At 72.9% G+C, this 112613-nt stretch carries 103 protein-coding genes and 1 pseudogene (1 of these 104 cut by a window edge); 54 read left to right on the top strand and 50 right to left on the bottom strand.

Annotation, left to right across the window (positions count from 1 at the left end):
• Positions 1-156 precede the first annotated feature (156 nt).
• The 3 genes from ACFYMM_RS21080 to ACFYMM_RS21090 form a co-directional block, all read right to left on the bottom strand.
• Complete coding sequence (locus ACFYMM_RS21080; protein WP_388388688.1) at positions 157-612, bottom strand: type II toxin-antitoxin system PemK/MazF family toxin; 456 nt, start codon at positions 610-612, stop codon at positions 157-159.
• Positions 613-656: 44 nt separating this feature from the next.
• Complete coding sequence (locus ACFYMM_RS21085; RefSeq protein ID WP_388388690.1) at positions 657-2126, bottom strand: SPFH domain-containing protein; 1470 nt, start codon at positions 2124-2126, stop codon at positions 657-659.
• Positions 2127-2259: 133 nt separating this feature from the next.
• On the bottom strand, positions 2260-2478 hold the full coding sequence (locus tag ACFYMM_RS21090) for a hypothetical protein (protein ID WP_388388692.1): 219 nt from the start codon (positions 2476-2478) through the stop codon (positions 2260-2262).
• A gap of 74 nt (positions 2479-2552) precedes the next feature.
• On the opposite strand from ACFYMM_RS21090, the gene ACFYMM_RS21095 reads away from it, so the two are divergent.
• Positions 2553-2879: a DUF6629 family protein gene (locus tag ACFYMM_RS21095; protein WP_388388695.1), complete on the top strand. Its 327-nt coding sequence runs from the start codon at positions 2553-2555 to the stop codon at positions 2877-2879.
• Between the two features lie 15 nt (positions 2880-2894).
• On the opposite strand, the gene ACFYMM_RS21100 is transcribed toward ACFYMM_RS21095, so the two are convergent.
• Positions 2895-3317, bottom strand: a complete 423-nt coding sequence (locus tag ACFYMM_RS21100) for a cupin domain-containing protein (protein ID WP_388388697.1) — start codon at positions 3315-3317, stop codon at positions 2895-2897.
• An 84-nt stretch (positions 3318-3401) separates the two neighbouring features.
• Here ACFYMM_RS21100 and ACFYMM_RS21105 point away from each other — a divergent pair, with 84 nt between their 5' ends.
• Both ACFYMM_RS21105 and ACFYMM_RS21110 read left to right on the top strand, forming a co-directional pair.
• Positions 3402-3830, top strand: a complete 429-nt coding sequence (locus tag ACFYMM_RS21105) for a hypothetical protein (protein WP_388388699.1) — start codon at positions 3402-3404, stop codon at positions 3828-3830.
• A gap of 150 nt (positions 3831-3980) precedes the next feature.
• The gene (locus ACFYMM_RS21110; RefSeq protein WP_388388701.1) at positions 3981-8171 is read left to right on the top strand and encodes a molybdopterin-dependent oxidoreductase; all 4191 of its coding nucleotides are present in this window, start codon (positions 3981-3983) and stop codon (positions 8169-8171) included.
• Between the two features lie 13 nt (positions 8172-8184).
• Here the strand turns inward: ACFYMM_RS21110 and ACFYMM_RS21115 are convergent, their stop codons facing one another.
• Positions 8185-10203, bottom strand: coding sequence for an MFS transporter (locus ACFYMM_RS21115; RefSeq protein ID WP_388388703.1), 2019 nt, complete (start codon positions 10201-10203; stop codon positions 8185-8187).
• A gap of 56 nt (positions 10204-10259) precedes the next feature.
• Between ACFYMM_RS21115 and ACFYMM_RS21120 the strand changes: the two genes are divergently transcribed.
• The gene (locus tag ACFYMM_RS21120) at positions 10260-11243 is read left to right on the top strand and encodes a metalloregulator ArsR/SmtB family transcription factor (protein WP_388388706.1); all 984 of its coding nucleotides are present in this window, start codon (positions 10260-10262) and stop codon (positions 11241-11243) included.
• A 66-nt stretch (positions 11244-11309) separates the two neighbouring features.
• Here ACFYMM_RS21120 and ACFYMM_RS21125 read toward each other — a convergent pair whose 3' ends face one another.
• Positions 11310-11873 (bottom strand): NADPH-dependent FMN reductase, encoded by a 564-nt coding sequence (locus tag ACFYMM_RS21125; RefSeq protein WP_388388708.1) that lies wholly within the window; start codon positions 11871-11873, stop codon positions 11310-11312.
• Positions 11874-11990: 117 nt separating this feature from the next.
• Between ACFYMM_RS21125 and ACFYMM_RS21130 the strand changes: the two genes are divergently transcribed.
• The 3 genes from ACFYMM_RS21130 to ACFYMM_RS21140 all read left to right on the top strand — a co-directional run bounded on the left by ACFYMM_RS21130 (position 11991) and on the right by ACFYMM_RS21140 (position 15269).
• Positions 11991-12665 carry a TetR/AcrR family transcriptional regulator gene (locus ACFYMM_RS21130; protein WP_388388710.1) on the top strand — a complete coding sequence of 225 codons (675 nt, stop codon included), beginning with the start codon at positions 11991-11993 and terminating at the stop codon, positions 12663-12665.
• Between the two features lie 38 nt (positions 12666-12703).
• Positions 12704-13747, top strand: a complete 1044-nt coding sequence (locus tag ACFYMM_RS21135; RefSeq protein WP_388388712.1) for a LacI family DNA-binding transcriptional regulator — start codon at positions 12704-12706, stop codon at positions 13745-13747.
• Between the two features lie 85 nt (positions 13748-13832).
• Positions 13833-15269 carry an aldehyde dehydrogenase family protein gene (locus tag ACFYMM_RS21140; protein ID WP_388388714.1) on the top strand — a complete coding sequence of 479 codons (1437 nt, stop codon included), beginning with the start codon at positions 13833-13835 and terminating at the stop codon, positions 15267-15269.
• Positions 15270-15287: 18 nt separating this feature from the next.
• Here the strand turns inward: ACFYMM_RS21140 and trxA are convergent, their stop codons facing one another.
• Positions 15288-15668, bottom strand: coding sequence for a thioredoxin (trxA, locus tag ACFYMM_RS21145; RefSeq protein ID WP_388388716.1), 381 nt, complete (start codon positions 15666-15668; stop codon positions 15288-15290).
• Between the two features lie 138 nt (positions 15669-15806).
• Between trxA and ACFYMM_RS21150 the strand changes: the two genes are divergently transcribed.
• Positions 15807-17237, top strand: a complete 1431-nt coding sequence (locus ACFYMM_RS21150) for a dihydrolipoyl dehydrogenase family protein (RefSeq protein ID WP_388388718.1) — start codon at positions 15807-15809, stop codon at positions 17235-17237.
• Positions 17238-17254: 17 nt separating this feature from the next.
• On the opposite strand, the gene ACFYMM_RS21155 is transcribed toward ACFYMM_RS21150, so the two are convergent.
• The gene (locus ACFYMM_RS21155) at positions 17255-17905 is read right to left on the bottom strand and encodes a peptide deformylase (RefSeq protein ID WP_388388719.1); all 651 of its coding nucleotides are present in this window, start codon (positions 17903-17905) and stop codon (positions 17255-17257) included.
• 43 nt (positions 17906-17948) lie between these two features.
• On the opposite strand from ACFYMM_RS21155, the pseudogene ACFYMM_RS21160 reads away from it, so the two are divergent.
• Positions 17949-18272 (top strand): annotated as a pseudogene (locus ACFYMM_RS21160) (PepSY domain-containing protein); the annotation flags it as partial.
• Position 18273: 1 nt separating this feature from the next.
• Here ACFYMM_RS21160 and ACFYMM_RS21165 read toward each other — a convergent pair.
• On the bottom strand, positions 18274-18564 hold the full coding sequence (locus ACFYMM_RS21165) for a tetratricopeptide repeat protein (RefSeq protein WP_388389051.1): 291 nt from the start codon (positions 18562-18564) through the stop codon (positions 18274-18276).
• 172 nt (positions 18565-18736) lie between these two features.
• On the opposite strand from ACFYMM_RS21165, the gene ACFYMM_RS21170 reads away from it, so the two are divergent.
• The 3 genes from ACFYMM_RS21170 (at position 18737) to ACFYMM_RS21180 (ending at position 22257) form a co-directional block, all read left to right on the top strand.
• Positions 18737-19606, top strand: a complete 870-nt coding sequence (locus ACFYMM_RS21170) for a helix-turn-helix domain-containing protein (RefSeq protein ID WP_388388721.1) — start codon at positions 18737-18739, stop codon at positions 19604-19606.
• Between the two features lie 244 nt (positions 19607-19850).
• Positions 19851-20471, top strand: a complete 621-nt coding sequence (locus ACFYMM_RS21175; protein ID WP_388388723.1) for a lasso peptide biosynthesis B2 protein — start codon at positions 19851-19853, stop codon at positions 20469-20471.
• Between the two features lies 1 nt (position 20472).
• On the top strand, positions 20473-22257 hold the full coding sequence (locus tag ACFYMM_RS21180; RefSeq protein WP_388388725.1) for an asparagine synthase-related protein: 1785 nt from the start codon (positions 20473-20475) through the stop codon (positions 22255-22257).
• On the opposite strand, the gene ACFYMM_RS21185 is transcribed toward ACFYMM_RS21180, so the two are convergent.
• On the bottom strand, positions 22241-23527 hold the full coding sequence (locus tag ACFYMM_RS21185) for a hypothetical protein (protein WP_388388727.1): 1287 nt from the start codon (positions 23525-23527) through the stop codon (positions 22241-22243). The two genes, ACFYMM_RS21180 and ACFYMM_RS21185, sit on opposite strands and share 17 nt — an antisense overlap.
• Positions 23528-23738: 211 nt before the next feature.
• On the opposite strand from ACFYMM_RS21185, the gene ACFYMM_RS21190 reads away from it, so the two are divergent.
• From ACFYMM_RS21190 to ACFYMM_RS21200, 3 genes are read left to right on the top strand one after another with little or no spacing between them, the layout of a single operon-like run.
• Positions 23739-24926, top strand: a complete 1188-nt coding sequence (locus ACFYMM_RS21190; protein WP_388389053.1) for a glutamate--cysteine ligase — start codon at positions 23739-23741, stop codon at positions 24924-24926.
• A gap of 60 nt (positions 24927-24986) precedes the next feature.
• Entirely contained in the window at positions 24987-26771 is a 1785-nt protein-coding gene (locus ACFYMM_RS21195) for an N-acetylglutaminylglutamine amidotransferase (protein ID WP_388388729.1), read from the top strand.
• The gene (locus ACFYMM_RS21200; RefSeq protein WP_388388731.1) at positions 26744-28921 is read left to right on the top strand and encodes a S9 family peptidase; all 2178 of its coding nucleotides are present in this window, start codon (positions 26744-26746) and stop codon (positions 28919-28921) included. The genes ACFYMM_RS21195 and ACFYMM_RS21200 overlap by 28 nt, the downstream gene beginning before the upstream one ends.
• 70 nt (positions 28922-28991) lie before the next feature.
• Here ACFYMM_RS21200 and ACFYMM_RS21205 read toward each other — a convergent pair whose 3' ends face one another.
• On the bottom strand, positions 28992-29612 hold the full coding sequence (locus tag ACFYMM_RS21205; RefSeq protein ID WP_388389055.1) for a hypothetical protein: 621 nt from the start codon (positions 29610-29612) through the stop codon (positions 28992-28994).
• 70 nt (positions 29613-29682) lie between these two features.
• Entirely contained in the window at positions 29683-30411 is a 729-nt protein-coding gene (locus ACFYMM_RS21210) for a YqjF family protein (protein ID WP_388388734.1), read from the bottom strand.
• Positions 30412-30644: 233 nt separating this feature from the next.
• On the opposite strand from ACFYMM_RS21210, the gene ctaD reads away from it, so the two are divergent.
• Positions 30645-32339: a cytochrome c oxidase subunit I gene (gene ctaD / locus ACFYMM_RS21215; protein ID WP_388388736.1), complete on the top strand. Its 1695-nt coding sequence runs from the start codon at positions 30645-30647 to the stop codon at positions 32337-32339.
• A gap of 16 nt (positions 32340-32355) precedes the next feature.
• Entirely contained in the window at positions 32356-32709 is a 354-nt protein-coding gene (locus tag ACFYMM_RS21220; protein WP_388388738.1) for a cytochrome C oxidase subunit I, read from the top strand.
• Positions 32710-32806: 97 nt separating this feature from the next.
• On the opposite strand, the gene ACFYMM_RS21225 is transcribed toward ACFYMM_RS21220, so the two are convergent.
• Positions 32807-33796: a helix-turn-helix transcriptional regulator gene (locus tag ACFYMM_RS21225; protein ID WP_388388740.1), complete on the bottom strand. Its 990-nt coding sequence runs from the start codon at positions 33794-33796 to the stop codon at positions 32807-32809.
• A 93-nt stretch (positions 33797-33889) separates the two neighbouring features.
• On the opposite strand from ACFYMM_RS21225, the gene ACFYMM_RS21230 reads away from it, so the two are divergent.
• On the top strand, positions 33890-34321 hold the full coding sequence (locus tag ACFYMM_RS21230; protein ID WP_388388742.1) for a VOC family protein: 432 nt from the start codon (positions 33890-33892) through the stop codon (positions 34319-34321).
• A gap of 17 nt (positions 34322-34338) precedes the next feature.
• Here the strand turns inward: ACFYMM_RS21230 and ACFYMM_RS21235 are convergent, their stop codons facing one another.
• Positions 34339-34905: a TetR/AcrR family transcriptional regulator gene (locus ACFYMM_RS21235; RefSeq protein WP_388388744.1), complete on the bottom strand. Its 567-nt coding sequence runs from the start codon at positions 34903-34905 to the stop codon at positions 34339-34341.
• A 50-nt stretch (positions 34906-34955) separates the two neighbouring features.
• On the opposite strand from ACFYMM_RS21235, the gene ACFYMM_RS21240 reads away from it, so the two are divergent.
• Positions 34956-35453, top strand: coding sequence for a nuclear transport factor 2 family protein (locus tag ACFYMM_RS21240; RefSeq protein ID WP_388388747.1), 498 nt, complete (start codon positions 34956-34958; stop codon positions 35451-35453).
• A gap of 97 nt (positions 35454-35550) precedes the next feature.
• Here ACFYMM_RS21240 and ACFYMM_RS21245 read toward each other — a convergent pair whose 3' ends face one another.
• The 8 genes from ACFYMM_RS21245 to ACFYMM_RS21280 form a co-directional block, all read right to left on the bottom strand.
• On the bottom strand, positions 35551-35802 hold the full coding sequence (locus ACFYMM_RS21245) for a hypothetical protein (RefSeq protein ID WP_388388749.1): 252 nt from the start codon (positions 35800-35802) through the stop codon (positions 35551-35553).
• A 74-nt stretch (positions 35803-35876) separates the two neighbouring features.
• Positions 35877-36842, bottom strand: coding sequence for a pirin family protein (locus ACFYMM_RS21250; protein WP_388388751.1), 966 nt, complete (start codon positions 36840-36842; stop codon positions 35877-35879).
• Positions 36843-36883: 41 nt separating this feature from the next.
• Complete coding sequence (locus ACFYMM_RS21255; protein ID WP_388388752.1) at positions 36884-38410, bottom strand: serine/threonine-protein kinase; 1527 nt, start codon at positions 38408-38410, stop codon at positions 36884-36886.
• 105 nt (positions 38411-38515) lie between these two features.
• Positions 38516-40255, bottom strand: a complete 1740-nt coding sequence (locus ACFYMM_RS21260) for an RICIN domain-containing protein (RefSeq protein WP_388388754.1) — start codon at positions 40253-40255, stop codon at positions 38516-38518.
• Between the two features lie 38 nt (positions 40256-40293).
• Positions 40294-41055 carry a carbohydrate ABC transporter permease gene (locus ACFYMM_RS21265; protein ID WP_388389058.1) on the bottom strand — a complete coding sequence of 254 codons (762 nt, stop codon included), beginning with the start codon at positions 41053-41055 and terminating at the stop codon, positions 40294-40296.
• A gap of 56 nt (positions 41056-41111) precedes the next feature.
• On the bottom strand, positions 41112-42086 hold the full coding sequence (locus ACFYMM_RS21270) for a carbohydrate ABC transporter permease (RefSeq protein WP_388388756.1): 975 nt from the start codon (positions 42084-42086) through the stop codon (positions 41112-41114).
• Positions 42087-42093: 7 nt separating this feature from the next.
• Complete coding sequence (locus ACFYMM_RS21275; RefSeq protein WP_388388758.1) at positions 42094-43338, bottom strand: extracellular solute-binding protein; 1245 nt, start codon at positions 43336-43338, stop codon at positions 42094-42096.
• A 144-nt stretch (positions 43339-43482) separates the two neighbouring features.
• Entirely contained in the window at positions 43483-45408 is a 1926-nt protein-coding gene (locus ACFYMM_RS21280) for a glycoside hydrolase family 127 protein (RefSeq protein WP_388388760.1), read from the bottom strand.
• A gap of 208 nt (positions 45409-45616) precedes the next feature.
• Between ACFYMM_RS21280 and ACFYMM_RS21285 the strand changes: the two genes are divergently transcribed.
• Both ACFYMM_RS21285 and ACFYMM_RS21290 read left to right on the top strand, forming a co-directional pair.
• Entirely contained in the window at positions 45617-46639 is a 1023-nt protein-coding gene (locus ACFYMM_RS21285) for a LacI family DNA-binding transcriptional regulator (protein WP_388388762.1), read from the top strand.
• A gap of 122 nt (positions 46640-46761) precedes the next feature.
• Positions 46762-49080 carry an MFS transporter gene (locus tag ACFYMM_RS21290; protein ID WP_388388764.1) on the top strand — a complete coding sequence of 773 codons (2319 nt, stop codon included), beginning with the start codon at positions 46762-46764 and terminating at the stop codon, positions 49078-49080.
• Positions 49081-49158: 78 nt separating this feature from the next.
• Here the strand turns inward: ACFYMM_RS21290 and ACFYMM_RS21295 are convergent, their stop codons facing one another.
• Positions 49159-50175, bottom strand: coding sequence for a DUF5954 family protein (locus ACFYMM_RS21295; RefSeq protein ID WP_388388766.1), 1017 nt, complete (start codon positions 50173-50175; stop codon positions 49159-49161).
• A gap of 163 nt (positions 50176-50338) precedes the next feature.
• Between ACFYMM_RS21295 and ACFYMM_RS21300 the strand changes: the two genes are divergently transcribed.
• On the top strand, positions 50339-51013 hold the full coding sequence (locus ACFYMM_RS21300) for a hypothetical protein (RefSeq protein WP_388388768.1): 675 nt from the start codon (positions 50339-50341) through the stop codon (positions 51011-51013).
• 225 nt (positions 51014-51238) lie between these two features.
• The gene (locus tag ACFYMM_RS21305; RefSeq protein ID WP_388388770.1) at positions 51239-51598 is read left to right on the top strand and encodes a cupin domain-containing protein; all 360 of its coding nucleotides are present in this window, start codon (positions 51239-51241) and stop codon (positions 51596-51598) included.
• 58 nt (positions 51599-51656) lie between these two features.
• On the opposite strand, the gene ACFYMM_RS21310 is transcribed toward ACFYMM_RS21305, so the two are convergent.
• From ACFYMM_RS21310 to rhaI, 8 genes are all read right to left on the bottom strand, one after another.
• On the bottom strand, positions 51657-53018 hold the full coding sequence (locus ACFYMM_RS21310) for a VWA domain-containing protein (RefSeq protein WP_388388773.1): 1362 nt from the start codon (positions 53016-53018) through the stop codon (positions 51657-51659).
• The gene (locus ACFYMM_RS21315; RefSeq protein ID WP_388388776.1) at positions 53015-53872 is read right to left on the bottom strand and encodes an AAA family ATPase; all 858 of its coding nucleotides are present in this window, start codon (positions 53870-53872) and stop codon (positions 53015-53017) included. The genes ACFYMM_RS21310 and ACFYMM_RS21315 overlap by 4 nt, the downstream gene beginning before the upstream one ends.
• 94 nt (positions 53873-53966) lie before the next feature.
• Positions 53967-54614, bottom strand: coding sequence for a lactate utilization protein C (locus ACFYMM_RS21320; RefSeq protein WP_388388779.1), 648 nt, complete (start codon positions 54612-54614; stop codon positions 53967-53969).
• Positions 54611-56098 (bottom strand): LutB/LldF family L-lactate oxidation iron-sulfur protein, encoded by a 1488-nt coding sequence (locus ACFYMM_RS21325; RefSeq protein ID WP_388388781.1) that lies wholly within the window; start codon positions 56096-56098, stop codon positions 54611-54613. The genes ACFYMM_RS21320 and ACFYMM_RS21325 overlap by 4 nt, the downstream gene beginning before the upstream one ends.
• A complete protein-coding gene (locus ACFYMM_RS21330) occupies positions 56095-56850 on the bottom strand; it encodes a (Fe-S)-binding protein (protein ID WP_388388783.1) in 756 nt (251 codons plus the stop codon). Before ACFYMM_RS21330 ends, ACFYMM_RS21325 begins: the two co-directional genes overlap by 4 nt.
• Before the next feature lie 73 nt (positions 56851-56923).
• Entirely contained in the window at positions 56924-58417 is a 1494-nt protein-coding gene (locus tag ACFYMM_RS21335) for a rhamnulokinase family protein (RefSeq protein WP_388388786.1), read from the bottom strand.
• The gene (locus ACFYMM_RS21340; protein WP_388388788.1) at positions 58414-60453 is read right to left on the bottom strand and encodes a bifunctional aldolase/short-chain dehydrogenase; all 2040 of its coding nucleotides are present in this window, start codon (positions 60451-60453) and stop codon (positions 58414-58416) included. Before ACFYMM_RS21340 ends, ACFYMM_RS21335 begins: the two co-directional genes overlap by 4 nt.
• Before the next feature lie 155 nt (positions 60454-60608).
• Positions 60609-61769, bottom strand: a complete 1161-nt coding sequence (rhaI, locus tag ACFYMM_RS21345) for an L-rhamnose isomerase (protein ID WP_388388790.1) — start codon at positions 61767-61769, stop codon at positions 60609-60611.
• Between the two features lie 272 nt (positions 61770-62041).
• Here rhaI and ACFYMM_RS21350 point away from each other — a divergent pair, with 272 nt between their 5' ends.
• The 10 genes from ACFYMM_RS21350 to ACFYMM_RS21395 all read left to right on the top strand — a co-directional run bounded on the left by ACFYMM_RS21350 (position 62042) and on the right by ACFYMM_RS21395 (position 72791).
• On the top strand, positions 62042-63559 hold the full coding sequence (locus ACFYMM_RS21350; RefSeq protein ID WP_388388792.1) for a sugar ABC transporter ATP-binding protein: 1518 nt from the start codon (positions 62042-62044) through the stop codon (positions 63557-63559).
• Positions 63556-64596, top strand: a complete 1041-nt coding sequence (locus ACFYMM_RS21355) for an ABC transporter permease (RefSeq protein ID WP_388388794.1) — start codon at positions 63556-63558, stop codon at positions 64594-64596. Before ACFYMM_RS21350 ends, ACFYMM_RS21355 begins: the two co-directional genes overlap by 4 nt.
• Positions 64589-65596: an ABC transporter permease gene (locus ACFYMM_RS21360; RefSeq protein ID WP_388388796.1), complete on the top strand. Its 1008-nt coding sequence runs from the start codon at positions 64589-64591 to the stop codon at positions 65594-65596. Before ACFYMM_RS21355 ends, ACFYMM_RS21360 begins: the two co-directional genes overlap by 8 nt.
• Positions 65597-65626: 30 nt before the next feature.
• Positions 65627-66706 (top strand): rhamnose ABC transporter substrate-binding protein, encoded by a 1080-nt coding sequence (rhaS, locus tag ACFYMM_RS21365; protein WP_388388798.1) that lies wholly within the window; start codon positions 65627-65629, stop codon positions 66704-66706.
• 17 nt (positions 66707-66723) lie between these two features.
• Entirely contained in the window at positions 66724-67044 is a 321-nt protein-coding gene (locus tag ACFYMM_RS21370) for an L-rhamnose mutarotase (RefSeq protein WP_388388801.1), read from the top strand.
• Positions 67045-67081: 37 nt separating this feature from the next.
• Positions 67082-68494: a BNR repeat-containing protein gene (locus tag ACFYMM_RS21375; protein WP_388388803.1), complete on the top strand. Its 1413-nt coding sequence runs from the start codon at positions 67082-67084 to the stop codon at positions 68492-68494.
• Positions 68495-68547: 53 nt separating this feature from the next.
• Positions 68548-69582, top strand: a complete 1035-nt coding sequence (locus ACFYMM_RS21380) for a LacI family DNA-binding transcriptional regulator (RefSeq protein WP_388388805.1) — start codon at positions 68548-68550, stop codon at positions 69580-69582.
• A gap of 99 nt (positions 69583-69681) precedes the next feature.
• Positions 69682-70983: an alpha/beta fold hydrolase gene (locus tag ACFYMM_RS21385; protein ID WP_388388807.1), complete on the top strand. Its 1302-nt coding sequence runs from the start codon at positions 69682-69684 to the stop codon at positions 70981-70983.
• Between the two features lie 4 nt (positions 70984-70987).
• A complete protein-coding gene (gene sigJ, locus ACFYMM_RS21390; protein ID WP_388388810.1) occupies positions 70988-71881 on the top strand; it encodes an RNA polymerase sigma factor SigJ in 894 nt (297 codons plus the stop codon).
• 70 nt (positions 71882-71951) lie between these two features.
• Positions 71952-72791 carry a pentapeptide repeat-containing protein gene (locus ACFYMM_RS21395; protein WP_388388812.1) on the top strand — a complete coding sequence of 280 codons (840 nt, stop codon included), beginning with the start codon at positions 71952-71954 and terminating at the stop codon, positions 72789-72791.
• Here the strand turns inward: ACFYMM_RS21395 and ACFYMM_RS21400 are convergent.
• Positions 72753-74348 (bottom strand): cytochrome P450, encoded by a 1596-nt coding sequence (locus tag ACFYMM_RS21400; RefSeq protein WP_388388815.1) that lies wholly within the window; start codon positions 74346-74348, stop codon positions 72753-72755. The genes ACFYMM_RS21395 and ACFYMM_RS21400 overlap by 39 nt on opposite strands.
• Before the next feature lie 118 nt (positions 74349-74466).
• On the opposite strand from ACFYMM_RS21400, the gene ACFYMM_RS21405 reads away from it, so the two are divergent.
• Positions 74467-75081, top strand: a complete 615-nt coding sequence (locus ACFYMM_RS21405; protein WP_388388817.1) for a TetR/AcrR family transcriptional regulator — start codon at positions 74467-74469, stop codon at positions 75079-75081.
• An 85-nt stretch (positions 75082-75166) separates the two neighbouring features.
• Positions 75167-75898 carry a DUF2470 domain-containing protein gene (locus ACFYMM_RS21410; RefSeq protein WP_388388819.1) on the top strand — a complete coding sequence of 244 codons (732 nt, stop codon included), beginning with the start codon at positions 75167-75169 and terminating at the stop codon, positions 75896-75898.
• A 7-nt stretch (positions 75899-75905) separates the two neighbouring features.
• Here the strand turns inward: ACFYMM_RS21410 and ACFYMM_RS21415 are convergent, their stop codons facing one another.
• The 4 genes from ACFYMM_RS21415 to ACFYMM_RS21430 form a co-directional block, all read right to left on the bottom strand.
• Positions 75906-77117, bottom strand: a complete 1212-nt coding sequence (locus tag ACFYMM_RS21415) for a lactonase family protein (RefSeq protein WP_388388821.1) — start codon at positions 77115-77117, stop codon at positions 75906-75908.
• A gap of 133 nt (positions 77118-77250) precedes the next feature.
• Positions 77251-78489: an aromatic acid exporter family protein gene (locus tag ACFYMM_RS21420; protein ID WP_388388823.1), complete on the bottom strand. Its 1239-nt coding sequence runs from the start codon at positions 78487-78489 to the stop codon at positions 77251-77253.
• An 87-nt stretch (positions 78490-78576) separates the two neighbouring features.
• On the bottom strand, positions 78577-79071 hold the full coding sequence (locus ACFYMM_RS21425) for an FBP domain-containing protein (RefSeq protein WP_388388825.1): 495 nt from the start codon (positions 79069-79071) through the stop codon (positions 78577-78579).
• A 120-nt stretch (positions 79072-79191) separates the two neighbouring features.
• The gene (locus ACFYMM_RS21430) at positions 79192-79860 is read right to left on the bottom strand and encodes a PAS domain-containing protein (RefSeq protein WP_388388827.1); all 669 of its coding nucleotides are present in this window, start codon (positions 79858-79860) and stop codon (positions 79192-79194) included.
• A gap of 118 nt (positions 79861-79978) precedes the next feature.
• On the opposite strand from ACFYMM_RS21430, the gene ACFYMM_RS21435 reads away from it, so the two are divergent.
• From ACFYMM_RS21435 to ACFYMM_RS21445, 3 genes are all read left to right on the top strand, one after another.
• Positions 79979-81121 (top strand): winged helix DNA-binding domain-containing protein, encoded by a 1143-nt coding sequence (locus tag ACFYMM_RS21435; RefSeq protein ID WP_388388829.1) that lies wholly within the window; start codon positions 79979-79981, stop codon positions 81119-81121.
• Between the two features lie 139 nt (positions 81122-81260).
• Positions 81261-84437 carry a cytochrome P450 gene (locus ACFYMM_RS21440; RefSeq protein WP_388388831.1) on the top strand — a complete coding sequence of 1059 codons (3177 nt, stop codon included), beginning with the start codon at positions 81261-81263 and terminating at the stop codon, positions 84435-84437.
• 32 nt (positions 84438-84469) lie between these two features.
• Entirely contained in the window at positions 84470-85450 is a 981-nt protein-coding gene (locus ACFYMM_RS21445; protein ID WP_388388833.1) for a phosphotransferase family protein, read from the top strand.
• Between the two features lie 23 nt (positions 85451-85473).
• On the opposite strand, the gene ACFYMM_RS21450 is transcribed toward ACFYMM_RS21445, so the two are convergent.
• The 4 genes from ACFYMM_RS21450 to ACFYMM_RS21465 form a co-directional block, all read right to left on the bottom strand.
• The gene (locus tag ACFYMM_RS21450; RefSeq protein ID WP_388388835.1) at positions 85474-85722 is read right to left on the bottom strand and encodes a hypothetical protein; all 249 of its coding nucleotides are present in this window, start codon (positions 85720-85722) and stop codon (positions 85474-85476) included.
• Between the two features lie 68 nt (positions 85723-85790).
• Positions 85791-86819: an SDR family oxidoreductase gene (locus ACFYMM_RS21455; RefSeq protein ID WP_388388838.1), complete on the bottom strand. Its 1029-nt coding sequence runs from the start codon at positions 86817-86819 to the stop codon at positions 85791-85793.
• Between the two features lie 336 nt (positions 86820-87155).
• A complete protein-coding gene (locus ACFYMM_RS21460) occupies positions 87156-87812 on the bottom strand; it encodes an HAD family hydrolase (protein ID WP_388388840.1) in 657 nt (218 codons plus the stop codon).
• Between the two features lie 39 nt (positions 87813-87851).
• On the bottom strand, positions 87852-88889 hold the full coding sequence (locus tag ACFYMM_RS21465; RefSeq protein ID WP_388388842.1) for a PHP domain-containing protein: 1038 nt from the start codon (positions 88887-88889) through the stop codon (positions 87852-87854).
• A gap of 77 nt (positions 88890-88966) precedes the next feature.
• Here ACFYMM_RS21465 and ACFYMM_RS21470 point away from each other — a divergent pair, with 77 nt between their 5' ends.
• Positions 88967-89221, top strand: a complete 255-nt coding sequence (locus ACFYMM_RS21470; protein ID WP_388388844.1) for a hypothetical protein — start codon at positions 88967-88969, stop codon at positions 89219-89221.
• Positions 89222-89234: 13 nt separating this feature from the next.
• On the opposite strand, the gene ACFYMM_RS21475 is transcribed toward ACFYMM_RS21470, so the two are convergent.
• On the bottom strand, positions 89235-89912 hold the full coding sequence (locus tag ACFYMM_RS21475; RefSeq protein WP_388388847.1) for a VanZ family protein: 678 nt from the start codon (positions 89910-89912) through the stop codon (positions 89235-89237).
• Between the two features lie 220 nt (positions 89913-90132).
• Between ACFYMM_RS21475 and ACFYMM_RS21480 the strand changes: the two genes are divergently transcribed.
• From ACFYMM_RS21480 to ACFYMM_RS21505, 6 genes are read left to right on the top strand one after another with little or no spacing between them, the layout of a single operon-like run.
• The gene (locus ACFYMM_RS21480) at positions 90133-90339 is read left to right on the top strand and encodes a hypothetical protein (protein ID WP_388388849.1); all 207 of its coding nucleotides are present in this window, start codon (positions 90133-90135) and stop codon (positions 90337-90339) included.
• Positions 90336-90788 carry an MrpF/PhaF family protein gene (locus tag ACFYMM_RS21485; protein ID WP_388388852.1) on the top strand — a complete coding sequence of 151 codons (453 nt, stop codon included), beginning with the start codon at positions 90336-90338 and terminating at the stop codon, positions 90786-90788. The genes ACFYMM_RS21480 and ACFYMM_RS21485 overlap by 4 nt, the downstream gene beginning before the upstream one ends.
• Positions 90781-91041, top strand: coding sequence for a Na(+)/H(+) antiporter subunit B (locus tag ACFYMM_RS21490; RefSeq protein WP_388388854.1), 261 nt, complete (start codon positions 90781-90783; stop codon positions 91039-91041). Before ACFYMM_RS21485 ends, ACFYMM_RS21490 begins: the two co-directional genes overlap by 8 nt.
• Positions 91038-91778: an MnhB domain-containing protein gene (locus ACFYMM_RS21495; RefSeq protein WP_388388856.1), complete on the top strand. Its 741-nt coding sequence runs from the start codon at positions 91038-91040 to the stop codon at positions 91776-91778. The genes ACFYMM_RS21490 and ACFYMM_RS21495 overlap by 4 nt, the downstream gene beginning before the upstream one ends.
• 10 nt (positions 91779-91788) lie before the next feature.
• The gene (locus tag ACFYMM_RS21500; protein ID WP_388388858.1) at positions 91789-92136 is read left to right on the top strand and encodes a sodium:proton antiporter; all 348 of its coding nucleotides are present in this window, start codon (positions 91789-91791) and stop codon (positions 92134-92136) included.
• Entirely contained in the window at positions 92136-93905 is a 1770-nt protein-coding gene (locus tag ACFYMM_RS21505; protein ID WP_388388860.1) for a complex I subunit 5 family protein, read from the top strand. Before ACFYMM_RS21500 ends, ACFYMM_RS21505 begins: the two co-directional genes overlap by 1 nt.
• Here the strand turns inward: ACFYMM_RS21505 and ACFYMM_RS21510 are convergent, their stop codons facing one another.
• The gene (locus ACFYMM_RS21510) at positions 93906-94568 is read right to left on the bottom strand and encodes a DUF4230 domain-containing protein (protein ID WP_388388862.1); all 663 of its coding nucleotides are present in this window, start codon (positions 94566-94568) and stop codon (positions 93906-93908) included.
• Positions 94569-94723: 155 nt separating this feature from the next.
• On the opposite strand from ACFYMM_RS21510, the gene ACFYMM_RS21515 reads away from it, so the two are divergent.
• Positions 94724-95686, top strand: a complete 963-nt coding sequence (locus tag ACFYMM_RS21515) for a ribose-phosphate diphosphokinase (RefSeq protein WP_388388864.1) — start codon at positions 94724-94726, stop codon at positions 95684-95686.
• Positions 95687-95695: 9 nt separating this feature from the next.
• On the opposite strand, the gene ACFYMM_RS21520 is transcribed toward ACFYMM_RS21515, so the two are convergent.
• Entirely contained in the window at positions 95696-96088 is a 393-nt protein-coding gene (locus tag ACFYMM_RS21520; protein ID WP_388388867.1) for an anti-sigma factor antagonist, read from the bottom strand.
• A gap of 164 nt (positions 96089-96252) precedes the next feature.
• Positions 96253-96681, bottom strand: coding sequence for a MarR family winged helix-turn-helix transcriptional regulator (locus tag ACFYMM_RS21525; RefSeq protein WP_388388869.1), 429 nt, complete (start codon positions 96679-96681; stop codon positions 96253-96255).
• A gap of 121 nt (positions 96682-96802) precedes the next feature.
• Between ACFYMM_RS21525 and ACFYMM_RS21530 the strand changes: the two genes are divergently transcribed.
• Positions 96803-98260 (top strand): aldehyde dehydrogenase family protein, encoded by a 1458-nt coding sequence (locus ACFYMM_RS21530; RefSeq protein WP_388388871.1) that lies wholly within the window; start codon positions 96803-96805, stop codon positions 98258-98260.
• 24 nt (positions 98261-98284) lie between these two features.
• Entirely contained in the window at positions 98285-99391 is a 1107-nt protein-coding gene (locus ACFYMM_RS21535) for an NAD(P)-dependent alcohol dehydrogenase (protein ID WP_388388873.1), read from the top strand.
• Between the two features lie 24 nt (positions 99392-99415).
• Here ACFYMM_RS21535 and ACFYMM_RS21540 read toward each other — a convergent pair whose 3' ends face one another.
• A complete protein-coding gene (locus ACFYMM_RS21540; protein ID WP_388388875.1) occupies positions 99416-100366 on the bottom strand; it encodes an NADP-dependent oxidoreductase in 951 nt (316 codons plus the stop codon).
• 71 nt (positions 100367-100437) lie between these two features.
• Between ACFYMM_RS21540 and ACFYMM_RS21545 the strand changes: the two genes are divergently transcribed.
• Positions 100438-101394, top strand: coding sequence for a GlxA family transcriptional regulator (locus ACFYMM_RS21545; RefSeq protein ID WP_388388877.1), 957 nt, complete (start codon positions 100438-100440; stop codon positions 101392-101394).
• A gap of 29 nt (positions 101395-101423) precedes the next feature.
• On the opposite strand, the gene ACFYMM_RS21550 is transcribed toward ACFYMM_RS21545, so the two are convergent.
• Both ACFYMM_RS21550 and ACFYMM_RS21555 read right to left on the bottom strand, forming a co-directional pair.
• Positions 101424-101987: a TetR/AcrR family transcriptional regulator gene (locus ACFYMM_RS21550; protein ID WP_388388879.1), complete on the bottom strand. Its 564-nt coding sequence runs from the start codon at positions 101985-101987 to the stop codon at positions 101424-101426.
• Complete coding sequence (locus ACFYMM_RS21555) at positions 101984-102346, bottom strand: DUF1304 domain-containing protein (protein ID WP_388388881.1); 363 nt, start codon at positions 102344-102346, stop codon at positions 101984-101986. The genes ACFYMM_RS21550 and ACFYMM_RS21555 overlap by 4 nt, the downstream gene beginning before the upstream one ends.
• 278 nt (positions 102347-102624) lie before the next feature.
• Here ACFYMM_RS21555 and ACFYMM_RS21560 point away from each other — a divergent pair, with 278 nt between their 5' ends.
• From ACFYMM_RS21560 to ACFYMM_RS21580, 5 genes are read left to right on the top strand one after another with little or no spacing between them, the layout of a single operon-like run.
• Positions 102625-104556, top strand: a complete 1932-nt coding sequence (locus ACFYMM_RS21560; RefSeq protein ID WP_388388883.1) for an ATP-binding protein — start codon at positions 102625-102627, stop codon at positions 104554-104556.
• 5 nt (positions 104557-104561) lie between these two features.
• On the top strand, positions 104562-104972 hold the full coding sequence (locus ACFYMM_RS21565) for a roadblock/LC7 domain-containing protein (RefSeq protein WP_046733906.1): 411 nt from the start codon (positions 104562-104564) through the stop codon (positions 104970-104972).
• Positions 104969-105340, top strand: a complete 372-nt coding sequence (locus ACFYMM_RS21570) for a DUF742 domain-containing protein (RefSeq protein ID WP_388388885.1) — start codon at positions 104969-104971, stop codon at positions 105338-105340. Before ACFYMM_RS21565 ends, ACFYMM_RS21570 begins: the two co-directional genes overlap by 4 nt.
• Positions 105321-105926: an ATP/GTP-binding protein gene (locus ACFYMM_RS21575; RefSeq protein ID WP_388388887.1), complete on the top strand. Its 606-nt coding sequence runs from the start codon at positions 105321-105323 to the stop codon at positions 105924-105926. The genes ACFYMM_RS21570 and ACFYMM_RS21575 overlap by 20 nt, the downstream gene beginning before the upstream one ends.
• On the top strand, positions 105923-107170 hold the full coding sequence (locus ACFYMM_RS21580) for a cytochrome P450 (RefSeq protein ID WP_388388889.1): 1248 nt from the start codon (positions 105923-105925) through the stop codon (positions 107168-107170). The genes ACFYMM_RS21575 and ACFYMM_RS21580 overlap by 4 nt, the downstream gene beginning before the upstream one ends.
• Positions 107171-107234: 64 nt before the next feature.
• Here the strand turns inward: ACFYMM_RS21580 and ACFYMM_RS21585 are convergent, their stop codons facing one another.
• From ACFYMM_RS21585 to ACFYMM_RS21595, 3 genes are all read right to left on the bottom strand, one after another.
• Complete coding sequence (locus ACFYMM_RS21585; protein ID WP_388388891.1) at positions 107235-108965, bottom strand: hypothetical protein; 1731 nt, start codon at positions 108963-108965, stop codon at positions 107235-107237.
• A gap of 582 nt (positions 108966-109547) precedes the next feature.
• On the bottom strand, positions 109548-111179 hold the full coding sequence (locus ACFYMM_RS21590; RefSeq protein WP_388388893.1) for an amidohydrolase: 1632 nt from the start codon (positions 111177-111179) through the stop codon (positions 109548-109550).
• An 18-nt stretch (positions 111180-111197) separates the two neighbouring features.
• Positions 111198-112613 carry the 3' portion of an APC family permease gene (locus ACFYMM_RS21595; RefSeq protein WP_388388895.1) on the bottom strand. It continues 87 nt past the right edge of the window, so 1416 of the gene's 1503 nt are visible here — the last part of the coding sequence; its start codon lies beyond the right edge, outside the window — the gene reads right to left on this strand; it ends in the stop codon at positions 111198-111200.

A 112613-nucleotide genomic window follows, 5' to 3' on the forward strand; every position in this document is an offset into this window, starting at 1 on the left:
CGCGCGCCGGGGGGGCCCGGGGGGGGGGGCCCCCCCCCCCCCGCGGGGGGGGGGGGGGGGGCCGGGGGGGGGGGGGGGGGGGGGGGGGGGGCCCGCCCCGCGGGGGGGGGGGGGCGCCCCCCCCCCCGCCCCGCGCGGCCTGCGACCAGCACCGCGTCAGGTCCAGCCGTACCGCTCGTGCAGCCGCTGCCTGACCAGGTTGAACCGCATCCGGTCCAGCGCGCAGGCCTCCCGGCGCATGCCCTCCTCGTGCAGCCTGAGGACCCGGTCCACGTCGACCCACGAGTCCCGCCCCGACCGGTCCCACGGCCCGCTCCCGATGGCCACCCACTCCCGGTCGCCGTCGTGCCGTTTGCTGGAGAGCTGCACGGCGAGGAAGGTGCCCGCCGCCTCCCGGGCGACGACCAGCACCGGACGGTCCTTGCCGCGGCCGTCGTCCTCCTCGAACGGCACCCAGGTCCACACGATCTCACCGGGATCCGGGTCGCCGTCGTGGGCGGGGGAGTACTCGGTGCGCACCCTGCCGACCCCGCGCGGGTCGGCCTCGGTGGTGGCGCAGGGGCCGTGACGGCCCGGGACGTTCTCGTCCGTCTCATCGGTAAACGTGCTCACGGGGGCACCTTAGGGCCTGCCCCCGTGAGCACGTCACCGCAGGGTCAGTCGTCGTCCACCGGCACCTTCCGGGCCGTCCCGTTGAGCGCCGAAGTGCCCTCCGGAGCGTGCCCGTTCTGGTTCATCGACGACAGCAGCTGACGGGCCAGGCCGAGCCCCGTGCCGCCCATGGTGAGTGCCTTGGCGAACAACTCGCCCATGCCGTCCGCGCCGTTGAGGAGCACCATGTTGTCCACGTTGCCGAACGCCGACGCGCCGGCCTGGACGATCTCCGGCCACTTCTCGGCGAGTTGCTGGGCGACGACCGCCTCCTGGTTCTCGGCGAGGGCGGCGGCCCGGGCCTTGATGGCCTCCGCCTCCGCGAGGCCCTGTGCCTTGGTGGCCTCCGCCTCGGCCAGACCCCTCGCCTGTGCCGCGGCCGCCTCGGCCTCACCGGTGGCCCGGGTGGCCGCCGCGGTGGCCGCGCCCCGGGTCTTGGTCGCCTCGGCCTCGGCGCCCGCGGCCGCCTTGACCCGGGTGGCCTCGGCCGCCGCCGCCAGTTCCGTCTCCTTGGCCTTGGCCTGCGCCGCCGAGATACGGGCGTCGCGCTCGGCCTCGGCCAGCGTGCGCTTCTCGTAGGCCTTGGCGTCGGCCGGCTTGCGGACGTCGGCCTGGAGTTGCTGCTCGCGCCGGTGCGCCTCCAGCTCGGCGACCCGGGTCTCCTGGACGACGACCTCCTGCCGGGCCGCGGCGTCGGCGAGCGGACCGGCCTGCTGTGCCTTGGCCGCCGCCTTGTCCCGCTCGGCCTGGTAGCCGGCCTGGAGGATCTCGCTGTCCCGGGTGGCCTCCGCCATCCGGGCGAAGGACTGCTGTTCCGCCTCGGTGGCGAGACGGTTCGCCTCCGCCTGCGCGATGCGCGCGTCCCGCTGGACGGCCGCCGCGTGCGGCATCGCGAGGTTCTGGATGTACCCGGTCGGGTCCTCGATCTCGTGGATCTGCAGCGAGTCGACGATCAGACCGAGCTTCTCCATCTCGGAACCGCAGGCCGCCCGGGTCTGCCCGGTCAGCTTCTCCCGGTCGCGGATCATGTCCTCGACCGTCAGGCCGCCCACGATGGATCGCAGATGACCGGCGAACACGTTGTGCACCCGCTCCGACATCATCTTCTGCTGGTCGAGGAACCGGCGGGCCGCGTTGGCGATCGACACGAAGTCGTCGCCCACCTTGAAGATGACCACGCCCCGCACCTTCAGCGGAATGCCCTGGTGGGTCACGCAGTCCACGTGCAGTTCGGTCTCGTTCAGGTCGAGGGAGAGCTTGCGCACCGCCTGCACGCCGGGCAGCACCAGCGTGCCGCGCCCCGTGACGATGCGGAATCCCATGCCCTCCTCGAGGCCCTCGGTGCGGTGCTTGGAACCGGAGATGACGAGCGCCTCGTTCGGTTCGGCGACCCGCCACATCATCTTGAACAGACCGATCAGCGCGAGGACGGCGGCGACCGCCACCCCCGCAACGACGCCGACAACCATCGGCATACGCCCCCTTTGAATGGTGCCCTGTCGGCACCGAACGAAGGGAGTGTGCGCCCGCCCGGGCGCGGGGAGAAGACACCGGCCGATCCTTGTTGCAATCTTGATGCCTGCCGCCCTCACCTGCGGCGGAGCACGCTCAACTGTCGTACGCCGCCGTGACGTAGACCGTCCGCGGCGGCAGGTGCTCCACCACCATCACCACCGTGCCCCGCTCGATCCGGGCGCCGCCGTCGGCCGCGTAGGCGAGGAAGTGTTCCGCACCCCCGCGCACCCGGACGATCACCTCGCCGACCAGCCCCGGCCCGATCGTGCCGGTGACCCGCCCCATGAGTCCGACCATCGACGCATCGTCCATGGCCACAGGGTACGGGCGGATCGCCGTCGGCAACCTCCCCGGGAACAGCCCGAACGGCGCCGTCCCGCCCCCTGTTGGCGTACGGCCTCGCCACCCGCCCCGTGCGGGCCGAGATCCGCGGCCACACCGTCGGCTACGTCCTCGGGCTGCCGCACGCCGACGTACTCGTCGCGGGCTATCTGCTGGCCACCGTCGGCGCGTTGCCGCTGTCCGGTGACCCCTGGCTGCGCGGGCTCGGCCTCCTGGCCGGGGCGGGCGCGCTGCTGTGCCGGGCGCTGTGGCGGCTGGAGCCCGTATCGACCTGGTGCGCCGTCGTCGCGGCCTGCTCCGTGACGGTGTTCGGGTGGGTGACGCGCCGGCCGCCCGCGGCTGCCCGCCTTCGTGGCGGCGAGCGGCCGTGACGGCCACCGCCCGGCTCAGACCCCTTCGTCCGCGCCGGTGAGCGCCGGGGCCTGGCCCGCCCCCTCCAGCCGCTGGATGCGCATGCCGGGCCGGCGCCGGTGGACCGTCAGATACGACAGCCCGGCCGCCCCGGCGACCAGGGCGCGGGTGCTGCCGTGCGGCAGCCAGGCCGTGGTGCCCGGCCCGAGCGGCTCCGAGCCGTCGAGGCAGACCAGGGTGCCCTCCCCGGCGACGACCAGCAGCAGGACGTCGAGGTCCGGCTCGGTGTGGGTGTCGACGCGCCGTCCGGGCGCGATCCTGACGACGTTGGCGTCGAGCTGCCGGCCGGGCTCCGCCAGCCGCCACACGGCGCCCGTCGCGTCGTCCCCGGCGCCGCTCAGCGATCCCGTGTCGCACAGGATCCGTGGGCGTGGCGTGCTGCGGGGTTCCCCTGTCATCGCGCTGCGACCTCCGTCGTATGCTGGGCCCGGAAAATAGGCATCCTGAATGCAAATTTTAGCGTGAGAACGAGGAGCGGACGCATGACGAGCGGATCGGCCGCCACGGCCGCTGCGGTGACGTTCGTCTGGCTCGGGATGGTGCTCGCCATCTCCTTCCTGGAGACGCCGCTGAAGTTCCGGGCCCCCGAGGTGACCCTGCGCGTCGGGCTCGGCATCGGCCGTCTCGTCTTCCGGGCCCTCAACCGCGTCGAGGCGGCCCTGGCCGCCGCCCTGGTCGTGGCCGTCGCCGCCGGAGACCCGCCGGTGCCGGTCGCGGTCCTGACGGGTCTCGCCGCGGTGCTGCTCGCGGTGCAGATCGCGGTCGTCCGCCCCGTGCTCAACCGCCGGTCCGACCGGGTGCTGGCGGGCGAGGAGGGCGGACGTTCGCGGGCGCACCTGCTGTACGTGGCCTTCGAGGTGGCCAAGGCGGGCGTGCTGCTGGCCCTGGGAGTGGTCACCCTCTCAGTGTGACCCGCGGCACCCCTCCGCTCACATCACCCGTTCGGCTCCTGTGCGGCGGGCTTAACTCCTGATGATCCGCCGAGGTGACGTTCGTGTAACCAGCTCTGCGTACGGTCAACGGCGTACGAAGCGGGCAGATCAGCAGGAGAGGGGGCGCCCGTGGCCGCGCCGGACCCGCGGACCGACGGCAGCTCGACGGTGCGGACGGTCTGCTCGTACTGCGGGGTGGGCTGCGGCATCGTCCTCGACGTCGGCACCGGCCCGGACGGACGCCGTACGGTCCTGAAGGCGTCCGGCGACAAGGAGCACCCGGCGAACTTCGGCCGGCTGTGCACCAAGGGCGCCACCACCGCCGACCTGCTCTCCGCGCCCGGCCGGCTGACCACCGCCCTGCTGCGCCCCGAGCGCGGCGAGGAGGCGGTGCCCACCGCGCTGGAGGCGGCGGTCGCCGAGACGGCACGGCGGCTGCGGGCGGTCGTCGACGAGCACGGACCGGACGCCGTGGCCCTGTACGTCTCCGGGCAGATGAGCCTGGAGGCGCAGTACCTGGCGAACAAGCTGGCCAAGGGGTTCCTGCGCACCCGGTACATCGAGTCGAACTCACGGCTGTGCATGGCGAGCGCCGGCACCGGATACAAGCTGTCGCTCGGCGCCGACGGGCCGCCCGGCTCGTACCAGGACCTCGACCGGGCCGACGTCTTCCTGGTCATCGGATCCAACATGGCCGACTGCCACCCGATCCTCTTCCTGCGCATGATGGACCGGATCAAGTCGGCGGGCGCGAGGCTCATCGTCGTCGACCCGCGCCGCACCGCCACGGCGGACAAGGCCGACCTCTTCCTGCAGCTCCGGCCGGGCACCGACCTGGCGCTCCTCAACGGCCTGCTGCGGCTCCTGCACGACGGGGGCCACACCGACCCGGACTTCATCGCCGCGCACACCGAGGGCTGGGAGGAGATGCCCGCCTTCCTCGCCGACTACCCGCCGGACGTGGTCGCCGAGCTGACCGGCGTCCCGGAGACCGACCTGCGCGAGGCCGCCCGGCTGATCGGCGAGGCGGGGGAGTGGACCAGCTGCTGGACGATGGGCCTCAACCAGTCCACGCACGGCACCTGGAACACCAACGCCCTGGTCAACCTGCACCTGGCCACCGGTGCGATCTGCCGCCCGGGCAGCGGGCCCTTCTCGCTCACCGGCCAGCCCAACGCGATGGGCGGCCGGGAGATGGGCTACATGGGCCCGGGACTGCCCGGCCAGCGCTCCCTCGCCGTCGACGCCGACCGCGCCTTCACCGAGGAGCTGTGGGAGCTGCCCCCGGGCACCCTGCGCGCCGACGGCGCGGGCCTGGGCACCGTCGAGATGTTCCGGAAGATGGCCGACGGCGAGATCAAGGCGTGCTGGATCATCTGCACCAACCCGGTCGCCTCCGTCGCCAACCGCAAGACGGTCATCGAGGGCCTGGAGGCCGCCGAGTTCGTCGTCACCCAGGACGTCTTCGCGGACACCGAGACCAACGCGTACGCCGACGTCGTGCTGCCCGGCGCCCTGTGGACCGAGACCGAGGGCGTCCTGGTCAACAGCGAGCGCAACCTCACCCTCGCCCGCCCGGCCGTCGACCCGCCCGGCGAGGCCACGGCCGACTGGCGGATCATCGCGGCCGTCGCCCGCGCGATGGGCTACCGGCAGGGCTTCTCCCACGACAGCGCCGAGGAGGTCTTCGAGGAGATCAAACGCGCCCGCAACCCGCAGACCGGCTACGACCTCACCGGAGTGACGTACGAGCGACTGCGCTCCACGCCCGTCCAGTGGCCCGCCGCCGACCCCGCCGGCCCCGACCGCAACCCCGTCCGCTACGTCGGCACCGACGGCACCCCCACGTTCCCCACCGCCACCGGCCGCGCGCGCTTCCACGCCCGCCCGCACCTCGCGCCCGCCGAGATGCCGGACGACGACTATCCGTACGTCCTCAACACCGGCCGTCTCCAGCACCAGTGGCACACCCTCACCAAGACGGCCAGGGTGACCAAGCTGAACAAGCTGAACCCCGGCCCCTTCGTCGAGATCCACCCCGAGGACGCGGCCCGCCAGGGCATCGCCGACGGCGACTCGGTGGAGGTGGCCTCCCGGCGCGGGCGGGCCGTGCTGCCCGCCGTCGTCACCGACCGGGTGCGGCCGGGCTGCTGTTTCGCGCCGTTCCACTGGAACGACCTGTTCGGCGAGTACCTGAGCGTCAACGCCGTCACCAGCGACGCCGTCGACCCGCTGTCCTTCCAGCCGGAGTTCAAGGTGTGCGCGGTGTCGCTGACCAAGGTGGCCTCACCGGTGACGGTCCGCACCCCCGAGGCGCCGCCCGCGCTCGTCCCCACGGCCGTCGCGCCCGCCTCCGTCCCGGCCTCCGTCCCCACGTCCGTGCCGCCCTCCGTCCCGGCTCTCGGTACGGTCGCCGACGCGGCGGCCTCCGTCTTCGGGCTGGCGCCCGCCCCGCCGCCCGTGCTGACCGAGCGTGAACGGCAGTACCTCGTCGGTTTCCTGGCCGGCATACCCGCGGGCGCGCCCGGCGTCCCCGTCCTGCCCCCGGACGCGCCCTTCAGCCCCGAACACGCCCTGTGGGTGAACGGCACCCTGGCCGGCATGTACTCCCGCACCGCCGCGGCCCCGGCGCCGCGGCCGGCCCCCGGCCGCCGGGTCGTCGTCCTCTGGGCCTCGCAGACCGGCAACGCCGAGGACGTGGCCGCCGCCACCGCCGAGCGCCTCACCGCCGGCGGCCACGCCGCCACCCTCGTCGCCATGGACGAGGCCGACCCCGCCGCCCTGCCCTCCGACGCCGACCTGCTGCTGATCACCAGCACCTTCGGCGACGGCGACGCCCCCGACAACGGCACCGGCTTCTGGGACACCCTGGCCGCGCCCGGCATCGGCCGTCTGGAGGGACGCCGGTACGCGGTCCTCGCCCTCGGCGACTCCTCGTACGACGACTTCTGCGGTCACGGGCGCCGCCTCGACCGGCGTCTGGACGAGTTGGGCGCGGTACGGCTGGCTCCGCGCACCGACTGCGAACCGGACTACGAGAGCACGGCCGAGGCCTGGCTGGACCAGGTGCTCACCGCCCTGAACGGCACGTCGACGCCCGCGCCCGGCCCCGCCCCCGCCCCCGCCATCACGGCACCAGTACCGGCTGCGGCTTCCGCGACGGCTGCGGCTTCCGCTCCGGCTCCGGCGCGGTCCAGGCGCCCCGCGCCGGTCGCCGCCCGCCTCACCGGCAACCGGCTGCTGAGCCTGCCCGGCGCGGGCAAGGAGGTGCGGCGCTTCACCTTCGACACCCGTGACAGCGAGATCCCGCTCGTCTACGACGCCGGTGACGCACTCGGTGTCCGCCCGCTCAACTCCCCCTCCCTGGTGGCGGAATGGCTGGCCGTCACCGGGCTGGACGCCAAGACGCCCGTAAACCTGAACGGCGTCGGCGAGGCCGCCCTCGACGAGGCCCTGCTGCGCCACCTCGACATCACCCGGATCACCCCGGACCTGCTCCGTTTCGTCGCCGAACGGGTCCGTGACCCACGGGAGTTGCGCAAGCTGCTGCGCCCGGACAACAAGGACGAGCTGGCCAAGTGGTCCTGGGGCCGGCAGGCGGTCGACGTGGTCGCGGAGTTCGGGGTGCGCGCGGACGCCGGGGAGTGGGCCGGGGTGCTGGGCCGGCTCCAGCCCCGCCTGTACTCCATCTCCTCCAGCCCGCTCACCGACCCCGACCTGGTCTCCCTGACGGTCTCCGTCGTCCGCTACGAGAACCTCGACGGCCGCCCCCGGCAGGGCGTCTGCTCACCGTTCCTCGCCGACGCCGAACCGGGCACTCCGGTACCGGTGCACGTCCGGCGTTCGCCGCACTTCCGTCCGCCCGCCGATCCGAACACCCCCATGGTGATGGTCGGCCCGGGCACCGGCGTCGCCCCCTTCGTCGGCTTCCTCCAGGAGCGCCGGGCCCGTGGCCACCGGGCCCCCAACTGGCTCTTCTTCGGCGAGCAGCACCGGGCCACCGACTTCTACTACGAGGAGGAACTGACCGGGTTCCTCGCCGACGGCACGCTGGCCCGCCTCGACACGGCCTTCTCCCGGGACCAGCGGGCCAAGGTCTACGTCCAGGACCGCATGCGCGAGCACGGCCACCAGCTGTGGTCCTGGCTGCAGGACGGCGCCCACTTCTCCGTGTGCGGCGACGCCTCCCGCATGGCCAAGGACGTCGACCGTGCCCTGAAGGACATCGCCACGCTCCACGGTGGGCTCACCGAGGAGGAGGCGACGGTGTACGTCAAGCAGCTCGCCGCCGACAAGCGATACGTCCGGGACGTCTACTGAGACCGGGCGCCCCTCACTGATGGCGCGCCAACTGCCGCATGGCCAGGGCCAGTTGATGCCTCAACCGCCCCTTCGGGGTGCGCACCGGCCGGCCCAGCAGATGCTCGGCGTGGGTCAGCCGGTCCTGCAGCGTGGAGTGGTGCACGGTGATCTCGGCCGCCGCCGCCCGCAGGCTCGCCGTCCAGGCGACCGCGTGCAGCGTGCGCAGCATCCAGGGGGCGTCGGCCGCGGCCGCCTCCACGGCCCGGACGTCGGCGGGCGGCTCCGCACCGGGAACCGCGAGGTCGGCGAGGAACGCGAGCCCACCCAGCTCATCGGCGTACACCACCCGCCGCCCCGGGTCCCGCTCGGTGCCCTCGGCGGTGAACCGCAGGGCGGTACGGGCGACGGCCCAGGAGCGGGGGAGTGCGAGCACGGGAACGGCGGGCCCGACACCGAGCCGCGCGACCTGGGCGCCGCGAGGGTCGGCCGATGCGCCGAGCGGGGCCGCCACGCCCCCGGCGGGGTCGGCCGATGCGTCGAGCGGGGCCGCCGTGTCCCCGGCGGCGTGGGCCGGCCCGCCGTGCACGCCTGCGACGACGTCCCCGTCGGGGGCGGTCCGTCCGACGCCCGGGAGCGCCCGGGTGGCGGGCCTTCCGGCCAGGGGGCCGGTCGCGCCGCGCCGGGCCGCGTCGGCGGGCACGATCCGGGGCGGCCCCTCGGCCGCGGCCACGGCCCTCGTACGGCCGTCATCCGCGTGCCTGCCCCGGGCGGGGGGCCGCCGGGCGGCGGAACCTGCCCGCCATCCGGCGGGAGGCTCGAGCCCACCGGCCGGTGACCCTTTGTGCCCTGATCCGGGCCGGACCCGCAGGTGCCGGGCGAGAGCCGCGGCGGTGAGCAGCGCCACCAGGGCGCACACCCCCGGCCAGCCGAACCGGCCGTAGGCCCGCGCACCCAGCCAGGAACCCACGCTGCCGCCCAGGTAGGCGCAGGTCATGTACGCGGTGTTGAGCCGGCTGCGGACGCCGGCGCCGAGCGCGTAGATCCGCACCTGGTTGGCGACCATGCCGCACTGCATCCCGATGTCCAGCAGCAGCGTCCCGGCGGCCAGCGCGGCCAGGCCGGGCGCCCCGCCCCGTGAGCCGGGGGCCAGCACCGCGGCCGAGAGGAGGACACCGAGGAAGCACACCAGGTTCACCGCGTCCGGGCCCCGCCGGTCCACTTGCCGTCCGGCGAGCGGCGTGACCACCATCGTGGCCGCGTTGACCAGGGCGAGCAGTCCCACGGCGTCCGCGCCCAGGCCGTACACCGGACCCGTGAGCAGCAGCGCCACGCCGGTCCAGGCGGCGGAGAACCCCGCGAACACCGCGGCCTGGTAGAGGCAGGAGCGGCGCAGTTCGGGCTCCGTGCACAGCAGCCGCAGGGGCTGGGCGAGCAGCGCCGGGTAGCGGTGCGTCGCGGGCGGGGAGGCCGAGGGGAGGACGCGGGCGAGCAGGGCCGCGACCGCCAGGCTGAGCAGGGCGGCGAGGAGGTACGGCGCCCGCCAGCCCAGCCGGTCGCCGAGGGCGCCGCCGGCCGTGCGGGACAGCAGCATGCCCGCGAGGGAGCCGCTGAGCAGGGTGCCGCCGACGACGCCCCGGCGCTCCGCCGGGACCAGACCGGCGGCCAGCGGGCCGGCCAGCGGGGCGATCACCGTCGTGGCCCCGACCAGGACGCTCGCCGCCAGCAGCGGTGGCAGCGCGGGCGCCGCGGCCGCCGCACACAGGCCGAGACCGGTCAGCGTGAGCAGGGTGACCAGCAGCGGCCGGTGCGGGAGCCGGTCGCCCAGCGGCACCAGCAGGAAGATGCCCGTCGCGTAGCCGAGCTGCGTCGCGGTGACCACGGTGGCGGCCGCGGCGGGGGAGACGTGCAGACCCGCCGCCGCGAGCGGGCCGATCGCCTGCGGGAAGTAGACATTGCCGACCGCGACCCCGCAGGCCACGGCCAGCAGCGGGATCAGCCGGGAGGACACGGGCCCGGGCGCTGTACGCTGCGGGGGGATGAGATCCGTCATGTGCCGAAGTGCACGGCAGGTACGGGCGGTTGCCAAAGGATGTAGGCGGGGGCTACATGATCAGCTTCCTGCTCGGGGTCGACGACCTGGCCGACACCCGCTTCGCCATCTCCCCGCTCAGCCAGCTCATGGGCAGCCTGCAGGCCCTGCGCGCCCCCGGTCTGCACCCCCTGCACCGCCAGTGGCGGTCGACGGTGCTCGGCGGCACCGTCGCGCCCGACGACCTGCGCCTGCTGTCGGCCCTGGTCGGCGCCACCCTGGCCATGCCCGACTTCCTCACGCCCCGGCCCACCGCCTTCGCGCCCACGCTCGACGAGGAGCTGACCGCCGTACGGGCCACGCCCCCGGAGGTCGTACGGCGTGATCTGCGCGCCGCCCACGCGCCCCGTCCGCTCCCCGACGCCCTGCGGCAGGCCGAGGCCCCCGGTGACGAGCCGGTCCTCGACCTCCTCGACGGGATCTGCTCGCTGTTGCGCCGCTATTGGGAGGCGGCCCTGTCGCCGTACTGGCCGAGGATGCGGCTCGTGCTGGAGGCGGACATCACACACCGGGCACGGCAGCTCGCCACCGGCGGCGCGCACTCGCTCTTCTCCGGCCTGCATCCGAACCTGCGGTGGCGGGACGACGGTCTGCTGACCGTCGACAGGATGATCGGCCGGTACGAGGTGGAGGGGGCGGGGCGTGGCCTGCGGCTGGTCCCGTCCCTGTTCGCCCACAAGCCGGCGCCCCCGATCAGTGCCGAGGAACCGCCGATGCTCGCCTATCCGGGCCGGGGCACCGCGACCCTGTGGGAGCCGGAACCCGATCCCGGCGCCTCCGCGCTCGCCGCCCTCCTCGGGGCGCCCCGCACCGCGGTGCTGCGTCTGCTCGCCGAACCGCTGCCCACGGTCGAACTCGCCCGGCGCCTCGGCGTGACACCCAGCGCGGTCTCCCAGCACCTGCGGGTCCTGCACGCCACCGGCCTGGTGACGCGCGCCCGCGACGGACGGCGGGTGCTGTACCGGCGCAGCCCGCTCGGCGACCGGCTCGCCGGGGCCTGATGCGCCGAGACCGCATGACGAAGGGGCCGGAGCCGTGGCCGCTCCGGCCCCCTCGACCCGTGTGGCTCAGGCGGCCGCGGGCTCGCCCACGTGGCCGTGCAGGCGGGCGACGACCTCGGTGAGCTGGGCGGCGACCTCGGCGTCGTCGGCCGGGTGGGTCTCGGCGAAGCGGGTCAGCGAGCCCGGGATGGACAGCTTGAGGTCCTCGATCACCCTGCCGCCGGCGATGCCGACGGCCTTGCGGGCCTCGTCCTGCGCCCACACGCCGCCGTACTGGCCGAAGGCGGTGCCGACCACGGCGACGGGCTTGCCGCCGAAGGCGCCGGCGCCGTACGGGCGGGACAGCCAGTCGATGGCGTTCTTCAGGACGGCCGGGATGGTGCCGTTGTACTCGGGGGAGAACAGCAGGAACGCGTCGGCGGTGTGCGCGGCCTCGCGCAGCTTCGCGGCGACGGCGGGAACGCTGCCCTCGACGTCGAGGTCCTCGTTGTAGAAGGGGATCTCGGCCAGGCCCTCGAACAGCTCGACCTCGGCGCCCTCGGGCGCGAGCTTGACGGCCGCCTCGGCGAGCTGACGGTTGTGCGAACCGGCACGAAGGCTGCCGACGAGCGCAAGGATGCGAACAGACATGGGTACTCCAAGGGGCTGAAACATCGTCGTTACGATCCGGACCGAGGTCCGTTTAGCTTTCTACCAGCCTAACCGGACCGCGGTCCAGTTTTGTTCCCGATGCTTTACGCTGGCTTCATGTCCAGCGTCCTGCCGCCCCTTCCGCAGTCCCAGGAGCCCTCGGAGGGGCCGCGACTGCTCGAACTCGGTACCGAACTCCCGGCCGAGGACGACGAGCCGTGCCTGCGCGCCGACGCCGCGCGCAACCGCGCCCGGCTCCTGGAGGCCGCGGCCCGGCTCGTACGGGAACAGGGCGCGGCGAACCTGACCATGGAGGCGGTGGCCGCCGCGGCCCAGGTCGGCAAGGGCACCGTCTTCCGCCGCTTCGGCGACCGCACCGGGCTGCTCAGGGCACTGCTGGACCACTCCGAACGGCGGTTCCAGGCCGGGTTCCTGAGCGGCCCGCCGCCCCTGGGTCCCGGAGCCCCGCCCGTCGACCGGCTCGGCGCGTTCGGCGTCGCCATGCTGCGCCGTACGGCCTGCGAGCTGGAACTGCAGCTCGCGGCCGAACCCGAGGCCGACCGCCGCTACACCGTGCCGCCGCGCCGCGTCATGCACCACCACGTGGCGATACTGCTGCGGCAGGCCGCGCCCGGCGCCGACGCCGACCTCCTCGCCCACACGCTCATGAGCCACCTCGACCCGGGCCTGGTGCACCACCTGACCAGGCAGTGCGCGATGCCCCTGGAGCGGCTGGAGAGGAACTGGCTGGACCTGGTCGCCCGCGTCACCCGGAGCGAGCCGCCCCGCTGAGCCGCCCGTCCCGGTCCTCTGCCAAGATGCGGTACGTCATGGTGGAGATACCGAACACGCCCTCGGTGCCCTCGTCGGCGGCACCCGTACCGCGCTCCGTCCCGACGAGCGCCGATGTGGCCCGGCTGGCCGGCGTCTCACGCGCGACCGTCTCCTACGTCCTCAACAACACCAGCGCCGTGCGGATCAGCGAGCCCACCCGCCGCCGGGTCCACGAGGCCGCGAAGGAGCTGGGGTACGTCCCGCACGCGGCCGCCCGCAGCCTGCGCGCCGGACACAGCCGTCTGGTCCTGATGCCCGCCCCGGCCATCCCGGTCGGCCTGCTCTACGCCCGGTTCATCAACGAACTCCAGTGGGCGCTCAGCCGCCTGGACTACACCGTCGTCCAGTACGGCACGGTCGGCCTGCGCGGCGACGACGCCGCCCGCGCCTGGGCCGAACTGCGGCCGGTGGCCGTGCTGGTACCCGGTACGGGCCTCGGCCCGCAGGGCGTCGCGGTCCTCAAGCGGTCCGGCGCCCGGGCCGTGGTCACCCTCGGCCCCGAGCGGGTCGAGGGCGCGCACGCCCTGCTGATGGACCACGAGAGCGTCGGCCACTGCGCCGGCAGCCATCTGCGGGCCCGCGGCCGGCGCCGCGTCGGAGTCGTCGTACCCGAGGAGGACGGCCTGGAGGCCTACTCCCGGCCCCGCCTCGAAGGCGTGCGCCAGGCGCTGCACGGCACCGGCGCCACCGTGACCGCGCTGCCGCTCGCCCACACCGAACAGGCGGCCGCCCGACTCGCCGCCGACTGGCCCCGGTTGGGCCTGGACGCGGTGTTCGCCTACAACGACGAGTACGCGATGCTGCTGATGCGCGCCCTCAAGGACGAGGGCGTACGCATCCCCGAGGACACCGCCGTGGTCGGCGCCGACGATCTGATGCTCGGCCGGCTGCTGCGCCCCCGGCTCAGCACCGTCCACGTCGAGCTGCCCTCCGGGCAGTACCTCGCCGAACTGGTCGACCGCGCGGTGCGCGACCCGCACGCCGAACCCGAGACGCACAAGGTGCTGGGCGCGTCGCTGGTCCGACGGGACTCCAGCTGACGCGGACTCACCCCCCTCGGCACGGCGTGACTAGGATGTTGCGGGCTCAACGAAACGCACTTCCCCCGGTGAACGGAGAGCCGTCATGCCGTTGCTCGACCCGAAGACCTGGCAGCCCGGCGGCCTGTCGGGTGCCGAGTACACCGTCACCGAGCCCGCCACCGGCGACCCGCTCGGCACCGTCACCCTCGCCGCGCCCCAGGACGTCGAGCCGGCCGCCCGGGCGGCCGGTGCCGCCCAGCGCGACTGGGCCCGCGCACCCCACTTCGTCCGCGCCCAGGTCCTGCGCAGGGCCGGTGACCTGTTCACCGCGCACGCCGGCGAACTGCGCGAGTGGATCGTCCGCGAGTCCGGCTCCGTCCCCGGCAAGGCCGACTTCGAACTGCACGTCGCCGCCCAGGAGTGCTACGAGGCCGCCGCCCTCGCCTCCCGCCCGGCCGGCCAGGTGCTGCCCAGCGAGGCGCCCCGGCTGTCGTACACCCGCCGGGTCCCGGTCGGCGTCGTCGGCGTGATCTCCCCGTTCAACGCCCCGCTGATCCTCTCCATCCGCTCCGTCGCCCCGGCCCTCGCCCTCGGCAACGCGGTCGTCCTCAAGCCGGACCCGCGCACCGCCGTCTGCGGCGGACTGTCCCTGGCCGCCGTCCTCGCCGCGGCCGGTCTGCCCGACGGCCTTCTGCACGTGCTGCCGGGCGGCGCGGACACCGGCTCCGCCCTGGTCGAGGACCCGCGGGTGCCGGTCATCTCCTTCACCGGCTCCACGGCGGCGGGCCGCGCCGTCGGCGAGGCGGCCGGCCGCCACCTCAAGCGCGCCCACCTCGAACTGGGCGGCAACTCCGCGCTGGTCGTACTGGAGGACGCCGACCTGGACGCGGTGATCTCCACCGCCGCCTGGGGCTCGTTCTTCCACCAGGGCCAGATCTGCATGACGACCGGCCGCCACCTGGTGCACGCCTCCCTGTACGAGGAGTACGTCGAACGGCTCGCCGCCAAGGCCGACTCGCTCGCCGTCGGCGACCCGCACCGCGACCAGGTCCACCTGGGCCCCGTCATCGACGCCGGCCAACTCGCCAAGATCCACGGCCTGGTGGAGACGAGCGCCGCCCACGGCGCGAAACTCGCCGCGGGCGGCACCTACGAGAACCTCTTCTACCGGCCGACCGTGCTCGCCGGCGTGGACGACCACACCCCCGCCTACGCCGACGAGGTCTTCGGCCCGGTCGCGCCCGTCCGCTCCTTCACCACCGCCGACGAGGCGGCCGCGCTCGCGGCGGACAGCGCCTACGGGCTCTCCCTGGGCATCGTCACCCGGGACGCGGCGCGCGGCCTGGACCTCGCCGAGCGGATCCCCACCGGCATCGTCCACATCAACGACCAGACCGTGAACGACGAGGCCGTGGCGCCCTTCGGCGGGGTCGCCGCGTCCGGCACCGGCGCCCGCTTCGGCGGCGACGCCAACCTGGAGGCCTTCACCGACGTGCGCTGGACGACGGTACGCGCGGACGTGGCGCCGTACCCCTTCTGAGCCCTCCGCCGGCGGGCGTCACTCCGCCTGGGCGCCGTCCTGCTGTGCGGCGATGTTCCGGCGGACCTCGTCCATGTCCAGCTTCCGGGCCTGCCCGATGACGTCCGTGAGGGCGGACTCGGGCAGCGCGCCCGGCTGGGCGAACACGGCGACCTGGTCGCGGACGATCATCAGCGTCGGGATGGACTGGATCCCGAAGGCCTGCGCCAGCTCCGGCTGGGCCTCGGTGTCCACCTTGCCGAAGACCAGATCGGGGTTGGCCTCGGCGGCCTTCTCGTACACCGGCGCGAACTGGGTGCACGGCCCGCACCAGGACGCCCAGAAATCGATCAGGACGAAGGGATTCTCCGTGACCGTCCGGTCGAAGTTCTCCTTGGTCAGCTCCACGGTGCTGCTCATCGCGTGATTCCCTCTTCCTGATGTGGGGGGCTTCCCGGTGTGGTGGGCGAAGCCGTCGGCACAACAAGGCCCCTCGGATGCGTATTCCGGCCGCCTACCCATGTGGCCGCGGCGCACACGACCCACCAGACTGGCCCCATGACGGAAACGGAAACCAACACGTACGACGTCGTGGTGCTCGGGGCCGGGCCCGTGGGGGAGAACGTCGCCGACCGCACCCGCGCGGCCGGCCTGTCCACCGCGGTCGTGGAGAGCGAACTGGTCGGCGGCGAGTGCTCGTACTGGGCCTGCATGCCCAGCAAGGCCCTGCTGCGACCGGTCATCGCCCGCGCCGACGCCCGCCGCCTGCCCGGTCTGCGCCAGGCGGTCCAGGGCCCCCTGGACACCCCCGCGGTCCTGGCCCGCCGGGACGAGTACACCTCGCACTGGAAGGACGACGGCCAGGTCGGCTGGCTGGACGGCATCGGCGCCGACCTCTACCGCGGCCACGGCCGCCTCGCCGGGGAGCGCACGGTCACCGTGACCGGCCCCGACGGCGAGGTCACGACCCTCACCGCCCGGCATGCCGTCGCCGTCGCCACCGGGACCCGCGCCCAGCTGCCCGACCTGCCCGGCCTCGCCGAGGTCCGGCCCTGGACCAGCCGCGAGGCCACCAGCGCCAAGGCGGCGCCCGGCCGGCTCCTCGTCGTCGGCGGCGGTGTCGTCGCCACCGAGATGGCCACCGCCTGGCAGGCCCTCGGCTCCCAGGTCACCCTGCTGGTCCGGGGCAAGGGCCTGCTGCCCCGCATGGAGCCGTTCGCCGGTGAACTGGTCGCCGAGGCGCTCGCCGAAGCGGGCACCGACGTCCGCACCGGCACCTCCGTCGAGTCGGTGACCCGCGAGAACGGCGCTGTGGTGGCCGTCACCGGCACCGGCGACCGCTTCGAGGCCGACGAGATCCTCTTCGCCACCGGCCGTGCCCCGCAGACCGACGACCTCGGCCTCGACACCGTCGGCCTGGAACCGGGCTCCTGGCTGTCCGTGGACGACAGCCTCCGCGTCACCGGCACCGACTGGCTTTACGCGGTCGGCGACGTCAACCACCGCGCCCTCCTCACCCACCAGGGCAAGTACCAGGCCCGGATCGCGGGCGCCGCCATCGCCGCCCGCGCCGCCGGCGGCCCCCTCCAGGACGACTCCTGGGGCGCCCACGCCGCCACCGCCGACCACGACGCCGTACCCCAGGTCGTGTTCACCGATCCGGAGGCCGCCGCCGTCGGCCTCTCCCTCGCCGAGGCCGAACAGGCCGGCCACCGCGTCCGTGCCGTCGACGTCGAGTTCTCCTCGGTCGCCGGGGCGGGCCTGTACGCCGAGGGCTACCGGGGCCGCGCCCGCATGGTCGTCGACCTGGAGGAGGAGATCCTGCGGGGTGTCACCTTCGTCGGCCCCGGCGTCGGCGAACTGATCCACTCGGCGACGGTCGCGGTCACCGGCCGCGTCCCGGTCGCCCGCCTGTGGCACGCGGTCCCCTCCTACCCGACCCTGAGCGAGGTGTGGCTGCGGCTGCTGGAGGCGTACCGGGACAACTGATCCCGTCCGGCGGGCCGTTACGGCAGCTCGAACCCCAGCTGCTCGGCGGCCCGCTCCGGTGTCGGCTGGGCCCAGCGCCCGGCCGCCGTCTCGTTGGAGGACAGGGAGCGCAGTTCGGCGCGGTCCAGATAGAGCAGACCGTCGAGGTGGTCCGTCTCGTGCTGGACGATGCGGGCGGGCCAGCCGGCGAACACCTCGTCCAGCGGCCGGCCGTGCTCGTCCTCGGCACGCAGGCGGACCTCGGCGGGCCGGGCGACGACCGCCTGCCAGCCCGGGACGCTCAGACAGCCCTCGAAGAACGCCGCGCGGGCGGTGCCGACCGGCTCGTAGGAGGGGTTGACCAGCACCCGGAACGGCTGGGGCGTCCGCCCCCGGGCCAGCGCCACCTCCGGGGGCACCGGCGCCGGGTCCTCGATCACCGCGATCCGCAGCGGAACGCCGACCTGCGGAGCGGCGAGGCCGACGCCGGGGGCCGCGTGCATGGTGACCCGCAGGGCCTCCACGAAGCGGGCCAGCAGGGCGGGCGCCAGCTGACCGTCGTACCGCTCGGTGCCGCGCCTGAGGACCGGGTCGCCGGCCGCGACGATGGGCAACGGGCCGCCTGCGGCGAGGAGTTCCTCGACCCGCTCGGCGAGGGCGAGGGGCGCGCGATCGCTGGGAGGTGCCATCGCGCCAGCATGCCACGGCGGCCCGGCCACCCCGGCACCTGTGACACGGGTCACTTTCGGGCTCGTCAACCAGATCGCCCTCGCCCTGCTCGCGCTCGCCCTGATCCTGCTGATCGTGTGGGGCTACCGCATGTGGTGGCAGCGCGGCCGGGGCACCGCCTTCGGCCGGCCGGTCCCGCGCGGCGCCTGGGCGCAGGTGCCGCCGTACCTCCTGGTCCCGGCGCTGGCGGCGATCGCGGTACTCGGCTGGTTCGTGCCGCTGCCCGGCATCCCGCTCGCCGCCTTCCTCGCCGTCGACGTCGTCCTCGGTGAGATCGCCCACCGACGCGGCCGGCGCCGCTACGGAAGCGGCACCGGCCGGGCGTGACTCATTCCTCGGTGAAGTCGCCCGCGAGGGCCGAGGCGATGCGCAGGTGCGGCCGGGCCTCCTCGTGCCGCGCCTGCCGCTGGAGGGTGCGGCCCAGCATCAGCCGGGCGTAGTGTTCCACCGGGTCACGCTCGACGATGAGCCGCAACTCCGCTTCCGCGCGCCGCAGTTGGGCCGAGTGGTAGTAGGCCCGCGCCAGCAGCAGCCGTGGCCCGGTCTGCTCCGGCACCTCCGCGACCAGCCCGGTCAGCACCCGTGCCGCGCCCGCGTAGTCCTCGGCGTCGAAGAACATCCGCGCGCGCTCCCAGCGCTCGGCCGCGCTTCCCTGGTCGTAGTACGTCGTGTCCCCTCGGGTCTCCACTGGTGACCTCCTTCGAGGCCGACAACCCGACCAGGTGGTTCAATATTCCACTACTTCTCGGAGTGCTCGCTGTGCGGAGCCGGGGCTGTGCGAGGCTGGTGCTGTGCGACGCGACCCGAGCCTGGACGAACTGGGAGCCTTCCTCAGGGCGCGCCGCGCACAGCTGAGCCCCGGCGAGGCCGGGCTGCCCGACACCGGTGCCCCCCGGCGTGTCCCCGGGCTGCGCCGTGCGGAAGTCGCCCGGCTGGTCGCCATCAGCACCGATTACTACACCCGGCTCGAACAGGGCCGTGTCCAGGCGTCGGCGGCCGTCCTCGACGCCCTCGCCGAGGCGCTCCGCCTCGACGGTGATCAGCGCGAGTACGTCCTGACCCTGGCGGGGAAGGCCGCCTCGCCCGCTGCCGGCGCAACCACTCGGCAGGACGTGCAGCCGACCATGCGGCACCTCCTCGACGACCTCACCCTGACGGCGGGGTTCGTCATCGGACGCAACACCGACCTGCTGGCGTGGAACGCCATGGCCGCCGCTCTGGTCATGGACTTCGAGCGCGTCCCCGAGAAGGAGCGCAACTACCTACGCCTGCTGTTCACCGAGCCCGCCATCCGCGAGCTGTACCGGGACTGGGCGGACATGGCCCGACTGGCCGTGTCCCACCTGCGCATGGACAGCAGGCGGCACCCGCACGACCCTCGGCTGACGGCGCTGGTCGAAGAGCTGTCCGCGCTGGATCCGCAGTTCCGGCTGTGGTGGACCTCGCACGACGTCGCCGTGCGGGCCGGCGGTGCCCGGCTGCTCCGGCATCCGGTGGTGGGCGACCTGACGTTCGAGCGATCGACGTTCGTCTGCGCCGAGGATCCCGGGCAGCAACTCGTCGTGTGGACCGCCGAACCCGGCAGCCCGACCTACGAGGCCCTGCGTTCGCTGGCCGCCGCGGCCGGCCCGGCGGGCGAAGGCCTGGACGGGGCCGCCTGACCGGCCGTGTGCCCTGCGGCGGCGAGGTGCCGAGGGCGGTCGGCGCGCTTACGCTGGAACGGTCTGACCATGCCCGAATGGGAGGTATGCGATGTTTCTCCGATTGCTGCGGCGGCCGCGGAAACCGCATGGGCTTGTCCTTCTCGGCAACAGCCGCCTGATCCGGGGCTTCAGCGGCGGCCTCTACGACGGTCACGGGCAACAGTCCTGACACTCTTCCCCCGGATTCTTGGAGGAATGCGCGGTGGCAGCGGACGAAGCCCTGGAAGCCGTGGCGGAGATCCTGTCACCGCATTGCCGTGTCACCCGGATGTCCGACGGAGCGCTGATCGCCGATTGGCGGCGGACGCGTTTTCTCGGAATGACGACGGCGGATGTCCGCAAGTTCACCGACGGAAGCCCCGAGGAACGCGCCGAAGTCGTCACCGGTCTCATGCGTGCGGGGTGTGCGAGGACCCGCCGAAGGCACCGTACGGACACCGAGGTGGGACTCTGGCTGCGTGGGGTGCACCTGCTGATCCGGACCATGGGGTTCGGACGGGCCCTTCGGCTCCTGACCCTGGCCGTCCCCGACTACGCCCGGGCTGATCCGCCCGGCCCCGAGGACGTCGCACGGCTGAAACGGGCCGTGCAGTCCCACAGCCGCGGAAGCTGGCTGCTCGACGACGACTGCAAGTCCGCGGCCGTGACCGCGTTCCTCCTGCTTCGGCGGAGCGGTCTGGACGCCGTGCTGCACGTCGGTGTCCGCGAGCATCCGTTCGCCCTGCACGCCTGGACGTCCAGCGGCGGCCTGTGCATCCCCGACGCCGATCCGCGCGGGCACGCCTTCACGCCTGTTCTCTCGATAAGCCGCGCGGGGCGGTGACATGGAGGCGCTCCGGGTCGAGTGGGCGCGGGGCGCGCCGACGCTCCGGACGAACGGGGCCATGGCCCGCCGGGGACTCGTCACCACGGTCTCCTCACGGGCCGGCACCGCCGCGGTCGTCGGCTGGGCCGGCTCCTTCCGCGACCGGGTGGAGGGCGCCCGCGCCCTCCTCGACGACTTCGCCGGGCCGGGACCGGTACCGCCCCCGCCGGCCGGCGACTACGCGGCGGTGCTGGTGTGCCGAGACCGCGTCCTCGTGATGCGGGACGAGCAGGCCCGCATCCCCCTGTTCCTCAGGGAGTCCGGCGGCCGGGCGATCGCGGTGAGTACGTCCGCCCGCGCCCTGGCCGACGGCGCGGAACCGGAACCCCGCTACTTCTGCCGGTATCTCACCGGCAACCTGGCGCAACCGCACTCGGAACTCACCCCGTTCACCGGGGTGCACCGGATCCTCGGCGGCGAGGTGGTGGAACTGTCGCCCACCGGGCGGATACGCCGACGGGTGCCGCCGCGCGACCCTCGGGCCGACGCCCCGCAGGCCCCGCCCCCGGACGGAATCCGCCTCGACCGGGCGGCCGGGGACCTGCGCCTCGCCCTGGAGAACGCCGTCGGGCGCCGCGTGGGCAGAAGGACGGCATGCCATGTCTCCGGCGGCACCGACTCCACCAGCGTCGCGTTGCTCGCGGCCCACCTGCTCGCCATGGGACGGTGCCCGCCCGGGGAACTCGTCCTGCTCGCCGGGCGCTTCTGCGACGGAGAACTGGCCGCGGAACGGCCGTACCTCGACGAGGCGATGGACGAGATCCGCCGACAGGCGCCCGCGGCCCGCACGGTGATCGTCGATGCCGACGACGTGGCCGACTTCGACGACTTCCAGCACCATGCGGGGGACTCGGACGAGCCCCATGCGCACGCCTTCCGCGCCCCGTTCTGGAGCAGGCTGCACACCGCCGCGGCGGATCTGGACTGCGACACCCTGCTGACGGGCTGCGGAGCCGATCCGATCGTCGACGGCAACCCGCTCCACCTGCACAGACTGGCCCGCACGGGACAACTCAGGGAGATGACGAGGCAGGCACGTGCCTGGGCCGCGGGCGGCGAACGGGGAGTGCGGGACGTCGTCCACGCCTACGTCGTGCGGCCGGCGCTTCCGCTCGCGGCCGAACGGGTCACGGCACGCCTGCGCCCCGGGACGGTCCTCGGGGGCCTCGGGAACTTCACCCGTCCCCCGTGGCTGCGGCCCGGATTCGCGCGGGCCCACGGCTACCGCGAGAGCAGCGTCGCGGAGAGCCGCTTCGCGTTCGGCCGCAGACCGGAACAGGCGCTCTACGACGCCGCCAACTACGTAGCCGCTCCCGACCCGCTGTCCTGGCACCGCGCGCCACAGGACGGCTTCTTCCTGTCACACCCCTTCCTCGACCCGCAGGTCGTCGCCACCATGCGCTCCCTGCCCGCGGAAGCCGTCGGCCGGCCGGGCCGTCCGAAGGCGGTTCTGCGCGAGGCCATGGCGGATCTGCTCCCGCCCCGGATCCGCGGCCGGACGGTCAAGGTCCCCTTCGACCAGCTCTACGTCCGCGGCCTGCGGGCCCACGGCGACGAACTCGTCGACCTGTGCCGCTCCGCTCGCCATCCGCTCGTAGCGCAGATGTTCGACATCGACGTCCTGTGCCGGGCGATCGGCGAGGCTCGCCTCGGTACCGGGGACGCGTACGCCTGTGACCGTCTGAACAGCTCGCTCGCGCTGGTGGCGTGGCTGGAACGACTGGACGTCACCGCTGGCTCTTGATGTCCCAGAGCGTCCGTTCGACCGGGCCCATCTTGACATCGCGAACACCGTACCGGTCTTCCGCCTCCTCCAGGGAGGCGTCCTTGCCGTGGGGCGTGCTGATGGCTTCCTCTATGCCCGCGCCATGCGTGCCGAAGCGCCAATACACGAACATGTAACGACGGTTCCTGGTGTGCTGATCGATCGCGTTGTTCTCGTCGATCTCGCCCTGGAAAACGAGGGAGTCCCAGTCCTTCTGCTGCTCGACCCATCGGGGCAGCTGCCTGTCATTCCAGGAGTACGTCTTGAAATGCAGGTTCCTCAGGGTGATCCGGTCCTTGCGCGCCAGACTCGCGCTCGCGTAGAAGGCCACCTGGTCGTACGGCGCGTCCATGGGCAGTTGCACGACCACCCGGGAGGAGAAGGTGTCGCTGGCGTCGATCCACCGTCCGTACGGCATCCAGGGCTGCGCGTCCACCAACTCGCCGGGCTGGTGGATCTCCCTGCGCGAGACCGGATTGTACTCCTCGAATTTCGACCACTGCTCGGAATCGACTCGCCACTGCTGACGAAGCCGGTCCTTGGCGCTCAGCGGCACCCGTTCCCCCATGGCGTGGAATTCCGTGCCGAGCACGTAGAAGCCCACATCGCTGTGGTTCTCGACCGTGATGTCGACCGGTAGGGAGAACGCCTTGCCGTCCTTGCTCGTCACAGGACTTCCCATCGCGAGCCTGATGACCGGCCTGACCTCGCGCTGGGACGGTTGGTAGAGGTTCTGGTACCCGAAGTTGGCTATCGCGAGGACGGAGGAGACCAGCAGGGCCATCGTCACCCGCTTCGGGGCGGGGATCACGACCGAGGTCCGCCACACCGCGACGACAGCCCACAGCGAGCCCGCCGCGAGGGCACAGAACAGCGCGCGATAGGCCGCGGAATCGCCGCCCTTCACGATCTCGGCCAGGAGCAGGAAGTTCGTCAGCACGGCCGCGAACGCGCCGACCAGCGCCACCAGCCCGGAGTAGGGGAAGCTGTTCCAGAACCAGTGGTCCAGGGCCCCGGCGGCGCCCAGCAGCGTGGCCACCGAGACGCAGATGAGGACGGCACCGGTGATACGGCCGGGGAAGGTCAGCGCATGGCCGAAGTCCTCGATCCCGAAACAGCCCAGCGTCACGGTCGTCAGGAGGAGGACCAGCAGGAGCGAGACCAGGGATGTCCGCGTCCGTTTTCTTTTCACCAGGGCGCGTTGCGCCCTGACGCGCGAGGTTGCCGGTGACGTGGGCCGGATCCCCATGTGCTCACCTCCTGGAGTCGCGGACTCGAGCACCATCGTCCGTGGTGATCCACTGCGTCGCCATCCGGATGCCTCCGCAAGTGCACCCCCCTGCTCATCTGTGGGGCACGCGCCTCACGTGCGCGGGGTGGGGTTCCGGATCCGTGTCCGGGGAACTCGGCAGCCAGCATCAGCGCCGCATCCGCCGAGTGCCCGAGGAGTCGCCGTGAGCATGTGCATCGGAGTGGAGGAGGAGTTCCACGTCATCGAGGTGGAGAGCGGGCTGCTCGTGCCGCGCGGCGAGGCGATCCTGCGACGGCTGCCGAGGCGGACGTTCACCACCGAGCTGCACCGGTGCACCGTGGAGTCGAACAGCGCGGTGCACACGTCGCTGCACGACCTGTACACCGACCTCACCCGGACCAGACGGCAGCTGGACACGGTCGCCTCCTCGCTGGGGCTGGCCGTGCTCGCCGCGGGTACGGCGCCCCTGGCCCCCGCCGCCGCCTCGAACCCGACCGCCGCCGCCCGCTACCTCCACATGGCCGAGGAGTACGGCAAGGTCGCCGACGAGCAGCTCATCTGCGGCGCCCAGGTCCATGTGGACGTGCCCGACCGCGACACGGCCGTACGGGCCATGTGCCTGGTCTCGCCCTGGCTGCCGGTACTTCTGGCGATCTCCGCCAGCTCACCGTTCTGGCAGGGGTCCGACACCGGGTACGCGAGCTGGCGCACCATGCTGTGGCAGCGCTGGCCCACCGCGGGGCCGGCCGGCTGCTTCCCGGGCGCGGCCGAGTACGACGCGGCGGTGCGCGACTTCGTGGCGGCCGGGATCATCGACGACGCCGGGATGATCTACTACGACGTCCGTCCCTCCGCCCATCTGCCGACGCTGGAACTGCGCATCTGCGACGCCTGCCCGCGCGCGGAGACCGTCGTACTCATCGCCGGACTCTTCCGCGCCCTGGTGACCCAGGCCCGCGAGCGGCTTCGCGCGCGGGGCACGACCGGGTGCGCGGGCCGGCACGAGTGGCTGCGGGGCGCCTCCTGGCGCGCCGCCCGGTCGGGCCTCGAAGGCTCGCTGGTGGACCCCGAGACGCACCGGGAGGCGTCCGCGCGCCAGGTAGTGCGGAAGCTGCTCGTACGGCTGCGCCCCGCGCTGGAGGCCCACGGAGACTGGCCCACCGTCCGGGCGCTGACGGAGTCGGCGCTCGCCGACGGAAGCGCCGCCCGGCGCATGCGCCGGGCCGCGCGGGAGGAGGACCTGCTGTCCTGCGTCGACATGCTGATCGCCGAGACCCGCGGCGAGCGCGGACAGCGCAGGCCGGCCCCACTCGTCCGCGGGTTCGCCCGGCCCCTCGTCACGGGCGGCCCGGACTCCTCCGCCGGCCCGGGGGCGCCGGAGGCCGTCGGCCGCTGACCGGCCGGTGAACGCCATGAGGCGGCCCACCTGAGCGGACGTGGAAGGGAGAGGTATGTCATGTGCGGTCTGAGCGGGGAGATCCGCTTCGACGGCCGGCGCCCCCAGCTGGGGGCGGTCAGGCGAATGAGCGACCGGCTGGCCGACCGGGGACCGGACGGGCAGGGCACCTGGACACGCGGCGCGGTCGCGCTGGGCCACCGGCGGCTGAAGATCATCGATCTGTCCGACCTGGGAGCACAGCCGATGACCGACGCCCGGGGCGAGGTGACGGGCGTCTTCAACGGCTGCGTGTACAACTACCAGGAGCTGCGCGAGGAACTGCGCGCCCTGGGCCACCGGTTCGCGTCCACGTCCGACACGGAGGTGGTGCTCAACGCCTACCAGGAGTGGGGGACCGCCTGCGTCGAGCACTTCCGCGGCATGTTCGCCCTGGCGCTCGTCGAGCACCGGACCGGACGGCTCGTCCTGGCCCGCGACCGGCTCGGGATCAAGCCCCTGTACCTCGCCCGGACCCCCGGCCGGCTGCGGTTCGCCTCGTCGCTGCCCGCCCTCCTCGCCGCCGGCGACGTGGACACCTCACTCGATCCGGTGGCCCTTCACCAGTACCTGAGCTGGCACGCCACGGTCGCGGCGCCGCGCACCGTCCTCAACGGGGTGCGCAAGCTCCCGCCGGCCACCGTACGGGTCGTCGAACCGGACGGCACAGAGCGCGACCACTGCTACTGGCGGCCTTCGTACACCCGTCGGGCCGAGCACGCCGACATGGGCGCGGACGAATGGCGCGACCTGGTGCTGGACGGGCTGCGCACGGCCGTACGCCGTCGGATGGTCGCCGACGTCCCGGTGGGCGTCCTGCTCTCCGGCGGCCTGGACTCCAGTCTGATCGTCGCCCTGCTCGCGGACGAGGGGCAGCGCGATCTGATGACGTTCAGCGTGGGCTTCGAGTCGGAGGGCGGCGAGGAGGGCGACGAGTTCCGGTACTCGGACCTGGTGGCCAGGGAGTTCGACACCCGCCACCGCCGGCTGATGGTCCCCTCCGACCGGGTGTCCGCGGCCCTGGACGGGGCCGTCGAGGCCATGAGCGAGCCGATGATCAGCCATGACGTGGTCGCCTTCCACCTGCTGTCCGAGCAGGTGTCCAAGGAGGTGAAGGTCGTACAGAGCGGGCAGGGCGCCGACGAGGTCTTCGCCGGCTACCACTGGTACCCGCGACTGGCGGAGGTGGCCCGCGAGGACGAACCGGAGCGGTACGTCCAGACGTACTCCGACCGGTCGCATGCCGACCTGGCCCGGATCCTGCGGCCCGACCTGCTGCCGCACGACGACGTCTCGGGCCGCTTCGTGCGTGAGCACATGGCCACGCCGGGGGCACAGACCGCGCTGGACGCGGCCCTGCGGCTGGACACGCACGTCATGCTCGTCGACGACCCGGTCAAGCGGGTCGACAACATGACCATGGCCTGGGGCCTGGAGGCCCGGGTGCCGTTCCTCGACCACGAACTGGTGGAACTGGCCGCGGCCTGCCCACCGGAACTCAAACTGGCCGACGGCGGCAAGGGCGTACTCAAGGAGGCCGGCCGCAAGCTCCTGCCGCGCGAGATCGTCGACCGCCCCAAGGGCTACTTCCCGGTCCCGGCCATCCGGCACATGGCGGGCCCCGTCCTGCGCCGCGTGCGCGAGGCGCTCCAGGCACCCGAGGCGAAGCGACGCGGACTGTTCCAGGAGTCGTACGTCGCCGAACTCCTCGCGGCGCCCGACGAGCACCGGACCAGGCGCGGCGCGAACGCCCTGTGGCAGGTGGCACTGCTGGAGATATGGCTGCAGACCCACGGAATCCCGTGACCGTCGCCACGACCCCCGCGCACCCCCCGGAGCCTCCGGACGACCGGACGGCGGACGTGCCCGCGACCGCCCGCACAGCCGCCCCGGCACCCGTGGCCCTGCCCGAGGCAGGCGGCCCGCGAGACGCCGTGACCCGGCTGCGCGCGCACGGCTGCTGGTATCCCTCCGCCAATCCCGACGGCACCGAGGTGGCCTTCATCTGCGACCGGGGCGGCCTTCCCCAACTGTGGGCCGGGCCGGTCGGCAGCGACCAGGTGCGGCTGCTCGACTCTTCACCCGATCCCGTCAAAGAGGTGTCCTGGGCGCCGGACGGCCGCTGGATCGCGTACACCACCGCGCCGGGCGGCGGCGAGCACACCCGGGTGCTGTGCGTGCGGCCCGACGGCACCGGCCGCCGCCTCCTCGCCGGGGCCGACCCGGCCAGTTCCGCCTACCTGGGCTGCTGGGCGCACGACGGCACGGCCGTCGCCGTCACCGTCGCGGCACCGGCCGCCCCCGCCCACCCGGACCTCACCGCGCACGCCCTGACCGACCCCGACCTCGCCGACGGTCACCCCGCCCTCCGCCCGGCGGCCGACTGGGCGGACCGGGACGGCCACGCCACACTGCTCGGCCCGGCACCCTACGACGCGGCACCCGGGACGAGCGCGACGCAGGCCGACGCCGCGGCGGCACCGGCCGTCCGGCCCGACGGCGGGCTGTCGGCCTACCTGATCGATCCCGACGCCCTGGCGTCGCCGGTGCTGCTCACCACCGAGACGCACGCCGCCACCCTGCGCGTGTGCGACCTCAGCCACGACGGCCGGCTCGCGCTGCTGCGGCGGGGGCCGCGCGGACGGCGGGAGGCGGTCGTCCGGCGCACCGCCGACTCGGCGACGACCTTCGACATGCCGGTCGCCGACGGCGACCCGTGGATCGGGCGGTTCTCGCCCGACGGGCGGACCCTGTGGCTGCGCAGCAACGCCGACCGGGAGTACGCGGCACTCTTCGCGGTCGCGCTGTTCGACGACGGAGGACCACGCGGGGTGTCCGTCGCGGCGGACCGCGAGGGCAGCGACCTGGAACTCCTGGCGCTCGCACACGACGGCCGCACCGCCGCGCTGGCGTGGAACGTGCAGGGCGCCTGCGAACTGGAAGTGGTCGAGACCTTCCCCACCGGACAGGCCCCGGACCGCACCGGTCCGGCCAGGCCCCTGCCGCTGCCCCACGAGGTCGTCACCCGCATCACGCCGGCCGGCGAGGGGCGACTGCTGCTCGCGCTGTCCGGATCGCAGCGCCGTCCGGGCATCTGGTGGGCCCACGAAGGCGTGTCCGTGCTCCGCACCCCGTGGTCCTCGAAGGACGAGGACGCCGTCCCGCCCGGCCGCCCGCCCGTCCGTCCCGTTCCCGTGCGTCTCACGGCACGCGACGGGCTGCCGCTGAGCGGCTGGTACTACAGGGCGCCGGGGCGTCCCCCGGGCGAACCGGCCCCCTGTGTGATTCACCTGCACGGCGGCCCCGAGGAACAGGAACGCCCGGTCCTCAACCCGCTCTACCACGAACTGGTCGGGCGTGGCCTGGACGTCTTCGCCCCCGATGTCCGCGGCTCCCTCGGGCACGGCCGGTCGTTCGTCGACGCCGACCTGGGCGCGGGCCGCTTCGCCGCGCTGGACGACGTCGCGGACTGCGCGGCCCACGCGGTGACGGCAGGTCCCGCCGACCCGACGCGGCTGGCGGTCATGGGGCGCTCGTACGGCGGCTATCTGACGTTCGCCTCGCTCGTGTGGCACCCGGATCTGTTCCGCACCGGAGTCGCCGTCTGCGGCATGTCCGACTTCCTGACCTTCTTCGCCGGTACGGAACCCTGGATCGCGGAATCGGCGGCACACAAGTACGGCCACCCCGAGCGGGACCGCGACCTGCTGCGGGCCCTGTCGCCGATGAGCCGCGTCGACGCCCTGCGGGTCCCGGTGCTCGCGGTGCACGGCGAGCACGACACCAACGTGCCGCCGGGGGAGTCCCAGCAGTTCCTGCGGGCCGCCCGCGAACGAGGCGTCCCGGCCGAACTCCTCACCCTGCGCGACGAAGGCCACGACTTCCTGCGGGCGGACAACCGGCGACTGTTCCGCAGGGCCGCGGCGGACTGGATGGAACGCCACCTCCGGGCGTGAAGGAACGCCACCGCCACGCCTGAAGCCGAAACGGCGGTCGCCGGCCGGACCGGACCGGCGGCCGGCGCCGTCAGTCACTTCCCGGGCCGAGTGCCACCGTCGTCGTGACCCGGACGAGCGCGGGTCTCCCCGGCACTGAACCGAAGCCGAAGCGCACCGGCGGTCGCACGGCGGCCGGACCACCGAGGTCGGTGCCGTCGAAGGAGCCGGACACCGCGCGGATGGGCCACAGGTCCCGTGCGCCGTACCACTCGCGGCGGCCCGCACGGGCACTGCCGCGGGTCCGCACGCCGGGCAGCAGTATCCGCGCGGGCCGGTCGGTCAGCGCGATCCACGCCGGACGGCGGGCCAGCGCGCCGGGCACGGCACGCAGCAGGTACCCCAGGGGCCCCCGCCGCCCGGTGCCGAAGCACAGGCGCAGCGACCCGGCGGTGACGGTCCAGGTGACGTCCCGGCCGCCCGGCCGCGCGACGCCGACCCGCACCGGGACGACGCGCACGGTGTCGAAGACGTAGGTGCCGGCGACGAAGTCCGCCGTCTCCTCGGTGGGAGCCAGCAACAGCCGTTCCCCGTCGGCGCGTTCGAGCATCACGTCGCTGAACGCGCCGAACGGCGACCGGGGCCAGTGCCCCAGCACCACACGCGTCCCCGAGGAGGTGCCCAGGCCCGCGATCCAGCCGTCGAAGCACAGCACCGGGCGCCGCGCGGGCCACCGGTGAGCCGGACCGGGCAGCCTTGCGGCGCCGCGCCCGGACCCCGTCTCAGACGGGAGCGGCCCTCGGCGCGAAGGGCCGTGAGGCACCCAGCCGTACATGCCTGACTCCTCGCGAGAAGTGCACCACCGGCTCGCCCGGCGGAGCGGGGAGACCCGCCGCGGCGGTGAGTGTCTCCTCCAGCACCTCGACGGTGGCGGCGGCCAGCGGCCACGGTTCGTGCTCCACGGGCGTCTCCCAGAGCATGCCGAGCCGACGTGTGGACGCCCGCCAGCGCGAGGTCGGCCACACGTCCCGGCGCGTCGGCCGTCCGATCGGGGCGCCGGGGCGGACGACGAGACGGTAGGAGGCCCCGCCCGTCCGTCTCCGGCCGGCGTAGGAGACGGTGTCCCCGCCCCCGGAGACACCGAGGGTGCCGGAGTGGTACGGCGCGCCGATCGCACGCGCCGCCGGCATCAGCGGGAAGGCGACCTCCAGGGACAGGAACCACAGCCCCTCCCGCCCGTCCGGCCGGCGGACACAGGTACGCAGGTTGGTCTCGGCGAACGTGGGGACACCCGGCAGCGAGGCGGGCAGGGGAGCGGGACGTACGTCCGCCATGACGAAGGGCGTGAACCCCACCCAGGCGGTGCCCCGGAACTCGTCCACCACCAGCGGCTCGGGCAGCAGCGCCTGCACCGTCCGTGCCGGGTAGGACCAGTGGACGAACGTCTGGGTCAGCCGGCCCGCTCGCAACGCCGGCAGCCGTACACGCTGCTCCGCCTCGTGCGCCACCACGCGCGGCGAGTCCCCGCCGCCGGGCCGGCGGAAACGTACCCGGGTGAGCGATCGGTCGTCCCCGGCGCCTTCCGCAGGGCCGCGGCCGACCGTTTGCTCCACTCGTGTGGGACAACCACCCGATCGGCCGTGTGGCGGCACGCTCGGCGCTTCACCCCTCGGCCGGAGCCGTGAGGATGGCGGTCACTGACGCCATGGCGCGGGTAAGACGCGCCTCGGGAGAAACGCGACCTGTGACTATTACCAATCGTCCCGAGCCGGCGGCCGAGGACTCGTACGAGAACGAGTTGCCGGTCCGGCGCAAGCGGCCCGGCAATGTCGTGGTGAAGTGGCTGACGACCACGGACCACAAGACGATCGGCACGCTGTATCTGTGCACGTCGTTCGGGTTCTTCCTGCTGGGTGGCGTGATGGCGCTGCTGATGCGTGCCGAGCTGGCCCGGCCGGGCCTGCAGATCATGTCGAAGGAGCAGTACAACCAGGCGTTCACGATGCACGGCACGATCATGCTGCTGATGTTCGCGACGCCGTTGTTCGCGGGCTTCACGAACTGGATCATGCCGCTGCAGATCGGCGCGCCGGACGTCGCCTTCCCGCGGCTGAACATGTTCGCCTACTGGCTGTACCTGTTCGGCTCGTCGATCGCCGTCGGCGGCTTCCTCACCCCGCAGGGCGCGGCGGACTTCGGCTGGTTCGCCTACACACCGCTCTCGGACGCGGTCCGCTCGCCGGGCATCGGCGCCGACATGTGGATCATGGGTCTGGCCTTCTCCGGCTTCGGCACCATCCTCGGTGCCGTCAACTTCATCACCACGATCATCTGCATGCGCGCCCCGGGCATGACCATGTTCCGCATGCCGATCTTCACCTGGAACGTGCTGCTGACCGGCGTCCTCGTCCTGCTCGCCTTCCCGGTCCTGGCCGCCGCGCTGTTCGCCCTGGAGGCGGACCGAAAATTCGGCGCCCACGTGTACGACGCGGCAAACGGCGGAGCACTGCTGTGGCAGCACCTCTTCTGGTTCTTCGGCCATCCGGAGGTGTACATCATCGCCCTGCCGTTCTTCGGCATCATCACCGAGGTCATCCCGGTGTTCTCCCGCAAACCGATCTTCGGCTACATGGGCCTGGTCGCCGCGACCATCTCGATCGCCGGCCTGTCCGCCACGGTGTGGGCGCACCACATGTTCGTCACCGGCGGCGTCCTGCTGCCGTTCTTCTCCTTCATGACGTTCCTGATCGCCGTGCCGACCGGTGTGAAGTTCTTCAACTGGATCGGCACGATGTGGAAGGGCTCGCTGTCCTTCGAGACACCGATGCTGTGGGCGGCGGGCTTTCTCGTCACGTTCCTCTTCGGCGGGCTGACCGGCATCATCCTCGCCTCACCGCCCATGGACTTCCACGTCTCGGACTCGTACTTCGTGGTGGCGCACTTCCACTACGTGGTGTTCGGTACGGTCGTCTTCGCGATGTTCGCCGGATTCCACTTCTGGTGGCCGAAGATGACCGGCAAGATGCTCGACGAGCGCCTCGGCAAGATCACCTTCTGGACGCTGTTCGTCGGCTTCCACGGCACCTTCCTGGTCCAGCACTGGCTCGGTGCCGAGGGCATGCCGCGCCGATACGCCGACTACCTCGCGGCCGACGGCTTCACCGCCCTGAACACGATCTCGACGATCAGCTCGTTCCTGCTCGGCCTGTCGATGCTGCCGTTCCTCTACAACGTGTGGAAGACCGCCAGGTACGGCAAGCCGGTCGGCGTCGACGACCCGTGGGGCTACGGCCGTTCCCTGGAGTGGGCGACCTCCTGCCCGCCGCCGCGGCACAACTTCCTCACCCTGCCGCGGATCCGCAGCGAATCCCCGGCGTTCGACCTGCACCACCCCGAGGTCGCGATGGCCGAGCACGAGGCCCACGCGGTCCGGCGGTGACCGACGGGAGACACCGATGAGCGATCTGCCGAGGGAGGAAGTCGAGGCAGCCGCGCTCGTCAACGAGGTGGAGGGGTACCTCCTGTGGCAGGCCACGATCACGGTGGCGGAACAGCGTGCCCGCGAGTTCGTGCAGCCCATGGAGTGGCTGACCACGGCACAACGCGACGAGATCGAGCAGCGCTACGTCACCGACAGCCTCCACCGCGCGCGGCAGGACCTGGAACGCATCGCGGCCCGCTGCCGGTCGCTGCGCGCCGAGTACGAGCAGCGGTACCGCACACTGCGCCTGCGCTGGGTGACGTACACGCTGGCCGTCGGCGCCTGCCTCACCTCGGTGACCACCGCCGCACTGTCCCTGACGCGCTGACGAGCAGGCTCCAGAAGGCGACGCGCGCCTGACGGGGCCCGACGGCCGAACTCGGCTCCGGGCCGAGGCCCTGGTGGACGGCATCGGTTCCGCGCCGTCAGGCTCGGCGGGCGCAGGTGGTCAGGCGATCGGCGAGCGCGGTGACGAGGTCGCGCAGTTCGTCGGGGCGCTCGATGACGAACGGCCGGTCCAGGGAGGCGAGTACGGGGGGCAGCCAGTCGAGCCGCTCCGCTCGCAGTTCGACGCGCAGCCAGCGCTCGGCCGCCCGGTCCTCGCCTGCCACGGGCGCGTCCTCCTCCAGACTCGCGACACTCGCGGGAAGGCGGGCGCGGATCTGCTCGACGGTCCCGTGGATCCGCAAGGTCACCTCATACCGGTACCCGGCCGTGGCGAACGCCGACAGCAGGCGCTGTGCCGGATCGGGACCCACGGGCGTTTCGAAGGAGCCGGGCAGGGGCCGGGCGTCCGCGATGCGATCGAGCCGGAAGGTTCGGTCCTCGCTGATCCGGGCGTCCTCGCCCGTGACGTACCACCGGCCCGCATGGGCGACGATCGCGTACGCGTGCAGCGTGCGTTCGCTGCGCCGTCCGTCGCGGTCGGTGTAGCGGATCGAGAGCGGTCGGCGGTGGCGCACCGCATCGGCGATGGTGAGCAGGACCTCGCCGTCCGGGGTGTCGAACTCGCCGGGCTGGTCCGTGAAGGCGAGAGCTTCCAGGAGTGTGTCGAGCCGGCGGGCGACGTGCTTGGGCAGCACCCGCCGAATCTTCGCCGACGCCGTCTCGCTTGCCGTGCGGTCCGTCGTCGTCAACCCCGCTCGGCGGCCGGCGACCAGGCCGAGCAGCACGGCCAGTGCCTCGTCGTCGCTGAGCATGAGCGGAGGCAAGCGGTAACCGGGGGCGAGCCGGTACCCGCCGTAGCGGCCGCGCACCGATTCCACGGGCACGTCCAGGTCGATCAGCTGGTTCACGTACCGCCGTACGGTGCGGCCTTCGACGCCGAGCCGGTCGGCGAGTTCGGCCACCGTCCGGGTTCCGCCCGACTGCAGCAGTTCGAGGAGGGTCAGGACGCGGCCGGTGGGTCGAGGCATGTCCGCAGCCTAAGGCCAATACAGGACCGATTCTGTCCTCTATTTCTCCTAACCTGCGACGTGCACGCCGACAGCACAGCCAAGGAGATTCCCATGGACTTCGTCTCGATCCGCATCATCACCGGAGACGTGGCGCGCCTCGTCGCGTTCTACGAGCGAGCCACGGGGGCGCGGGCGGCGTGGGCCACCGAAGACTTCGCCGAAATCACCACCGCGGGTGCCACTCTCGCGATCGCCGGCACCCGCACCGTCCCGCTGTTCGCCCCGGGTTCCGCCCGCCCGGCGGACAACCACAGTGTGATCACCGAGTTCCTCGTCGACGACGTGGACCACGTGCACCAGAACCTGACCGGTTTCGTCACCGACTTCGTCAGCGGGCCGGTCACGATGCCCTGGGGCAACCGATCGCTGCTGCTGCGCGACCCCGACGGCAACCTCGTCAACTTCTTCACCCCCGTCACCCCGGCGGCCGTCGAGAAGTTCGCGCACCGACGCCCCGCGCAGCCGCTCACGCGGGAGCCCTGAGGCGAAGCGGGGAGACCTCAAGGTGCCCCGAGCAGCGTCGCGACGGCCGCGCGAGCATGGCGGGCCGGGGCCGGATCGCCACTGATGCCGGCCGTCACGATGGCTCCTTCGGCGAGGAGGAAGACCGGTTCGGCCACCGGCACCCCGGTGGCGTGGACCCACATCGCGATCTGGTCGTGGAACGCCCGCTTGTGGGACCGGACTTCGGCCAGCACCGCTTCGGACGACGGGCCGAGTTCGCCGTGGGCGTTGACCCAGGCGCAGCCGCGGAAGCCGGGCTGTGCGAACCACTCGGCAAGCCAGTCGAACACCGCGAGTACGCGCTCGCGGGGATCCGGCACCTGTTCCACGCGGGCGGCCAGGTCCCCCCTCCACCGTCGGTCGCGGCGCCGGAGCACCGCCACGACGAGATCCTCCTTCGCCGGGAAGAACCGGTAGATCCGCTTCAGCGGGAGAGCCGATGCCGCGCGCACCTCATCCATTCCGACCGCTTGGATGCCTCGCTCGTAGAAGCGTCGCTCCGCCGCGTCGAGCAGCGCTTCACGGTCCAGGCGGTTCTGTTCCTCGGTGATCGCGGCCGGCATCGGGGCTCCTTGACGTTGAGAACGACCGTTCCCTATCTTAGGGCTCCCCGATGGGGAACGCACGTTCTCAACGTCAGGAGACCGCAGTGCCGGAAGATCGCCCGCCTTGCCCGCCGTTCACCCAGGAGACCGCCCTGCGGAAGGTCCAGGCCGCCGAGGACGCGTGGAACTCCCGCGATCCCCGGCGGGTCGCACTGGCCTACACGGTGGACTCGATGTGGCGGAACCGGGACACGTTCGTCAGCGGCCGCGAGGAGATCGTCGCCTTCCTGACGCGGAAGTGGGAGCGGGAACTGGACTACGCGCTGCGCAAAAGCCTCTGGGCGTTCCACGAGGACCGGATCGCCGTCCGCTTCCAGTACGAGTGGCACGACAGGGACGGCCAGTGGTGGCGCAGCTACGGCAACGAACTGTGGGAGTTCGACGAGCGCGGCCTCATGCGGCGCCGCGAGGCGAGCATCGACGACATCGCCATCACCGAAGCCGACAGACGCATTCACGGTCCCCGGCCCAGGGACGAGTACGGAACCGGCATCCCGCTCCGGTAGCGCCCCCACGGACGCAGGTCTGAGGGCCGTTTTCGACCATACCGATGAAGACGTCCGCGCCGCCGACGCCCAGGGGGCCGTGAGCGCCGTGCCCGGATCAGTCGGACGCGTTGTCGAGGTGCTCCTGGTTGTTGCAGGCTTCGGTCATCGCGTCGCCGGTCCACGGCAGGGCGAAGGGCACGACAGCGAGTGCCTCCTTGCAGACATTGTCGGAGAGCGAGTTCCGGTGGCTGGTGGTGCCGGTGCGTGTGCCGGTGCCGCCGAGGCCGCCGTTGTCCTCGGCGTGAGCCGGGGTGCCGAGCGCGAGAGCGGCCAGGGTGAGCGCGGCGAGTGCGGTGATCTTCTTCATAGCCGGGTCAACGACGAGGCATCCACCCAGGTCACGCCGCCGCCACAGGGCAGCCCCCGATGCCCCGCACCCGGTCAGCGCACTCGACCTCGAGGTTTCAGCGGCACCGCCGGCAGTTCCGGCGCGGGCAACGGATCCCCGTCGTATCCCTTCACTTCCCCGAACCGCGACCCGCTCATCCAGTCCTGCCGCGCCTGGACGATGTCCTCCTGGGACCGCCCGACGAAGTTCCACCACATGACCAGCTCCTCCTCGAACGGTTCTCCGCCGAGCAGCATCAGCGCCGCGTCCGACTCCGCGCGCAGGGGCAGTTCGGTGCGGCCGCAGCCGAGGTAGAGCATCGAGCCGGGCAGTACGGGCACCCCGTCCACCTGGACCTCGCCGGACATGGCCAGCACGCCGTACTCGAAGTCCGGTTCGAGCGGCAGGCGGAGGTCGGCGCCCCGGGTGAGCGCGAGGTCGGCGCCGATGATGGGGGTGAAGGTGGTGCCGGGCGAGGCGGCGCCGTCCAGGGCGCCGAGGACGACGGTCGCCGTGAGGCCCGGCGCGGTGACCACGGGCAGGTCGGGGTGGTGCTCGAACCTCGGGTCGGTGTGCCGGTGCGCGTCCGGCAGCGCGACCCACAGCTGGGCGCCGTGCAGGAAGCGGGCGTGCGCCTTCGGACTCTCCTCGGAGTGGCTGATCGCCCGGCCCGAGGTCATCAGACCCAGCTCCCTCGGCCTGATCGTCTGCAGGCTGCCGGTGGAGTCGCGGTGCAGCACCTCGCCCTCGTGCAGCCAGCTGACCGTCTGCAGCCCGATGTGCGGATGCGGCGGGACCTGCATGCCCGGCTCGTCGGCGATGTCGTCGGGGCCGTAGTGGTCGACGAAGGCCCAGGCGCCGATCATGCGCCGGCCGAGGTTCGGCAGCAGGCGGCGCACCTCGGTCGACTCGCCGAGTTTCACGGTGCGGGGGCTCAGCAGCTCGCGGACGGGCTCGGCGACGACGAATCCGCGGCCGCCGCACACACTGGGCACGGGCGCGCGGTCAAGGTTGCTCATGCCGCCCAACCTAGCCCTCGGCCCTCCCGCTTGCCGAGTGCTCAGCCGGCTGTGGCGAAACCGTCCCTGATGTCGTCGAAGACCGCGCGGTACTGGTCCCAGCGGGCGCTCGGGGCGGAGAGGTAGATGTCGTACTCCCGGCCGCCCTCCCGGCCGTGGCCGAGGTCGATGGCGCGGAACTCGCGGGCGCGCCCCTTGAAGGTGAACTCCCAGACGGCGGCCGGCTGCCCGCGGAAGGTGGTCCGCTGCATGCGCAGCCTGCGGTACGTCGGGTAGTTGGCCTTGGTGTTCGCCTCGATGTCCGCGAAGTGACCGGTCGGGTCGGGCCCGGCGGGCTCGACCATGCCGATGGTGATCTCGGCCAGGCCGGTCGGGTCGGTGTAGGTCACCTGGTCACCCGTCCCCTTGCCGGCCTTCCAGCCGTCGGGGACGGGGAAGGAGACGCCGAGGGCGCGGTCGCCGACCCGGTGGTAGCCGTCGGGCACGGGAGCGAGGGACGGGGTGGTGGAGGAGGCGGGGGAGGTTCGGGCGGCCGGGGTGTGCCTGCCCGGGCGGTCCGTCACGTACAGCGCGGTGGCCGTGGCGCCGGCGGCCAGCGCGAGTACGGCGCAGACGAGGGCGAGGCGTTTACGGCGGCCCGGGCGCCGGCGCCTGCCGGGGGCCGGCGGGGACACGGCCTCCGTCGCCGGGCCGGAGCCGCTGGGCCGGGTCCCCGTGACGTTCCCGTTCCCGTTCCCGTTCGCGTCCGCTCCGTCCGTGTGCGCGGCCCGCAGTTCCTGTTCGGTCCGCTCGGCCGAGGGGCGCTGTTCCGGGTCCTTCGACAGCAGGGCCTCGACGAGCGCGGCCAGGGGGCCCGCCTGCCGCATCGGCGCCGGCGCGTCGGTGACGACGGAGTACGCGGTCTCCATGGCGGTGTCCCGACGGAACGGCGGCCGGCCCTCCAGCGCCTCGTACAGCGTCGCGCCCAGGGACCACAGGTCGGAGGCCGGGCCGGGGGCCTGCCCGCGCATGCGCTCGGGTGCCATGTAGTCGATGGAGCCGACCATCTCGCCGGTCCGGGTCAGCGTCGAGGTGCCGGCCGTCAGGGCGATGCCGAAGTCGGTGAGGACCACCCGGCCGTCCGCGCCGAGCAGTACGTTGCCCGGCTTCACATCCCGGTGCAGGACACCGGCGGCGTGCGCCGCGCGCAGCGCGGCCACCATGCCGAGACCGATCCGGGCGGCCTCCCGCGGCGGCACCGAACCGCCGCCCTTGACCAGGTCGGCGAGGGTGCCGGCCGGGACGTACTCCATGACGATGCAGGGCCGGCCCGCGTCCTCCACCACGTCGTGCACGACGATCACGTTCGGGTGGACGACACGGGCCGCGCTGCGGGCCTCACGGCGGGTGCGCTCGTAGCGGGTGGCGAGTTCCTCGTCGGACAGGTGGGGTTGGGCGTGCAGCTGCTTGAGGGCGACCACTCGGGCGAGCACCTCGTCCTCGGCCCGCCACACCGTGCCCATGCCGCCCCGGCCGATCCGCTCGGTGAGCCGGTAGCGCCCGGCGACGAGCCGCCCCTCGTCCGACACCGCCCTGCCCTCCGCTGATCGTTTGCCACCTCCTGTCACCTTAGAGGACGGTAGGTGGAGGGCGAGCGGGGTGTGTGCCGGTTCACGCCGCCCGCCCCGCGCGGGTCAGCCCGCCGACAGCTTCCACAGATGGTCGGCGGTGCCGTTGTCGTCCCACTGGAGCACCTGCGCCCCGGACGCCGTGCTCATGGAGTCCACGCCGAGCAGCAGCCCGCTGTTGTAGTTGGCGATCTTGTAGTAGCCGTCGCCGGACGGGATCAGCTGCCAGAGGTGGTCGGCGGTGCCGTTGTCGCCCCAGACCAGGGCCTTGCCGCCGTCCGAGGTGCTCATGGTGTCGATGCCCAGCAGCAGCCCGCTCGCCTTGTTGGTGATCTTGTAGAGGCCGGAACCGGCGGAGGTCAGCGTCCAGCTCTGGGTGGCGCCGGTGCCGGAGGCGGCCTGGACGGCCGGGGTGCCCTGGGCCGTACCCGCCCCCTGGGTGTCCAGGGCGAGGCCGCTGTTGCGGTTGGTGATCCGGTAGGTGCCGGCCAGCGAGGGGGAGGTACCGCTGGGGGTGACGGTCAGGTGGTAGCCGTCGGTCGCGTTCGTCGTCACGGGCACGGTGATCTGGCCGTTGCTCACCGTGTAGTCGGCGTCCGAGACGGTGACCGGGCCGGACACCGCGGTCGTACGGCCCTTGGAGGGGGTGTACTCCAGCTTCACGTGCACCTTGCCGCTGAGTGCCGACACCGAGCCCAGGCCCTTGACGGTGACCGCGCTGGAGCCCGCGCCACCGCCGAAGATGACGCTGATCTGCCTGCCGTCGCCCGACAGTGAGGCGGCGCCGTCGATGCCCGTCTGCGCCGGGGGAGTGGTGACCAGCATGGTGCCGGACATGTCCCCGTACCACTTGTAGAGCCAGTACGAGCCGTTCGGTGAGCCGCCGGTGTCGGTGAGGGTGTCGCCGAGGGTGCCGTAGTGGTTCCAGAAGGCCAACTCGGCGTCGTGCACGCCCGCCCGCTCGAACTTGGCGACGTAGCCGACCAGCGGCCCGGGGACGCCTATCTGGCTCGGGGTGCCGTACTCCTCGATGGCGATCGGGCGGTGGGCGAGGCCGAGGCTCGTCTCCAGCGCCCGGTAGTCGGCCACGTGTGCGGCGATGTCGGCGCTGCTCTGGAGCTCGTGCCAGGCGACGATGTCGGGCACGGCGTTGTTGGCGATGGCGTCCTGGAGGAACGACTTCATCTTGGCGTCGGTGTACGTCGCGAAGCTGGGCCCCTGGATGGGGGTTGTGCCGTCCTTGGACCGGACCTCGTGGTACGTCCTCGACCAGCCGGCGTCGAAGGCGCCTGCCGCCGAGGTGTTCCAGGTGCCCTCGGGCTCGTTCCACAGCTCGTAGGCGGCGATGTTCGTGGCGCCGGAGGACCGCACGGAGGCGACCTGCTTGTCGACGGCCGACAGCCAGTCGCTCCAGCTCACCCACTTGTAGGGGAAGTTCGGATACCAGTCCGGCATCCGTACGACCACCTTGGCGCCGGCCCGGGCCGCCTTCGCGGCGACGACCAGCGCGTCACCGGCAGGCTTGGGCTCACCGTTGGGCAGCTGGGAGCCGCCCGGTGCCATCTGGACGAAGGTGTTCGGCTTGAGCGGGGCGACCAGGCTGTCGGCGGGCGTGTTCGCGTCGGCCAGGCCGTAGAGGCTGCCGGTCGCGACATGGGTGACCGGGCGCAGGCTCTGGTCGGCGTTGACGACGAGGGTGGTGGAGACGGTGGGGGCCGCCTGGGCGGGGGACACCGCCAGGGCGGTGACCAGCGCCGTCGTCGCGAGGGCGGCGACCAGGCCGGCGCTTGTATGTCTGCGGCTCATGGGAGAATGACTCCTCGAAAAGGGGCGGGGGCGGGGGATCAGTCCTTCACGGCGCCCGCGGTGACACCCGCGGCCACGTAGCGCTGGGCGAGAACCAGCAGGACCGCTGCGGGGATCGACGCGACGACGGCGGTGGCCATGATCGCGTTCCATTCCTGGTTGTTGTTGCCGATGTACTTGTAGATGCCGAGGGTGATCGGCCTCAGGTCGCCGCCGCCGTCGAGGGTGTTGGCGAAGACGAAGTCGGACCAGGCCCACAGGAAACTGAAGAGCGAGACGGTGACGACGGCGTTGCGGCTCAGCGGCAGGACGACCGACCAGAAGGTGCGGAAGGTCCCCGCGCCGTCGATACGGGCGGCGGCGGTCAGCTCGCCGGGGATGCCCGACATGAACGCGGTGAAGATCATGACCCCGAACGGCACGGCGATGGTGGAGTCGGCGACGATCAGTCCCCACCAGGAGTTGAGCAGGCCGAGGTCGAGGAAGATGCCGTAGAAGCCCATCGCCATGACGATCCCGGGGACCATCTGGGCGATCAGCAGCGCCAGGCCCAGCGCGCCGCCGCCGCGCGGGCGGAGCCTGGCCAGGGAATAGCCGGCCGGGGCGGCGATCAGGAGGGTGAGGGCGACCGTGCCCAGGCCGATGAGCAGGCTGGTGCCGAGGTAGGGCAACTGGTCGTCGAGGACGGCCCGGTAGCCCTCGAAGGTGGGGTGCAGCGGGAACAGGTCGGGCGGGTCCTTGCGCATGTCCTGCTGCGGAGTGAGGGACACGTTCAGCATCCAGTACACCGGGAACAGCATCAGGGCCGTGAGCAGGAGACCGATGACGGTGTGACGGCGGCCGGTGGCGGGGGACTTCACGCTTCCTGCCTCCTCTGGACGCGGACGTACAGCAGGCCGAAGACGAGGGCGATGAGGATCAGCAGGTTGCCGACCGCGGCGCCCGGGCCGAACTTCGGCAGCAGCGTCCCGAAGCCGAGCTGGTACGACCAGGTCGCCAGGGTGGAGGAGGCGTCGCCCGGACCGCCCTTGGTCATGATCCAGATCAGGTCGAACACCTTCAGCGTGTAGACGAGCCCCAGCAGCAGGGTGATCGCGGACACCGGGCGCAGCAGGGGGAACGTGATCCGGCGGAACTGCTGCCAGGAACTCGCCCCGTCCAGCGCCGCCGCCTCGTACAGCTCGCCCGGGATGTTCTGCAGCCCGCTGTAGAGGATCACCAGGTTGAACGGGATGCCGATCCAGATGTTCGCGACGATCACCGAGGTGAGCGCCCAGTCGGGCGAGGTCAGCCAGCCGACCGGGTCGACGCCGAGGAAGTGCAGGAAGTAGTTGACCACCCCCGACTCGCTGTTGAACATCCACGACCACGTCGACGCCGACACGATCAGCGGCAGCAGCCAGGGGATCAGGAACAGCGCGCGCAGCACGGTCGACAGCCGGAAGTGCCGGTTGAAGAAGACCGCGAGGGCGAGCCCGAAGACGTACTGGAAGGCGATCGACACGAGGGTGAAGACCATCGTGTGCCGCATCGCCGGGCCGAACGTCGGGTCGTCCAGCACCTTCCGGAAGTTGTCCCAGCCGGAGAACGGCGCGTTGCCGGACACGAAGGACCGGACGGTGTAGTCGCGCAGGCTCAGATCGAGGTTGCGGTAGAGCGGATAGACGTAGAAGGCGGCGAGGTAGGCGAGCAGGGGCGTCACGAAGGCGAGTGCGGTCAGCCGGCCGCGGCGCCGGTACCGGTGCCCGCGGTGCGGGGCCGGGGCGTCGGTGCCGTTCGCCGCCGGCACCGCCGGCGTTCGCCGGGGACGGTCGACCCGGGCGGTGGTCATGCCGGTCCTAGCCCTTCCGCGCGCTCGACTGGGCCGCGTCCAGGGCGGCCTGCGGGCTCTTGCCGCCGGACAGGGCCGCCTGCACGGCCGTCCACATGGGCTGCGAGATCGTCGGGTACTTGGTGCCCAGGCCACCGCTGGTACGGCCGCGCGCCGCGGCCACGGCGTCCACCCACGGCTTGAGCTTCGGGTTCTGCCGCACCTGCTGGGCCTGGACGGCGGCCGTCGGCGCGACGTACATCAGGGTCGTGTCGGTGGGCAGGAGGTTCGCGTCGCTGGTCAGACAGGTGACGATCTTCTTGCTGACGTCGTAGCGACCGGTGTCCTTCTGGACCGGCACGGTCACGAACTCGCCGCCCGTCGGCACCGGCGCCGCACCGCCGTTCTGCCCAGGGATGCCGATGATCCCGTAGCCGAAGCCGGCCTTGTCCGCGTTGCCCAGCTGCCAGGTGCCGTTCTCGCTGAACGCGTAGTCCCCGGTGGCGAACTCCTGCCAGCTGGTCGTCTGCGTGTTCTGCAGCACGTCCTTGGGGGCGTACCCGGCGTCGACCCACTGCTTCCACAGCGAGAGGGCCGCGACTGCCTGCGCCGAGTCGAGCTTGGTCAGATCGCCGCCCGCGCCCCAGAACCAGGGCAGGAACTGGAAGCTGCCCTCCTCCGTGTTGATCGCCGAGAAGGTGATGCCCTTCTTCCCGGCCGCCTTGACCTTCGTGAGCGCGGCCGTGAGGGAGTTCCAGTCCTTGACGGAGGCCGGGTCGACGCCGGCGGCGGACAGGATCTTCTTGTTGTAGTAGAGGGCGAGGGTGTTGGCGCCGATCGGCACCCCGTAGGACGCGTTGTCGATCGTGCCCGCGCCGATGATGTTCTTCTGCACCGCCTTGGTGTCGATGCCGAGGTCGCCGGTCTTGTTGAGGATCCCCGCCTCCACCAGCGTGGAGACGACCGGGTTGTCCACCAGCATCACATCGGGCGCGTTGCCCTGCTGGGCGGCCAGCAGGGCCTTGTTGCCGAGGTCGGTGGTGTCGTAGGAGGTCCGCTTGAGCTTCACCCCGGCCTTCGTGCCGCACGAGGTCACGAGCTTGCCCCAGGCGGAGGAGGCGTCGAACTGGGGGTAGGGGTCCCAGAAGGTGTACGTCCCGCCGGCCGAGGACGACGACCCCGAGGAGCCGGAGCCACCACCGCAGGCGGTGAGCGAGGCGAGTGTGCCGACCGCGGCGAGCGCGGCGATGAGAGTACGGCGGGTGGGTATCACGGGGTGACCTCGTTGTCGTAGCGGAGGGGCGGAGCGAGGAGTGGGCGGGGGGGCGGGGTGGGGCCGGGCATCGGGGGGCGGACCGTGCCGAGGGGTCGGGACGCGGGGAGGCCGGGTGGGTCGGGACGCGGGAGGCCGGACGGGTCAGGACGTGGGGAGCCAGACGCGCATCGAGCCGTCCTCGCGGTTGGCCCAGGCGTAGTAGGGGACGGCGGTCAGTTCGACGGGTTCGCCGTCGTCCGGCGCGGTGTCGCCGGCGGGTCCGTACGGCCACCAGCCCGCGTCGGGGATCCGGCGCCGCCGGCCGCCGGCGACCACCGTGGTCACCCCGCCGAGCAGGTCCGGGCGGTGCTTGACGGCGAGCGGGCGGGTGGCGTCGAGGACGATGTCGTCCAGGCCGCCGCCGAGGTGGTCGACCTGCTCCAGGCAGTACACGAGCGGTCCGCGTTCGATGGCCGCACAGCCGCGTACGGCGTCCACGCGCGGGTCGGCCGCCGTCAGCCGCGGCTCCAGGCCCAGCTCCAGGACGACCCGGTCACCGGGCGCCCAGTCCCGCTCCAGGCGCAGCCAGCCGCCCTCGACCGGGGCGTCCGTCTGGTCGTAGGTCCCGCTCCCGCACCGCACCCGGAACTCGCGGCACCAGTGCGGGATGCGCACGGACAGCGTCCACGGCCGGTCCCGCGGGCTCTCCTCGACGGTGAAGGCGACGGTGCCCTCCCACGGGTAGTCGGTCTCGGCGCGCACGGCGTAGGGGCCGGCCGAGTAGCGGCCGGTGACGAACTGGTGGATCTGCAGGCCCTGTTCGTCACCGGAGGCCAGGTAGTGCTCCAGGGAGGCCAGCAGCCGCATCGCGTTCGGCGGGCAGCAGGCGCAGCGGAACCAGCGGGTGCGGCGCGCCGACTGGTCGCCTCCGGGGTCGGTGTGGCCGTCGCGGACCTGGAGCGGGTTGACGTACAGCCAGCGCTCGCCGTCCAGCGACACACCGGCCAGGAAGCCGTTGTACAGGGTGCGCTCGATCAGGTCGGAGTAGCGGGCCTCGCCCGTCAGCAGGGCCAGCCGCCAGCTCCACTGGACGGAGGCGATGGCGGCGCAGGTCTCGCAGTACGCGCGCTCGTTGGGCAGTTCGTAGGGGTCGCCGAAGTCCTCCCGGTCGTGGTGGGCGCCCAGGCCGCCGGTCAGGTGCGTCTTGGTGGCGGTCATGGCCTGCCACAACCGCTCGTTCACGGTGCGCAGCTCGGCGTCGCCGGTCTCGGCGGCCAGATCGGCGGCGGCGGCCAGCAGGTACAACTGGCGTACGGCGTGGCCCTCGACGTTCGCCGCCTCGCGCAGCGGGACCCGGTCCTGGCAGTAGGCCTCACCGCCGACCAGGCCGTGTCCGTGCCGGTCGACGAAGTAGCCGGCCAGGTCCAGGTAGCGGCGCTCGCCGGTCTCCCGGTACAGCTCGACCAGCGCCGTCTCCACCTCGGGGTGGCCGTCGACGCCGTCGACGGGCCTGCCGCTGCCGGGCGGCCCGAACACCGAGTCGACGTGGTCGGCGAACCTGACCGCCACGTCGAGGAGTTCGCTGCGTCCGGTGGCCCGGTGGTGGGCCACGGCGGCCTGGATCAGGTGGCCCGCGCAGTACAGCTCATGGCCCCAGCGCAGGTCCTGGTAGCGCTCGCCGCCCTTGACCAGCTGGAACCAGGTGTTGAGATAGCCGTCGGGCTGCTGCGCGGCGGCGACCAGGGAGACGATCCGGTCGACGTGGGCCGTCAGCTCCTCGGAGCCGTCCTGGGCGAGCTGCCAGGCGGCCGCCTCCAGCCACTTGTAGACGTCCGTGTCCACGAACGGGTAGGCGCCCCGGAACTCACCCTCGGCGGTGCCCGCCGCCAGCCGCAGGTTGTGCAGGTTCCCGGCGGACTCCAGCAGGCCGGGTCCCTGGGGCAGGGAGACCCGGGCGTTGGTCTCGCGGCGGTCGTGCCAGAAACCGGCGTCCACGGCGACGGCCGCCGGGCGCAGTGCCGTTCGGGAGTCCGGGCCGAGGCGGACCGGGCCGGCGGGGGAGGGCGGGGCGGAGCGGGTGCGGGGCATGGCTCTCCGGGGTGGGTGACGGGAGGGTACTTGCGGCGGCCGTGGGACCAAGGTCTGAGCAACCGTTTTCTCGACGAGAAGTAGAGGGCAGTGGAGAAGTCCGGTCAAGAGGTGCGGCAAGGATTTCTCGACCGCCGGTGGCTTGGCAGTTCACCGGAGAGGCTGCCACCATGTGCGGTGTCGTCGTCACTCAGGAAAAGGTTTGCCCGTGACCTCTGCTCCAGGCTTTCCGTCCACCGGCCGGGCTCGCCTCGCCGACGTCGCCGCTCTCGCCGGCGTCAGCGTGGGCACGGCGTCGAAGGCGCTCAGCGGCGCCGGCCGGATGCGTCCCGAGACCCGGCAGCGGGTGCTGGACGCGGTGGAGGCGCTCGGGTTCCGGCCCAACCAGCACGCCCAGAGCCTGCACAGCGGCCGCAGCTGGACGGTGGGCCTGGTGACCACCGACGGCATCGGCCGCTTCAGCACCCCCGTGCTGCTCGGCGCCGAGGACGCGCTCGGCGCCGGGAAGATCTCCGTCCTGCTCTGCGACACCCGGGGCGACGCCATCCGGGAGCAGCACCATCTGCGCAACCTCACCGACCGCCGGGTCGACGGCATCATCGTCACCGGCCGTCGCACCGACCCCCGCCCGCCGCTGACCGGCCTGGACGGATCGATCCCGGTGGTCTACGCGCTCTCCCCGTCCACCGACCCGGCCGACACCTCCGTGATCGCCGACGACCGCGGCGGCGCCCACCTGGCGGTCGAGCACCTGCTGGCCACCGGCCGTACCCGGGTCGCCCATGTCACCGGTCCGGAGCACCACCAGGCCGCCCGCGACCGGGCCCGGCACGCCGTCGAGCACCTCGCGGGCGCCTCGCTGCGACTGTCCACCGGCCGCGTCCACTTCGGGGAGTGGAGCGAGGCCTGGGGGCGGCGCGCGGCCGACGCGGTGCTGCGCACGGCACCCGACACGGACGCCTTCTTCTGCGGCAACGACCAGATCGCCCGGGGGGTGGCCGACACGCTGCGCGAGCGGGGCAGGGACGTACCCGGGGACATCGCGGTCGTGGGCTACGACAACTGGGACACCATGGCGCTGGCCTGCCGCCCGCCGCTCACCACGATCGACATGAACCTCGCCGAGATCGGCCGGATCGCGGCGCTGCGGCTGCTCCAGGCCATCGACGCCGAAGCGGAGCCCGGGGTGCACACGGTGCCGTGCCGACTGGTGGTGCGCGAGTCCAGCTGAGACGCCGGGGCGCGGGAATCTTCACCTGAGGGGCACACCGTCGTCCATTGCTTAAGTCAATCAATTGACTTACATTCGGGTGAGCCGTGCAGTCCCGCGTGCCCTCAACGGAGGCCCGACCCATGTCCCATGCGCAACCCCGGACCGTCACGACAGGGGCGGAGCCCGCCGCGCCGCGGGCGAACGTCGTCGTCGCGGTGCTGGCCTTCGGCGGGATCGTCGTCTCGCTGATGCAGACCCTGGTCATCCCGATCGTGCCCGAGCTGCCGAAACTGCTGCACGCGCCCGCGTCGGACGCGGCCTGGGCGGTCACCGCGACCCTTCTCGCCGCCGCCGTCGCCACGCCCGTGATGGGGCGGCTCGGGGACATGTACGGCAAGCGCCTGATGCTGCTGACGAGTCTCGTCATGCTGGTGGCCGGCTCGGTCACCGCGGCGCTCAGCGACGGCCTCGGTCCGATGATCGTCGGACGCGCGCTGCAGGGCCTGGCCTCCGGCGTCATCCCGCTCGGCATCAGCATCATGCGCGACGAACTGCCCGCCGAACGGCTCGGCTCCGCCACCGCGCTGATGAGCGCCTCCCTCGGTGTCGGCGGCGCCCTCGGCCTGCCCGCCGCCGCGCTCATCGCCGACCACTTCGACTGGCACGTGCTGTTCTGGACCTCGGCCGCGCTCGGCGCCGTGGCCGCGCTGTTCGTCCTCCTGCTGGTCCCCGAGTCCAGGGTGCGCACCGGCGGCCGCTTCGACCTGCCCGGCGCCGTCGGCATGGCGGCCGGACTGGTCAGCCTGCTGCTGGCCGTCTCCAAGGGCGCCGACTGGGGCTGGGGCAGCGGCACCACCCTCGGCCTGTTCGGCGCCGCCGTCGTGGTGCTGCTCGCCTGGGGTTTCTACGAACTGCGCACCGCGCAGCCGCTGGTGGACCTGCGCACCACCGCCCGCCGCCAGGTGCTGGTCACCAACCTCGCCTCGGTCGCCTTCGGGTTCTCCATGTTCGCGATGTCCCTGGTGCTTCCGCAGCTCCTGCAGCTGCCCGAGGCGACCGGCTATGGGCTCGGCAAGTCGCTGCTGGACGCGGGCCTGGTCATGGCGCCGACCGGCCTGGTGATGATGGCCATGGCGCCGGTGTCCGCCCTCATCTCCAGGAAGTGGGGGCCGAAGGTGACGCTGATGTGCGGCGCCGTGATCGTGGCCGCCGGATACGGGCTCAACATCGTGCTGATGGACGCCGTCTGGCAGCTCGTCCTGGTCTCCTGTGTCGTCGGCGCCGGCATCGGTTTCGCCTACGGGGCCATGCCCGCACTGATCATGGGTGCGGTGGACCCCGCCGAGACGGCCGCCGCGAACAGCCTCAACACGCTGATGCGGTCCATCGGCACCTCCACCGCCAGCGCGGTCGCCGGCGTGATCCTGGCCCAGATGACGACCAGCTTCGGCGGGACCGCGCTGCCGTCCGAGAACGGCTTCAAGGTGGTCATGGCCGTGGGCTCCGGGGCTGCGGTCCTCGCGCTGCTCGTCGCGGCGTTCATCCCGCGCCGGACGGTTCCGGCCGGGCCCTCCGCGCCGGCCGCTGCTCCGGCCGCTCCCGCCGCTCCCGCGGTCCCCCCGGCGACGGCCGTGGAAGCGGTGCCCGCCGAGCCGGCCGTGGCCGCGTCGCTGCCCGGCCCGTCGGCCGTCAGCGGTGACGGCATACCGGTGCGCGGCCAGGTGCGCGGCGCGGAGGGGATCGCCGTCGGCCGGGCCGCGGTGACCCTCATCTCGCTCGGCGGACGGCAGCTGGGCCGGTCGGTCGCCCAGGCCGACGGCTCCTACGCCGTCGAGGCGCCGGGGGAGGGGACGTACGTGCTCATCGCCTCCGCCGACGGCTACCAGCCGCAGGCCGCCACCCTCCTCGTCGGCGCCGACCCGCTGTCGTACGACGTCCTGCTCAGCGGCACCAGCGGGCTGGCCGGGCTGGTGCGCGCGGCGGACAGCGGGACACCGGTCGCCGGGGCCGTGGTGATCGTGACCGATGTGCGCGGGGACGTGCTGGCCACCGGACAGACGGACGGACTGGGCGAGTTCGCGGTCGGTGACCTGGTACCCGGCACCGTGACCCTCGCCGTCAGCTCGCCCAAACACCGGCCGCTCGCCCTGCCCGTGGAGATGGCCCCGACCGGTATCACCCGCATCGAGGTCGAGCTGCGGCCCGGCGCCCAGGTGCGCGGCACGGTGCGGGGGGCGGGCGGCCCGCTGGGCGACGCCCGGGTGACGCTGGTGGACGCGGCGGGCAACGTCGTCGCCACGGCCACCACCGGCGGCGACGGGGCGTACGCCTTCTCCGACCTGGACAGCGGCCAGTACACGGTGATCGCGACCGGCTACCCGCCGCTCGCCTCCGGGGTCACAGTCTCGGGCGGAGACGTCGAGGAACACGACATCGAACTGGCCCACCCGGGCGCGTAGCCCGGGCACGGCCGCGCCGCGCCGCGTACTCCGGCACTCCCGCACTCCGGCACTCCCGCACTCCTGCACTTCGGTCGTTCAGTCGTCGTAGTGGAGCGTGCCGTCCTCGTCCATCGACGGGTGCATCTTCATCGGGCCGTACTCGTCGAGGTCCGAGGGGCGCGGCGGCTCGGGGCCGTCCGGTCCGGTGCGGACCATGCGCAGGATGCGGCAGATGCGGAAGAGCCGGTCGTCCACCACGGCCTCGTCGGCGCGGCCGGCCGCCCGGAACGCCTCGGCGGCCCGGGCGTACCGCTCCCGCCGGGCCTCGTCGAAGCGGTAGAGCAGCGGCCAGACCTCGGTCATCGCGTCGTACAGGCCGCGCCGGGCGTCGTGCGGGGTGGCCATCAGCGCGCCGCACGGCAGCCAGCCGGTCTCGTCGCGCTCGGCCACACCGAAACCGACCGGCAGCAGGACGACCCCCGGATGGGTGGTCACCGCCCGCTCGGAGTCCTTGCGCACCTGGTGCGGAAAGCGGTCGCCGGTGTAGGCGAAACCGCGCAGGGACAGCTTCATGGCGCCCGCGAACAGGCCGTTCTCCCGGTCGGGGTCGAGGACGAAGCCGGCATCGGGGGTGCCGTGGTCGCGCCCGCGTTCCCAGGAGGTGTCGGGCGGTTCCACGTCCGTGGGGCGCGGCGGCTCCAGGCCCTCCTCGCCGCAGCGCGCGAACTCGTCGCCGCGCACCACCCGGTAGCGGACCCCGAGCGCCTCCACCTCGTCGGCGGGCTCGCACTCCAGTACGGCGACCGCGGCCAGCAGGGCGCGTCGCTCGGCCGGGTCCTCGGTGTCGTCCTTGGCCTTGAACCACAGGTAGGAGTTCAACGCGTCCCGGGCCTGCTGGGGCATGCCGTCCACCACCGGCTTCAGCAGCCGCCAGCAGGGTCCGGCCGCGGGGTCCCGCACCGCCACGCCGAAGACCGGCCCGCGCAGCGCGATGTGGGGATAGCGGATCGAGGCGTCCACCGCGTCCGCCTCGGCGACCCAGGCGGCGGGGTCGTCGCGCTGGACCAAGTCCGCGTGCAGAGCGTCAAGTTGTCGCTTCCAGTCATCGGTCACGCACACATTGTGGCCGTCACCCGGCCGGGTGACGGCGGCTATGTCACAAGTGGTCGCAATCAGTTCCGGACGGGCAGGGCCCATCCGCGCAACGGCATGCCGGCGCTCGTGCCAGGGTATGCACCGACGCGGGCCCGACCGCGGCGGCTGACGGAGGGTGGCCATGGAGGCAGTGCACACGTCGTTCCTGCTCGGCACGGGACTGTTCTGGACGGCCGCCTATGTGCTGCTGATCCGGGTGGGGTTGCGGCAGCGGACCTTCGGGATGCCGGTCGTGTCGTGCGCCACGAACCTGAGCTGGGAGTTCATGTTCGCCTTCGTGCGGCCCCCGGGCGGGGTCCAGCACGTGATCAACATCGTGTGGTTCGGCTTCGACCTCGCCATCGCCTGCACCGTCGTACGTTTCGGGCGGTCCGAGTTCCCGTACCTGCCCCGCCGGCTAGTGCTGCCCGCCCTAGCCGCCGTGCTCGCCCTCGCCTACCCGGGCATGAACTACGCCTCCGAGCAGTTCGACGCCGGCACCGGCGCCATCACCGCGTTCGGCAGCAACCTCGCCATGTCGGCCCTGTTCCTCGCGATGCTCTCCGCCCGCCGGAGCACGCGCGGCCAGTCGCTGGGCATCGCGGTGACCAAGCTGGCGGGCACCGCCTGCGCCTCCCTGTCGATGCTCACCAACCCCGACGGCGACCCGCGCTACGACAGCGCCCTCATGTACTACCTCTACATCGGCTGCTTCGTCCTCGACCTCGCCTATGTGTGCGCGCTGTTCGCGGTCGGCCGCGCGGAGCGTTCCGCACCCGTCGCCGCGCCGGCCGCCGAGGGCGCCCTCCGGCCCTGAGGGAGCGCGCGATGACCTCCTCGGGCGGAGAGGTACTCTGACGACGTGCTCTGACAACGTTGTCCAGCCCCTGGGGCGGCGGCCACGAATGGCGGCCCCGAGGTGCCGGACCGACGATGGTGTGGTGGGGTACGGCCACCGCCGCAGCGCCGGTGCCGCCCGAGGCCGCCGGGGGACGGAGGCCGGCCCCGGCCGTGGTGAGCGGCCGGAAGGGAGGACACCGTCATGCTGGAAGTGAAGACGGTCGACAAGCCGGACGAGCGGCGCGACTTCCCCCGCGGCCACCTCGAAGCCGTCCACATGACCGGGCTCGACTTCGCCGTGGCCACCTTCGAGCCGGGCTGGCGCTGGACGGAGTCCGTGGCCCCCATCGCCGGCACCGAGACCTGCATGGTCCACCACAACGGCTATGTGGTGCAGGGGCGGATGCACCTGCGGATGGACGACGGCGGCGAGGGCGAGATCGGCCCCGGCGACGTCTTCGTGTGCCCGCCCGGTCACGACGCCTGGGTGGTGGGGGACGAGCAGGTGGTGCTGTACGACTTCGCCGGAGCCATGGCGAAGGAGTACGCCAAGGGGTCGTAACGGTCGTTGCGGTGGCCGGCCGGGGAGGGGGCCTTCGACGGCCGACGGCACCGGTCGGTCACACCGGCAGCAGCCGTGCGATCAGCTCGCCGAGCTGCCCGGCCGTGCGGCACTCGCGCATCTCCACCAGCTCTGCGTAGGCGGGCGCGGCGGAGTCCCCGGTGCCCCACTGGGAGCGCTGCTCGGGGTTCAGCCAGTAGACGCGGCGGGCCCGGCCGGCCAGTCGCCGCACGGCGGCCAGGTTCGGGTCGCTCATGTTGGTGCGGGCGTCGCCGAGGACGAACACCGTGGTCCGCGGGCCGACCGCGCCGTCGTACCGCTCGGTGAACTCGCCCAGCGCGACGCCGTAGTCGCTGCTGCCGTGCCAGCCGGTGAGGGTGGCCTCGGCGCGGATGCGGGCGCTCAGCCCCTCGGGGTCGGCCCGGCCGTGGTCGAGGAGGCCGGTCACCTCGTCGATCCGGTTGACGAAGGCGAACACCCGGACCTTGCTGAACTGGTCGTGCAGCGCCTGCACCAGCAGCATCGTGAAGTCCGAGAAGCCGGACACCGAACCCGAGACGTCGCACAGCAGCACCAGTTCCGGCCGGACCGGACGGCGTCGGCGCAGCACCGGCCGGATCGGCACGCCGCCCGTGGACAGTGAGCCGCGCAGGGTGCGGCGCAGGTCGACGGTGCCGCGCGCGGCCCGGCGGCGACGGGCCGCCAGCCGGGTGGCCAGCTTGCGGGCGAGGGGCTGAACGGTCCTGCGCAGTTCGGCCAGTTGGTCCCGGCCGGCGAACAGGAAGTCCACCCGGTCGGCGGTGGGCGCGACGGCCCGCCGGGCGATCTCGTCCCGCCCGCGCCGCTCGGCCACCCGCCGGCGTGCCTCCGCCGCGACCATCCGGCGGAACGCCTCGATGCGGCGCCGGATCTCGTCGTCCAGCAGCCGGTCGGCGAATCCGGTGCCCGCGTCCTGGCCCCGGACGTCCGCGCGCACCCGGGCGAGCAGGGTCTGCGGACGCAGCCGGTCAAGGGTCTGGTACGCCGACCAGCCGTCCGACCCCGGCGAACTCCCGTACCCGCCCAGCCCGTCCACCGCCTGAACCGCCAACTGCCGCATCAGGGACCGGTCGTCGGCGGCCAGCGCCGCCGCGAGCCGGTCGCGCAGCTCCTCCCGCCCGGCGGAATCCGTCCCCGGGCCACCGACACCGCGCGGGAAGTACAGATCGAAGACCGGGTCGAACACCGGCCGCTGGCCCGTGCCGTGCAGCAGGGTCGCGGCCAGTCCCTCGCGCAGCAGTTCCCGGTCGGCGAGCCCGAGCGCCTCCACCGCGCGCGCCGCGTCCACGCTCTCACCGGTGCCGATCCGCACCCCGTGCGCGCGCAGCGCCCCGACCAGCCCCGTCAGCCGCTCGGCGACATCGGCGGCGGCCGAGCTCACAGGGCGTCCAGATCGAGCTTGGCCGAAGCCTTGAGGATGTCGTCCTGGTGCTTGAGGATCACGCCGAGGCTGTCGCGTACAACCGTCTCGTCCAGGGTGTCGGCACCGAGCGCCAGCAGGGTGCGCGCCCAGTCGACGGTCTCGGCGACCGAGGGCGCCTTGCGCAGGTCCATGGCGCGCAGCGCGCCGATCACCCGCACGACCGACTCGGTCAGCGCGTCCCCGAGCCCCGGCACCTTCAGCCGGACGATCCGCCGCTCCAGTTCCTCGTCGGGGAACCCTATGTGCAGGAACAGGCAGCGGCGGCGCAGGGCCTCGGAGAGTTCCCGGCCGGCGTTGGAGGTGAGCACGACGAAGGGGCGGCGGGTCGCGGTGACCGTGCCCAGCTCCGGGACGGTGACCTGGAAGTCGCTGAGCACCTCCAGCAGCAGCCCCTCCACCTCGACGTCGGCCTTGTCCGTCTCGTCGATGAGCAGCACCTTGGGGTCCTCGCCCCGGATGGCGGTGAGCAGCGGCCGGGGAAGCAGGAACTCCTCGCTGAAGATGTCGGTGCGGGCCTCGTCCCAGCTCTCGTCGCGGCCGGCGCTGATGCGCAGCAGCTGTTTGGCGTGGTTCCACTCGTACAGCGCACGGGACTCGTCGACGCCCTCGTAGCACTGCAGTCGTACCAGCCGGGCCTCCGTGACCTGGGCGACGGCCTTGGCCAGCTCGGTCTTGCCGACCCCGGCCGGGCCCTCCACCAGCAGCGGCTTGCCCAGCCGGTCGGCCAGGAAGACGGTCGTGGCGACGGCGGGCGAGGCGAGGTATCCGCTCTCGGCGAGGCGCGCGCTGACGTCGTCGACGGAAGTGAACAACGGGGCCTCCGGCGGTAGGGGATCGGCGTCCGATCCCCTATCTAAGCGCTTGTTCACCGCCCGTGTCACGTGGTCCCGCCGCCGGACCCGCCGGTCACTCCCCGCCCAGCAGCACCACTTCCAGGGTGCGCGGCCCGTGCACCCCCTCCACCCGGTCGAGTTCGATGTCGCTGGTCGCGGACGGACCCGAGATCCAGGTCAGCGGGCGCAGCGGGTCGAGACGGGCGAGGGCCCGGGGGACGGAGGAGACGACCTGGCCGGGGACCCGCACGACGCAGATGTGGTGGTCGGGCACGAGGGTGATGCGGCGCCGGCCCTGATCCGGGGAGGCGTCCAGGACGATGGTGCCGGTCTCGGCCACGGCCACCGCGCAGCCGGTGACCACGCTCGCCACCTCGTCCAGCTCGTGCGGCGTGCTCACCGCGCGGTCGGGGACCCGGGTGGCGTCGGCGGCCGACAGCCACGCGGGCGGCAGACCGGGCGGCACCAGGACGGACCGCGAGCCGCGCTCGGCGAGCAGCCGCGCGATCAGGTCCGGCAGCTCCCCGGGACCGGCCCGGTGCACGATCGCCCGGTAGTCCGCGAGGTTCTCGGCGAGCAGGTCCACCGTCCGCTCGGCACTCAGGTCCCCGTGCTCGCGCAGATAGTCCCGGACGATCGCCTGCTCGTACGGCGTGTCGTCCTCGGGCACGGCCGCCAGGGCGCGCCGCACCCGGCCCAGAATCAGCTCCCTGCTGCTCACTTCGTCTCTCCCTCGCCGCCGTGCGTACGCTGCCACCAGTCGCGGAACGGCTCCGCCGGGACGGCGGGCAGGTCCCGGGTGCCGCTCCAGGCCCTGCCGGGGCCCGGCAGCGTACGGGGATGCAGCCGGCGGGTGCGGGAGGCGAGCCGCTGGCCGGCGCGCAGGGCGCCCGGGCGCGCGAACGCCCAGCGCGCCGCGCGCATGGCGGCCCGCTCGGCCGCGTGGCCCCTGGCCGGCCGCAGCACCACCTTGTTGCCCTCCCGGACCACCAAACCGCCCTCGACGACCCGCTCCCGCAGATGCACCAGCACCTCGGGGATGTCGATGGCGACCGGGCACACCTCGTAGCAGGCCCCGCACAGGGAGGAGGCGTACGGCAGGGAGGCGTCGATGTCGTCGGCGGTGCCCCGCAGCTGGGGGCTGAGGATGGCGCCGATCGGGCCCGGGTAGACCGAGCCGTAGGCGTGCCCGCCCGCCCGCTCGTACACCGGACACACGTTCAGACAGGCCGAACAGCGGATGCAGCGCAGCGCCTGTCGGCCGACCTCGTCGGCGAGGGTGTCGGTGCGGCCGTTGTCGAGCAGGACCAGGTGGAAGGTCCGGGGGCCGTCGGCGGTTTCGGAGTCCGTCGTCCCGGTCCACGTCGACGTGTACGGGTTCATGCGCTCGGCGGTGGAGGAGCGCGGGAGCGTCTGCAGGAAGACCTCCAGGTCACGCCAGGTCGGCACGATCTTCTCGATGCCGACGACCGAGATCAGGGTCTCCGGCAGGGTCAGGCACATCCGGCCGTTGCCCTCGGACTCCACGACCACCAGCGTGCCGGTCTCGGCGACCATGAAGTTGGCCCCGGAGATCCCTACCTTGGCCCGCAGGAACTTCTCCCGCAGATGCAGCCGGGCCGCCTCGGCCAGTTCCGCCGGCGTGTCGGTCAGGCCGTCCGGCGCCGGGCGGCCCCACTCGCCCATCTCGGAGCGGAAGATGTCCCTGATCTCGCCCCGGTTGCGGTGGATGGCCGGCACCAGGATGTGCGAGGGCCGGTCCTTGCCCAACTGCACGATCAGCTCGGCGAGATCGGTCTCGTAGGCACGGATGCCCTCCGCCTCGAGCGCCTCGTTGAGGCCGATCTCCTGCGTGGCCATCGACTTGACCTTCACGACCTCCGACTCGCCGGTCTCCTTGACCAGCCGGGCGACGATCCGGTTGGCCTCGTCGGCGTCGGCCGCCCAGTGCACGATGCCGCCCGCCGCCGTGACCGACTCCTCCAACTGGACCAGATAGCGGTCGAGATGGCGGAGGGTGTGGTCCTTGATCCGCTTGCCGGCCTCCCGCAGCTCCGCCCAGTCGGAGACCTCCGCCACGGCCTTCGCCCGCTTGGCACGGATGGTGTGCGTGGCATGACGCAGGTTGCCGCGCAGTGTCGGGTTGCCGACCGCCTCGCGCGCGGCCTGGGGAAACGCCGGCATGCCGACGAACGTCCCGCTCATAGCGCCGGTTCCTCCTCCGTGCTCGCCAGGATCTCCGCGATGTGCACCGGCCGCATGCCGGTGCCCAGCCGGGTCATGGTGCCGCCGATGTGCATCAGACACGAGTTGTCGGCCGCGCACAGCACCTGCGCGCCCGTCGACTCGGCGCTGCGCACCTTGTCCGCGCCCATCGCCGCCGAGACGTCGGGGTTCTTCACCGCGAAGGTCCCGCCGAAACCGCAGCACTCCTCGGCGCCCGGCAGCTCCACCAGCTCCAGCCCCTTCACCGCCTCCAGCAGCCGGCGCGGCCGGTCGCCCAGCCCCAGGCTCCGCAGCCCGTGGCAGGTCGGGTGGTAGGTGACCCTGTGCGGGTAGTACGCCCCGACGTCGGTCACCCCCACCACGTCCACCAGGAACTCGGTCAGCTCGTACGTCTTCGGGACCACCGGTGCCAGCGCCCTCGCCAGCGAGTCGCCCCGGCCCTCGGCCCGCGCCCGCTCGCCGAGACGCGGATACAGCTCCCGCACCATCGCCCCGCACGAACCGGACGGCGTCACGATCGCCTCGTACTCCCCGAAGACATCGGAGAACTGCCGGGCCAGGGGCTCGGCCTCGTGTCGGTAGCCGGTGTTGTAGTGCGCCTGCCCGCAGCACGTCTGGCCCATCGGGAAGTCGACCTCGACACCCAGCCTGGTCAGCAACTTCACCACCGCGCGACCGGTGTCCGGATAGAGCGTGTCGTTGACACAGGTCAGGAACAGAGCGACACGCATCGCGGCTCCTAGTCGTCGATCATCGGATGAGTGCAGAGTAATGCGTGCCCCGGGCCCAGGGCGAGCCCCCGGTTCAGCGCGCGTCGAGGCGGTCCTGGGCGGCACGCCAGCGGGCGGCGGGGCCGCGCGGCTCGTACCGGGTCAGCGGCTGGGTGCGGGTGAGCAGCCGCCGCATCTCGGCGAGATCCCCGACGAGCCCGTGCGCCCGCGCCTGGACCAGCACGTTGCCCAGCGCCGCCGCCTCCGTCGCCCCGGCCACCACCGGCAGCCCGCAGGCGTCGGCGGTGAGCTGGCACAGCAGGGCGTTGCGGGTGCCGCCGCCGACGACGTACACCACCTCGACCGGATGGTCGGCCAGCCGCTCGGCGTCCGCCACGGCCCCCCGGTGCGCCAGCGCAAGGGAGTCGAGGATGCAGCGGGTGATCTCGGCGCGGCTCGCCGGCACCGGCTGCCCGGACGCGCGGCAGGCCTCGGCGATCCGCTCCGGCATCCGGCCCGGCGCCAGGAACGCGGCGTCCCCGGCGTCCACCACGCTGCGCAGCGCCGGCACCCCGGCCGCCTCGCGCAGCAGCACCCCCAGATCGGGGCCGCCCCACGCCCGTACGCACTCCTGGAGCAGCCACAGCCCCATGATGTTGCGCAGATAGCGGACCGTGCCGTCCAGCCCCAGCTCGTTGGTGAAGTTGGCGGCCCGGCTCTCCTCGGTCAGCACCGGCGCGGCCAGTTCCAGACCGGCCAGCGACCAGGTGCCGGTGCAGATGTAGGCGAAGCGCCCGCCCACGGCCGGGACCGCGGCCACCGCCGACGCGGTGTCGTGCGAGCCGACCGCCGTCACCGGCACCGGCCCGCTCAGCCCGGTCTCCTCCAGCACCTCGGGCCGCAGCAGACCGGCCGGATCGCCGGGCTGCCTGAGCGGTGCGAACAGAGAGAGGTCGATGCCCAGCCGGTCGGCGAGGCCGTACGACCAGCCGCGCGTGGCGGGATCGACCAACTGGGTGGTGGAGGCGTTGGTCAGCTCGGTTCCCTGCTCGCCGGTCAGCCAGTACGACAGCAGGTCCGGGATCAGCAACAGGCGCCGGGCCCGGGCGAACTGGGCCGTCGAGCGGGCGGCCGTGAGCTGGTACAGGGTGTTGAAGGGCGCGTACTGCAGCCCGGTCGCCGCGTACAGCTCGGCGGCCGGCACGCTCGCCCACACCTTCTCCGCGACGCCGTCCGTACGGGCGTCGCGGTAGTGCACCGGGTTGCCCAGCAGCGCCCCGTCGTCGTCCAGCAGGCCGTAGTCCACGGCCCAGCTGTCGAGGCCGACGGAGTCCAGCCGGCCCCCCGTCGAGGCGCCGGCGGCCCGCAGCCCGTCCAGCACCCCGGCGTACAGCGCCAGTACGTCCCAGCGCAGCCCCTCCGGAACCCGTACCGGCCGGTTGGCGAACCGGTGGGCCTCGCTCAGCTCCAGCGAGTCGGGGCCCACGCGGCCGACCATGACCCGCCCGCTGGAGGCGCCCAGGTCGACCGCGGCGTACGTCCTCACGGCGCCGTTCTCAGCGAAGGTGCCTGCCTCGGACCCGCTCATCGCAGGAAGGCGGCCGCCACACCCGCGTCGACCGGGACGTGCAGCCCGGTGGTGTGGGTCAGGTCCCCGCCGGTCAGCGCGAACACCGCGTTCGCCACGTGCTCGGGCAGCACCTCCCGCTTGAGGATGGTCCGCTGCGCGTAGAACTCGCCCAGCTTGTCCTCCTCGACCCCGTACACGGCCGCCCGCTGCGCCCCCCAGCCGCCGGCGAAGATCCCGGAGCCGCGCACCACGCCGTCCGGGTTGACGCCGTTGACCCGGATGCCGTGCTCGCCCAGCTCGGCCGCCAGCAGCCGGACCTGGTGGGCCTGGTCGGCCTTGGTGGCGGAGTAGGCGATGTTGTTGGGGCCGGCGAACACGGCGTTCTTGGACGCGATGTAGACGATGTCGCCGCCCAGCCCCTGCGCGATCATCGTCCGCGCCGCCTCCCGGGACACCAGGAAGGACCCGCGGGCCATGATGTCGTGCTGCAGGTCCCAGTCCCGCGCGGTCGTCTCCAGCAGCGGCTTGGAGATGGAGATGCCCGCGTTGTTGACGACGAGGTCGACCCCGCCGAAGGCCAGCCCGGCCGCCGCGAAGGCGCCGGCGATCTGCGACTCGTCCGTCACGTCCACGGTCACGGCGACGGCCTTGTCCGGCCCGCCGAGTTCCTCCGCGACCTTGGCGGCGTTGCCGGCGTCGAGGTCGGCGACGACGACGCAGGCCCCCTCGGCGACCAGCCGGTGCGCGACGGCCCGCCCGATGCCGCTGCCCGCGCCGGTGACCAGGGCGACCCGTGCGGCCAGCGGCCTGGGCTTCGGCATCCGCTGGAGCTTGGCCTCCTCCAGCGCCCAGTACTCGATGCGGAACTTCTCCGACTCCTCGATCGGCGCGTACGCCGACACCGCCTCGGCGCCCCGCATCACGTTGACCGCGTTCACATAGAACTCGCCGGCCACCCTCGCCGTCTGCTTGTCCTTGCCGAAGCTGAACATGCCCACGCCCGGCACGAGCACGATCGCGGGATCGGCACCCCGCATGGCGGGGGAGTCCGGCTCGGCGTGCCGGCGGTAGTAGGCGGCGTACTCCTCGCGGTACTCGGCGTGCAGTTCCTTCAGCCGGGCCACCGCCTCCTCCAGCGGGGCGCCCGGCGCCACGTCCAGCACCAGCGGACGTACCTTGGTCCGCAGGAAGTGATCCGGGCACGAGGTGCCGAGCGCGGCGAGCCGGGGGTGCTCGGCCCGCGCCAGGAAGTCGAGGACGGCCTCGGAGTCGTCGAAGTGCCCGACCTGGGCCCGGTCCCGCGAGGCGACGGCCCGCACATACGGCGCCAGCGCCGCGGCCCGCTGCCGTCGTTCGTCCTCGGCGAGCGCCTCGTACCCCTCGATGACCGGACCGAACGGCTCCGCCTTGCCCCTCTCGGCGAGGAAGGCCTCGGCGGTGCGGATGATGTGCAGCGAGTTGCGCTCGCACTCCTCGGAGGTGGCCCCCCAGGCGGTGATGCCGTGGCCGCCCAGCACACAACCGACGGCCTGCGGGTTGGCCTCCTTGACGGCGGCGATGTCCAGCCCCAGCTGGAAGCCCGGCCGCCGCCACGGCACCCACACCACGGTGTCCCCGAAGCACTCGGCGGTCAGCTTCTCCCCGTCCGCCGCGCAGGCGAGCGCGATACCGGAGTCGGGATGCAGATGATCCACGTGCGGGGCGTCCACCAGCCCGTGCATCGCGGTGTCGATGGAGGGAGCGGCGCCGCCCTTCCCGTGCAGGCAGTAGTCGAACGCGGCGACCATCTCGTCCTCGCGCCCGACGCCCGGGTAGACCTCGGTGAGCGCCCGCAGCCGGTCGAGCCGCAGCACGGCGAGCCCGGCCTCGGTCAGGGTGCCCAGGTCCCCACCGGACCCCTTCACCCACATCAGCTCGACGTCACCACCGGTGACGGGATCCACGTCGGTGCCCTTGGCGGAGGCGTTGCCGCCGGCGTAGTTGGTGTTGCGGGGGTCGGCGCCAAGCCGATGGGACCGGGCGAGAAGGGCGTCGGCTTCGGGGTGCGGTGCCATGAACGTTCAGTCCTTACGTGGGTGAGTGGAGGCTTTCAGGGGCGCGGAGCGGTGGCTTTCAGGGGCGCGGAGCGGTGTCGTGTGCGGGCTCCGCCGCGGGGCGCGGTCGACCACGTGGAGGCCCGGACCCCGGAGACAACAGGACCGGCGGACGCTCACGCCCCCCAACCGGCCTGCTGCCCGCCGACCCGCTCGGCGACGATCCGCTCGGCCCACCCGGAGCGGGCGTACGCGGCGACGGGATCGGCGTCCAGTCCCATCTCCTCGCGCACCTCGGCCAGCAACGGCCGCACATCCGTGTTGTACGCGTCCATCAGCACCGCGTTCGCCGCGAGCACGTCCCCCGACCGCTGCGCGACGGCCAGCGCCGACCGGTCCACCAGCAGGGCCTTCGCGGTGGCCTCCTGCACGTTCATCACCGACCGGATGATCGCCGGGATCTTCGCCTCGATGTTGTGGCACTGGTCCAGCATGAACGCCACCTCGGGGGAGAATCCGCCCCCGCGCACCACCTCGTACATGATCCGGAACAGCTGGAACGGGTCCGCCGCCCCCACCATCAGGTCGTCGTCGGCGTAGAACCGCGAGTTGAAGTCGAACCCGCCGAGCTTCCCCTCCCGCAGCAGCGTGGCGACGATGAACTCGATGTTGGTGCCGGGCGCGTGGTGCCCGGTGTCGACCACGACCTGCGCCTTCGGCCCGAGCTTCAGGCAGTGCGCGTACGCCGTCCCCCAGTCCGGCACGTCCGTCGCGTAGAACGCCGGCTCGAAGAACTTGTACTCCAGCAGCATCCGCTGCCCGTCCCCGAGCCGCGCGTACACCTCACCGAGGCCCTCGGCCAGCCGGTCCTGCCGTGCCCGGATGTCGTCCTGGCCGGGATAGTTCGTCCCGTCCGCGAACCACAGCTTCAGGTCGGCGGAGCCCGTCGCGTCCATGATGTCGACGCACTCCAGCAGATGATCGAGGGCCTTGCGCCGCACCGCCGCGTCCGGATGACAGATGCTGCCGAGCTTGTAGTCGTCGTCCTGGAAGGTGTTCGAGTTGATCGCGCCCAGCTTCAGCCCGCGCTCCTCGGCGTGCTTGGCCAGGGCGGCGTAGTCCTCCACCCTGTCCCAGGGGATGTGCAGGGCGACGGTCGGCGCGACCCCGGTGAACGCGTGCACCTGCGCCGCGTCGTCCAGCTTCTCCCACGGCGAGCGCGGTACGCCCGCCTGCGCGAACACCTTGAAACGGGTCCCCGAGTTTCCGTACGCCCATGACGGCGTCTCGACGGCCTGGGTCTTGAGCGCGGCCTTCACCGCGGCGAGGTCGGTCACTTGAGCGCTCCTGTGGTGCCGGTCCCGAGGCAGCTGGGACGACTCAATGGGTGAAACGATTCAGAAGGGCAAGCTATGAGTGCCTCGGGGAGGTGTCAAGCGCTCCGACCGACCGGGTTTTCCGTGACTCTGCCGTGACCTTCGGGTATCGAAATTTTTTCGATACGGACCCATTGACGTGACATGGCCGCCATGCCTAACGTCCCGGCCATCCAGTTGAAACCTTTCACAACGCCGTGGGGCCGTCCCGCGGGCGTCGTCGAGGAGCCCCCATGACCCACCCGTCCGACACGGGACCGGCCCCGGTGCTGGCACTGAAGGACGTCGCCAAGTCCTTCGGCGCCGTACGCGCCCTGCGGGACGTCTCCCTTGAGCTGTTCCCCGGCGAGGTGCACGCCCTCGCCGGGGAGAACGGCGCGGGCAAGTCGACCCTGATCAAGACCCTCGCGGGGGTGCACCGGCCGGACGCCGGCCAGGTGCTGCTCGACGGCGAGCCCGTCGTCTTCCACGGTCCCGGCGACGCCCGCGACGCCGGCATCGCGGTGATCTACCAGGAGCCCACGCTCTTCCCGGACCTGTCGATCGCCGAGAACATCTTCATGGGCCGCCAGCCCCGCCGAGCCCTCGGCCGCATCGACCACAAGGCCACGCACGCGGCCACCGCCGCCCTGATGAAGCGCCTCGGTGTCGCACTCGACCCCGACCGGCCGGCGCGCGGCCTGTCCATCGCCGACCAGCAGATCGTCGAGATCGCCAAGGCGCTCTCCTTCGACGCCCGGGTCCTGATCATGGACGAGCCGACCGCCGCCCTGACCGGCAGCGAGGTCGCCCGCCTCTTCGGCGTCGTACGCACCCTGCGCGACCAGGGCGCCGCCGTGCTGTTCATCTCGCACCGGCTGGAGGAGATCTTCCAGATCTGCGCACGGGTCACCACCCTGCGGGACGGGGCCTGGATCGCGAGCGAGGACCTGGCCGGCATGACCGAGGACGACCTGGTCCGCCGCATGGTGGGCCGCGACCTCGACGAGCTGTACCCCAAGCAGGACGTGACGCCCGGCGAAGTGGCGCTCACGGTACGGCGGCTGACCCGCGAGGGCGTCTTCACCGACGTCTCCTTCGAGGTGCGCCAGGGCGAGATCGTCGGCCTCGCCGGACTGGTGGGCGCCGGCCGCACCGAGGTCGCCCGCGCCGTGTTCGGGGTCGACCGGTGGGACGCGGGGGAGGTCGAGGTCGGCGGCCGCAGGCTCACCAACGGAGCGCCCTCCACGGCCATGGCCGCCGGACTCGCCCTGGTCCCCGAGGACCGGCGGGCCCAGGGCCTGGTGATGGACATGTCCATCGAGCGGAACATCGGCCTGACCGGACTGCGTACGACCGTCCGGGCCGGACTGGTGGACCGGGGCGCCGAACGCAGCCGGTCCCTGGACTGGGCGGTGAAGCTCCAGGTGAAGTACGCCCGGATCGCCGACGCCGTCTCCACCCTCTCCGGCGGCAACCAGCAGAAGGTCGTCCTCGCCAAGTGGCTGGCCACCGGCCCGAAGGTGCTGATCGTCGACGAGCCCACCCGGGGCATCGACGTCGGCACCAAGGCCGAGGTGCACCGGCTGCTGAGCGAGTTGGCCGCCGACGGGGTCGCCGTCCTGATGATCTCCTCCGACCTGCCCGAGATCCTCGGCATGGCCGACCGCGTGCTGGTGATGCACGAGGGCCGGCTCACCGCCGAGATCCCACGCTCCGAAGCCACCGAGGAAACCGTGATGGCCGCAGCCACCGGGAGGGCCGCCGCATGACGGTGACCGCACCCGACCACGCCCCGCCCGCCGAGGTGCCCAAGTCCGGCGGCACCCGACTGGCCGACCGCGTCTTCAAGATGCGCGAACTCGCCATCCTGGTCGTCTTCCTGGTGATGATCGCCGTCACCCAGGCGGGCAACAGCCAGTTCCTGTCCCAGCAGGGCATCAAGGACCTGCTCCTGAACGCCACCATCCTGGTCCTGGTCGCCACCGGCCAGTCCCTGGTGGTGATCACCCGCAACGTCGACCTGTCGGTCGGCTCGACCCTCGGCATCAGCGCCTTCGCCGCCGGCACCTATCTGCACGGCGGCGGGAACGCGGTCGTGGCGATCGCCCTCGCGATCCTCCTCGGCGTCGGCTGCGGGCTCCTCAACGGCCTGCTCGTCAGCCTCGGCCAGGTACCCGCCCTGGTCGTCACCCTGGGCACGCTCTACATCATCCGGGGAGTCGACTCCATCTGGGTCGGCTCCCGCCAGATCACCGCGGCCGACCTGCCGGGCGGCTTCGTGGACTTCGGGTCCGGCGGCCTCTCGGCGGTGCCCTGGCTGGCGCTGATCGCGCTGGCGGTGCTGGTGGCGACGGCGTACTACCTCAAGCAGTTCGGCAGCGGGCGGGAGCTGTACGCGCTCGGCTCCAACCCGGAGGCCGCCCGGCTCGCCGGCATCCCCGTCCGCAGGCGGATCCTGACCGCATACACCTTCTGCGGCGGCCTGGCCGGCCTGGCGGGCGCGATGTACCTGGCCCGCTTCGGGAACGTCGACTCCGGGACCGGGAACGGCTACGAACTCACCGTCGTCAGCGCGGTCGTGGTCGGCGGTGTCGTCTTCACCGGCGGCTCCGGCAGCGTCTACGGCGCCGCTCTCGGCGCCCTGCTGCTGACCTCCGTCAACAGCGTGCTGCCCGCCCTCGGCGTCAGCTCCGTGTGGGTGCTCGCCATCAACGGTGTCCTGCTCATCCTCGCCATCGCGGTCGACCGGGTGGTCGCGCTGCGCGTGGCCTCCGCCCTGAAGAAGAGGAACGCCCGCCATGCCTGAGTCCCTGACGCGCGCGGTCCGCCGGTCCGCCTCGGGGAGGTGGGACACAGCCGTCGGCGCGCTGCTGGTCGTCCTGCTGCTGGTGTCGTTCGGCACGGTCGACGGCTTCGGCAACTCCCTCAACCTGTCCTTCCTCATCGGCAACACGCTCCCGATCGCCCTGATCGCCCTGCCGATGACCCTGCTCGTGGTCGCCGGGGAGATCGATCTGTCGGTGGCCTCCACCGCGGGGCTGTCCGGCGCGGTGATGGGCAGGCTGTGGAACGACGGCATGGCCATCGAGACGATCATCCCGGTCTGTCTGCTGCTCGGCGTGGTCTGCGGCCTGGTCAACGGCCTGCTGGTGACCCGGCTCGGGCTGCCCTCGCTGGCCGTCACCATCGGTACGCTCGCCGCCTACCGGGGCATCGCGCAGATCGTCCTCGGCTCGGACGCGGTGACCGACTTCCCCGGCCAGTACCTGGACTTCGCGTCCGGCCGGCTCGGGAACACCTTCCTGCCGCAGGCGTTCCTGCCCTTCCTGGTGCTGCTGGCCATCGCCGTGGTCGTCCTGCACGCCACCCCGTTCGGCCGGTCGCTGTTCGCGGTCGGCGCCAGCGAGGAGGCGGCCCGGTTCGCCGGGATCCGGGTCAAGCGGCACAAGCTGATCCTGTTCACGGTGACCGGCCTGATGGCCTCGCTCACCGGCGTCTTCTGGGCCCTGCACTACGCCAGTGCGCGCTACGACAACGCCACGGGCCTCGAACTCTCGGTGGTCGCCTCCGTGCTGCTCGGCGGGATCGACTTCGACGGGGGCAAGGGCACGCTCGGCGGCGCCATCGCGGGAGTGTTCCTGCTCGGCGCGCTGCAGAACGTGATGAGCCTGCTCAACGTCTCCGCCCAGTCGCAGATCGTCGTCACCGGTGTGCTGCTCGTCGTGTCCGTGCTCGGCCCCCGCCTCGCGCGCCAGATCTCCGTAGCGAGGGCGGGCCGCAGAGCCGCCTCGACTCCGGCCTCGTAACCCCGCTCACCCCTGTAAAGGACCTCCGTCATGCGCAAGTCGTCCCTCCGCCGTAGCTGCGCGGCCCTCGCCGCCGTCACCTCCCTCGCCCTCGGTGTCACCGCCTGCGGCGGCACCACCAAGAAGGACGTCGGCAACGACACCGCCTCCGCGGCGGCGACCGGCAAGGCCGACCCGAACGCGGCCACCAAGAAGGGCCTGACCGTCGGCTTCCTGCCCAAGCAGGTCAACAACCCGTACTTCACCTCCGCCGACCAGGGCGGCCAGAAGGCGCTCACCGAACTGGGCTCCACCTACAAGGAGGTCGGCCCCTCCAGCGCCACCGACACCGCCGGCCAGGTCAGCTACGTCAACACGCTCACCCAGCAGCAGGTCAACGCGATGGCCGTGTCCGCGCAGGACCCGGGCGCCCTGTGCACCGCGCTCAAGCAGGCCATGAAGAACGGCATCAAGGTCGTCACCTACGACTCGGACACCGACGCCGGCTGCCGCAACGCCTTCGTCTCCCAGGCGAGCGCCGAGGACCTGGGCCGTACCGAGGTGCAGCTGCTCGCCCAGCAGATCGGCTACAAGGGCGAGATCGCGGTGCTGTCGGCCGCCCAGACCGCCACCAACCAGAACACCTGGATCGGCTTCATGAAGGAGGAGCTGAAGGACCCCAAGTACAAGGACGTCAAGCTGGTCAAGATCGCGTACGGCAACGACGACGCCCAGCAGTCCTTCCAGCAGACCCAGGGCCTGCTCCAGGAGCACCCGGACCTGAAGGGGATCATCTCCCCGACCACCGTCGGCATCAAGGCCGCCGCCCAGTACCTGTCCGGCTCCAAGTACAAGGGCAAGGTCAAGCTGACCGGCCTCGGCACCCCGAACGACATGCGCAAGTACGTCAAGAACGGCACCGTCGACGCCTTCGAGCTGTGGGACCCGGCCAGGCTGGGCGACCTCGCCGCCCGCACCGCCGTCGCCCTGGCCTCCGGGCAGATCACCGGCAAGGAGGGCGAGACCTTCAAAGCCGGGGACACCACCTGCACCATCGGCAAGGACGGCGTGATCAACCTGGGCAAGCCGACCGTGTTCGACGCGAAGAACATCGACCAGTTCAACTTCTGACGCCCAGGGGGCCGTTGATGCAGCGTGTGTGCTTCCTGCTCAAGGTCCGCGAGGACCGCATCGCCGAGTACCGCGAACGCCATGCCACCGTGTGGCCGGAGATGCTCCGGGCGCTGTCGGCCACCGGCTGGCGCAACTACTCGCTCTTCCTGCGCGACGACGGTCTCCTCGTCGGCTACCTGGAGACCGACGACTTCCAGGCCGCGCTGGACGGCATGGAGGCCACCGACGTCAACGCCCGCTGGCAGGCCGAGATGGCGCCGTTCTTCGAGTCCCTGGACGGCGCCCGGCCCGACGAGGCCATGAAACCGCTCACCGAAGTGTTCCACCTCGCCTGACCCCCACGTCACCCCCACGTCCCCGCCGGGAGCCCCCATGAGAAGACGTACCGTGCTCGCCTCGGCCATGCTGGCCGCCATGGCGACACCAGGCATCGCACGAGCCGCGTCCCCCGGACCGTCCGTCAGCAGGAAGGGCACCACCCTGCTCGACGCCCAAGCCGTCTACTTCGTGTCCTACGACGGCCTGGTCAACAACAACTCCTTCCAGAAGAACGGCCTGCTGACCTACAAGGGCTACCAGTACGCGGCCTGGTACACCGCCTCCCGCAACGCGGTCGTCGCCCGCCGGCCGCTCGGCGCGAGCACCTGGTCCACGGTGACGCTCTCCCACCGGCTCAAGACCGACGACTCGCACAACGTCATCTCCATGGGCGTGTCCAGGACCGACGGCCGTCTGCACCTGAACATGGACTCCCACAGCGACGGCTTCTTCTACGTCAAGTCGGCCGCCGGACTCCTCGACACCCCCGCCTCCACCCCGTGGGCCCCGGCCGTCTTCGGCGCCGTACAGACCTCCCTCGACGGACTCGCGCTCACCTCCCAGTTCACCTATCCGCAGTTCGTCGCCACCCCGGACGGCAAGCTCCAGCTCAGCTACCGCGTCGGCATATCCGGCAACGGGCGCAACGCGCTGGCCGAGTACGACGGTTCGTCCTGGACGGCCCTCGGGGAGTGGACCAGCTCGACGGGCACCTACACCAGCTCGCACGGCTCCAGCACGGCCCGCAACATGTACCTGCACGGCATCGACTACGACGTCAGCGGCCGGCTGCACGCGTTCTTCACCTGGCGCGAGCAGAACGGCGCCGTGATGTGCGCCGCCGGCGGCATCACCAACCACGACACGGGTTACGTCCACTCGACCGACCGCGGCCGCACCTGGCGCAACGACGCGGGCAGTCTGGTCGCCACCACCGGCAGCTCCGACACCGTCGCCGTCACCGACCCCGGACTGGTCGTCGACGCGCTCGACGCCGACCACTCCCTGATGAACCAGGAGAGCCAGGCCACCGACTCGGCCGGCCTGCCGCACGCGATCATCAGCTACGTCCCCGGCCGCTTCGGCCAGTGCACCACCGACTACGTCGCCGACCGCACCGCGCACGGCCGCGCCTTCCACCTGCGCAAGAACTCCTCGGGCGGCTGGCAGAAGACCGAGATCCCCGTCCCGCTCGACTCCAGCCAGCGCACCAAGCTGGTCCTGGACAAGTACGACAACGCCTACGCGGTCTTCCCCTACGGCCGGATCGCCGCCGCCTCCAAGTCCTCCGGGCACACCGACTGGACCCTGCTGTACGACGGCGCCGGCCTCGACGCCTTCGGCGAGGTGGTCATCGACGAGACACGGGTGAGGACGGACAACGTGCTGTCGTTCATGTACCAGGAGAAGTCCAGCGGTACGACCCCATCTGCGCTCCACGTCGTCGACTTCGCCCTGCCCGCCTGACGGTAGTGTGAAGGCTTCCCGCCGCCCCTCGTTCCCCTGGAGGTCTCCGCCCGATGGCCCAGTCGGTGGGTATCAAGGACGTCGCCCGTGCCGCCGGAGTGTCGGTGGGCACCGTGTCGAACGTCATCAACCGTCCGGACACGGTGGCCTCCGAGACGCGTGCCCGCGTGCTGTCCGCCATAGACCGGCTGGGATACGTCCGCAGCGAGTCGGCGCGCCAGCTGCGCGCGGGCCGCAGCCGGATCATGGGGTTGCTCGTGCTGGACATGGGCAACCCGTTCTTCGTCGACGTGGCGCGCGGCGCCGAGCGGGCGGCGCGGGACGCCGGACTCGGTGTGATGGTCTGCAACAGCGCGCAGAACGCGGGCGAGGAGGCCGAGTACCTCTCCCTCTTCGCGGAACAGCGGGTGCGCGGGGTCTTGCTCACCCCGGCCGACGCGACCGGCCGGAACATCGAGTCCTTCCGCCGGCACGGCATCCCGTTCGTGCTGGTGGACCGGGTCGCCGAGGGCACCACCGAGTGCTCCGTCTCCGTCGACGACGTGGCGGGCGGCGCTCTCGCCGTCCGGCACCTGGTCGACGCCGGGCACCGCTCCATCGCGTACGTCAGCGGGCCGCCCGGGCTCAACCAGGTGCGCGACCGCCGCACCGGCGCCCTCACCGCCCTCGCCGAGGCCGGACTCGGCCCGCAGGCGCTGCGCGAACTGCCCACCGAACGGCTCGACGTGGCCGCCGGACGGGACGCGGGCGCCCGCCTCCTCGGCCTCGCCGACCGTCCCACCGCCGTCTTCTGCGCCAACGACCTGCTCGCCCTCGGCGTCCTCCAGGCTATGTACGCGGCCGGTGTGGTCGTCCCCGACGACCTGGCGATCGTCGGCTACGACGACATCGAGTTCGCGGCCGCCGCCGCCGTACCGCTCACCTCCGTCCGGCAGCCCGCCGTCACCATGGGCGCGCTCGCCGCCGAGCTGCTCCTGGAGGAGACCGAGGAACCGGGCGGACCGGGCGGACCGGGCGGGCACGAGCACCGGCGGGTGGTGCTCCAGCCGGAGCTGGTGGTGCGCCGCTCGAGCCTCGCCGGACGCTGAACCGTCATTCAGCAGGAATCCGTGATCCCGGGGGTCGGACCCGGGCCCGGCATGTGCTGAACTGGGACGCGCGATCATCCGTCCGTCCCGGGAGACCTGTTGAGCCTCAGCTACCGCCAGCCCGGCGTCGTCCTCACCGACCACCGCTTCACCGTGCCCCTGGACCACGCCGACCCCGGTGGCGAGACCATCGAGCTGTACGCACGTGAGGTCGTCGCGAGCGACAGAGCCGGTCAGGACCAGCCGTGGCTGGTGTATCTGCAGGGCGGCCCGGGCTTCGGGGCGAACCGTTTCATCGGACGGCAGGCCTGGCTCGACCGGGCCCTGAAGGACCACCGCGTCCTGCTCCTCGACCAGCGCGGCACCGGCCGCTCCACCCCCGCCAACCGGCAGACGCTCCCGCTGCGCGGCGGTCCCGGGGAACAGGCCGCCTACCTCACCCACTTCCGGGCCGACTCCATCGTCCGCGACTGCGAGTCCATCCGCCCGCGGCTCACCGGCGGCGCCCCCTGGACCGTGCTGGGCCAGAGCTTCGGCGGCTTCTGCGCGGTGACCTACCTGTCCCTCGCCCCGCAGGGCCTGAGCGCCGCACTCGTCACCGGCGGGCTGCCCTCCCTGGACGCCCACGCCGACGACGTCTACCGGGCCGCCTACCCGCGGATCGAACGCAAGGTCGCCGCGCACTACGCCCGCTATCCGCAGGACGTCGAGCGGGCCCGCCGTATCGCCGACCACCTGCTCGGCCACGACGTGGTCCTGCCGAACGGCCACCGCCTCACCGTCGAGGCCTTCCAGTCACTGGGCATCCTGCTCGGCGCGAGCGACGGCAGTCACCGGCTGCACTACCTCCTGGAGGACGCGTTCGTCCGCACCCCGGGCGGCACCGCCCTGTCCGACGCCTTCCAGGAGGAGGTCCAGGGCCTGCTGTCGTACGCGGGTCACCCGCTCTACGCCCTCGTCCACGAGGCGGTCTACGCCCAGGACGACCGCCCCACCGACTGGGCCGCCGAGCGCGTCCGCGCCGAGTTCCCGCAGTTCGACGCGGCCAAGGCGGTCGTCGGCGACGCGCCGGTGCTGTTCACCGGCGAGACCGTCCACCCCTGGATGTTCGACACCGACCCGGCCCTGCGCCCGCTGCGCGAGACGGCCCACCTGCTCGCCGCCCGCACCGACTGGCCGCCCCTGTACGACCCCGCCCGGCTCGCCGCCAACGAGGTCCCGGTCGCCGCCGCCGTCTACCACGACGACATGTACGTCGACACCGGCCACTCGCTGCGCACCGCCCGCGCCATCCGCGGCCTGCGCACCTGGGTCACCGACGAGTTCGAGCACGACGGCCTCAGGACCGGTGCGCCCCGGGTCCTGGACCGGCTGCTGGCCCTGACCCGGGACGAGGTCTGAGCCGGTGGACGGCACGACGGTTCTGGCCCACTGCTTCGAGGAGCACCGCGGGCAGCTGCGGGCGGTGGCCTACCGGATGCTCGGCTCGCTCGCCGAGGCCGAGGACGCGGTGCAGGAGGCCTGGCTGCGGCTCGCCCGCAGCGACGCGCAGGAGATCACGAACCTCGGCGGCTGGCTGACCACCGTCGTCGGACGGATCTGCCTGGACCAGCTCCGCTCCCGCTCCGCGCGCCGCGAGGAGCCCATCGACGACACGTCCCTGCCCGACCCGGTGATCCGGCCGCTGTCCGGCCCGGACCCGGAACAGGAGATCCTGCACGCCGACTCGGTGGGCCTCGCCCTCCTGGTCGTCCTGCAGCGCCTGGAGCCCGCCGAACGGCTGGCGTTCGTCCTGCACGACATGTTCGCCGTGCCGTTCGACGACATCGCCCCCGTCGTCGAGCGCACCCCGGCCGCCACGCGTCAGCTCGCCAGCCGCGCCCGCCGCCGGGTCCAGGGCGCCAGCCCGGCGGCCGACCCCGACCTCGGCCGGCAGCGCCAGGTGCTCGACGCCTTCCTCGCTGCCTCCCGCGAGGGGGACTTCGACAGGCTTCTCGCCCTGCTGCACCCGGATGTCGTCCTGCGCGCCGACGCGGGCACCCTGGTGCGCGGGGCCGCCGCCTCCAAGGTGGTGCACGGCGCCCGGGCGGTGGCCGAACAGGCCCTCACCTTCCGCCGGTTCGCGGGATCCGCCCGTCTGGTCCTGGTCAACGGCGCGCTCGGGGTGCTGACCGTGCCCGACGGGCGGGCCATGGCCGTCATGGGCGTCACGGTCGCCGACGGCAGGATCACCGCCCTGTACATCCTGGCCGACCCGGACCGCCTGGCCGGCCTCGCACCGGCCGCGCCCCGGGACTGAGGGCGCGTTCGGCGGCGGGCGCGTCGAGGGCCGGGCGGCCCGGGTCCCAGCAGGTCAGTAGGCTGGTCGCATGCCTGATCAGATAGCCGGCCGACCGGAGCTGCGCGGCGACTGCGCCCGCTGCTTCGGGCTGTGCTGTGTCGCCCTGCCCTTCGCCGCCTCCGCCGACTTCGCGCTCGACAAGCCCGCCGGGAAGCCCTGCCCGAACCTCGGGGGCGACCACCGCTGCGGCATCCACACGGACCTCAGGCGACGGGGCTTCACCGGCTGCACGGTCTACGACTGCTTCGGCGCCGGGCAGAAGGTCTCGCAGCTCACCTTCGGCGGCCAGGACTGGCGCACCGGCTCCGGGGAGCGGGCCCGCCGCATGTTCGACGTGTTCCCGGTCGTCCGCCAGCTCCACGAACTGCTCTGGTACCTGACCGAGGCACTGGAGCTGCCCGCCGCCCGCCCGGTCCACGCCGACCTGCGCGCGGCCCTGGACGAGACCGAGCGGCTCACCCTTGGGACGCCGGACGAGCTGGCCGCGCTGGACGTGCCCGCCCACCGGCAGCGGGTCAACGTGCTCCTGCTGCGCACCAGCGAGCTGGCCCGGGCCGGTCTCGGAGGGACGAACGGCAGGAGGAAGGACCGCCGGGGCGCCGATCTGGCCGGTGCCCGGCTCAAGGGCGCCGACCTGCGCGGGGCGAGTCTGCGCGGCGCCTGTCTCATCGCCGCCGACCTCACCGGGGCCGATCTGCGCGGCGCGGACCTGATCGGGGCCGACCTGCGCGACACCGACCTCACCGACGCCGACCTGACCGGCGCCTTCTTCCTCACCCAGCCGCAGGTCGACGCGGCCCGCGGGAGTGCCGGGACCAGACTGCCGGCGTCACTCACCCGTCCCGTGCACTGGGCAGCCCGGCACTGACCCCGGCTCGCCGTCGCCGCCGTCGCCGCCGTCGCCGCCGTGGCCGCCGGGGCCGGCGTCGGCGGCCGGCCCCTGGGTCGCCGGCCGCCGGGCGAGCCGCAGCCGCAGTCCCTCCGGTATCACCGTCAGCCGTTCGGTCACCCGCAGCCGGTAGTCCGGGTCGTCCCGGAGGTCGTAGCGGCGCAGCAGCAGGCCGAGGACCAGGGTGGCCTCGTGCAGCGCGAACTGGCGGCCGATGCAGGCCCGGGCGCCGGTCCCGAACGGCTTGAAGGTGTGCGGGGGACGGGACCGTGCGGCCTTGGCGTCGAAGCGGTCGGGGTCGAACCGTTCGGCGTCCTCGCCCCACACCTCGGGGTCGCGGTGCAGCAGCGGCAGCAGCACCAGCGCCCACGCGCCCCGGCGCATCGGATGCTCGCCGGCCAGCACCGTGTCCGCGAGGGCCTCGCGGGCGTAGGCGGGCGCGGTCGGCCACAGCCGCAGCGACTCGTCCAGCACCCGGCGCACATAGCGCAGCTTGGCCACCTGGTCGTAGCCCGGCGCGGCCGTGTCGCCCCAGACGCGGTCGACCTCGGCGCGGGCGCGGGCGGCGACCTCCGGGTGCCGGGCGAGGTAGTGCAGGGCGAAGGAGAGCGCGCCCGAGGTGGTCTCGTGGCCCGCCACCAGGAAGGTGATCATCTGGTGCCGGACGTTGCGCGCCGACAGCCGTTCCCCGGTCGCCGGGTGGGTCGTCTCCAGCATCCGGTCGAGCAGGTCGCCGGTGCCGCCGCCGGACCGGCGCCGGGCCGCGACCAGTTCGTCGACCGTGCGGTTGAGATGGGCGATGTCGGCCGCGTTGCGCCGCGCGGCGGTGCGCAGCAGCAGCGGGGCCAGCGGCGAGGGCACGCTGTTGAGCCGCTGCGCGTAGGTGAGCGTGCCCACCATCGCCGTCACGAAGGGGTGCGGCCGGTCGCGCTCGAAGGAGCCGAAGTCGTGCCCGAAACCGGTGCGGGCGATCGTCTCCAGGGTCAGCTTGGTCATGTCGCCGGGCACGTCCACCGTGCGCCCGGCCGCCGCCTCCCGGTCCCAGTGGCCGGTCAGCCGCCCGGCCACCGCCAGCATCATCGCGTGGTAGCCCTCCATCGCCTCGCGGCTGAAGCCGGGCGCGAGGACGTCGTGCGCCAGCTGCCAGTTCGGCTCGTGGTTGTACGCCGTGAACAGCCCGTCACCGGCGACCGGACGCAGGTTGGCCACCCCGAGGCCCACGTGCTTGGCGAACCGCGACTCGTCCGCGAGATCGGCGGCGTACCGGGCGCCCCACACGAACACGAACTCGTTCCCGAACGCCCGGCGCCGGAAGACGGGCCCCAGCTCGCGCCCGAGGCGCATCGAGTCCTGCACCGGTCGGCGCCGGTCCACGCCCCGCACATCGCCCAGCAGGGGCACCCGGCGCGGGGGGTGCGGTATGCGGTGCAGCTCGGGCCAGCCCTGCTCGGCGCCCCGGAAGCCCTTCGGCGGCGCGCCCGGCCCCGCCGTGTCCGCCGCCGTGCCGGTCGCCGACTGCGTGACCGTCTCCGCCATGACGCGATCTCCCTTGATCCCGCGGACCGTTCCATCGATGACACGCGTGTTGTACGTGGGTTCAATAACGGAGTCAGTGTGATCCCGCTGTTGAACCGGCGTCAAGTAAAGTGACGCCATGGCCGCCAAGCAGGGGGAGCGGGGGGAGCGCCCCCGCCGCCGACTGAGCACCGGGGAGCGTCGCGAGCAGCTGCTGGAGGTCGGGGCGGGACTCTTCTCGGAGAGCCCGTACGACGAAGTGCGGATCGAGCAGGTGGCCGAGATCGCCGGGGTCTCCCGGGGGCTGCTGTACCACTACTTCCCGACGAAGCGGGACTTCTTCGCGGCGGTCGTGGAGCGCGAGAGCGAACGGATGCTGCGCATGACGGCGGCGGTGCCGGGAGTGCCGGTGCGCGAGCAGCTGACCGCCGGGCTCGACATCTACCTCGACTACGTCCGGGCCCACGCTCATGGCTTTCGCGCCTTCCATCGTGCCGACGCCGCCGGCGACCAGGCCGTGCGCCGCGTCTACCAGCGTGCCCTGGCCGCCCAGGAGCGGCAGATCCTGGCCGCCCTCGCGGCGGACCCCGAGTTCGGGCCGGTCTTCGAGCGGCGCCCGCACGTGCGTCTGGCCGTCCGGGGCTGGCTCGCCTTCACCACGGCCGTGTGCCTGGAGTGGCTGCGCGATTCCCGGCCGGACCAGGAGCAGGTGCGGGACCTGTGCGCGCGGGCGCTGCTGGGTGCCATCGCGTAGGAGCGGGTGCCGCCGCCCGGGGGTGTGGTTGGCCCGCATCCAGACCTTCGGTAGGTTAGGCAAGGCTTACCTGAGGAGGTCTGGGATGGGTGACGAACGGACGTGGGCGGCCGGCCCCTGCGCGGCCGAGCGGGCCCGGTCGGTGCTGGCCGCCGCGTGGTCGTGCACGGTGACCGTGGACGGCTGCCGCGAGGAGGTGGCCGGTGGCCACGCCGTCGCCGACGACGGCCGGGTGCTGCTGCGGCTGCCCGACGACAGCGCCCTGCTCGCGGCGGCGCTCCGCGCTCCGCGGGGGGAGCCGTCGGCGGTGCTGGAGTTCGCGGACGTGGCCCCGGTCCCGGTGCGCGACCGGATCCGCTCCCGGCTCTGGATCGCCGGCCGGTTCACCCCGGCGGACGGCCGGCCGGCGCTCCGCCCCACCCGGGTGGTGCTCGGGCGGCCCTCCGGTGCGGTGGTCGTCGGCCCGGACGAGTTCGCCGCGGCCCGTCCCGACCCGCTGGTCCATGCCGAGGCCAGGCTGCTCACCCACCTCGCCGACGCCCACCCGGACGCGGTGGAGCGGCTCACCCGGCTGGTCCCGCCGGACCACCTGCACGCCGCGCTGCGCGTCCAGCCCCTCGCGGTGGACCGGCACGGCCTGACCCTGCGCATCGAACGCACCCGCGCCCACGGCGACGTACGCCTGCCGTTCCACACCCCCGCCGACGACGTCCCGCAGCTCACCGAACGCGTGCACGCCCTGCTGAACCGGGCGGCCGAGAGGCGGTGCCCCCGGGTGGGCGGCCCGCGGCGGCAGGGCGCGGACGGCGACCGGTGAGGGACGCCTACAGCGGCAGTGCGCAGACCGCGACCGGCGACGGGAACGGCTTGCCCGCCAGGTGCAGTTCGCCGCTGCCGGGGTCGACGTGGAAGACGCTCACCGTGCTGGACCTCTGGTTCGCCGCGAACAGCAGGCGGCCGTCCGGGGAGAACGCGATCTGCCGGGGGAAGTCCCCGGCCACCGGCACCGTGCCGAGGAGCCGCAGGCGCGCGCCGTCCGACTCGACGGCGTACCGTGCCAGGCTGTTGTCGCCGCGGTTGGCCAGGTAGGCGTACGCGCCGTCCGCCGTGACCAGGAACTGGGCCGGGTAGTTGGTGGTGCCCCCGCCGCTGCCCGTGGACTGCGGGTCGCCGATCGTGAGGCGGCCGGTGGACGGGTCGTAGGCGCAGACCGCGACCGTGTCGTCGACCTCGTCGGCCAGGTACGCGTACCGTCCGCCCGGATGGAAGGTGAGATGGCGCGGGCCGGCGCCCGGCCGGGTGTGTGCCCGGGCCACCTCCGTCAGCGTGCCCCGCGCCGGATCCAGGCGGTAGGTGTAGACGGTGTCGGTGCCCAGGTCCACCGCGAGGACGTGGCCGCCGTCCGGGCCGGTGACGAACTGGTGCGCGTGCGGGCCTTGTTGGCCCGGGCCCGGTGGCGGGCTGGTGTGCGTGACCAGGTCGGTGCGCTCACCCAGGGCGCCCGAGGCGTCGACGGGGTGCACGGCCACACTGCCCGACCCGTAGTTCGCGCTCAGCAGCCAGCGCCCGTCCGGATGCACCGAGAGGTGACAGGGCCCGGCACCGCCCGTGCCGCGGGTGCCCAGGACCCGCCGGTCCGCCGCGCGTACCGCGGTCACCCCGCCGTCCTGGCGCTCGTCCACCGCGTACAGCGTGCGGCCGTCGGGGTGTGCGGCGAGGTAGGACGGATCGGCGACGCCGGTGAGCGCGCCGGACGCGGTGATCCGGCCGGACACCGGGTCGTAGGCGGCCACACCGATGCCGGTGCCGCCGCCTTCGGTGGAGGTGTAGGTGCCGAGGTAGAGGGGGCGCAGGGCGGTCGGCGGCGCCGACGGCCCGGGGCCCGTGCGCTCGTCCGCCGCCGGCGCGTCCGGAGCCGGCGTCTTCACCGGGGGCGCCGGTGCCGGGACCGCCACCACCGCGGCCGTGCCCGCCACCGCCCCGACGAACCGCCGCCTGCTCCAGCCGCCGTGCTCCGGCTCCGCGCCCCTGCCCATGCCCGCACCTCAGGTCGTCGTGTGCCCCCGGTAGTGACAGCAACCCTGGCGCGGACCGGCCACGGATGGCAAGAAGGGCAACGGCCGTCGCGTCGCGCGGGACGAGCGGCCCGCCGCCGGGCGTTCTGGGCCGTCAGGGGCGTACCCGCTTGCGCCGCAGCCGTTCCGGCACGCCCACCCGCTCGCGCAGCCAGGCCAGCCACGGCAGCTTCTCGCGCTGCTCCCGGGAGACGCGGTCCAGCTCCTCCAGCAGACGACGGGTGCGGTGCTCGGTGTCCAGCTCGTCGATCATCCGGTTGACCTCGGTCAGTACGGCGCCCAGCAGCTGCCAGTGCCGGCTGTCGCGCCGGACCTCGTCCGCCAGCAGCTCGGCGAGCTTGTCGCGGGTACCGGCCGCCGCGTTCAGCTCGGCGCTGAGCCGGGCCTCCGCCGACTCCGCGCTGGCGCTGAGGTCGGTGGTGACCAGCACGGAGAAGCTGACCACCGCGTCGGCGATCTCGGACAGCAGCCGCTCCACGGCCGCCCCGACGTCCGCCGGGAAGAGCGGGTCGGGGCCGCGGGCCTTGGCCAGGTCGGTGAAGGTGCGGGCCAGCACCCTGAGCACGACCGTGCAGATCTCCAGCGTGTCCAGGCCGGTGCGCAGCACCACCCGGTGCAGCAGCCCCTCCTTGACGCGCGGGTTGAGCCGCAGGCTGTCCTCGGCCTGCCGCAGGTCGGCGTCCACCTCGATGATGTCGTGGTCGAGCCGCCGGGCCTCGTGCAGCCGCTCGGCCCTGCGCTCCCAGGAGACCCGGCCGGCGGCCTCCTCACCCATCCGCAGCATCAGCTGCCGCACCCGCCGGGCCAGCCCCTCGATCGACTCGCCGGCCTCGTCCACCCACACCGGCGGCGGCAGCAGCAGGTTGCAGGCCATGCCGACGACCGCGCCGATCAGCGTCTCCACCACGCGGGCCCAGGCGGTGTACCCGACGGTGGTGACGCCGAGCACCAGCATGGCGCTGATCGCCACCTCGGCCACGTACTCCTCGACCCGCACCAGCCGCCCCACCCCCAGGGCGGCCACGATCAGCAGGGCGAGGCTCCACCAGGTCAGCCCCACCAGCAGGCTGAACGCGATGGCCACCAGGACGCCGGCCACCACGGAGGTCACCCGGCGGATGCCGTTGGTGAGGGTGGCGTAGAGGGTGACCTGGACGACCAGGAGGGCGGTCAGGGGCGAGGTCAGCGGCGCGGGTTCGGGGCTGAGACGCAGCGCGACCACATAGGCGATCGTCGCCGCGACGGCCGAGCGCAGCGTCTGGACGACCACCGGGTCCCGGTGCCGTCTCAGCAGCCGATGCAGTCCCGTGGTCCACTTTCGTACGTCGTGCATCCGTTGGCCTGTTCCCTTTCGGTGGACGCGTCGAACGTACCTGTTGAGGACCGCATCTGTCCGCAAGGGGCCGTGCCGGTTCGTGGCTCAGTCGTACAGCTTGTCCAGGAAGGCGGTCAGATTGCCGGCGGCGCGGGCGATCTGCTCCTCGACGGTGAGGCTCTCCTCGATGCGCATCCCGGACTCGGGCACCTTCCGGCCGCGCACGTACAGCGAGCAGGCCAGGTCCGTGCACATGTAGACGCCGACCGAGTTGCCCTCGCGGCCCGCCGCGCCCGCCTTGCGGGCCGTCATCAGGGAGACGCCCCCGCCGGGATGGGTGGTCAGGCACACCGAGCACATGCTGCGGTGCAGGAAGCCGTGCCGGGACGGCGGGAAGCGGAGGGTGATGCCGACGGGCCGGCCCTGCCGCTCGGTGACCAGATAGCTGCGGTCGGGTGCCCCCGGGTCGCGCCAGCCGAGGAAGTCCAGGTCGTCCCAGGGGCGTTCGTCGAGGTCACGGGGTATGGCGACCCGCTTGGCCTCCCCCTTGGAACAGTTGACGAAGGAGGCGCGGATCTCCTGCTCGGTGAGCGGCTTCATGGGGGTTCTGTCCTTCCGGGGGCGGGGCGGGGGCGCGGTGGGGGCCGGGGCCGGGTCCCGAGCGGGTCGGGGTCACGACATCCCGTGAACCTAATGGCTTTAGGTTCACACCTAGCCTAGCTAGCCGGAGGGTGGGGGAGTCAATGGATTTTCCGGGTTCGCCGCCGCCGGCTCCGGTGGCCACACGCCCGGCACCAGCACCCCCAGGGCGTAGGCGCGGGCGACCAGTTCCGTGCGGTTGGCCGCGCCCCACCGCGCCGACAGCCGCCGCAGGTGATACGTGACGCCGTCCGTGCTGAGCCCCAGCTCCCGCGCGGCCCGGGCCGTCGTGGCGCCGCCCGCCAGCAGCGCCAGCACCCGGCCCTCCACCGGTGTGACCGGCGCCGGCCGCGGCGCGCGCCGTTCGCTCTCGCCCAGCACCCGCAGCATCACCAGCAGGGCGGGCGTCTCCTCCACGGTGTCGCTCACCGGATCCGCCGTCAGCTCCCCGTACCGTTCGGTACCGCCGGGCCCCCGCCAGCGCACCGACACCTGGTACCGGGACCGGTGCCGCAGCCGCAGCGCCTCGGCGATCCGCTCCACCTGCGTGGCCTCCTGCGGCGTGAACAGCTCCAGCACCTCCCGGCCGCGCAGCCGGCCCGGTGTCGTACCGCACTCCGCGGCCATCGCCGGGTTCGCCAGCACCACCACGCCGTACACGTCACAGACCGCGACCGGCACCGCGATCCGGTCGAACAAGGTCAGCGCGCGGTTGCGCCACACCACGGCCTCGATCCGGCCCGCATCCATCCGCACCCCGCACCTCGTGACCGTTGGTCCCCGCCATGAAAGAGGAACATCCAGGTCAGCGGCAACTTCGAGGGAGGCGCGGGACGGCGGCGGGGCGGGCCGGGCAGAATGCCCGGTCGTGGAGATCAGCGCGCGCGAACTCAACCGGGCGACCCTGGCCCGTCAGCTGCTCCTGCGCCGGGAGCCGATCACCGTCGGTGACGCGGTCCGCCGGGTGGTCGCCCTGCAGGCGCAGCATCCCGCCTCGCCGTACGTCGCCCTGTGGAACCGGATCGCCGGGTTCGACCCGGCCGAGCTGGACGCCGCCTTCGCCGACGGCACGGTGGTGAAGGCGACGCTGATGCGGATCACCCTGCACGCCGTCCACGGCGCCGACCACAAGGGCTTCCGCGAGGCCATGCAGGAGACGCTGTACGCCTCCCGGCTGGGCCACCGCTTCGCCGCCGCGGGCCTCACGCCCGAGGACGCCCACCGGCTGCTTCCGGAACTGCTCCGGTTCACCGGCCGGCCGCGCACGGCCGCCGAACTGCAGGGCTGGCTCGAGGAGCGGCTCGGCGCCGAGAAGAAGGCGGGCGCCTGGTGGGGGCTGAAGGCGTACGCCCCGCTGCTGCACGTCCCCACCGGCGGCCCGTGGTCGTTCGGTGCCCGCGCCTCGTTCGTCACCGCGCCCACCCCGCCGGCGCTGCCCGCCGGCCGCACGGGGGTCCCCGAGGCGCTCCAGGACCTGGTCCTGCGCCATCTGGCCGCCTTCGGGCCGGCGTCGGTGGCGGACGTGGCCCGGTTCGCCACCGTACGGCGCGCCTCCGTCCGCCGGGCGCTGGACGCGCTCGACGGGGCGGTGGAGGAGCTGACCGGTCCGGACGGCACCGCCCTGTTCGACCTGCCCGGCGCTCCCCGTCCCGCCGCGGACACCCCGGCCCCGCCCCGGCTGCTCGGCATGTGGGACAGCGTCCTGCTGGCCCACGCGGACCGCGGCCGGGTGCTGCCGCCCGCGCTGCGTCCGCTGGTGATCCGCGTCAACGGGGACGTCCTGCCGACACTGCTGGTCGACGGCCGGGTCGTGGGTGTGTGGCGGCCGGCCGAGGCGGGCGTCGAGGCGACCGCCTTCGAGGATCTGCCGGGCGAGGCGTGGACCGCCCTGGCCGCCGAGGCCCGCTCCCTGTCGGCGCTGCTGACCGCCCGCGAGCCCCGCGCCTACGCCTACTACGGCCACTGGTGGGCCAAGCTGCCCGCCGGCGACGTACGCCTGCTGCCCGCCTGAGGAGATCCCGCGCCGCCGCGCAACCCCCCGCGCCCACTTTCCACTGCACGATCGTGTAGTGCTCGCGCGCGGGCGGGGGTGCCGGGTCGACCACGCTGGACCGGAGGACTCCCGTACCGCGAAAGGCAGTTGTCGCGCCATGCCCCCCACCGCGCCGCACCCCGAGGCCATCGACACGCTCCCCGGCGTCCCGGTCGTCGACATCACCGCGACCGGACCCGGCCGTACCCCCATCCAGCAGGTCATGAGCCTGATGCGGGACCACGGGCCGGTGCTCGTGCGCCGGCTGCACGGGCGCGACACGCTGTTCGTCGCCGACGCGGACCTGGTGGCCGAGCTCGCCGACGAGGAGCGGTTCGGCAAGCACGTCGGGCCCGCCCTGGAGAACGTGCGGGCCTTCACCGCCGACGGGCTGTTCACGGCGTACGACGAGGAGCCGAACTGGGCCAAGGCGCACGACATCCTGATGCCCGCCTTCGCGCTCGGCTCGATGCGCACCTACCACCCCGTGATGCTCACGGTGGCCCGGCGGCTCGTCGAGTCCTGGGACCGGGCGACCCGCCAGGGACGGCCGGTCGACGTCCCGGACGACATGACCCGGATGACCCTCGACACCATCGGCCTCGCCGGTTTCGGCTACGACTTCGGATCGTTCGAGCGGGCCGAGCCGCACCCGTTCGTCGAGTCGATGGTGCGCTGCCTGGAGTGGAGCATGACCCGCCTCGCCCGCGTGCCGGGCGAGGACCACTCGGCGGCCGACGCCGCCTTCCGCGACGACGCCGACCACCTCGCCCAGGTCGTCGACGAGGTCATCGCCTCCCGCGCGGGCACCGACCAGAGCGCCGCCGACGACCTCCTCGGTCTCATGCTCACCGCCCGGCACCCGGCCGACGGCACCACCCTGGACGCCGCCAACATCCGCAACCAGGTCATCACCTTCCTGATCGCGGGCCACGAGACCACCTCCGGCGCCATGTCCTTCGCGCTGTACTACCTGGCCAAGCACCCGACGGCGCTGCGGCTGGTGCAGCGCGAGGTGGACGCCCTGTGGGGCGACGACCCCGACCCGGAACCGACGTACGACGAGGTCGGCAGGCTCACCTACACCCGCCAGGTCCTCAACGAGGCGCTGCGGCTGTGGCCGACGGCCGCCGCCTTCAGCAGGCAGGCCCGCGAGGACACCCTGCTCGGCGGCCGGATCCCGCTCCGGGCGGGACAGGCGGTCGTCGTGCTCGCCCCGATGCTGCACCGGCAGCCCGTGTGGGGCGACAACCCCGAGCTGTTCGACCCCGCCCGGTTCACCGCCGAGGCGGAGGCCGCCCGCCCGGTGCACGCCTTCAAGCCCTTCGGGACCGGTGAACGGGCCTGCATCGGACGGCAGTTCGCGCTCCACGAGGCGACCATGCTGCTCGCCATGCTGGTCCACCGCTACCGGCTGCACGACCACGCCGGCTACGCGCTCACCGTCAAGGAGACCCTCACCCTCAAGCCCGAGGGCTTCACCCTCGCCCTCACCCCGCGCACCCCCGCCGACCGCGCGCACGGCCCGCTGCCGGGAGCGGGCCCGGACCGGCCCGCCGAGACCACCGACACCGCCGCCCTCCCGGCCCGCGTCCGCCCGGGCACCGGCGCCCTCATCCTGCACGGCAGCAACTACGGCACCTGCCGTGACTTCGCCGCCCAACTCGCCGACGAGGCCGCCGCCCTGGGTTGCGACACCCAGGTCGCCTCCCTCGACGACTACGCCGACGGCCTGCCCGCCGACCGCCCCGTGGTCATCACCGCCGCCTCCTACAACGGCCGGCCCACCGACGACGCCACCGCGTTCGCCGCCTGGCTGGACGGCGTCCCCGACCTGACCGGAGTGACGTACGCCGTCCTCGGCGTCGGCGACCGCAACTGGGCCGCCACCTACCAGCAGGTCCCCACCCGCATCGACGCCCGCCTCGCCGAACTCGGCGCCACCCGCCTCACCGACCGCGCCGCCGCCGACGCCTCCGGCGACCTGACCGGCACCGTCCGCGACTTCACCGCCCGGCTGCGCACCGCCCTGCTCCGGCAGTACGGCGACCCCGACGCCGTCGGCGCCCCGACGGCCGGCCCCGCCACCGCCTACGAGGTCCGTACCCTGACCGGCGGCCCCCTGGACGCCCTCGCCGAACGCCATGGGCTCGTCCCGATGACGGTCACCGAGGCCCACGACCTCACCGCCGCCGGGTACCCGCGCACCAAGCGGTTCCTGCGCGTGGCCCTTCCCGAGGGCGTCAGCTACCGCACCGCCGACCACCTGACCGTGCTGCCCGCCAACGCCCCCGGCCTGGTCACCCGAGCCGCCGGCGCCCTCGGCGTCGACCTCGACACCGTCCTGGACATCCGGGCCACCCGCCCGCGCCGCGACGGCCTCGCCGTCGACCGTCCACTGACGGTACGGCAACTGCTCACGTACCACGTCGAGTTGCAGGAGCGGCCGACCGCGCACCAGCTGTCCGCGCTGGCCGACGCCAACCCCTGCCCGCCGGAGAAGGCCGCCCTGGCCGCCCTGCACGACGACCCGCGCACCCTCGTCGAGGTCCTCGAGGACCACCCCGCCCTGCGCGGGGCCCTCGACTGGCCGAGCCTGCTGGACCTGCTGACCCCGCTGCGCCCGCGCCACTACTCCATCTCCTCCTCACCCGCCGTCGACCCCGGCCACGCGGACCTGATGGTCTCCCTGCTCCAGGCACCCGCCCGCTCCGGCAACGGCGTCTACCGGGGCACCGGCTCCGGCCACCTGACCACCCTCCGCCCCGGCGACACCGTGTACGCCCGGGTCCAGCCCTGCCGCGAGGCCTTCCGCGTCGACGACCGCGCACCGGTCGTGATGGTCGCCGCCGGCACCGGCCTCGCCCCGTTCCGGGGGGCCGTCGCCGACCGTACGGCGGCCCGCGCCGCCGGCGCCGGGCTCCCCCCGGCCCTCCTCTACTTCGGCTGCGACGCCCCCGACGCCGACTTCCTGCACGCCGGGGAACTCCACGCGGCCGAGGCGGCCGGCGCCGTCTCGGTGCGCCCCGCCTTCAGCGCGGCCCCCGAGGGCGGCGTGCTGTTCGTCCAGCACCGCATCGCCGCCGAGGCCGACGAGGTCTGGCGGCTGCTGACCGCCGGAGCCCGGGTGTACGTCTGCGGCGACGGCTCCCGGATGGCCCCCGGCGTCCGCGAGGCGTTCCGTACCCTGTACCGGGAACGCACGCCCGGCGCGGACCGGACGGCGGCCGAGCGGTGGCTCGACGCGCTGGTGGCGGACGGGCGTTACGTCGAGGACGTGTACGCGGCGGGCTGACCGAGGGCCCGGAGGGGACGGGGTGGGGCGCGGTGGCGGACTCCTGGGAGCGGGCGCGGCAGGTCCTGGAGAAGGCGGGCATCCCGCCCGCCCGGCTGGCCGGCGTCCGCCCGCTGGGCGGAGGCACCTACAACACCGTCGAGGAACTGCGGTTCACCGACGGCCGCCGGTACGTGCTCAAGGTGGCGCCGACCGCCCCCGGGATGCGCTACGAGGCCCGGCTGCTGGCCGGCGAGGCCGAGTTCTCCCGCGTGGCCGCCGAGGCCGGCGTCCCCGCCCCGCGCTCGGTGGCCCTCGACGACAGCGCGGAGGTACGGCACCTGCTGCAGACTGCCTGCCCCGGCGAACCCTGGGACGACTCCCTGACGGACACCGAACGCGCCTCGCTGCGTGCCGAGTTGGGCCGCCATGTGGCCCGGCTGCACCGGATGTCCGGCCCCGGCTACGGCTACCCGTCCGGGGCGCTGGGCCCGCTCGCGCCTGACTGGCGGACCGCGTTCGCGGCGATGACCGAGGCGGTCCTCGACGACGCCCGCCGCTTCGGGGCCCGGCTTCCCCGTCCCGTCGACGCGGTGGCCCGTACCGTCCGGGCCGCCTACGGCGTCCTCGACGAGGTCACCGTCCCGCGCCCCGTCCACTTCGACCTCTGGCCGGGCAACATCCTGGTCGAGCGGGCACCCGGCGGCCTCCGGATCGGCGGGCTGATCGACGGCGAGCGCATGTTCTGGGGCGACCCGCTCGCCGACCTCGTCTCCCTGGCCCTGCTCGACGACATCGAGAAGGACGGGGACTTCCTCACGGGCTACCGCGAGGCAGGCGGCCACGTCGGCTTCACGCCCTCGGAACGGCTCCGGCTCGCCCTCTACCGCTGCTACCTCTATCTGATCATGGTGATCGAGACCGTCCCGAGGGCGGTGGGGGAGGACCACGTCCGCTGGGTGGAGGACGTGGTCGCCCCGGAACTCACCGCGGCACTGGACGAGATCGAGCACCGCACCCGGTCACGGCACTAGCCGCCGCGACCTGGGCCCCGGGTTCAGCCGGTCGGCTCGTCCGGGGTCGGGTGGTCGGAGTGGACCGTCGCCTGCCGCGGTGCGCCACGGGGGCCGGTGCCCGCCTCGTCCGTGTCGGGTACGTCCGGGTCCGGCTCCCGTTCGCCGTGCCGCGGGCGCGCCGACGAGGCGGCCTCCCACGGGTCCTCACCGGGACGGGCCTGCTGGTCGGGCAGGTCACGGGGGACCGGTGCCCCCTGGTGACCGTGCTTGTGCTGCGACTGTGCGGCCATGGTGTTCGCCCTCTGTTCCTCGTTCGTCGTTCGTCGTACCTGGTTCGCCGGTCGCGGCGCACGGCCGCTCAGCCGACCTTGCGCCCCCGCATCGGCTCCGTCGCCATGCCTCCGCCCTTCTGCAGCCCGTCCAGGAACTCGCGCAGCACCTCGTCCGCCGTGTGCCTCGGCTGCCAGCCCAGTTCCACCCGGGCGCGGGTGCAGTCCATCAGCGGCAGCCGCAGCACCGCGTCGAAGAGGTGCGGGGAGGCCGGGAGCAGGTGCAGCCCCCAGGCGGCGGCGATCGCCGACCTGGCCGCCGTACGCGGCAGCCGCACCGGACGGCTGCCCAGCATCCCGCCCAGCACCTCCGCGTCGAGCGGCGGATCCGCGGCGAGGTTGAAGGCGCCCCGCACATCCGTGCGCACCGCCAGCCGGTAGGCCTCGGCGGCGTCGTCCGTGTGCAGCGCCTGGACCCGCAGCCCCGCGATGTCGGGCAGGACGGGCAGCAGCTCGGGGCGGGCCAGCGGGCCCGGCAGGAACCGGCCGCCGAAGATCCGGCGCTGCTCGCTCGCCGACTGCCGCTTGAAGAGGAACGCCGGGCGCATCCGGACCACCCGCACCTCGGGGTGGTCGCGTTCGAAGATGTCCAGGGCCCGTTCCAGATAGGCCTTCTCCCGGCAGTACGCGGCGTCCGGCCAGCCGTGCGTCGGCCAGGACTCGTCGACCGCGTGGTCCTTGGGACCCGGCGAGTAGGCGCCCACCGAGGACGCGTGCACCAGCACCGGCACCCGCGCCGCGGCCACCGCCTCGAACACCCGGATGCCACCGAGCACATTGGTCCGCCAGGTCCTCGCCGGATCGTGCGTCGGCTGGAACGCCCAGGCCAGATGGACGACGGCGTCGGCGCCCTCGAACCGTTCGGCGAGGTTCGCCTGGTCGGAGCCCAGGTCGACCGAGGACCACTCCGTCTTCGGGACCATCCACTCGGGCGTCCGGCGGGCCAGACCCCGCACCGACTTGATCCCGGGGTCCTCGGAGAGCAGGCGCACCACACTCGTACCGACGTTCCCGGTGGCGCCCGTCACCACGACCCTGCTGCCCACTGCGCTGCTCACCTTCGGCTCCTCTCGACGGAGGGCTGGGGCGGCGGTCGGGTACCCGGCGTCGGCCCGGCGCACACCACCCGGCGCGGGGCGCGGGCGGCGGGCAGCGAAGAGCCCCGACCGCGACGGGGGAATCGCGGCCGGGGCGGCAGGAGTGTGGGTGCGGATGGCGGTCGCCTCTCGGCGAAAGGCTCCACAGGGCTTCAGCCGAACGATCGTCCCTGTGGGCGAAAGGTGAGGCCCGGGGACACTGTCCCATCCACACCCACGGTTGGTTCAACGGGCAACCACCCTCCGGTGTTCCGGCTCCGCGCCCCTTCCCCGGTGACCTGTGTCACGTCTGCCGCGTCACGCCAGCGGGCTGTCGGCCAGGGACGCCAACAGGTGCGCGGGATCGTCGTACACCGCCTCCGCGCCCGCCTCCCGCAGGTCGGCGGGCGGAATCCCGCCGCACCGGACGCCCACACAGCGCACTCCCGCTCCGCTGCCCGCCCGCATGTCCCAGACCGTGTCCCCGACGAACACGGCCCGGGACGCGGGCACTCCGGCCAGCTCCAGGGCGTGTTCGACCGGCTCGGGGGCGGGTTTGCCCTCCGTCACGTCGTCGGCGCTCGCGGTCGCGGCGATGGCCTCGTCCGCGTCGATCGCCCGGCGCAGCGCACCCAGTTCCGCCCCGCTCGCCGAGGTGGCCAGGACGACCGTCCAGCCGTCCCGGTGCAGGCGTCGCAGCAGTTCCCCGGCTTCCGGCAGGGCGGGCAGCCGGTCGAAGTACTGGCCGTAGAGAGCCTTGTGGGCGTCGCTCAGCTCCGTGTCCCGGTCCTGGTCGCGGTCGTCGCCGAGCAGGTGGGCGATCAGATCGGTGGAGCCCAGGCCGACGGCGCGGTGCACGGCGTGCATGGGCACCCGGTGTCCCGCCTGTCGGAAGGCCTCCCACCAGGTGACGACGTGGAGGTGATTGGTGTCGACGAGCGTTCCGTCGACGTCGAACAGCGCGGCACGGTCCATCCGGCGGCGTCCTTTCTCTCGGGCGGCCCGAGTACCACGTCAGGAGGCCGCCACGCGCGCCGGCGTACGGCCCTCGCGGGTCCAGTCCAGCAGTTCCCCGGCCGACCAGGTGGTCACCACGCGCTCGGCGGGCACCGCGCACTCCTCCGCCCGGGCGCAGCCGAGGATCTGCCAGTCGAGCTGGCCGGGCGCGTGCGCGTCGGTGTCGACCGAGAACAGCGCCCCGGCCGCCACGGCACGGCGCAGCAGCCGCCGGGGCGGGTCCAGCCGCTCCGGACGGCTGTTGATCTCCACGGCGGTGCCGGACTCGGCGCAGGCGGCGAACACCTCCTCCGCGGCGAACTCCGACTCCGGCCGGCCCCGCCCGGTGACCAGCCGCCCGGTGCAGTGCCCCAGGATGTCGGCGTGCGGACTGCGTACGGCGGCCACCATCCGACGGGTCATCGACCGGGCGTCCATCCGCAGCTTGGAGTGCACGGACACCACGACCACGTCGAGGCGCTCCAGCAGCTCGGGCTCCTGGTCCAGCGAGCCGTCCTCCAGGATGTCGCACTCGATGCCGGTCAGCAGCCGGAACGGCGCCCAGGTGGCGTTCAGCCCGGCCACCACCGCGAGCTGCTCGCGCAGCCGCTCCGGCGACAGCCCACGGGCCACCGTCAGCCGGGGGGAGTGGTCGGTCAGCACCGCCCACTCGTGCCCGAGCCCGGCCGCCGCGAGCCCCATCTCCTCGATCGGACTGCCGCCGTCGGACCAGTCCGAGTGCAGATGGCAGTCGCCGCGCAGCAGTGCCCGCAGCGCCGTGCCGGGGCCGGTGGGCGGGGCGCCGGCCTCCGCCTCCAGTCCACGCAGATAGCCGGGCAGCTCGCCGGACAGCGCCTCGCGCACCACCTGAGCGGTCTTGGGGCCGACGCCCCTGAGGGACTCCAGCGTCCCGGCGGACGCCCGCTCGGCCACCTCCCCGGCGGGCAGCGCGGACAGCGTCCGGGCGGCCGTACGGAAGGCCTTCACCCGGTACGTCGGCGCCAGTGACCGTTCCAGCAGGAAGGCGATCCGCTCCAAGGCCTCGACGGGATCCATCGCCACCTCCGCTCCGGGACGCCGGACGGCCCTCATGGACGACTCGTTGGGGTGCGTCCCGATTTACGCTCTATTACATGACCGAACGAGCAGCCCCATACATCTCACACCCGCGGATCATGGTGCACGGCGTCATGCAGGGCAGGCCGGGCACTCCGCCCTTCCGCATCGTGGAGATCGACGGTCGGGTGGTCGGCCAGGCACGGACCGTCACCGACGTCCTGGAGGCAGCCGCCGCCTTCGGCATCACGGTCCACGACCTGGACGACCCGGACGTGGTCCGCTGGGTGGGCGGTGACAAGTTCACCTGGATGCCGCACGGGCCCAGGTGAGCGGCCCGTGTGATCACTCCGCCGGCGCCCCGCGCACCCGCCGGTGCACCGCGCGTCCGAGCCGCCGCCCCAGCAGCAGCCAACCGAGCAGCGCTCCCGTGGTGTTGAGGATGACGTCGTCCACGTCGAAGGCCCGCCCGGTGACCATCGCGCCCTGCGCCAGTTCCACCAGAAGCATCACGACCGCCGTGAGCAGCAGCACCTGCAGGACGCCCCGGGCGCGCGGCGCGAGCACCGGCACCAGGACGCCGAACGGGACACCGAGGAGGATGTTCCCGCCGATCTGCTTGACCGCGTCACGCAGCTGCGGCTGGTCCAGATAGGCCTTGATGGACCGGCCGGGGTGCAGGTTGCTGTGCACCAGCGACACCGACGCCGGGGACGGTTCCAGGGTGAGCCGGGCCAGCACGACGGCGAAGGCCACCATGAAGGCGAAGGCGCACACCATCGCCAGCAGCCGGAAGGGGAGGGGAAGCGCGTGCCGGGGGGCGGACGCCGGCCGCGCGGTACGGCCGCCCTTCTTCCCGCTCGCCCTTCGGCCGGCCGCCCTGTACCAGCTGGTGGCCTTCTCGCGGGCCGTGGGCTTTCCGCGGCCCGCCGCCCTTCCGTCGGTTGCGGCCTTCTCGTCACCGACGGCCTTCTTGCCACGCTCTCTGCTGGTGGTGCGCAGCCGAAAGCCGGTCGCGGCCATATCGTCCTCCAGTCTTCAACTTCCCTGAGTAGTGAGCCGGTTACCCCGCGATCGGGTCCGCAATGCCGCCGCCCGGCGGGCGGCCAGGCGCGGCCGCGCGGTTTCCGCCGCCGCTGCCGGGGCACTACGGGACCGGACCCGCGCGCCGCCGCCCGGCCCGGCCCGGGCGGTGCTTGGATGCCGTAAGTACAAAACGGACAACATGCCGAGGAGGTGGCGCATGACCCGGCGTACGGACCCCCGCAGGGACCCCCGCGCGGCCCTCCTCGCCATCGGCGAACTCCTCGCCTGGTGGGCCGGGCTCGCCCTGCTGTGGCTGGTGTTCATCAGCACGGTCGACACCCTGGAGCGCGTGGTCGGCGCGAGCGCGGCGGCCGTCGCGGCACTCCTCGCGCGGGCCGGCCGGCGGGCGGGGAACCGGCGGTGAACGGCTGGATCCTGGCGGCGACCGTCCTGCTCGGCGGTGGAGGGGCGGCGGCCCTGTGGGGCGTGGCCACCGGCCCGCTCAGCCGGCGCGTCGTCGCCCAGAACCTCACCACCTCCGCCATCTGCCCGAGCCTCCTGCTGCTCTCCCAGGGCTACGGCCGCCCCTCCTACGTCGACCTCGCCCTGCTCCTCGCCCTGCTCGGCCCGGTCGGCACCCTGGTCTTCGCCCGGCTGCTCGCCGAGGACCTCGAAGCCGAGCAGCCGAGCGCCTGGGGACTGACCTGGACGGCCGCGGCCGTCGGCGCCGTCGTCGTCCTGGTGCTGTGCGTGGCCGGCGGGCCCGGCCGGGCGATGGTGAAACTGCTGGTCGTCGGAGCCCTGCTGATCTGCGGGAACGTCATCGCCTCGCGGGCGCTGTCCGGCGGCATGAAGGGGGTGCGCGATGGCTGACGCCGTGATCGTCGTCGCCCTGCTGCTGGTGGCCGCCACCGCCACGGCGGCCGTGGCCACCCGCGACCCGGCCCGTCAGGCCCTGGTCCTCTCCGTCCTCGGCGTCCTGCTGGCGACCCTGTTCACCGTCCTGCAGGCCCCCGACGTCGGCCTGTCCCAGCTGGCGGTCGGCTCCGCCGTCACCCCGCTGCTGATCATGCTGTCGGTGCGCAAGGTCAGACGGCGCGCCCGGCCCGAGGATGACGCGCGGTGAACCGGCGCCTGCGGCTCGGGCTGCTGGCCGTCGGCGGTGCGGGCCTCGCGGCCCTGCTGGTCGCCGCCTGCCTCGACCTGCCGTCCTTCGGCGGACGGCGGCACCCCTACGGCGAGCGCGTCGTGCACGCCTCCCTCGCCCGGCACACCGCCAACACCGTCGCCTCCGTCAACTTCGACCTGCGCGGCTACGACACCCTCGGCGAGATGAGCATCCTGTTCGCCTCCGTCCTCGGCTGCGTGGTCCTGCTGCGCCAGGCCCGCGACGAACGCCGGGCACGGCCCGAACCCGCGGACGTGGCCCGCCCGGTGCGCCGCTACGCCCTGATCGTGCTGCCCGTCGCCCTGCTCACCGGCCTCTACGTCATCGCCCACGGCCAGCTCAGCCCCGGAGGCGGCTTCCAGGGCGGGGTCGTCGCCGCGACCTCCCTGCACCTGCTGTACCTGGGCGCCGACTACACCGCGCTGGAACGGGTCCGCCCGATCGGCGTCTTCGAGGCCGCCGACGCGCTCGCCGCCTCCGCCTACCTGGTCCTGGGCCTCGCCGGCCTCCTGGCCGGCACCGCGTTCCTCGCCAACACGCTGCTGCCCTACGGCACCTTCAACACGCTGTCCTCGGGCGGCACCGTCCCGCTGCTGAACGCGGCCATCGGCATGGAGGTGGCGAGCGCGGTCGTCGTCCTGCTGGCCCGCTTCCTGGACCAGGCCGTCGAGATCGAGGAGGAGCACGGGAGTTGAGCAGCCAGTGATGCACGTCTTTCCGTACCTGATCGCCGTCTGGGTCTTCCTGGCCGGCTGCTACGGCCTCGCCACCAGCCGCAACCTGATCCACGCCGTCGGCTGCCTGGCCGTGTGCCAGGCGTCCACCTACGTCCTGCTGCTGGCCGTCGGCTACCGCGACGGAGCCACCGCGCCGGTCTTCTCCGACATCAAGCCCGGCACCCGCCCCGTGGTCGATCCCGTCGTCCAGGCCCTCACGCTCACCGACATCGTCGTCGGCGCCACCGTCACCGCGCTGCTGCTCGCGCTCGTCCTGCAGATCGCCAAGCGGCACGGCACGGTGGACCCCGACGAGCTGACGGAGCTGCGCGGCTGATGCACCACCTGCTCCCGCTGCTCGTCGCGCTCCCCCTGCTCGGGGCCGCCCTGCTGGTGGCCGCGGGCCGTCGGCTGCCCCGGGCCGTCGCCGAGGCCACCGGCTGCGCGGTCAGCGCCGTCACCGCCGCCCTCGCCCTCGTCCTGCTGGTCAACTCCTCGCCGCCACTGGTGGAATGGGCCGGCGGCTGGAAACCCGTCGAGGGCGAGAGCGTCGGCATCGTGCTGGTTGGGGACGGACCGGCGCTCGGCATGGCCGCGCTCGCCTCGGTGCTGACGCTCGCGGCCATGGCGTACTCCTGGCGCTACTTCGACGAGCCGCCCCGCCGGCACGCCGGTTCGTTCCCCGCGCTGATGCTGGCCTTCCAGGCCGGCATGTGCGGGTTCGCGATCGCCGGCGACCTGTTCAACGCCTTCGTGTTCTTCGAGCTGATGAGCGTCGTCGCCTACGCCCTGACCGGCTACCGGATCGACGACGCGAAGTCCGTGCAGGGCGCCCTGACCTTCGGAGTGATCAACTCGCTGGGCGCGTACGCCCTGCTGACGGGCATCGGACTGCTGTACGCGCGCACCGGCGAACTGGCCATGTCGAAGATCGGGCGCGGTCTCGACAGCACGGCCACGCACGGCGGCCCCGACGCGCTGGTCCTCGCGGGCTTCGTGCTGGTGATGACGGGACTGCTGGTGAAGGCGGCCGCCGTGCCCTTCCAGTTCTGGCTCCCGGACGCCCACGCCGTCGCCCCGACCCCGGTGTGCATGCTGCTGTCCGGCGTCATGGTCGAACTCGGCAGCTACGGCGTCTGGCGGGTCTACAGCACCGTCTTCGCCGGACCCGGCGGCATCCCCTCCGCCGACCTGGAGCGGGCCCTGGTGACACTCGGCGCGCTGACGGCCGTGACCGGCGCGGTCATGTGCTGGTACCAGCGGCACATCAAACGGCTGCTGGCCTACTCCACGATCGCCCACACCGGCCTGTTCCTCGTCGGGATCGGCGTGCTCACCCCGGAGGCCGACGACGGGACCGCGCTGTACATCCTGGGGCACGCCGGGGTGAAGGCCGCGCTGTTCGCCTGCGCGGGCGTCCTGCTGGACCGGTACGGCTCCGTCGACGAGCACACCCTGCACGGCCGGGCCCGCGACCTGCGCGCCCTGGGGGCGATGTTCGCCGTCGGCGCGCTCGGGCTCGCCGGACTGCCGCCGTTCGGCACGGCGCTCGGCAAGTCGGTGGCCGAGGAGGCCGTGGGCGGCCCGCTCACCGTGGTGTACGTCCTCGCGTCGGCGGTGACCGGCGGTGCCGTGCTCCGGGTCGCCGCCCGGGTCTTCCTGGGACTGGGCCCGCGCCCCGCCGACGCCGGCGACTACGAGACCACCGGCTCCGCCGAGGAGCCGGAGACCGACGGCAGGCTCGGCCGGATCCCGGACACCATGACGACGGTGCCGGCGCTGCTGCTGGCCGCCGCCCTGGCCGTCGGCGTGGTCCCCGGCTTCGGCGAGCTGGTGGCCCGGTCCGTCAATGAGGCCGGGTCGGGCGGCGCCACGGTCTCGGTGCACTGGACGCTGCCCGGGATCCTGCTGGGCCTGCTGTCCACCGCGCTGGCCGCGGCCCTCGCCGCCCTCGCCGTCACCCGTCCGCGCTGGGTGGCCGCGCCCGGCTGGGCACAGCCGCTCAGGCGCCTGCAGTCCGGGCACGTCGGCGACTACGTGGCCTGGCTGCTGGTCGGCGCGACCGCGCTCGGCGCGCTGGCCCTGCCGGGCGTCCTGGGCGGCTGATCAGCCGCCGTAGGAGACGTGCACCTCCTTGAAGCCGAGGGAGCGCAGCAGACCGTCCAGCATGGCCGTGGTGTTGGTCTCGGCCCGCGTGGTCAGCCCGCTGTCCTTGGCCGCGTCGCCGATGTGCCGTACCGCCAGCTTCTGCACCGCCTGTTCACTGTCGGGGTTGTCCGAGAAGAGGTCACCGAGCCGGTCGAGCAGACCCCGCTGCTTGGAGACGGCGTAGGAGTGGTCGGGGTCGAGGGCCGGTTTGCCGAGCTGCGCGTGCGGCAGCCGGAGGGTGGCGGACGTACGGTCGCCGTTGACCGAGACGTCCCCGCGGCCGACCCGGCCGAGGTCGACGTAGGCGTCCACGGTGCCGGCCCCGACGTACAGGGTGCGGGTGCCGCGGATCGCGTCGGGCAGGTACTTGGAGTCCTTCTCCAGGTCCACGACGACCTGGAAGTTGCCGGAGGCGGCGTCGTAGCGGCTCATGTCCTGGATGGACTTGAGCAGCGCGGGACCGGACCGGTCGTGCGTCTCGGTGCCGAACAGGTCCTTGATGCCGGGCAGTACGGCCAGCCGGATGCCGGCGAACAGCACCACGAGCACCAGGACGAGGGCGGTCACCACCTTCGCCCAGCCGGGCATGCGCCGGGGCAGGCGCGTGACGGAAGTCGTCATGGCGACGGTCCTCCTTCCTCTACACACCAGATGCCCGCCAAATCCCCCACCAGACCGCCGGGTTGGAGATTCGGCGCCGGACGGCCGGGGCGCCTGGCACCGGGTGTCAGTAGCATGAGCCGCCCAGCCCGTGGTGATCACGCGAGGAGCGGATCGTGCGAGACATCCCCGTATTCAGCGGAAGCGCCCACCCCGAACTGGCCGAGGAGGTCTGCGCGCACCTCGGGGTGCCGCTCAGCCCGACCCGGGTCAGCCGGTTCGCCAACGACTGCCTGGAGGTGCAGCTCCAGGCCAACTGCCGGGAACGGGACGTCTTCCTGATCCAGCCGCTGGTCAAGCCGGTGCAGGAGCACCTGGTCGAGCTGCTGCTGATGTGCGACGCGGCGCGGGGCGCCTCGGCCGCCCGGATCACCGTGGTGATGCCGCACTACTCCTACGCCCGCTCCGACAAGAAGGACGCGCCGCGCATCTCGCTCGGCGGCCGGCTGGTCGCCGACCTGATGGTGGCGGCGGGCGCGAGCCGCGTCCTGGCCATGACCCTGCACGCCCCGCAGGTGCACGGCTTCTTCTCGGTCCCCGTGGACCATCTGCACGCGCTGCGGGAACTGGCCGCCCACTTCCGGCGGTACGACCTGACGCGCACCACGGTCGTCTCGCCCGACCTGGGCAACGCCAAGGAGGCCGCCGCCTTCGCCCGGCTGATCGGGGCGCAGGTGGCGGCCGGCGCCAAGCAGCGGTTCGCCGACGACCGGGTGAGCATCAACTCGGTGATCGGCGAGGTGGCCGGGCGGGACGTCATCGTGCTGGACGACGAGATCGCCAAGGGCAGCACGGTGATAGAACTCCTGGAGCGGCTGCGGGAGCTGGGGCCGCGGTCGATCCGGGTGGCGTGCACCCACGGGCTGTTCGCGGCCGGCGCGCTCAAGCGGCTGACCGAGCAGCCCGACGTACTGGAGATCGTGTGCACCAACACGGTGCCGGTGCCGGTCGAGGAGCACGAGGAGTTCAAGGCCAAGCTGCGCGTCCTGTCCATCGCGCCGGCGCTGGCCGAGGCCGTACGCCGGATTCACGACGGTGAGTCGGTCAGCGCCCTGTTCGACGCGCCCCGCGAGGCCTAGGCCCTGGCGTCATAACGAGCCGGAGGTGGCCTCGGGCTGTCCCAGGGCCTCGTCCAGCGTCGGCCGCGGCGGCAGCAGCCGGGCCAGGCCGGTGACCCGCAGCACGCGCAGGGTCAGCGGATGGGCGCAGACCAGGTGCAGCTGTCCGTCGCCGTCGAGCACCCGGGCGCGCGCCCGGTAGAGCAGGCGCAGCCCCGAGCAGTCGAAGAACTCGACGGGCCTCAGGTCGATCACGATCCGGGCACCGGGCTCCGACGTCAGCCGGTCCAGGTGGGGGGTGATCCCGGTCGCCGCCGCGATGTCGATCTCGCCACGGAACTCCAGCACCGTGTGCCCGCGCTCCTGGCGGACGCGCAGATGCGGGGTGAGCGGTGCGGGATCCTGCCGGGGGTCCTGCTGCACGACGGCATCGCCTCCCACCCGTACCGGGAAAACCCTTCCCCGCCCGTCAAGTTACCCTCGATAGAGGGAATTTGAGCATGTTCGATTGACATATGTCTTCGACTTTCGCACGTGTCCTTCTGTGGTGTGCGCGACAACGGGCCGAGCAGACCCCCTCCGGGGGGTCACGACAGGGCGTGCCAGGCCTTGGCGAGCGCCTGGCGGAACTGTTCCTCCTGAGGGCCGGTGAGACCGGAGACCATCCGCTCCTCCAGCTCCCGCACGGGCCCGGCGAACCGCGCGAGCAGCTCCCGTCCGGTGTCGGTGAGCAGGATCAGCAGCACGCGTCGGTTGCGCGGATTGCGCTCGCGCCGGACGAGTCCGCGGGTCTCCAGGGACCGTACGAGATCGGCCATGGACTGCGCGGTGACGAAGGAGTCGCGGGCCAGCTGCGCAGCGGACAGTCCGTCGTGGCGTTCGAGCACGGTGAGGGCCGTGTACTGCAGGGCGGTGATCCCCGCGGGCCTGACCAGCTCGTCCAGATGGGAACGCACCACCAGCTCCACCTGTTTCACCATGTAGAGCAGTGAGGGGAGCGTCCGTGTACCGACCATGCGGGCACCCTAGCCCATTGACAGGAAACCTGTCTCTCACGAGACTGCGGACCAACAGGAATCCTGTTTGTTGAAACCTTAGCGATCTATGAGGCTTGGCGATCTACGCTGGGAGTGGGCAATGACGACCACCATCGACACCGGACCGGGCCGGCTGTTCATCGGCGGACAGTGGCGCGAGGCCGCCGACGGCGCCCGGACGGAGGTGACGGACCCCTCCACCGGGCGGGTGGTCTCCACCGTCGCGGAGGCCTCCGCCGCCGACGTCGACGCCGCCGTGCGCGCGGCGCGCGAGGCGTTCGACGCGGGCGAGTGGTCCGGGCTGAGCGGCCGTGAGCGCGGCCGGGTGCTGCACCGGGTGGCCGCGCTGATCCGGGAGAACGCCGAGGAACTGGCCGCCCTGGAGAGCCTCGACGTGGGCAAGCCGATCACCCTGGCCGGTGCCGTCGACGTGGCGAACGCGGCCAACGACTACGAGTACTTCGCCTCCCTCGCCTGCACGCTCGACGGCGCCACCCGCGACACACCCCTCAACGCCCTCGCCTACACCCGGCGCGAACCCCTCGGCGTGGTCGCCGCCATCACCCCCTTCAACTTCCCGCTGATCCTGGCCGGTTCCAAGATCGGCCCGGCTCTCGCGGCCGGCAACACCGTCGTGCACAAGCCCGCCGACGAGACTCCGCTCAGTGCCCTCTACATGGCCCGGCTGCTGGCCCGGGCGGGCGTCCCGGACGGTGTCGTCAACGTCGTCACCGGCACCGGCCCGGTGGCCGGCGAGGCGCTGCTCGGCCACCCGGGCGTCGACAAGGTCGCCTTCACCGGCTCCACCGCCGTCGGCCGGCACGTGGCGGCCACGGCCGGGGAGGCCCTCAAGCCCGTCACCATGGAACTCGGCGGCAACGCGGCCCACCTCGTCTTCGAGGACGCCGACCTGGAGAAGGCGGTCGGCGCGATCATCAAGGGCTTCGTCTTCAACACCGGCCAGTTCTGCATGGGCGGCCCCCGGCTGCTGGCGGCGCGCCCGGTCTACGACACCCTGCTGGGCATCCTCGCCGAGGCCGTGCCGGGGGTGCCGGTCGGCGACCCGGGCGACCCGGCCACCGTCGTCGGTCCGATGGCGGGGGAGAAGCACCTGAGGAAGGTCGAGGAATACGTGGATCTCGCCCGCAAGGAGGGCGGCCGCGTCGTCTGCGGCGGCGAGCGGCTCGATCTGAACGGTGGCTACTACTACCGGCCCACCGTCATCGCCGACCTGCCCAACGACTCCCGGGTCGTCCAGGAGGAGATCTTCGGCCCGGTCCTGACCGTGCAGCCCTTCGACTCCGAGGACGAGGCCGTCGCCCTCGCCAACTCCACGCCGTACGGGCTGGCCTCGGGCGTGCAGACCGGCAACCTGGCCCGCGCCCACCGCGTCGCCGCGCGGCTGCAGGCGGGCATCGTCTGGATCAACGACTGGGCCATGCTCGACCCCGCGGTGCCCTTCGGCGGGGTCAAGGACTCCGGCTTCGGCCGGGAGTACGGCCCCGAGGCGCTCGCCGCCTACACCAAGGTCAAGTCCGTCGTCGTCTCGCTCGACTGAGCCCCACCGACCAGGAGTGCCGCGATGCCCATTTCCACCCGAGCCGCCGTGGTCGAGTCCGGCGGGGCGCCCTTCACCCTCGGCGACGTCGACCTGCACGAGCCCGGCCCGCGCGAGGCGCTGGTCCGCATGGTGGCCACCGGCCTGTGCCACACGGACCTCAGCGTCGCGAGCGGCGCGCTGCCCTTCCCGCTGCCGGGAGTCCTCGGCCACGAGGGCGCCGGCGTCGTCGAGGCAGTGGGTTCCCAGGTCACCGGCGTGGCCCCCGGCGACCACGTCGTGCTGTCCTTCACCTCCTGCGGCGAGTGCCGCAACTGCCACGGCGGGCACCCCGCCTACTGTGCCGCCTGGCTGCCGCTGAACCTGCTCAGCGGGCGCCGCATGGACGGCAGCGTCGCGATCAGCCGGGGCGGGGAGCCGCTCGGCGGCCACTTCTTCGGCCAGTCCTCGTTCGCCGAGCGGGCGCTGGTGGACGAGCGCAGCCTGGTCAAGGTCGACCCCGAGGTGCCCCTGGAGTCGATCGCCCCGCTGGGCTGCGGGGTGCAGACCGGGGTGGGCGCCGTCTGGAACGAGCTTCGGCCGGTGATCGGTGCCTCGGTCGTGGTGCTCGGCGCCGGAGCCGTCGGCCTGTCCGCCGTGATGGCGGCCGCCCTCACCCCGGCCACCACCGTCGTCGCCGTCGACAGGGTCGCCGAACGGCTCGAACTGGCCAGGGAGCTGGGGGCCACCCACACGGTCGACGCCGGGTCGGAGAGCCTGCCGGAGGCCCTCGCCGCGATCACCGGCGGCCAGGGGGCGGACGGTGTCGTGGAGACCACGGGCAGCGTCGCCGTCCTGCGCCAGGGCGTCGACGCCCTCGCCGCCCGGGGCACCCTGGTCGTCGTGGGCGCCCCGCCCTTCGGCACCGAGGTGCCGCTGGACGTCAACGGGATGCTCGCCGGCAAGCGGGTCGTCGGCCTCACCCTCGGCGACAGCGAGACCCGGTCCGTCATCCCCGCCCTCGTCCGGCTGGTGCGCCAGGGGCGGCTCCCGCTGCACCGGCTGATCAGCACCTATCCGTTCGCGGACATCGAGCGGGCGGTGCGGGACATGAGCACGGGCAAGGCGGTCAAGCCCGTGCTCACCTTCTGACGCCGCACTTCCCCCGCCCGGGGATCAGTCCACCAGCAGCACCAGCTTGCCCGTGGTCCGGCCGGTGTCGCCCAGCTCATGCGCCTTGGCGGCATCGGCCAGCGGGAAGGTCCCCGCGATCGTGGCCCGCAGCTTCCCCGACTCCACCAGCTCCGTGACCGCCCGCATCCCGGCCCGGTCGGCGTCCACCAGCAGCCGCACGGCCCGTACGCCCAGCCGGTCGGCCTCCTCGTGGAACTCCTGCGAGCCGACCGGCAGGATCGACACCACGACGCCGCCCGGGCGCAGCACCCGCAGCGAGCGCACCGAGGTGTCCCCGCCGATGGTGTCCAGCACGACGTCCACGTCCCGCACCGCCTCGGTGACGTCGGCCGACCGGTAGTCGACCGCCTCGTCCACGCCGATCTCCCGCAGGAAGTCGTGCTTGGCCGCGCTCGCCGTGCCGATCACGTACGCGCCACGCGCCTTGGCGATCTGGACGGCCACGTGGCCCACCCCGCCGGCCGCCGCGTGGATCAGCACCCGCTGCCCGGACCGCAGCCCGGCGGTCTCCACCAGGGCCTGCCAGGCGGTCAGGGACACCAGCGGCAGCGCGGCGGCCTGGGTGTGGTCGATGCCGGCCGGCTTGTGCACGAGGGCACGGGCGGGGACGGTGACGTACTCGGCGTGCGAACCGTGGCCGAAGGGGTAGGGCAGCATGCCGAAGACCTCGTCGCCGGGCCGGAAGGCGGCCACGCCGATCCCGGTCGCCGCGACCTCTCCGGACACGTCCCAGCCCAGTACGAAGGGCGGCTCGCCCAGGAAGCCGCCGGTGGCCCGGTGCTTCCAGTCGGTCGGGTTCACTCCGGCGGCCCGCACCCGGACCAGCACCTCGTTGGGGCGCGGCGCGGGCCGCTCCAGCTCCACTTCCTCGAGAACCTCGGGGCCGCCGAGGACGTTCTGGCTGATGGCTCGCATCGTCTTCACAGTGCTCATGGGTCATCAGCCTGCCGGGCCCCGCCCATCCGGAAAATGGCAGGATTGCCAACCTCCGATAGAATCGTGCCATGCGTGGCACACGGAACCCGGAACGGGTCGTCGTCCTGGCCCTGGACGGTGTCTACCCCTTCGAGCTGGGCATCCCCAGCCGTATCCTCGGCGCGGCCGGCGGCCGGTACGAGGTCCTGACCTGCACGGTCGACGGGCGCCCGGTGCGCACCAGCGCCGATTTCACGATCGGCGTCGAACACGGCCCGGAGGTCCTGGAGACGGCCGACACCGTAGTGGTCGCCTCCGTCACGCCCGCCCGCCTGCCCGACGAACTCCCCGAGGAGGTCGCGGCGGCCCTCGCCCGCATCCGACCGGACGCGCGCATCGTGTCCATCTGCACCGCCGCCTTCGTGCTGGCCGCCGCCGGGCTCCTCGACGGGCGGAAGGCCACCACCCACTGGCACATGACCGACCTGTTCCGCCGCAGGTATCCGCAGGTCGACCTGGACCCGGACGTCCTCTTCGTCGACGACGGCCGCATCCTCACGTCGGCCGGCGCGGCCGCCGGCGTCGACGTCTGCCTGCACATCGTCCGCAGCGACCACGGCAGCGAACTGGCCAACTTCGTGGCCCGGTGCTGTGTCGTGCCGCCCTTCCGGGACGGCGGTCAGGCCCAGTACATCGAGCGGCCGGTGCCGGTCAGCGGCGCCGCCGGCACGGCCGCCACCCGGACCTGGGCCCTGGAGCGCCTCGACGAGCCGCTCACCCTCACCGACCTCGCCGCGCACGCCCGGATGAGCCTGCGCACCTTCGCCCGCCGCTTCCACGACGAGGTGGGCCTCAGCCCGGGCCGCTGGCTGATCCAGCAGCGCGTCGCCCGCGCCCGGCACCTGCTGGAGTCCAGCGACCTGCCGGTGGACCGGATCGCCGCCCAGGTCGGCTTCGCGACCGGAGCCTCCCTGCGCCAACACCTGCACGCGGCGATCGGAGTCTCCCCCCAGACCTACCGCCGGACGTTCCAGACGACCCGCTGACCCCCGGCCGGCGCAAACCCGACTGTTCGTCAGCGGCTGCGGTGCAGGGCCACCAGGAGTTGCCAGACCTGGTGGGCCACTTCCTCCGAGGTGGCGTCCAGCAGGGCGTGCAGCCAGTCGGCGAGGACGCCGGCGAACGTGGCCGCCACGGCCGAGGCGACCAGCGGCGCGTCCGCCGCGCCCGCCAGTTCGCGCTCGGCCAGGCTGCGGGCCCGTAGATCCCGGTGCAGGACCCGGCCGAGCGGACCGCCACCGCCCGGCGCCAGCAGCGTCCGGTACAGGGCCGCGTGCGGGGGCAGCGACGCGAAGAACTCCAGCAGCGCCGGCGGCGCGTGCACCGGATCCGGCCGACCGCGCCAGGCGTGCAGCGCCTCCACCGCCTCCCGTACGACATCCGCGCAGGCGTCGACCGCCAGCGCCTCCAGGCCGTCGTAGTGCACGTAGAACGTGGCCCGGCCGACCCCGGCCCGGCGGGCCAGCGCGGCCACGCCCACCTCCTCCAGCGGACGCTCGGCGCACTCCTCCAGCAGGGCCGCGCGCAGCCGGGCCCGGGTGCGCGCGGCTCGCGGGTCCTCGGGCGCGGGGCGGTTCACCGCGCGGCGAGAACGGCGGCCAGGGCGACCGCGCCGGGCAGCGCCTGCGCGAACAGGATCCGGCGATTGGCCGTCGCCGCGCCGTACACGCCCGCCACCACGACACAGCCGAGGAAGAACACCTGGGCCCGGAAACCGGTCGGATCCGCGGCGATCAGCCCCCACACCAGACCGGCCGCGAGAAAACCGTTGTAAAGCCCCTGGTTGGCGGCCATCGGCGCGGTCGCCCGCGCCATCTCCCGGTCGAAGCCGTGCAGAGCCCTCCCCGGCTTCTTCTGCCACAGGAACATCTCCATCACCAGGATGTACGCGTGCAGCACCGCCACCAGGCCGACCAGCACGTTCGCCACGATCTCCATCGTTCCCGACCCCTCATCATTCTGGACAGGTGTCCATCATATCGGGACACCTGTCCGGGTTCCTCGCGGGATCCTTCCTTCCGTTCCTCTGGCGGAGCGTGACCGAGTCCTCACGGCGAACAGGCATGCGCGGTTGATCCTTTGGTGTGTAAACCCGATAAGCTCCAGACCGTCACCGCGAGTTGACGTTCCCCGAGGGGTTCGTGGGCGCGGTGCGTACTCATGAGTGCGGCCCTCGCACACTGCCCTGTTCGATCGTGTTGCTTCGAAGGATGCAGATGGAACTCGCCACTCCGCCACCGGCGGCGCGGGCCCCTGTCGCCTGGTACAGCTGGTGGCTGATGCCCCTGGCCTTAGGGGGCGGGACGGTCGCCGCGACGTTCATGAGCTCCGAGCGCCTGGCCACGGCCGTCGCCGGCGCCGCCGCTACCGCCGCCGGCGCGGTGTGCGTGCGGCTGCTCATCCGTACGCAGCGCCAACTGCGCAGCTCGGACGCGGCGTTCCGCGCCTCGCAGGCCGAGCACTCGCAGCAGTGGCAGCAGCATGTCTCGGGACTGGAGCGGAAGTTCGCCGTCGAGCGCGCCTCGCTGGAGGCGCAGCTGACCGAGCAGTCGGCCGCCTACGAGTCCCGGCTCGGCGAGCGGACCGCCGCCTACGACGCCCAACTGGCCGAGCAGGCAAGGGCGTACGAGGAGCGGCTGACCGACCAGGCCCGGTCCTACGAGACTCAGCTGGCCGACCGCGCCGAGGTGTGGAAGGAGCAGCTCACGCACCAGCAGGCGGCCGTCGCCCGGCTCGCGGACGAGCAGCTGCCCGAGGCGCTGCGGGGGCTGCGGGCCGGTGAGGCCGTCGACGACCTGCTGCCCGCCACCGCGCAGTGCGCCAAGGTGAGCTCCGAGCTGCAGGCCGACCTGCGCCGCATCCTGCGCACCTCGCTGATCGGTGTCGAGGAGGAGTTCAACCGCTCCACCTCCGCCGAGCAGGCCGTGATCAGCATCGGCAACCGTATCCACGTCCTGACCAGCAAGCTGCGCGGCCGGCTGCACGAGATGCAGGGTGAGCACGGGCGGCTGCCCGCCGTCGCCCGCGGCCTGATGGAGCTGGACCAGGAACTGGGTCCCGCCGACTCGCTGGCGGCGAGCATCGGGGTACTGGGCGGCTCGGACCGGCCCGGACGGCAGTGGCAGGAGCCCCAGCGGCTGCTCAGCGTGGTGCGCGGCGGCATCGGCCGGATCAAGGACTTCCACCGGGTGGAGGTACGGCACCTGCCCGAACTCGGCGTCGACGGCGGTCTGGTGGACCACCTCACGCTGATCTTCTCCCACCTCCTGGACAACGCCGCCCGCTACTCGCCGCCCACCGAGCCGGTCATCGTCTCCGGCAAGGAGGTGCCGAACGGCGTCGGCATCGAGATCCAGGACTCCGGCAAGGGCCTGAGCGAGGAGAAGAAGCGCGAGGCCGAGCAGTCCCTCGCGGGCACCGAGGCCGGACCGGGCCTGGGCGGCATCTCGGAGGACGCCAACATCGGCCTCCGTGTCGTCGGCATCCTCGCCCGCCGCTACGGCATCCGCGTCACCTTCGCGGACTCGCCCTGGCTCGGCACCTCGGTGGTCGTCGTGGTCCCGCACAAGTACTTCAGCCCGCTCGCCGCGCCCGCTCCGGCCACGGTCTCCGCCCCCGCCCCCGCCCCCGCCGCCGCTCCGGCGCCGGCGGCCGTCCCGGCGCTTGCCGCCGTGGCGGGCGCCGCAGCGCCGGCCGCGACCGCCGACGAGATGGACACCACCCCCGGCGGCCTGCCCCGCCGACGCAGCAGGCGCCGCGAGACGGAGGAGGACCGCCCGCCGGAGCATTCCACCCGCCCGGAACCGGCTTCCGTGACGGCCGTACCCCCCGACGAGTCCTTCGCGGGCCTGGCCGCCTTCGCCACGGCGGGCCGCGACGACGGACCGGCCGGGGCCGAGCACGCGCGGCCGTCCGAACCGGTGGTCACCGACGGGCTGCGGGCCGGCGGACCGTCGGCCGACGAGGACGAACGGGCCCGGTACGGGCCGGCGTCCACGGAGGCCGGGGCGGTGTCCGACGCCTCCTCGTTCACCGAGGCGGTCCCGAGGGCCGGCGGCGACGACTCCGAGCCCGTGCGGACGACCCCGGAGGGATCCGGTACCGCCGGACGCGAGTCCACCGAGCAGCGCGACGAAGAGAGCGACTAGTCCACATGACGCAACAGGGAACCGACGTGAGCTGGGCGCTCCGCGATCTCGTGGAGTCCATCCCGGAGATCCGCTTCGCCCTGGTGGCCTCCAGTGACGGCAAGGCCATCACCTCCTTCGGCGCCGAGGACCCCGACGACGTGGACCGCTTCGCGGCCGTGGTGGCGGGCCTGCAGGCCCTCGCCCAGCCGGTCGCCGAGCAGTTCCCGAAGTACGCCGGGCAGCTGCGGCTCGCGATGATCGAGGTCGACGGGGGACATCTGTTCGTCGTACGCGCGGGGGTCGAGACGTACCTCGGCGTCCTCGCCCGCGAAGGACTTGACCAGGGCCTGCTCGGCCACCAGATGAGGGACCTGTCCCGGCGGATGGGCGAGTTGCTCGGCACCTCTCCGCGCCTGGAGGAGCACTCTGGATGAGTGCTCCCCGACGGCCCGCGGACCCGTCCGGTCTGGAGCGCTACTACGTCCTCACGGGAGGGCGCAGCCGACCGGGCGGGTCGGCGTCGAGCCTCGACGTGGCGACCCTCGTCGTCTCCCTCGCCGCCCCCTTACCGGGCATGCAGTACGAGCACGAGGAGATCCTCCGGCGTTGCCGCGATCCGCTGTCGGTGGCCGAACTCGGCGCCCACCTCGGACTGCCCTTCAACATTCTCGCGGTGCTGTTGGCGGATCTGCTGGACGCAGGCCGTATTGAAGCCCGTGATCCCATTCCGGCGCACGACGCCGGACGCGGGCCCGACCTCGCGCTCCTCCAGGAGGTACTCAGTGGACTTGAAAGGCTTTGACCATTCCGGCGACCCCGGTGCCGGGGGGACCCGCTCGGTCAAGGTGATGATCGCCGGGGGGTTCGGCACCGGGAAGACCACCATGGTCCGCTCCGTCAGCGACATCAAGCCGCTCACCACCGAGGAGACCCTCACCCAGGCCACCGCCGGCGTCGACAACCTGATCGGTGTCGCCGACAAGGCCGAGACCACCGTCAGTCTGGACTTCGGCAAGATCAGCCTCAACGAGAGCCTGATGCTGTACCTGTTCGGCACCCCGGGCCAGGAGCGGTTCTGGTTCCTGTGGAACGGTCTGTTCAAGGGGGCGCTCGGCGCGGTGGTCCTGGTGGACACCCGGCGGCTGGCCTCCAGCTTCCGGGCGATCGAGGAGATGGAGCGGCAGAACGTGCCCTTCGTCATCGCCCTGAACGTCTTCCCGGACTGCAAGGAACACCCCATCGAGGAGATCCGGGACGCCCTCGACATCTCCCCGCACACCCCGGTCGTGGCCTGTGACGCCCGTGACCGGGCCTCCAGCCGTGACGTACTGATCGCCCTGATACGCCATCTGCAGGCACGCTCCGCCGTCGCACTGGAGCCCCGATGAACGACCAGAGCCTCGACAGTCCCGACGCCCCCCGCGGCTGCCCGGTCGCGCACGGGTCGGCCGAGCCGGCCCGGCTGTACGGGCCCGACGCGGCGACCGACCCGTTCGGGATCTACGAGCGGCTGCGCAAGGAGCACGGTTCCGTGGCGCCGGTGCTGCTGGAGGGCGACATCAACGCCTGGCTGGTGCTGGGCTACCGGGACAGCCGGCGGGTGCTCGACAATCCCAGCCAGTTCCCCAGGGACGCGCGGACCTGGCGGGACTACCGGGAAGGCCGGATCGCGGAGACCTCCGCGCTGATTCCGATGCTCGGCTGGCGTCCCGACTGTGTCTCCCAGGACGGCGAGCCGCACCGCAGGCTGCGCGGCGCCGTCAGCGACGCGCTGCAGGCCGCCGCCGGCCGCGGTATCCGGCGCCACGCCACGCACTTCGCCAACAAGTTGATCGACGGGTTCGCGGCCGACGGCCGCGCCGATCTGGTGGCGGACTACGCCGACTATCTGCCGATGCTCGTGATGTCCCGGATCCTCGGGCTCGCCGAGGCGGAGGGTCGCCGGCTGGTCGAGTCCTGCGCGCAGGTGCTCAAGGGCGGCGAGGACGCCGTGAGGCACGACGGCGTGATCATGGAGATCTTCGGCGAACTCGTGGAGCGCAGGCGGTCCGAACCCGGCTCCGACCTCGCCACCGACCTGCTGGAGCATCACGCGGCTCTCGAGCACGACGAGGTCGTCCACCACCTGCGCGTGGTGCTGATCGCCGCGGCGGTCACGACCAACCTGCTGGCCCGGGTGCTGCGGCTGGTCCTGACCGACGCCTCCCGGCTCTCCGGGCTGATCGGCGGTCAGCTGAACATCTCGGCGGTGATGGAGGAGGCCATGTGGAACTCTCCGCCGCTGACCGTCCTGCCGGGGCGCTTCGCCGCCAGCGACGTCGAACTGGGCGGCCACCTCGTCGAGGCCGGCGACCTGCTCGTCCTCGGTCTCGCACCGGGCAACCTCGACCCCGAGGTCCGGCCCGACCCGGGCGTCTCGGTGGAGGGCAACCAGGCGCATCTGGCGTTCGGCGCGGGCCCCCACGAGTGCCCCGGGCAGAGCATCGGGCAGTCCATGATCGAGATCGCGGTGGACGTCCTGCTGCACCGGTTGCCGGGCCTGCGGCTGGCCGTGCCGGCGGACGAACTCACCTCGACCGCCTCCACCTGGGAGTCCCGGCTGGACAGCCTGCCGGTCGAGTTCCCGGTCTGAGCACGCTGCCGCCCGGCCGGAGACCCGGCCGGGCGGCAGCGCCGTCCCACGGTGGATCGAGGCGTCAGCCGTCGAGCCAGTCGCCCGCGAGGGCGGAGGGACGGTACCCCGTGGCGTTCCACAGGAAGTGCGGGTGCGCGCAGCCGAACATGTAGGCGAGCAGCGCGGTGTCCTCCCTCCCGGTCCCGGGGTCGTACAGGGTGTAGAACTGCTCGCTTCCCACTGCGCCGGCGTCCTGCTGGACATGACGTGCGCGTTCCGTGGACGGTGCGGCCATGGATGCCTCCACGGCGGCGACGTAGGTGCGGCGCAGGATCTCCCACGCGCTGTCGATGTTGCCGTGCCAGGGGCCGTGCAGGGCTTCGAAAGCATGGAGCTCGGCGTCGAGGAGGGGCCATGTCCGGGGGTACTGGGCCCGGCAGCGTGCGGACAGCTCGGCGGTCCGCACGCTCAGTGCCGGTGCGGTGGGCCGCGCGCTGATCGTGAGGGTGGTGCCGTCGGTGAGGATGCCCGTGCACGCGTGGGGCTGCAGGTCGCACAGCGGGCACGCCTCGGCCGGGAGGAGGTCCTGGGTGATGCCGTCGAACCACAGGGCGTGCCGGCCCGTGAGCCCCATCCAGACGATGGTGCTGGTCATCAGCCAGGTGTTCCACATCGAGGAATGCGCCTCGGGCATGCAGCCGTACTTGATGAGGGCGATGGCGCAGGCGGCGTAGAGGGCCTTGGTGTGGGTGGGCATGTCGGCGAGCCAGAAGTTGCTGATCTCACCGGTGAGGGCGTCGACCCGTACGTCGGCCATGTCGTCGACGACGCGGCACAGCAGCAGGGACGCGAGGTGTTCTTCCTGCCAGAGCTCCGTGTCGGGGGAGACATGCCAGAACAGGCAGTCCAGCATCTGGAGGAGTGGGTAGGTGCTCTGGCCGAGCGGGTTGGTCTGGGGGAGCACGACGCCGCCCGCGTGGTGCTGTTGGAGCCAGTACTCGTCGGCGGACCGCTTGTGGGCCGCATAGAGTCCGCAGACCAGTGCCCGTGCGCTGTTGGTGCTGAAACTCTCGGCCAAGCGGCCTTCGACGAGTTGGGTGAGGGACGTGGTGTCGATGGTGTCGATCACGCGTTTGTACTCGTGGAAGACGAGGATGTCGTCTTCGAAGCGGTGGCGCAGGCCGAGGTCCTGGTGAAGGTCGTTCATCTGCCGGACCCAGATCCATCCGGCGGTCAGGACGCTGTCGAGTTCCTCGCGGTACGGCCAGGCCTTGACGCTGAGGGGGCGGCCGGCGCTCTGCCGCCAGCTGTAGTCGTCCAGCGTGCGCGCGGGGGGTGTGGGCAGCCGGCGGCACAGCGGGCAGGCGCAGGCGGTCGTCCGCTCCTCCTCGCGCGGCGGGGCGAGCGCCCGGCTCCGCCAGGCCCCCTCCAGCATCGCGCACGTCAGTCGGCAGATCTCGATATCGGTGCCGACCTGGGGAAAGGCCGCTTCTATCGGGCGCAGGCTACTGTCGAGGCGCCTCAACCTGGCGTAGCCCTCCTCGTCGGGCGGCAGGAACGCGCGCTGCGCGAGATGGAGGGCCCCGGCCACATGCAACGTGGTGCCGGAGCGGGACGAGCCGAGTGCGTCCAGCCGCTGCCGAGCGGCGTCCTGGGACGTCCGGTGCTGCTCCGTGGTCCCCTTGACGTGTTCCCTCAGGAGGCCGGCCAGGGTGCTCCCCGGCTCCCCGGGCTGGGGCCGGGAGCCTGGCCGGGCCGGGAGCAGGCTGTCGGCGGACGCCCTCTGAACAGCACCTACGCCCTGAGATTTCACACCGGTCTCCTTCGAACTGTGGTCCTGGCAACGGAATCGACCGGCCGTGGGTGCTGGCCGGTCGTGGATGAGACTGTTCTGTTCCTGCCGCGACGGCCTCGCCGGACAGCCGGACGCACCCGACCGGTACCGGCTCCTGCCGCGAACGACCGTGAGGGGACGACTGCCGCGTCGGCGGCCGGGGGGGGCTCGTCGAAGCGCCCTCGCTACGGGGCGGGCCCCCGCGTCGCCGCCTCAGCTGTGCTGATCGGAAAGCACACGCGGCCCGGCAGGCGTGGCGCGGCCACCGGATCCGGGGTGTGTGGCCGACCGCGGGAGGAAGCGCGGACGGCGGGCGCGCGCGAACTCCGCAAGACCACTGCCGGGGGGTTCGGAGGGCAGGTCGAACGTGACGGCCTGAGGCATGTGTTTCCTTTCGGGCGACAGTGCGCAGAGCCCCCCGCCCCTGCGAACGGGTGGCCTGTCGGCCACCCGTGCACTCGAACTGGTCTTCGTGGCTCGAAAGTTGAGCCATGAAGCGCTACGAGACTGCCCAGAGCGTAAATGATCGACGCGTGACCTGGCCGTGATGTGTGTTACTGCTCATGCCTCCTGAGCCGCGTACACTCGCGCGCCCCCGACGTATGTGTGCGCGACGCGCGTGTCCGCGATGCGCTCCGGGGGAGCGTCGAACGGATCGCGGTCCAGGACCACCAGATCCGCGAGCGCGCCCACCGCCACCCGTCCGGTGTCGTCGAGGTGGTTCACATGGGCCGAACCGGCCGTGTACGCCCTGATCGCGTCGCCGAGACCCAGCCGCTCCCCGGGCAGGAACACCGGCGCGTCGCCGCCCGGTTCGACCCGGTTCACCGCGACATGGATGCCCTGGAGGGGGTCGGGGCTGCTCACCGGCCAGTCGCTGCCGCCCGCGAGCCGCGCCCCGGCGCGCAGCAGCGACCCGAACGGGTACTGCCACCCGGCCCGTTCCGGGCCCAGGAAGGGGATCGTCAGCTCGTCCATCTGCGGCTCGTGCGCGGCCCACAGCGGCTGGATGTTGGCGGTGGCGCCGAGCCGGGCGAAACGCGGTATGTCGGCGGGGTGCACGACCTGGAGATGTGCCAGGTGGGGCCGCGTGTCGCTGGGTCCGTTGGCGGCCCGGGCCGCCTCGACGGCGTCCAGCGCGTCCCGCACCGCCCGGTCGCCCAGCGCGTGGAAGTGGCACTGGAAGCCGAGCGCGTCCAACTCGGTGACGTACGCCGGGAGTCGCGCCGGATCGATGAAGCTCTTGCCGCGATTGCGGGTCGCGCAGCCGCAGTTGTCCAGGTAGGGGTCGAGCAGCGCCGCCGTGCCGTTCTCGGCGACCCCGTCCAGCATCATCTTCACCGCGCCGGCCCGGAACCGGCCGTGGCTCGACGCGGCGCGCCTGTCCACCAGTTCCGGGATCTGCTCGGCCCCCCGCTCCCGGTCCCACCACAGCGCGCCGACCACCCGGGCGGTCAGCGAGCCGTCCCGCGCGGCGGTGAGATACGCGTCGGACGGGTCGTCCATGCCGAGGAACTCCCCGACAAGCGCGTCCTGCCAGGCGGTGATGCCGAGCGCGTGCAGATGCCGCTGGGCGTGCAGCAGTGCCGCCAGCCGGTCCGCCGGGCCGGCCGGCGGGGCGAGCCGGCCGACCAGCTGCATCGCGCCCTCCTGCAGCGTGCCGCTCGGCGCACCGGAGGCGTCCCGTTCGATCCGTCCGTCGGCCGGGTCGGGCGTGTCGCGGTCGATGCCCGCCAGCTCCAGCGCCCGGCTGTTGACCCAGGCCCCGTGGTGGTCGCGGTTGGGCAGGTACACCGGCCGGTCCGGCACCACCTCGTCCAGCAGCCGCTTCGTCGGCGTACCGCCTTCGAACGCCTCCATCGACCAGCCGCCGCCCAGGATCCACTCCCGCTCCGGATGCGCCGCCGCGTACGCGCGCACCGCGGCCACCGTCTCCTCGGCGCTCCGCTTCCCGGTCAGATCGCACTGGCTCAGCTCCAGACCCGCCGGCACCGGATGGACGTGCGCGTCCTGGAAACCGGGCAGCAGCAGCCGTCCGGCGAGGTCCACCACCTCGGTGCGGGGCCCGGCCAGTTCGCGTACGTCCTCGCCCCCGACGGCGGTGATCCGGTCGCCGGTGACGGCCACCGCGGTCGCCGTACGGCCCTCGGGGGTGAGGACGGGGCCGCCGGTGAAGAGCAGATCTGCGTGCATGGTTCCTTTTCCTCGCGGTCAGCCGACGGTGACGAGCAGCTCGGGCGCGTCGGCGTCGGTGCCCTCGCCGGTGCGGAAGTACGGCGATCTGCGCACCCATCGGGCCCAGGCGGCGGCCACGAAGCCCGAAGCGATCATGACCAGGGGGGTGAGCAGCAGGAACCAGCCGTTGTCCGCGCGCAGTGCGAGGTGGTGGGTGGAGTGGTAGAACGACCAGCCCAGACAGCCGCCGAGGCCGAGCAGCACGAGGGCGCTCAGCGCGGGCAGCAGCACCGCGCGCACGCCCTGGCGCCAGTCCTCGCGCAGCAGGGAGCGGAAGCGCACGGCGGCGGCGAGCGCGGTGAGCGCGTAGGAGAACGAGACGACGATGCCGACGGCGTTCACCGTCGCCAGGACCATGTCGGCGAGCCTCGGGATCACCAGGGAGAGCGCCGCCACCCCCGCGGCCAGCGCCCCGACCAGCACGGTACCGGCCGCCGGTGTCCCGTAGCGGGCACTGACCCTGGACCACACCGGTCCGAGGGTACGGTCCCGGCCCATCGCGAACATCGACCGGGCCGTCGGGATGACCCCCGCCTGCAGGGAGGCCACCGCCGAGAACATCAGCGCCACCAGCGGCAGCGCGGCCAGGGGCTGTGCCGCCAGCTTGTCGCCGAAGTAGGCCAGCCCCTGCGGGCCGTGCCCGACCAGCTCCGGACCCGACAGCACCCGCTGGAAGGCGACCGAGCCGAGCAGGAACAGTCCGAGCATCGTCACCAGCGTGATCAGGCCGGCCCGGGAGGCGTCCCGCGGGTCGCGCACCTCCTCGTTGACGCTGAACGCGGCCTCGAAGCCCCAGTAGCAGAACACCGACAGCAGCAGTCCCTGCGCCAGGGCCGTCGCCGAGGGGATCGCGAACGGGTCGAACCAGGACAGCCGGAACGCGTGCGGTCCGGTGACGATGCCGTATCCGCAGAACCCCAGCAGCACCACGTACTCGAAGACCAGCAGGCCGGTCTGGAGCCGGGCCGCGGTGCGGACGCCGGTCACGGCGGTCAGGGTGACCGCCACCAGCACGACGATGCCCACGGTCGTCGTCTGCGCCGTCGAGCCCGGATCCAGCGCCAGCCCGCCCAGCCGGCGCAGCCCGGCCTCCCCGGCCAGTTGGAGAACGGCCGAGCCGGTGACCGCGGTGGTGTAGGCGAGGAACGCCACCGTGGCGACGATGTTGACCCAGCCCACCGTGAAACCCAGCCACGGGCTGAGGGAACGGCCCACCCAGACATAGCCGTTGCCCGCGTTCGGCTCGACCTTGTTCAGCCGGGAGTAGGCGCCCGCGATGCCGAGGACGGGCAGGAACGCCAGCAGCATGATGGCCGGCAGGTGCAGTCCCACCACCCCGGCCGTCACGCCGAGGCCGATGCCGATGCTGGTGGTCGCGGCCGTACTGGAGGC

This window comes from Streptomyces sp. NPDC006739 (genome assembly GCF_042869815.1).
GTDB lineage: Bacteria > Actinomycetota > Actinomycetes > Streptomycetales > Streptomycetaceae > Streptomyces.

Coding starts and splice junctions, on each gene's coding strand:
- ACFYMM_RS21510 (WP_388388862.1), bottom strand. CDS start 94,568: ATGACGACTTCCGTCACGCGCCTGCCCCGGCGCATGCCCGGCTGGGCG.
- ACFYMM_RS21195 (WP_388388729.1), top strand. CDS start 24,987: ATGTGCGGTCTGAGCGGGGAGATCCGCTTCGACGGCCGGCGCCCCCAG.
- ACFYMM_RS21245 (WP_388388749.1), bottom strand. CDS start 35,802: ATGAAGAAGATCACCGCACTCGCCGCGCTCACCCTGGCCGCTCTCGCG.
- ACFYMM_RS21280 (WP_388388760.1), bottom strand. CDS start 45,408: ATGCCCCGCACCCGCTCCGCCCCGCCCTCCCCCGCCGGCCCGGTCCGC.
- ACFYMM_RS21150 (WP_388388718.1), top strand. CDS start 15,807: ATGACGGAAACGGAAACCAACACGTACGACGTCGTGGTGCTCGGGGCC.
- ACFYMM_RS21500 (WP_388388858.1), top strand. CDS start 91,789: ATGCACGTCTTTCCGTACCTGATCGCCGTCTGGGTCTTCCTGGCCGGC.
- ACFYMM_RS21100 (WP_388388697.1), bottom strand. CDS start 3,317: ATGACAGGGGAACCCCGCAGCACGCCACGCCCACGGATCCTGTGCGAC.
- ACFYMM_RS21375 (WP_388388803.1), top strand. CDS start 67,082: ATGAGAAGACGTACCGTGCTCGCCTCGGCCATGCTGGCCGCCATGGCG.
- ACFYMM_RS21535 (WP_388388873.1), top strand. CDS start 98,285: ATGCCCATTTCCACCCGAGCCGCCGTGGTCGAGTCCGGCGGGGCGCCC.
- ACFYMM_RS21200 (WP_388388731.1), top strand. CDS start 26,744: ATGGCTGCAGACCCACGGAATCCCGTGACCGTCGCCACGACCCCCGCG.
- trxA (WP_388388716.1), bottom strand. CDS start 15,668: ATGAGCAGCACCGTGGAGCTGACCAAGGAGAACTTCGACCGGACGGTC.
- ACFYMM_RS21380 (WP_388388805.1), top strand. CDS start 68,548: ATGGCCCAGTCGGTGGGTATCAAGGACGTCGCCCGTGCCGCCGGAGTG.
- ACFYMM_RS21540 (WP_388388875.1), bottom strand. CDS start 100,366: ATGAGCACTGTGAAGACGATGCGAGCCATCAGCCAGAACGTCCTCGGC.
- rhaS (WP_388388798.1), top strand. CDS start 65,627: ATGCGCAAGTCGTCCCTCCGCCGTAGCTGCGCGGCCCTCGCCGCCGTC.
- ACFYMM_RS21555 (WP_388388881.1), bottom strand. CDS start 102,346: ATGGAGATCGTGGCGAACGTGCTGGTCGGCCTGGTGGCGGTGCTGCAC.
- ACFYMM_RS21415 (WP_388388821.1), bottom strand. CDS start 77,117: ATGGGCAGGGGCGCGGAGCCGGAGCACGGCGGCTGGAGCAGGCGGCGG.
- ACFYMM_RS21440 (WP_388388831.1), top strand. CDS start 81,261: ATGCCCCCCACCGCGCCGCACCCCGAGGCCATCGACACGCTCCCCGGC.
- ACFYMM_RS21460 (WP_388388840.1), bottom strand. CDS start 87,812: ATGGACCGTGCCGCGCTGTTCGACGTCGACGGAACGCTCGTCGACACC.
- ACFYMM_RS21180 (WP_388388725.1), top strand. CDS start 20,473: ATGGAGGCGCTCCGGGTCGAGTGGGCGCGGGGCGCGCCGACGCTCCGG.
- ACFYMM_RS21090 (WP_388388692.1), bottom strand. CDS start 2,478: ATGGACGATGCGTCGATGGTCGGACTCATGGGGCGGGTCACCGGCACG.
- ACFYMM_RS21430 (WP_388388827.1), bottom strand. CDS start 79,860: ATGGATGCGGGCCGGATCGAGGCCGTGGTGTGGCGCAACCGCGCGCTG.
- ACFYMM_RS21480 (WP_388388849.1), top strand. CDS start 90,133: ATGACCCGGCGTACGGACCCCCGCAGGGACCCCCGCGCGGCCCTCCTC.
- ACFYMM_RS21135 (WP_388388712.1), top strand. CDS start 12,704: ATGGTGGAGATACCGAACACGCCCTCGGTGCCCTCGTCGGCGGCACCC.
- ACFYMM_RS21565 (WP_046733906.1), top strand. CDS start 104,562: ATGACGCAACAGGGAACCGACGTGAGCTGGGCGCTCCGCGATCTCGTG.
- ACFYMM_RS21250 (WP_388388751.1), bottom strand. CDS start 36,842: ATGAGCAACCTTGACCGCGCGCCCGTGCCCAGTGTGTGCGGCGGCCGC.
- ACFYMM_RS21190 (WP_388389053.1), top strand. CDS start 23,739: ATGTGCATCGGAGTGGAGGAGGAGTTCCACGTCATCGAGGTGGAGAGC.
- ACFYMM_RS21560 (WP_388388883.1), top strand. CDS start 102,625: ATGGAACTCGCCACTCCGCCACCGGCGGCGCGGGCCCCTGTCGCCTGG.
- ACFYMM_RS21580 (WP_388388889.1), top strand. CDS start 105,923: ATGAACGACCAGAGCCTCGACAGTCCCGACGCCCCCCGCGGCTGCCCG.
- ACFYMM_RS21115 (WP_388388703.1), bottom strand. CDS start 10,203: ATGACGGATCTCATCCCCCCGCAGCGTACAGCGCCCGGGCCCGTGTCC.
- ACFYMM_RS21395 (WP_388388812.1), top strand. CDS start 71,952: ATGCCTGATCAGATAGCCGGCCGACCGGAGCTGCGCGGCGACTGCGCC.
- ACFYMM_RS21410 (WP_388388819.1), top strand. CDS start 75,167: ATGGGTGACGAACGGACGTGGGCGGCCGGCCCCTGCGCGGCCGAGCGG.
- ACFYMM_RS21545 (WP_388388877.1), top strand. CDS start 100,438: ATGCGTGGCACACGGAACCCGGAACGGGTCGTCGTCCTGGCCCTGGAC.
- ACFYMM_RS21305 (WP_388388770.1), top strand. CDS start 51,239: ATGCTGGAAGTGAAGACGGTCGACAAGCCGGACGAGCGGCGCGACTTC.
- ACFYMM_RS21420 (WP_388388823.1), bottom strand. CDS start 78,489: ATGCACGACGTACGAAAGTGGACCACGGGACTGCATCGGCTGCTGAGA.
- ACFYMM_RS21085 (WP_388388690.1), bottom strand. CDS start 2,126: ATGCCGATGGTTGTCGGCGTCGTTGCGGGGGTGGCGGTCGCCGCCGTC.
- ACFYMM_RS21590 (WP_388388893.1), bottom strand. CDS start 111,179: ATGCACGCAGATCTGCTCTTCACCGGCGGCCCCGTCCTCACCCCCGAG.
- ACFYMM_RS21165 (WP_388389051.1), bottom strand. CDS start 18,564: ATGTTCTTCGACGCCGAGGACTACGCGGGCGCGGCACGGGTGCTGACC.
- ACFYMM_RS21120 (WP_388388706.1), top strand. CDS start 10,260: ATGATCAGCTTCCTGCTCGGGGTCGACGACCTGGCCGACACCCGCTTC.
- ACFYMM_RS21505 (WP_388388860.1), top strand. CDS start 92,136: ATGCACCACCTGCTCCCGCTGCTCGTCGCGCTCCCCCTGCTCGGGGCC.
- ACFYMM_RS21490 (WP_388388854.1), top strand. CDS start 90,781: ATGGCTGACGCCGTGATCGTCGTCGCCCTGCTGCTGGTGGCCGCCACC.
- ACFYMM_RS21260 (WP_388388754.1), bottom strand. CDS start 40,255: ATGAGCCGCAGACATACAAGCGCCGGCCTGGTCGCCGCCCTCGCGACG.
- ACFYMM_RS21470 (WP_388388844.1), top strand. CDS start 88,967: ATGACCGAACGAGCAGCCCCATACATCTCACACCCGCGGATCATGGTG.
- ACFYMM_RS21525 (WP_388388869.1), bottom strand. CDS start 96,681: ATGGTCGGTACACGGACGCTCCCCTCACTGCTCTACATGGTGAAACAG.
- ACFYMM_RS21230 (WP_388388742.1), top strand. CDS start 33,890: ATGGACTTCGTCTCGATCCGCATCATCACCGGAGACGTGGCGCGCCTC.
- ACFYMM_RS21360 (WP_388388796.1), top strand. CDS start 64,589: ATGCCTGAGTCCCTGACGCGCGCGGTCCGCCGGTCCGCCTCGGGGAGG.
- ACFYMM_RS21235 (WP_388388744.1), bottom strand. CDS start 34,905: ATGCCGGCCGCGATCACCGAGGAACAGAACCGCCTGGACCGTGAAGCG.
- ACFYMM_RS21370 (WP_388388801.1), top strand. CDS start 66,724: ATGCAGCGTGTGTGCTTCCTGCTCAAGGTCCGCGAGGACCGCATCGCC.
- ACFYMM_RS21125 (WP_388388708.1), bottom strand. CDS start 11,873: ATGTCTGTTCGCATCCTTGCGCTCGTCGGCAGCCTTCGTGCCGGTTCG.
- ACFYMM_RS21335 (WP_388388786.1), bottom strand. CDS start 58,417: ATGAGCGGGTCCGAGGCAGGCACCTTCGCTGAGAACGGCGCCGTGAGG.
- ACFYMM_RS21325 (WP_388388781.1), bottom strand. CDS start 56,098: ATGAGCGGGACGTTCGTCGGCATGCCGGCGTTTCCCCAGGCCGCGCGC.
- ACFYMM_RS21185 (WP_388388727.1), bottom strand. CDS start 23,527: ATGGGGATCCGGCCCACGTCACCGGCAACCTCGCGCGTCAGGGCGCAA.
- ACFYMM_RS21300 (WP_388388768.1), top strand. CDS start 50,339: ATGGAGGCAGTGCACACGTCGTTCCTGCTCGGCACGGGACTGTTCTGG.
- ACFYMM_RS21355 (WP_388388794.1), top strand. CDS start 63,556: ATGACGGTGACCGCACCCGACCACGCCCCGCCCGCCGAGGTGCCCAAG.
- ACFYMM_RS21270 (WP_388388756.1), bottom strand. CDS start 42,086: ATGACCACCGCCCGGGTCGACCGTCCCCGGCGAACGCCGGCGGTGCCG.
- ACFYMM_RS21220 (WP_388388738.1), top strand. CDS start 32,356: ATGAGCGATCTGCCGAGGGAGGAAGTCGAGGCAGCCGCGCTCGTCAAC.
- ACFYMM_RS21330 (WP_388388783.1), bottom strand. CDS start 56,850: ATGCGTGTCGCTCTGTTCCTGACCTGTGTCAACGACACGCTCTATCCG.
- ACFYMM_RS21405 (WP_388388817.1), top strand. CDS start 74,467: ATGGCCGCCAAGCAGGGGGAGCGGGGGGAGCGCCCCCGCCGCCGACTG.
- ACFYMM_RS21240 (WP_388388747.1), top strand. CDS start 34,956: ATGGGGAACGCACGTTCTCAACGTCAGGAGACCGCAGTGCCGGAAGAT.
- ACFYMM_RS21225 (WP_388388740.1), bottom strand. CDS start 33,796: ATGCCTCGACCCACCGGCCGCGTCCTGACCCTCCTCGAACTGCTGCAG.
- ACFYMM_RS21475 (WP_388388847.1), bottom strand. CDS start 89,912: ATGGCCGCGACCGGCTTTCGGCTGCGCACCACCAGCAGAGAGCGTGGC.
- ACFYMM_RS21265 (WP_388389058.1), bottom strand. CDS start 41,055: ATGCTGTTCCCGGTGTACTGGATGCTGAACGTGTCCCTCACTCCGCAG.
- ACFYMM_RS21350 (WP_388388792.1), top strand. CDS start 62,042: ATGACCCACCCGTCCGACACGGGACCGGCCCCGGTGCTGGCACTGAAG.
- ACFYMM_RS21530 (WP_388388871.1), top strand. CDS start 96,803: ATGACGACCACCATCGACACCGGACCGGGCCGGCTGTTCATCGGCGGA.
- ACFYMM_RS21290 (WP_388388764.1), top strand. CDS start 46,762: ATGTCCCATGCGCAACCCCGGACCGTCACGACAGGGGCGGAGCCCGCC.
- ACFYMM_RS21400 (WP_388388815.1), bottom strand. CDS start 74,348: ATGGCGGAGACGGTCACGCAGTCGGCGACCGGCACGGCGGCGGACACG.
- ACFYMM_RS21105 (WP_388388699.1), top strand. CDS start 3,402: ATGACGAGCGGATCGGCCGCCACGGCCGCTGCGGTGACGTTCGTCTGG.
- ACFYMM_RS21140 (WP_388388714.1), top strand. CDS start 13,833: ATGCCGTTGCTCGACCCGAAGACCTGGCAGCCCGGCGGCCTGTCGGGT.
- ACFYMM_RS21450 (WP_388388835.1), bottom strand. CDS start 85,722: ATGGCCGCACAGTCGCAGCACAAGCACGGTCACCAGGGGGCACCGGTC.
- ACFYMM_RS21570 (WP_388388885.1), top strand. CDS start 104,969: ATGAGTGCTCCCCGACGGCCCGCGGACCCGTCCGGTCTGGAGCGCTAC.
- ACFYMM_RS21425 (WP_388388825.1), bottom strand. CDS start 79,071: ATGAAGCCGCTCACCGAGCAGGAGATCCGCGCCTCCTTCGTCAACTGT.
- ACFYMM_RS21340 (WP_388388788.1), bottom strand. CDS start 60,453: ATGGCACCGCACCCCGAAGCCGACGCCCTTCTCGCCCGGTCCCATCGG.
- ACFYMM_RS21465 (WP_388388842.1), bottom strand. CDS start 88,889: ATGGATCCCGTCGAGGCCTTGGAGCGGATCGCCTTCCTGCTGGAACGG.
- ACFYMM_RS21155 (WP_388388719.1), bottom strand. CDS start 17,905: ATGGCACCTCCCAGCGATCGCGCGCCCCTCGCCCTCGCCGAGCGGGTC.
- ACFYMM_RS21130 (WP_388388710.1), top strand. CDS start 11,991: ATGTCCAGCGTCCTGCCGCCCCTTCCGCAGTCCCAGGAGCCCTCGGAG.